Genomic DNA, 113,155 nt, shown 5'->3' on the forward strand with positions numbered 1-113,155 from the left:
GCGCGGGTCCAGCCGGCCACGGCGTCCGCGGTGGGCCGCTCCGCCCACAGGCCGAGCACCGACGCCTCGAAGGAGGCGTCCTTGCCGGCGCGGTAGACGCCCTCGCCGACCCGCTGGGCGGCGGCTTCCGCGGCTGCCTGGCGGGCCAGTTCCGGGTCTCCGCACTCCTGGGCCGCGGCCCGCAGCCAGGCGCCGCGCACCACCGAGTGCCCGGCGCCCGGCGCGGAGGCCGCGGCGGCGGCCTTGGCGGCGGCCGTGCGGTAGACCGAACCGGCTTCGCACACCAGGGACTCGGCCGCGGTGGAACCGCGCAGGTCGATCGCGCTCAGCAGCAGGCGCGCGTCGTCGTCGGGCTTGACCCCGTCGGTGGACGGGGCGGGCAGCGTACGGTCCACCTCGCCGGCGGCCGCAACGCCGACCGCCTTGCCGATCAGCCGCAGGTCGACGCGTTCCACCAGGGCGGCCGTGTCGTACGGCGCCTTGCGGCCGGCCGCCGCCGGCAGCCAGACCTCGCGGATCTGGCGTTCGAGGCCGGGGGCGAACCGCGCCAGGGAACCGGTGCCGTTCGCCAGCGCGACGGCGGCGGCGGAGGCGCCCAGGGCGCCTTCCGCGGCCTGTTCGGCGGGCCAGCCCGCCCGGGAGTGCGCGCCGGCCGCCAGTGCCCGTACCCCGGCGCAGCCCAGGCCGAGCGCGACGGAGGTGGCCTGCGGATCGCTGTGGGCGGCGCCGGGCAGTGCGACGCCGCCGTCCGGGCGGACCAGGCCGGCGCAGGTGGCGGGATCGAAGGCGGGCAGGGCCACCCCGAGCTGGTCCGCGGCGCCGCGCAGGGCGGCCTCGGAGGCGAGGCGGACCGGGTCGGCGCCGAGTGCGGTGAGCGCGCGGTGGGTCGCGGTGACGAGTTCGGCGGTGTGCGGGGGCACGGCGGCGGAGCCGCGCAGCATTCCGGCGCTCTGCAGCAGGGCGGCGGCGGCGTTGGGGTTCGCGGCGGCGTCACCTGCGGTCATGGCCGCCAGGGCCCCGCGGTTGGCCTCCCGGACGGGCGCGGGTACGGGCAGCCCGAGGCGGGTGAGCACGCGCAGGGCCACGGCGGTGCTTCCGGGGTCGGCCGCGGCGGTGCTCGGGCCGGTCCGGTAGCCGCCGCCGCCGCGCAGGGACTCCAGGGTGCGCGCGACGCGGTCGCGGTCGGCTTCGCCTCCCGCCGTGAGGCGGGCGTCCACGGCGAGTGCGACCTGGGCGACGGCGGGCAGCCCCGAGGAGGCCATCCGGCCCTCCTCGGCGGCCGCGGTCCACAGGGCGAGCCGGGACGCCTCGACGCGGACGTCCGGGGTCTTGGCCTGTTCGGCCAGGCGCAGCCGCCATGCCGTCTCGTACAGGGAGAACGGGGAGTTCGCCGCGGACTGGGCGCCGTCCACGAACCAGCCGCGCTCGCCGTCGCTCACCCAGGAGTCCAGGAGCAGGGCGTCGGTGTCGAGCGGGGGCACCGCGGCGGGCACGACGGAGGCGCCGGCTCCCTCCGCGCCCGCGGCGCCGCCGTGCTGCGGGGAGCAGGCGCTGACGGCGGCCACGGCGGCGAGGAGGACGGCGGCACAGCGCGCCCGCACCGCTCCCCGGGGGGAGCGGTGCGGGCGCCGGAGGGTGGCGGGCATCAGCTGTAGGACCTGTCCTGGCTCGTCACGGTGAAGAAGGACGAGCCGAACTGGAAGGTGCCGGTGACCGAGTGGCTGATCCGGAAGACGTTGGAGTAGTCGTCCTGGCTCGGCGGGTAGAAGGCGACCTGGTCGTAGGCGTGCTCGCTGTACCAGTTGTTCTGCACGCTGGTGGTCCAGCTGGCCTCGGCGAGGCTGCCGGTGCTCCTGACCGCCGCGCCCTGCGGTGCGCCGACCACCCAGAACGGGGCGCCCACCGAACCGATCCGCCAGCTGTCGGTGTGCTCGATGCTGTCCGCGTTGAACGGGCGGCCGCCGAGCCAGGCGACGTCGGAGGAGGTGCCGGTGAAGATGGCGTAGTACTCCATGAACGGCACCTTGACGAAGCTGGAGCCGGCGGCGGTGAGCTCGCCCTGGCCGGCGCCCGGGACGGTGATCCGCTCGGACTTCGAGGAAGTCAGCCACTGGTCGCGGACCGGGAAGCCGCTCTGGTCGCCGTGGCCGCCGCCGTCGTCCGCCTGGGCCTGGGCGGGGCCGGCCGGGGCGGGGGTCTTCGGTGCCTTGCGGGTCTCGGCACGGTGCTCGCGGACCTCCTTGACGAGGTCGCGCTTGTTGCGCACCGACGCGTCGGCGGTGAGTACCTTCGCGTGCGCGTCCTCCTTGACCACGACCGTGCCGGGGACCGGGGTTCCGGCCGCCTCGGTGCCGGTCGCGCCCTGCGCGATGCCGGTGGCGAGTCCGCCGAGCAGCAGCGCGAACGTCGCGGCGTACGCGGCGGTGCGCCTGCGCCCGCCGAGGGTGATCCCCATGGTGTGCGTCCCTTTCTGCATGGCAGTCGTGTCGGTTGTGGGAGCCGAGGTCACGGGTGCCGGCGTACGAAGATGTCGGGCTGGCCGTTGGTGTCACCGGCCGTCAGGTTGGTGGCGTACGAGGTGAACACCACGGTGGAGGCGTTGAAGTCGGCCTCGGGGAAGTAGCTGGCGGCGTCGGCCTGCTGGCCGGCACTGGCGACGCTCTCGCGGCGCAGTTCGCCGCTGGGCAGGGTGGCGACGAAGATGTCGCGGACGTTGTTGGTGTCGGCGCCGACCAGGTTGGGGCCGGAGGACGACATCGGGATGTGCAGTGCGTCGCCGGTGATGCTGGCCCAGAAGGTGCCGCCGGGCGCGGGGACGCCGTCGGCGCCCTTGTCGATCAGGCGCAGCTCACCCGTCTGCAGGTCCTGCAGGTAGGTGTGGTTCTGGCCGGTCGCCGGGCTCTCCGCGGTCAGGTTGGTGGCGTGCGAGTTGAGTACGACGTAGCGGTTGTCGTCGCTGATCGTGCCGCCGATGGTGATCTGGTCCGACTCGACGCCCGCGGGCGATACCGACAGCCGGGTGGTCTTGCCGGTGGCGAGCTCGTGCAGGAACTCGTCGACCTTGTGGTTGGTGTCGCCCGGCGAGATGTTCGACGCGTTGGAGAAGAAGGTGACGAACTTGCCGTCGGCGCTGATCTGGGTGCCGTCGGTGGCGGCGTCGCCGGGGGTTCCGTCGTCGGCCCTGCTGGTGCGCACGACCGTGCCGGTCGCCATGTCCCGGACCACGGTGTCCCACACGCTGGCGGGGGTGTCGCCGGGGATGAGGTTGTCGGCGGAGGTCGCGAAGGCGACGAGCCGTCCGTCGGCGGTGATCGTCGGGCGCATGCTGTCGCCGTTGCCCGGGGTGCCGTCGCCCGCCGCGGAGACCAGGACGGTGACGCCCGTGAACAGGTCGGTGCGGAAGATGTGGGACTTGCCGTTGGTGACGCCGGCGACCAGGTTGGTGGAGTCGGCGGTGTAGACGACGTAGCGGCCGTCCGAGCTGATGATCGGGTCGATGCCGGTGCAGCCGTTGGACTCCGCGCCGCCCAGACCCTGGTTCACGCGCGTCGTGACGCCGCGGTTCAGGTCGCGCAGGAAGATGTCGCTGCAGTCGTTGCGGTCTCCCCGGACCAGGTTGCTCGCGTGCGACGCGAAGACGACCAGGCGTCCGTTCCCGCTGATCGAGGCCCGCTCGCTGGGGCCGTTGGCCGGCTGCCCGCCGACTCCGACACTCACCAGGAGCGTCTCGTCGGTCGTGACGTGGCGGCCCGGGCGCCCGGCGGCGGGTGCGGGGGCGGCGGCCACCGCGACGAGCGCGAGCGCGGTGCCCAGCATCGCTCCGCACGCGGCCCGGACTCGGCCCGCTCGGTCCTTTCTCATGCATGCCTCCTCGTACACCGCTCGGCCAGGCGGCCGTTCGGTCGCGCAGAGACTCACACCGGGACCTCGGAAAAGGCTTAAGAAGGACTTGACGGCCGAGATCCGCCCTGGCCCTGTCCGGGCGATCCGCGCGGATCAGCCCGGCCCGGCGGCGGCCGCCGCGTCCCGGGACGTGACACAGCCACCCGGATCCGCGGGGGACGGACGACCCGGATGGCTGTGGATCTTTGGGGCGGCGGCGGCCACGGGCCGCGCCGTGACCGGCTACTTCAGGGCCGCGCCCACGCGGGTGGCGCAGCCCAGGCGCCGCCCGACCGCGGTCAGTACGGCCTGGAGGCGGCGCTCCAGGCGGGACTCGACGCCGATGCTGGCGACCTTCTGCCCGAGGCGGCCGGAGCCGGGCACCAGGTTGTGGACGCTGAGGACGACGCGGCTGCCCTCGCCGGCCGGCTCGACGGCGTACGTGCCTCCGTACCAGGTCTGCACGCGGACGACGCGGGCCTCGCGGTCGACGGTGACCTCCAGGTAGTCCTCGCCCGAGTCGCCGAACCTGCCGGTGAACTGCGCGGGTCCGCCTTCGAGCGTCAGGGCGCCGCTCTCCTGGGCGTGGTCGCCGGCGAGGACGAGGGCGTTGCCGTCCACTCCCGCATCACCTGTCCGGACGTCCAGCAGCAGTTGGGCGACCTGCTCGGCCGGCGCGTCCACGGTGCCCGTGACGATCCACTTGGCCTGCTCCGCCATCGACGTGTTCATGGCTTCCCCTCACCGTTAAACTATTCCTGCACGTGGGACTTCTCCATGACTGGGAAATCTCGATTCATCGAAATAAATGGTGCTCCCGGAGGTGCCCGATGTCAACTCGCCCAAGTTCCCCCAGGTCAGAGCTGATTGCGCAGATCGAGGACGGCGTCCGCGACAACGGCGGACGCGGTCAGCTGCTGCATCAGGCCATCGCTCAGCACTTCGGTCTCAACCCGACGGACATGAAGTGCGTCGATCTGGCCAGGAGCGAAACCCGGCTGACGGCGGGCCGGCTCGCCGAGATCACGGGGATGAGCACCTCGGCGACGACCGCGGTGCTCGACCGGATGGAACGGGCGGGATTCATCGAGCGGGTGCGCGACCCCGAGGACCGCCGCAGGGTGATCGTCGTGTCCACGGGTCGCCGCGAGCAGGAGGTCGCCGAGGCGTTCCTCCCGCTCAAGGACGCCATGCGCTCCCTGCTGGAGTCGTACGACGACGCGCAGCTGGAGCTGATCGGCGAGTTCACCTCGCGGGTGAACTCGCTGCTCAGGGAGGTGACGAGGGAGATCCCGGGCGGCCGGGGAGGTTCCCCGGCCGCACCCGGGTCCGCGGCGGCGGCCGCCACACCGGCCGCCGCACCGCCCGGCGCACCGCGAGCCGCCGTCACCAGGTGACGGGGAGCGAGGTGACGCCGCGGATCATGCCGCCGCCCCAGACGAGCTCCTCCTCGGGTACGGCGAGCCGCAGCTCCGGGAAGCGGCGCAGCAGCGCCCCGAAGGCCACCTGGAGCTCGACCCGGGCCAGGGGCGCGCCCAGGCAGCGGTGGATGCCGTGGCCGAAGGCGATGTGCCGGTTCTCCGGCCGGGTGAGGTCCAGCTCGTCCGCGCCGGGGAAGACGGCGGAGTCCCGGTTGGCGGAGGCCGTCGAGGGGATGACGGCCTCACCGGGCTTGACGACCACCGAGCCGATCTTGACCTCCTCGGTGGCGATCCGGATGGTGCCGCCGCTGACCGGCCCGGGGGTCCAGCGCAGCAGCTCCTCCACGGCGGCGAGCGGGAACCGCTCCGCCCCGCGCAGGGGGGCGAGCTGTTCGGGGTGGCGCAGCAGCGCGACCACCGAGTTCGCGAAGGAGTTGGCCACCGTGTGGTAGCCGGCGGTGATCAGGGTCGCCGCGACGGCGATCAGCTCGCCCTGGCTCAGCCGCTCCTGCGCCTGCGCCTCGATCAGGCCGCTCAGCAGATCGCCGCCGGGCTTGCGGCGCTTGTCCTCGACGAGTTCCGCGAGGTATTCGGCGAGCTGGGTCCGGGCGTCGGTGACGGCGCCGGCCGCGCTCGGAGCGAGGGTCAGAGCCGCGTCGGTCCAGTCGCGGAAGGCCTCCCGGTCGGCGTCGGGCACGCCCAGGAGGTCGCAGATGACCGTGATCGGCAGCGGCCGGGCGAGCATCGGTACGAGGTCGGCGGGCCGGCCGGACTCCTCGATGACGTCGAGGAGTTCCTCGGTGGTGCGGACGATGCCCTCGCGCATCCGCTCGGCCTGCCGGCCGGTGAACACCGAGGCGAGCAGCCGACGCAGCCGGGTGTGGTCGGGCGGGTCCATCGCCATGATGGAGTCCGGCTCGGGACTGGCCGGGCCGAGCCGCGGGGCCCCCGGACGGGTGGTGGCCGCGCGGCTGAGCCTGGCGTCGTTGAGGACCGCGCGCACGTCCTCGTACTGGGTGGCGAGCCAGGCCCAGTCCCCGGTCGGCAGGTCCACCCGGGCCACCGGGCAGGACTCGCGCAGCTCGCGGAACTCTGGCGGAGGGGTGAAGAGCTGACTGAGCTGGAACGGGAAGCGCAGCCCCCCGGTGTCGTCGGACACAGCCTTCCTCCCGGAAGAGATCGATGACGTGCGGCGCGCGTTCAGGAGGCCGGCGCGGTCAGTTCTCCACCGCCATCTGGCCCATCATCCCCATGTTCAGATGGCCCATCAGGTGGCAGTGGAACATGAACAGACCGGTGTAGTCGGTGAACTTGATCTTGAACTTGACCGTCTTGCCCGGCATGACCGTGACGGTGTCCTTCAGGCCGGCCTCGCCGGGCCCGGGCGCCGCGCCGTCGCGCTCCACGACCTGGAAGTGCTCCAGGTGCGTGTGCATGGAGTGCGGTATGCCGAAGCGGACGTCGGTGTTCTCGACGGTCCACAGCTCGGTGACGCCGACCTTGGGGCGCAGGTCCACCCGGTTGATGTCGAAGTGCAGGCCGTTGATCAGGTGGTGGCCGGTCGCGGGGTCGAAGTTCATGACGAACTTGCGCTCCACGGTGGGCGTGCCGATGTCCGGGACCGCGCGCAGGGTGTCGGGCACCCGGCTCGGGTCCGCCGCCCTGCGCACGACGTCGAAGCGCATGACCTCGGCGGGCTCGCCCGCGAAGCCGATCAGGTTGCGCAGGACGATCTTCGAGCCGACCGGGTAGCGCGAGAAGTCGATCACGATCTCCTGGCGCTCGGCCGGCCAGATCTCCAGCACGCGCGCGGACACCGGGGCGGGCAGCAGACCGCCGTCGGAGCCGATGTGCGTCATCTCGTCGCCCTCGCCGAGCTGGAGCAGGAACGCGCGCTCGTTGGAGGTGTTCGCCAGCCGGAAGCGGTACTTGCGCGCGGCGACCTCGAAGAACGGGCGCGGGGCGCCGTTCACCAGGATCGTCGGACGCTTCATGAAGCCTTCCGGGTCGTAGACCAGCGTGCCGTCCTCGGCGAACTGCGCGTCGCGCAGGTGCAGCGGCACGTCGTACTGGCCCTTGGGCAGCGGCAGCCGCTCCTCGAAGTCGTCCGTGAGGATGTACGAGGCGGCGAGGCCCCGGTAGATGTTCTCGGCGTGCGCCTCGTGGGAGTGGTCGTGCATCCACATCGTCGAGGCGCGCTGGGTGTTGGGGTAGTAGAAGACCCTGTTGCCGCCGGGCGACACCTGGTTGTTGGGGTGGCCGTCCGAGGACGCCGGGACGTGGCCGCCGTGCAGGTGCATGGAGAAGGGCACGTCGAGGGCGTTGACCTGTTCGATGACGACGGGCCGGCCGCGGGTGGCCCGGATGACCGGCATCAGCTCGCCGTTGAAGGTGCGCATCTTCGTCGTGGTTCCCGGTATGACGGTCTTCTCCACCTCCCGGGTCGTCAGCCGGTAGACGTCGTACCCGCCCCGCTCACCGCCGCGTCCCTGGGACCGGCCCGAGGGGCGCAGCACCTTCGGGATGCGCAGCGGTACGGCGAAGAGGCTCTCCGCGCCGGCCGGTGCCGTGGTGCCCGCGAGGGCGACCCCGGCGGGGGCGGCCGCCGCGATCAGACCGGTGGCTGCGCCCGCCTTGATCAGTTGTCTGCGCGTCAGCACGCTCTCTCCTCATCCCGTGTGTTCCTCAGCGCATTCAGGCCCAGTCGGCTCGTCGCGCACTTGAGCGCCGGTGGTGCGTACCGGCCATGCAGGGGAGGTGTTTCAGCCGCGATGGATCTTGTGGTGGGCCGCCTGGGCGCGCGGCCGGACCACCAGCAGATCGACGTTGACGTGGCTGGGGCGGGTCACCGCCCAGCCGACGGTGTCGGCGACGTCCTGCGCGGTCAGCGGCCGCGCGACCCCGTCGTACACGCCCGCGGCGCGCTCGGCGTCGCCGCGGAACCGGTTGAGGGCGAACTCCTCGGTGCGTACGAGGCCGGGGGCGACCTCGATGACCCGTACGGGGCTGCCGCACAGTTCCAGCCGCAGCGTGCCGGCCAGGGCGTGCGCGCCGTGCTTGGCGGCGACGTAGCCGCCGCCGCCCTCGTAGGGCAGGAGCCCGGCCGTGGAGGACAGGACGACCACGGTGCCGTCGCCGGAGGCGACGAGGGCGGGCAGCAGCGCCTGGGTGACCTGGAGGGCGCCGACGACGTTCACCGCGAACATCGCCGTCCAGTCGTCGGGGTCGGCCGCGGCGACCGTCTCCGTGCCGATCGCCCCGCCCGCGACGTTCACCAGGACGTCCACCCGGTCCAGGCCGTCGGCGAAGGCCCGGACGGCCCGGCGGTCGGTGACGTCCAGGGCGTGCGCCACGGCCTCGTGCCCCGCGTCCGCGAGCTCCGCGGCGAGCGTCTCGATCCGGTCCTTGCGGCGCGCGGCGAGCACCACCCGGTAGCCCTCGGCGGCGAGCCGGCGCGCGGTCGCGGCGCCGATCCCGCTGCTCGCACCGGTGACGACAGCGGTACGGGTGGACATGGAGCCTCCTGCGGGGCGTTGCGCCGGATCTCGTGACCCGCCGCATCGTGCCCAAAGCCGCTAGAGAACGCCTGCACCCGGTCTCGCGCGAAGGCCCCGTACGGCCCCGTGGCGGGGCCCGCTCTCGATGAGACCTGAAGTCGCTCTTGAGGCGCTCTGCGGAGCATGCCGCATCCCGGACATCGATCCGCACCCCCGGGTGCGAGCAGCGTGCCGGCCGGCAGCGGCCGGGACGGAGGAGGAACCGCAGATGCACGCGACCCCAAGCGCCGAGGACTCGCAGAGTCCCGGGCCCGGACTCGGACGACGCAGACTACTGATCGGCCTGGGGGCGGGGGCCACGACCCTGCTCGCGGCCGCCCCCGCCGTGGCGCACGGCGGGCCGGGCGACCGCCGCCGTGGCGACGCGGCCGTGATCGGCGCCGTCGCCGCCGCCGACGGGATCCGGCTGACCACCGACCAGGTGCCCGCGGGCCCGGTGACGCTCGTGGCGAGCACCACCGACGACAAGGTCCAGCGGCCGCTGGGCCTGGTCCGGCTGCGCGCCGGCGTCGCCCTGACCGCCTTCCTGACGCACTACCAGACGGCCGCCACCTCCAAGGACCCCGCGGAGCGGCACGCCGCGCTGGCGCTCATCGACTCCGAGGCCCACTACTTCGGCGGGCCCGCCGTCACCAAGGCCAGCGGGAAGATCGAGATCTCCTGGATCCTCACCCCCGGCACCTACCACCTGCTCGACTACACGCTGCTCGACCCGGCCCGCCCCGAGCTGGTGCGCAGCATCCGGGTCGGCGCGCCCGGCCCCGGCACCTCGGTGCCCCGCGGGGCCCCCGACCTCATCGCCGCGTACGACGAGGGCCCGCTGGGCCGCTACCTGATCGGCAACACCCTGGACGCCCGCGGGGAGTTCACCGTCGTGAACCAGACCTCGCAGCTCAACGAGGTGATGTTCCTGCGGGTGACCCCGGGAGCCGGCAGCTCCGAGGTCGCCGCCTGCATGGAGGCCCTGGCCCACGGCCAGCAGCCGCCCACGTACCCGTTCACCGGGGTGCCCTCGGGAATCACCCCCCTCTCCCCCGGCTCCACCGCGGTCCTCTCGCAGTCGCTCGAGCCCGGCCAGTACCTGGTCACCTCCTTCATCAGCAACCGCGAAACGCTGGTCAAGCGGGCCTTCGAAGGCATGTGGAAGCTCGTCACCCTGCGCTGACGCGTCGGTCGGCTGTCCGTCACCAGTCCACGAGAGAGAGATGAGCACAATATGAGGACGGTGGTCCCACGAGACGGACGGCGGCGCATCCTGCTGTCGACGGTCTCCTCGGATTCCCATACCTGGAATCTCGTCTTCCTGCAGCTTCTGCTCGAGGAAATGGGCAATGAGGTCGTCAATCTCGGACCGTGCGTCCCCGACCAGCTGCTGATCGACTCGGTCCGCAGGATCCGCCCCGACGCCCTGGTCATCAGCACCGTCAACGGCCACGGCCAGCTCGACGGCGCCCGCATGATCCGCAAACTCCGCGCGGACCCCGTCGCCGGGCAGACCCCGGCGATCATCGGCGGCAAGCTGGGGATCACCGGGGACACCGGCGACCGTCCCGCCCAGGAACTCGTCGAGGCCGGATTCGACGCGGTGTTCACCGACACCGCGGACCCCTCTCTGGTCAGCCGACTGCTCGCTTCGCTGCCCGGCGGGACCCCGGAGGCGGCCCTGTCCCTGCCGGCCGAGCGCAGCGCCGACGGCAGGTCCGAGCCGCATCCCGCGACCGAAGGAAGAGCGGTATGACGCAGACGCTTCCGCACGGCGGCAACCGCCCCGCGGACCTGGGCGAATTCGTCCGGCAGGCGGCGGCCGCCGGCCGGCTGGTGGTCCAGCCGAGGATGGGCATGGCGGACGCCGACACCATGGCGGCCGGCTTGCGGGCCGTGCGCTCGCTGCCCTTCCCCACGGTCGGGACGATCACACTCGACGCCTACACGCGCGTCGGCGAACACGACCACGCGCGGGCGGCGCTCGCCGCGGGCGAGGGGCTCAACGGCTTCCCCATCGTGGTCCACGGACCGCGGACCACCATCAGGGTGGCCGCCGAGGGCGCGGGCCGGCCGGTCCAGGTCCGGCACGGCTCGGCCACCCCCCGGGCGATCTTCAAGACGATGGTCGAGGCCGGGCTGTCCGCGAGCGAGGGCGGCCCGGTCTCGTACTGCCTGCCCTACGGACGGACCCCGCTCGCCACCTCGGTCGCCAACTGGCGTGAGGCCACAGCGGAGTTCGCCGAGCTCAGCCGCTCCCACGGCCTGCGCGCCCACCTGGAGACCTTCGGCGGCTGCCTGATGGGACAGCTGTGCCCGCCCTCGCTCCTCGTCGCGATGAGCCTGCTGGAAGCCCTCTTCTTCGCCCAGCAGGGGGTGTCGAGCGTCTCGCTGAGCTACGCCCAGCAGACCGACGTGCGCCAGGACGTCGAGGCGCTCACCGCGCTGCGCGTGCTGGCCGACGAGTGGCTGCCCGGGGGCGTCGACCGGCACATCGTCCTCTACACGTACATGGGCGTCTTCCCCGGCACCCAGCAGGGCGCCCAGCTGCTGATGGACCGCAGCGCCGAACTCGCCGTACGCGGCGGCGCCCAGCGGATGATCGTCAAGACACCGGTGGAGGCCGTCCGGCTGCCCACCGTCGAGGAGAACCTGGCCTCGCTGCGCTCCGCTTCGGCCCTCTCCTCCCGCGCCCGGACCGAGAGCCAGATCCCCTGGGGCCACGAGGTCGATCCGGGCGAGGTGCTGGCCGAGGCCCGCGCCATGATCGAGGCGACCCTCTCGCTGAACGACGACGTCGGCGAGGCGCTCGTACGGGCCTTCGCCGCCGGGATCCTCGACGTGCCGTTCTGCCTGCACGAGGACAATCAGGGCCTGACGCAGGCGGCCATCGACGGAGAGGGCCGCCTGTACTGGACCCGGGCCGGCCGGCTGCCGCTGCCCGGGCCCCGCCGCACGGCGCCGCGGGGCGCGGTCACCGCCGGCCGGCTCCTCCAGATGCTCCGCTACACCGCGGACCGCCACGACCTGCTGGGTCTGGACGCCGCCGCGGAGGCCGACTGGACCGACGCCCCGCTCGAACTGCCCGACGACCGGGACTCCGAGCCGTACCGCATCGCCGTCGTGGGGACGGGGCCGCGGGGGCTGTCCGTGCTGGAGCGGCTCGCCGCCCGGCTCGGGGAGCAGCCGCCGCGGCGCCCGGTCGAGGTCTACGCCGTGGACACCCATGAGGTGGGCACCGGGCGGATCTGGCGGACCGACCAGCCCGACTGGTCCCTGATGAACACGGTGTCCGGCGAGGTCACCATCTTCTCGGGCCGGCCCGACGAGGGCCCGCACCGGGCGGGCGCGGGACCCTCGCTGTACGAGTGGTGGCGCACCGTCGACCCGGAGGCGGCCGACGCGAACGTCTGCGCCACGCGCGCCGTCTACGGCCGCTACCTCTCCTTCGCCCTCGACCGCATCGAGGAGGGGCTCCCGGCGGGCGTCCTGCGGCTGCACCGCATGCCGGGGCAGTCCGTGGAGGCGCTGGAGAAGGAGCCCGACGGCGGTTACCTGCTGTCGCTGGGCGACGGCCGCCACCTGCGGGCCGACCGCGTGGTGCTGACGACCGGTCATCCGCTGCCCGCCCTGCGCTCCGACCAGCGGGAGCTGGCCGCCTTCGCCGAGAAGCGGCCGCACCTGCGGTACGTGCGCGGCGACTCCGCGATCGACATGCCGCTGGACGGCATCGAGCCGGGGGCGTCCGTGGGCATCCTCGGCCTCGGGCTGTCCTTCTACGACGTGGTGTCCGCGCTCACCACCGGCCGCGGCGGCCGGTTCGTCCCGGCCGGGGGCGAGGAGCTGCGCTACCTGCCCGGCGGCCGGGAGCCGCGGCTGATCGCGGGATCGCGCAGCGGTGTGCCGCTGCTGGCCCGCGGCCGCAACCAGAAGGGCCCGCAGCACAGCTACCGTCCGCGGCTGTTCACCCACGAGCGGATGCGCGCCCTGCGCGACCGCGGGCGCCTCGACTTCCGCCGCGACGTGCTGCCCTGGCTGCTGACCGAGGTGGGACTGGTCTACTACTCCACCTACCTCAAGAGCCTCTACGGCCCCGACATCGCCGAGAAGTTCGCGGGCGAGGTGCAGGACGTCGTCCAGCGCGACCCCGGCGACCCGGGAGCCGTACTGGCCCGGGTGGCCGCTCACCGGGGCATGGCGGACCTGCCCCCGGTGGACATCGAGCGCTGGGCGCGGCCGTTCCGCGACCGCCGTTTCACCGGAACCGACGCCTTCCAGCAGGAGCTGGCCGCGTTCTTGCGCAAGGACCTGGAGCTGGCGCGGGAGGGCAACTGCGACGGCCCGGTCAAGGCCTGCCTGGACGCCGTCCGCGACGTCCGCGGGGTGATCCGCACCGCCGTGGACTTCTCCGGGCTCACTCCCGACTCCCACAGCCGGGACTTCCTCCAGGAGTTCGTCCCGCTCGTCTCGCAGCTGACGACGGGTCCGCCGATGGTCCGGCTCCACCAGGTGCTCGCGCTGATGGAGTCGGGTGTGCTGCGGATCGCCGGACCGGGCGTACGGTTCGGGGCCGACCCGCTGGCCGGCTCCGGGGCCGGGCGGTTCTTCGTCGAGTCCCCGCAGGTCGCGGGCAGCCGCACCCTGCTGGACGCGGTGATCGACGCCCGGATACCCGAGCCCGATCTGCGCCGCCGGCCGGGCGGTCTGAGCTCCCGGCTCTACGAGTCCGGGCTGCTGAGCACCTACGTCAACAGGGACCACGACGGCAAGGAGTTCGCCACCGGCGGCGTACACGTCACCGGCTCCCCCTTCCACCCGGTGCGGGCCGACGGAAAGCCCGAGAAGGGCGTCTACGTGCTGGGCATCCCGGCCGAGTTCACGCGCTGGTTCACCCAGGTGGGCAGCGCGCGGCCCGGGGTGTGGGGCGAGTTCACGGCGGACGCCGACGCGATCGCCGAGGACGCGCTGGCCGGGGCCCGGCCGCCGGGCAGCGGGTACAGCGGCCTGGTGGTCGGCAAGCGCTGGCGGGGCATCCTCGCCGCCGAGGACGAGGGAGGCCTGCGGTGACCGCGCCGGCCCTCGCCCGGGCGGCGCACCGCGACCAGGACACCGCAGCCGTCGCCGACCCGTACTGGGCGGCGCGGCGCACCGAGGCCTCCGACGGCTTCCGGGCCGCCAGGGACCTGCTGCTGCGCCACCGCACCGACCTCGACACCGCGGCCGAGCTCTTCCGCTGGCCGCGCCCCACCCATTTCAACTGGGCGCTGGAGTGGTTCGACGTGGTCGCGGCGGGCAATCCGGCGCCCGCGCTGGAGCTGCTCGACTCCGGCGGCGGCGCCGAGAGCGTCTCGTACGAGGAGCTGTCCCGGCGCTCCGACGCGGTCGCGGTGTGGCTGAACGGGCTCGGGGTGCGCCGGGGCGAGCGCCTGATGGTGGTCCTCGGCACCCAGCGGGAGCTGTGGGAGGTGCTGCTCGCCGCGCTGAAGATCGGCGCGGTGCTGGTGCCGAGCCATCCCGGACTGACCGCCGCCGAGGCCGCCGACCGGGTCGGGCGGGGCCGCATCGACCACGTGGTGTGCCGGGCCTCCGCCGCGGGCGTCTTCGCCGGCGTGCCCGTGCCGGGGGTACGGATCTGTGTGTCCGGGACCCTCGCGGGGTGGACGGACTACCGCGCCTCGGACGGGGAGTCGGGCCGCTTCCTGCCCGAGGGGCCGACCCCGTCGGACGACGTGGCCTTCTGCTACTTCACCTCGGGGACGACCTCGGCGCCCAAGCTGGTGGCGCACACGCACCTCAGCTACCCGGCGGGGCACCTCTCCAGCCTGTACTGGAACGGGCTGCTGCCGGGCGACCGGCACATCAACGTCTCCTCGCCCGGCTGGGCCAAGCACTCCTGGAGCAGCTTCTTCGTTCCCTGGAACGCCGAGGCCACCATCGTGGCGCTGCCCGAGGGACTCCCGGATCCGGCCCTGCTCCCGGCGCTCCTGCGCGACCGGGCGGCGGACAGCTTCTGTGCGCCGCCGAGCCTGTGGCAGGCGCTGCGGCCGTACCTGGGCACGGCCGTGCCCCGGCTGCGCGAGGCCACGAGCGCGGGCGAGCCGCTGCCCGCCGGGCTCGCGGAGGAGATCCTCGCCGAATGGGGGGTCCCGGTGCGCGACGGCTACGGGCAGACGGAGACCACCGCCCTGATCGGCACCACGCCGGGCACCGCGCCCCGGGCCGGGCTGCTGGGCAGGCCGCTGCCCGGCTACCGGATCGTGCTGTGCGATCCGGACGGCGGGGAGCCGGCGGAGGCCGGCGAGATCTGCGTCGAGCTCGACGGCGAGCGGCCCGTCGGGGTGATGGCCGGCTACCTGGAGGATCCGGAGCGCACCGAACGCGTCCTCGGGCGGGGCCGGTACGCGACCGGCGATCTCGGGGAGCGCACGCCGGACGGGTGGATCCGGGTGCTGGGGCGGCGCGACGACGTGTTCAAGTCGTACGGCCACCGGGTCTCCCCGTACGAGGCGGAGGCGGCGCTCGGCAGCCATCCGGCGGTCGCCGAGGTGGCCGTGGTGCCGGTGGCCCATCCCGAGGGCGGCCTGGTCCCGCTGGCCGTGGTGGTCCCCGCCCCCGGGCACGAGCCGGACGGGGCACTGGCCGCGGAGATCCTGGCGCACGCGGCCCTGGCCCTGTCCTCGGTGGCGCGGCCGGAGCGGCTGCGGTTCGCCGGGAGCCTGCCGCGTACGACCTCGTCCAAGATCCGCCGCCGGGCGGTACGGGAGCTGTTCGCCGCGCCCGGGGACGCCTCGGCCGCCGGGACCGCCGAAGCCGCCGAAGCCGCCGAAGCCGCCGAAGCCGGCAACAACACCACCGGTACCGCCGATGCGGGCCGCATCCGTGACGACACGAGGAACTGACGCCATGACGGTGACGCAGAACGACCCGGCCTCGGCCGCTCCGCTGCTGATCGAGGGCCTGGACCGGCCCGGCGAGTTGGAGCGGAAGCTGAAGTTCACGCCGACGACCGCCGACGGCAGGGTCGGTGTGGAGGTGTTCCCGCTCTACACGACCGCGCAGACCGGGCCGGGCGGCTCCGCCGCCTCCCTGGTCCGCTACCACCCCGGTGCCAGCGCGGCCCCGCACCGGCACACCAGTTACGAGATCATCATGGTGCTGGAGGGGGAGCTGATCACCGAGGACGGCCGCCACCCGGCACATTCGATGCTCGTCATGCCGCCGGGCAGCGTGCACGCGCCGCGCACCGAGCAGGGCGCGCTCATGCTGGTCGTGTGGGAGGCGCCCGTGGAGCCGGCGGAACCCGTCAGCTGACGCCGCCTGACGCGAAGGCCGCCCGGGGAGGTCCTCGGGCGGCCTTCGCTCGTACGCGGGGTCGGTCGTCAGTCCTCGGACGTGATGCCGTACACGGCGTAGTGCCGTCCGCGGGAGCGGTCCTGGTAGGGCCGCAGCACGGAGGGGTTGTCCTTGTGGTCGGGCCCGAACTGCCAGGTGCGGTAGTGCTCGAGGGTCTCCCACTCGCTGTGCAGCAGGTACTCCCCGGGCCGGTCGACGTCCCGCAGCAGCTCGCTGCGGATCAGGCCCTCGATCCGGGTGCCCGCGCCCTCGCCGCGCACCCAGCTGATCTCGCGGTACGTCTTCTCCAGCAGGTGCGCCTCGCCCTCGGGCGCGCGGAGGTAGATGACCACGCGAATGCGTTCGCCGCTCATGTCCACTCTCCTCCTACGCGTAGTACTCGGGGGCGACGCGCAGCGACTCCCACTGCTTGGCGTCGTGGCCGTGCACGATCAGGGCGTTCTCCTCGCGGGCGATCGCGACGAGCTTGCGCGTGCTCTCCCGGACCGACTTCTCGTCCTGGTCGAACGGGAAGACCGGCCGGTTGTCGGGGTCCATGGCGATGGCCATGGGGATCGCGTCGACGGCCAGCAGCACCGGGCCCGTCTCGGGCAGGCGCACGAGCACCGACTGGTGGCCGGGGACGTGGCCGCCGGATTCCAGCAGCTCGATGCCGGGCAGGAGCTCGGTGTCGCCCTCGACGGTCCGGTAGTTCAGGCCCGGGAGGTCCCACAGGCCGCTGGAGGCCGTGAGGCGGGGGTCGGTTCCGGACCGGGCCAGCTCGTAGTGCTCGCGCTGGATGACGAACTCGGCGCCGGGGAAGGACGCGTGGAAGCCCGCGTGGTCGGGGTCCAGGTGCGAGCAGACCACGTACGAGATGTCGTCGGAGCCCAGCCCGAGGGCCGCGAGCGTGGTCACCACGTCCTGGCCGGCGGCCACCTTGATGCGGGCGTCGGGCGACGGGTCGACGGGGGCGCCCGTGTCGACCAGGACGTTCACACCGTCGTCGGTACGGATCAGGTAGCCGGGCACCGGCGCCTCCAGTCCGGCGATGACGCCCAGCCTCAGCAGGTACAGCCTCATGTCCGCGCAACCCCTTCCGGAGCGGCCCGCGCCGCTGCCCCGGGCATGGTCCGCAGAGCTCCTCGACTCCCGATGGAGCCGGACGCCGCGGGGTGCGCGAGTACGGCTGGAACAGGGCGGTTCCCGCTCTCTAGCGGGCCTCGAGCAGACCTCGCCACAATGCTCGCGGCCACCCGTCTATCAAGGAGAGCCACCGTGACCGACGCGGACAACAAGCCGTACCCAGAAGGGGTGAAGGAGCCCGATCCGCAACGGTGGCGTGCTGCCACCGTGATTCTCGTGGCCATCGCCCTCGACCTGATCGACACGACGATCGTCAATGTGGCACTCCCCGTGCTCCAGACGGACCTGGGAGCGGGCAAGGCGGCGCTGCAGTGGGTGGCCGCCGCCTACACCCTCACCTTCGCCCTCAGCCTGATCACCGTCGGCCGCATCGGCGACATGCTCGGGCGCAAACGGCTGCTCACCGCGGGCATCATCTCGTTCGTGCTGGCCTCACTGCTGTGCGGCATCGCGCAGAGCACCGAGATGCTGATCGCGGCCCGTGTGCTCCAGGGCTTCGGCGGCGCCATGGTGATGACGCAGGGCCTGTCCATCTTCCAGGTGGCGTTCCCGCCGAAGGAGCGGGCTGCCGTCTTCGGCCTGTTCGGCGCGCTGTCCGGCATCGCCGCGATGATCGGCCCGCTGCTCGGTGGCGTACTGGTCAACGCGGACCTGTTCGGCTGGACCTGGCGCCCGATCTTCCTGGTCAACGTGCCGATCGGCATCGCCGCTCTGATCGGTGTCGCGATGTACGTGCGCGAGTCCCGCTCCGAGCACATCAAGCGGCTCGACCTGGTCGGCGTCGCGCTGATCACGACCGCCCTGCTGGCGCTGCTGTTCCCGCTGATCCAGGGCGCCGAATCCGGCTGGCCCGCCTGGACCTTCATCGCGATGGCCTGCTCCGTCCCGCTCTTCGTCGTCTTCGGCGTGTACGAGGTCCGCAAGTCGGCCCGGGACGGCTCGGCGCTCGTGGAGCCCAGCCTCTTCAAGGAGCGGTCCTTCGTGGCCGGCCTCGTGGTGATGCTGAGCTTCTTCGCGATCATCGCCGGTCTGTTCTTCCCCTTCACCCTGTACCTCCAGGTCGGCCTCGGCTTCTCGCCGCTGGCCTCCGGTCTGGCCACCATCCCGTTCTCCTTCGGCGCGATGATCACCGCTTCCTTCTCCGCGGTGCTCGCGCTCAAGATGGGCCGGAAGGTGCTCAGCATCGGCATGGTGATCATGGGTGTCGGCATGGTCGCCCTGATCTGGACCATCAACCACTACGGCGCCGACGTGGGCGGCTGGGACCTGGCCCCCTCGCTCGCGGTGCTCGGCCTCGGCCTCGGCTTCGTCATCTCCCCGGTCGTGGACATCGTCCTCGGCGGGGTGCCGGTGGAGCACGCGGGCTCCGGCTCGGGCGTCCTCAGCACCGCCGACCAGCTGGGCGCGGCGGCCGGTGTCGCCGTGATCGGCGTGCTCTTCTTCAACCTGCTCACCTCGCAGGCGGTGCCGGGCGCGGACGCCGCGCTGCCACAGCTGCGCAAGGAGCTCGCCGCCGTCGGGGTGGCGGCACCCGCGCAGGAACAGATCGCGGTCAACTTCCGTGCCTGTGCGAAGGCGAGCGCCGAGGAGGGCGATACGGGCAACGTGCCCGAGGCCTGCAAGCAGATCGTCCCCGAGAGCGCTGTACCCGCCGGCGCGGCGGAGCAGGTCGGCAAGGTGCTGGCCCAGGCGTCCGAGAAGGCGCGCGAGGAGGGCTACGCCAAGGCCACCGGCAAGGTGCTCTGGTACGAAGTGGGCATCATCGTCCTGGGCTTCCTGCTGACGTTCCTGCTGCCGCAGCGGCCCCGGGAGCCCGAGTGGGCCGACGACGAGGACGCCGGCCTGCCCGCCCAGGCCGACGGAGCCGTGGACGGGGCGCCGCAGGCGGTCCGTACCGCCGAGAGCTGACCCACCGGGCGCTGCCCTTCGGCCGCGGACCCCGGATCCGAGCGCACCGCGCTCGGATCCGGGGTCTCGTGCGTGGTGCGGGCTTCAGCAGCCTTCGAGTCACTTTGAAGAGCGGGCCTCCACCCTGGCCCGACCGACAAAGCCCGTTGGCTTCCCTTTTGGAGGGTCCGTGTCCCTGCGCCTGTTCACCTCGGAGTCCGTGACCGAAGGCCACCCCGACAAGATCGCCGACAGGATCAGCGACACCATCCTCGACGCGATCCTGCGGGACGACGCCACGGCCCGTGTCGCCGTGGAAACCCTGATCACCACCGGCCAGGTGCACGTGGCCGGCGAGGTCACCACCAGCGCCTACGCCGATATCCCCGCCCTCGTCCGCGAGGCGATCCTGGACATCGGCTACGACTCCTCCGCCAAGGGCTTCGACGGCGCCTCCTGCGGCGTGTCGGTGTCCATCGGCGCGCAGTCCCCGGACATCGCGCAGGGCGTCGACACCGCTTACGAGCAGCGCGTCGAGGGCGATGAGGACGAGCTCGACAAGCAGGGCGCCGGCGACCAGGGCCTCATGTTCGGCTACGCCACCGACGAGACCCCCGAGCTGATGCCGCTGCCCATCCACATCGCGCACCGGCTCTCGCGCCGGCTGGCCGAGGTCCGCAAGGACGGGACCGTCCCCTACCTGCGTCCCGACGGCAAGACCCAGGTCACCATCGAGTACGACGGCGACAAGGCCGTCCGCCTCGACACCGTCGTCATCTCCTCGCAGCACTCGTCCGACATCGACCTCGAGGCCCTCCTCATCCCGGACATCCGCGAGTTCGTCGTCGAGCACGTCCTCGCCCAGCTGGCGAAGGACGGCATCAAGCTGGAGACCGAGGGCTACCGGCTGCTGGTCAACCCGACCGGGCGTTTCGAGATCGGCGGCCCGATGGGCGACGCCGGTCTGACCGGCCGCAAGATCATCATCGACACCTACGGCGGCATGGCCCGCCACGGCGGCGGCGCCTTCTCCGGCAAGGACCCGTCCAAGGTCGACCGTTCCGCCGCCTACGCCATGCGCTGGGTCGCCAAGAACGTCGTCGCCGCGGGCCTGGCCTCGCGCTGCGAGGTCCAGGTCGCCTACGCCATCGGCAAGGCCGAGCCCGTCGGCCTCTTCGTCGAGACCTTCGGCACCCACAAGGTGGACGTGCAGAAGATCGAGGACGCCATCGGCCAGGTCTTCGACCTGCGTCCCGCCGCGATCATCCGCGACCTCGACCTGCTCCGCCCGATCTACGCCCAAACCGCCGCCTACGGCCACTTCGGCCGCGAACTGCCGGACTTCACCTGGGAACGCACCGACCGCGCGGAGCAGCTGCGCAAGGTCGCCGGACTCTGAAGCCGCCCCGACGAGCGACACGCGGCCGCCACCCCGTGCCGGCAGAGGAGAGCAGAGATGCGTATCGCAGTGACAGGTTCGATCGCCACAGATCATCTGATGGCCTTTCCCCGGAAATTCTCCGATCAGCTCATCCCTGAGCAGCTGGACAAGATCTCGCTCTCGCTGCTGACGGACGAACTCGAGATCCGCCACGGCGGCGTCGCCGCCAACATCGCCTTCGGGCTCGGCTCGCTCGGCCTGTCGCCGCTGCTGGCCGGTGCCGCCGGGGTGGACTTCTCCGACCACCAGCTCTGGCTCAAGGCGCACGGTGTCGACACCGACGGCGTGCGCATCAGCGAGACCCTGCACACCGCCCGCTTCGTGTGCGCCTCCGACACCGAGCAGAACCAGATCGGCTTCTTCTACGCCGGTGCGATGGCCGAGGCGCACGAGATCGACCTGGGCGAACTCGTCCGGCGCACCGGTGCCGTCGACCTCGTCGTCGTCTCCCCCAACGACCCGGCGGCCATGCTGCGCCACACCAGGGACTGCGTCGAACTGGGCATCCCGTTCGTCGCCGACCCCTCGCAGCAGCTGGCCCGGCTGGAGCGGGACGAGGTCCGGGCGCTGCTCGACGGCCCGCTCTACCTGTTCACCAACGCGTACGAGTCCGTGCTCATCCAGGAGCGCTCCGGCTGGACCGAGCGGCAGATCCTGGACCGCGTCGGAACCTGGGTCACCACGCACGGCTCCAAGGGCGCGCTCGTCACGGGCGCCGACGCGGCGCCGCTGAGCATTCCCCCGCTGCCCTCCGTGGAGACGGTGGACCCGACCGGTGCGGGCGACGCCTTCCGTTCGGGATTCCTGGCCGCGCTGGCCTGGGGTCTCGGCCACGAGGACGCGGCCCGGCTGGGCAGCGGGGTGGCGGCGCTGGCCCTGGAGTCCCGCGGCACCCAGGAGTACGAGCTCGATGCCGGGGCGCTCCTGGACCGGCTCTCCGCCGGCTACGGCGCCGACGCGGTCGAGCGCCTCGTCCCCCACCTGCGGGCGCTGTGATGGCGCGGGACCAGCAGTCCCGGGTCGCGGCCCTGCGCGAGGCGCTCGCCTCGCGTGTGGTGGTGGCCGACGGGGCGATGGGGACGATGCTGCAGGCGCAGGACCCGAGCATGGAGGACTTCGAGCAGCTGGAGGGCTGTAACGAGGTCTTGAACGTGACGCGTCCGGACATCGTGGCGAACGTGCACCGGGAGTACTTCGCGGCGGGCGTGGACTGTGTGGAGACCAACACGTTCGGCACGAACTACGCGGCGCTGGCCGAGTACGACATCGCGGAGCGCAACCACGAGCTGTCGGTGGCGGGTGCCCGGATCGCCCGCGAGGTCGCGGACGAGTTCACCGTCTCGACGGGGCAGCAGCGGTGGGTCCTGGGGTCCATGGGCCCCGGCACCAAGCTCCCCACCCTCGGCCACATCGATTACGCGACGATCCGCGACGCGTACCAGACCAGCGCCGAAGGCCTGATCGCCGGCGGCGCGGACGCGCTGCTGGTGGAGACGACCCAGGACCTGCTGCAGACGAAGTCCTCCATCGTGGGTGCCCGCCGCGCCATGGAGGCGCTGGGTGTCTCCGTTCCGCTGATCTGCTCCGTGACGGTCGAGACGACCGGCACGATGCTCCTCGGCTCGGAGATCGGCGCCGCGCTGACGGCGCTGGAGCCGCTGGGCATCGACATGATCGGCCTGAACTGCGCGACCGGCCCCGCGGAGATGAGCGAGCACCTGCGCTACCTCGCACGGAACTCCCGCATCCCGATCTCCTGCATGCCCAACGCCGGCCTGCCGGTCCTGGGCAAGAACGGCGCGCACTACCCGCTCTCCGCGAGCGAGCTCGCGGACGCGCAGGACGGCTTCGTACGGGACTACGGGCTCTCCCTGGTCGGCGGCTGCTGCGGCACCACTCCCGAGCACATGAAGGCCGTGGTGGAACGGGTACGGGGCCTCGCCCCCGGGGCCCGCGATCCGCGGCCGGAACCGGGCGCGTCCTCGCTCTACTCCACGGTCCCGTTCCGGCAGGACGCCTCGTACCTGGCGATCGGTGAGCGGACGAACGCCAACGGGTCGAAGAAGTTCCGCGACGCCATGCTGGAGGCCCGCTGGGACGACTGCGTGGAGATGGCCCGCGACCAGATCCGCGAGGGCGCGCACCTGCTGGACCTGTGCGTGGACTACGTGGGCCGCAACGGCGTCGCCGACATGGAAGAACTGGCCGGCCGCTTCGCCACCGCCTCCACCCTGCCGATCGTTCTGGACTCCACGGAGGTTCCGGTCCTGCGGGCCGGTCTGGAGAAGCTGGGCGGCCGCGCCGTCATCAACTCCGTCAACTTCGAGGACGGCGACGGCCCGGAGTCCCGGTTCGCCCAGGTCGCGAAGCTGGCCGTCGAGCACGGCGCCGCGCTCATCGCGCTGACCATCGACGAGGAGGGTCAGGCTCGCACGGTCGAGGCCAAGGTCGCCATCGCCGAGCGGCTCATCGACAACCTGACGGCGAACTGGGGGGTGCACGAGTCGGACATCCTCATCGACACCCTCACCTTCACGATCTGCACGGGTCAGGAGGAGTCCCGCAAGGACGGCATCGCGACGATCGAGTCGATCCGCGAGCTCAAGCGCCGCCACCCGGACGTCCAGACGACCCTGGGCCTGTCGAACATCTCCTTCGGCCTCAACCCTGCCGCCCGCATCGTCTTGAACTCGGTCTTCCTCGACGAATGCGTCAAGGCCGGCCTCGACTCGGCGATCGTCCACGCGAGCAAGATCCTGCCGATCGCCCGCCTGGAGGAGGAGCAGGTCAAGGTCGCCCTCGACCTGGTCTACGACCGGCGCGCCGAGGGTTACGACCCGCTGCAGAAGCTCATGGAGCTGTTCGACGGCGTCAACACGAAGTCGATGAAGGACGGCCGTGCCGAGGAGCTCCTCGCGTTGCCGTTGGACGAGCGTTTGCAGCGTCGGATCATCGACGGTGAGAAGAACGGTCTGGAGGCCGACCTCGACGAGGCCCTGCAGACCCGGCCCGCGCTGGAGATCGTCAACGACACCCTGCTTGAGGGTATGAAGGTCGTCGGTGAGCTGTTCGGGTCCGGGCAGATGCAGTTGCCGTTCGTGCTGCAGTCCGCCGAGGTGATGAAGACGGCGGTCGCCCATCTGGAACCGCACATGGAGAAGACCGACGACGACGGCAAGGGCACCATCGTCCTGGCGACCGTCCGCGGTGATGTCCACGACATCGGCAAGAACCTCGTCGACATCATCTTGACCAACAACGGCTACAACGTGGTCAACATCGGCATCAAGCAGCCGGTCTCCGCGATCCTCGAAGCCGCGCAGGAGCACAAGGCCGACGTCATCGGCATGTCGGGCCTCCTCGTGAAATCGACGGTGATCATGAAGGAGAACCTGGAGGAGCTCAACCAGCGCAAGCTGGCGGCCGACTACCCGGTCATCCTCGGCGGCGCCGCCCTGACCCGCGCCTACGTCGAACAGGACCTCCACGAGATCTACGAGGGCGAGGTCCGCTACGCCCGCGACGCCTTCGAAGGCCTGCGCCTCATGGACGCCCTCATGGGAGTCAAACGCGGAGTCCCCGGAGTGAGCCTGCCCCCGCTCAAGCAGCGCCGGGTGAAGTCCGCGGCCACCACCGCGGTCCTGGCGCCCGAGCCCGAGGCCCCCTCCCGCTCCGACGTGGCCACCGACAACGCCGTCCCCGCTCCCCCGTTCTGGGGCAGCCGGGTGGTCAAGGGCATCGCGCTCAAGGAGTACGCGTCCTGGCTGGACGAGGACGCCCTGTTCAAGGGCCAGTGGGGGCTGAAGCAGGCCCGCGGCGGACCCTCGTACGAGGAGCTGGTGGAGAGCGAGGGCCGCCCGCGCCTGCGCGGGCTGCTCGACCGCCTCCAGACGGAGAACCTGCTGGAAGCCGCCGTGGTCCACGGCTACTACCCGTGCGTCTCCAAAGGCGACGACCTGATCATCCTCGACGACGTGGGCGCGGAACTGACCCGCTTCTCCTTTCCCCGGCAGCCGCGCGGAAGGTTCCTGTGCCTCTCGGACTTCTTCAAGCCCGAGGAGTCCGGCGAGGCCGACGTGATCGGCCTCCAGATCGTCACCGTCGGATCGAGGATCGGCGAGGCCACGGCCAAGCTGTTCGAGTCCGACTCCTACCGCGACTACCTCGAACTGCACGGCCTGTCCGTGCAGCTGGCGGAGGCCCTCGCCGAGTACTGGCACGCGCGGGTACGCGCCGAGCTGGGCATCTCGGGACAGGACCCGCGCTCGCTCGACGGGATGCTGCGCACCGAGTACCAGGGCTGCCGCTACTCCTTCGGCTATCCGGCCTGTCCCGATCTGGAGGACCGCGCGAAGATCGCCGAGCTCCTGAAGCCCGAGCGGATCGGGGTCCACCTCTCCGAGGAGTTCCAGCTCCACCCGGAGCAGTCCACCGACGCCATCGTCGTCCACCACCCAGAAGCCAGCTACTTCAATGCCGGAGGCCGACGATGAGCGTGCTGCGCGACACCCTCCTGCGGGGCGACCGGTCGTTCTCCTTCGAGTTCTTCCCGCCCAAGACGGCCGCGGGGGAACGCACCCTGTGGAACGCCCTGCGCCGGGTGGAGTCCCTCAACCCGACCTTCGTCTCCGTCACGTACGGCGCCGGCGGGTCCTCGCGCGACCGTACGGTCGAGATCACCAAGCGGATCGCCGCCGAGACCACGCTGCGCCCGGTCGCCCACCTGACCGCCGTCGGCCACTCCGTCGGCGAACTGCGCCGGATCATCGGCCAGTACGCCGACGCGGGAGTCCGCGACGTCCTCGCCCTGCGCGGGGACCCGCCGGGCGATCCGCGGGGTCCGTGGGAGCCGCACCCGCAGGGGCTGCGGTACGCCCACGAGCTGGTCTCCCTCATCCGGGAGCTGGGTGACTTCAGCGTGGGCGTGGCGGCCTTCCCCGAACTCCACCCCCGGTCCTCGGGCTGGGACGAGGAGGTCCGCCACTTCGTCGAGAAGTGCCGGGCGGGCGCCGACTACGCGGTCACCCAGATGTTCTTCGACGTCGAGGACTACCTGAGGTTCCGGGACCGGGTCGCGGCCGCCGGCTGCGACACCCCGATCATCCCGGAGATCATGCCCGCCACCGACGTCCGCCAGATCCGCCGCTTCGCGGAGCTGAGCAACGCGGCCTTCCCGGAGGAGCTCGCGCACCGGCTGGAGGCCGCCCGCGAGGACCCGGCCGAAGCACACCGCGTCGGGGTCGAGTACGCCACGGCCATGGCCGACCGGCTGCTCGCCGAAGGCGCTCCGGGCCTGCACTACATCACGCTCAACCGCTCCACGGCGAGCCTTGACATCCACCGTCAGACACAGAGCAACAGGGGTTTGCATGTCCGCTGAGCCGTTCTCCGACTTCAAGGTCGCCGACCTTTCCCTCGCCGCCTTCGGGCGCAAGGAGATCACCCTCGCCGAGCACGAGATGCCCGGCCTGATGTCCATCCGCCGCGAGTACGCGGCCGCGCAGCCGCTGGCCGGGGCCCGGATCACCGGCTCCCTGCACATGACCGTGCAGACGGCCGTCCTGATCGAGACGCTCGTCGCCCTGGGCGCGGACGTGCGCTGGGTCTCGTGCAACATCTTCTCCACCCAGGACCACGCGGCGGCCGCCGTCGCCGCCGCCGGCATCCCGGTCTTCGCCTGGAAGGGCGAGACGCTGGAGGAGTACTGGTGGTGCACCGAGCAGGCGCTGACCTGGCCGGACGCCACCGGTCCCAACATGATCCTGGACGACGGCGGCGACGCCACCCTCCTGGTCCACAAGGGCGTCGAGTACGAGAAGGCCGGAAGCATCCCCGACCCCTCGACCGCCGAGAACGACGAGATGCGCGTGGTCCTGGAACTGCTGCACGGCACGTCCCTGAAGTGGACCGAGCTGGCGTCCGAGATCCGCGGCGTCACCGAGGAGACCACGACGGGCGTCCACCGCCTGTACGAGATGCAGCAGGCCGGCGCGCTGCTGTTCCCGGCGATCAACGTGAACGACGCCGTGACGAAGTCGAAGTTCGACAACAAGTACGGCTGCCGCCACTCCCTGATCGACGGCATCAACCGCGCCACCGACGTCCTGATCGGCGGCAAGGTCGCCGTCGTCTGCGGCTACGGCGACGTCGGCAAGGGCTCCGCGGAGTCCCTGCGCGGCCAGGGCGCCCGCGTCATCGTCACCGAGATCGACCCGATCTGCGCCCTGCAGGCCGCGATGGACGGCTACCAGGTCGCCACCCTCGACGACGTCGTCGAGACGGCCGACATCTTCATCACCACGACCGGCAACAAGGACATCATCATGGCCTCGGACATGGCCAAGATGAAGCACCAGGCCATCGTCGGCAACATCGGCCACTTCGACAACGAGATCGACATGGCCGGCCTCGCGGCCGTCGAGGGCATCGTCAAGGACGAGGTCAAGCCCCAGGTCCACACCTGGAAGTTCCCCGACGGCAAGGTCCTCATCGTCCTCTCCGAGGGCCGCCTGCTGAACCTCGGCAACGCCACCGGTCACCCGTCCTTCGTCATGTCGAACTCCTTCGCGGACCAGACCCTGGCCCAGATCGAGCTCTTCACCAAGCCGGCCGAGTACCCCACCGACGTCTACGTGCTCCCCAAGCACCTCGACGAGAAGGTCGCCCGCCTGCACCTCGACGCCCTCGGGGTGAAGCTGACGACCCTGCGCCCCGAGCAGGCCGCGTACATCGGCGTGGACCCGGCGGGCCCGTACAAGCCGGACCACTACCGCTACTGACGCACCCTTCGACGCACCTTCCAGCCTCCCTCGATCGGGCTTCGACCTGCCGCCCGCACCCTGACCGCATGGTCCGAATCGTCCGCGAGTCCGTGCAGAGGGAGGTTTGGTGTGTCCGGTAAGCAACAGCACACGCCCGTACTGGTGGTAGGTGCCGGACTGGCCGGACTGTCCACCGCCCTGTTCCTGGCCTGGCACGAGGTGCCCTGCCTCGTGGTGGAACGCCACCGGGGCATGTCCCCGCACCCGCGCGCCCGGGGGATCAACCCCCGGGCCATGGAGCTGATGCGGTCGGTCGGCATCGAGGACCGGGTCCGCGCCACCGAGTCGGCGCGCGCCCTGGCCGGCAACAGCGGGGTGTACGCCGCGCAGTCGCTCGCCGGACACCAGCTCGGCGCGCTCCACGAGCAGTACTTCATGGACGTCAGGACCGACCTGAGCCGGCTGACGCCGACCGGCTGGTGCCTGTGCCACCAGGACGAGTTCGAGCCGGTGATCCGCGAGCGCGCCGAGGAGCTCGGCTCGCGCTTCCGCTACGGCACCGAGCTGGTCTCCTTCCGCCACGAGGACGGCGAGCACGGCATCACCGCCGAGCTGCGCGACCGGGATACCGGCGAGACCAGCATCGTCACCGCCGACTACCTGGTCGCGGCCGACGGTCCGGCCAGTCCGGTCCGCGCGCAGCTGGGCATCGGCGTGGAGGGGCCCGGCACGACCGGGCACTTCCTCAACATCCACTTCGAGGCCGACCTCGCCGAACAGCTCGGCGAGCGCCGGTTCATCATGTGCTACACCTTCAACGACGCCGTCCGGGGTGCGCTGATGCCCCTGGACAACGCCCGGCGCTGGCTGCTCCACGTGACCTTCGACCCGGCGGCCGAGGCCCCGGAGACCTTCACCGAGGAGCGCTGCCGGGAACTGGTGCGGGCCGCCGCCGGTGTGCCCGACCTGGACGTCAAGGTGGTCGGTGCCATGCCGTGGGAGGCCGCGGGCCGCTGGGCCGAATCGTTCGGCTCCGGCCGGGTGTTCGTCGTCGGCGACGCGGCCCACGTCATGCCGCCCAGCGGGGCCTTCGGCTCCAACACGGGTGTGCAGGACGCGCACAACCTGGCGTGGAAGCTGGCCGCGGTCCTCTCCGGCCAGGCCGGACCGGGCCTGCTGGACAGCTACGACGCCGAGCGCCGCCCGGTCGGCGCGGCCACCGTGGAACAGGCCGTGCTGCGCTCCCAGGACCGGCCGAGGCTCGCCGACAAGGAGCCCGCGCCGAGCAACCCGGCGATCCACGCCGACACCGAGATCTGGTTCGGCGGCCGGTACCGTTCCGCCGCCGTGGTCGCGTCGGACGGGGACGGCGGCCCGGAGGGGGTGTGGAACCCCCACCCGGACGGGCGGCCCGGCACGCGCGCCCCGCACGTCGTCCTGGAGCAGGGCGGACGTCCCGTCTCGGCCATCGACCTGTTCACCAAGGACCTCGTGCTGGTCGCGGGCACCGGTGCTCAGGCGTGGGCGGAGGCCGGCCGGGAGGCGGCCCGTCAGCTGGGCGTCACCCTCGACGTGCGCAGGTTCGGCGAGGACGGCCTGGCCGACCCGGGCGAGTCCTGGAACACCGCCTACGGGGTCGGCCGGGAGGGCGCCGTCCTGGTGCGCCCCGACGGAGTGGTGGCCTGGCGCTCGCCGGGTCCGCACGCCGGAGCGGCCGCGGTGCTGGCCGGCGTACTGGCCCGGGTGCTCGCCCGCTAGGCGCCCGCCGGGCCCTGTCGGACTCAACAGCCTGACCGAAGCGATGGAGTGATCATGTCTGGAATTACCGGCTGGGTGGACTTCGCCCGGGATCTCACCCGGGAGCGCAGCACCATCCTGGCCATGACCTCGACGATGGCTCTGCGCGGGCCGGACGGCGAGGGCGTCTGGGTGGGGCCGCGGGCCGCCCTCGGGCACCGCCGCCTCGCGGTCTTCGACCTCGACGGCGGGCGGCAGCCGGTCGCCCTGGAGCACGACGGCAGGACGATCGCGGTGGCCGCCCACAGCGGCTCGATCCTCAACCACGAGGAGCTGCGCGCGGAACTCTCCTCGCGCGGGCACCGCTTCCGTGCGGGCGGCGACACCGAGACCCTGCTGCACGCCTTCCTGGAGTGGGGTCCGGCGGCCGCGGAGCACTTGGAGGGCACTTTCGCGGGCGTGGTGTGGGACGCCAGGTCCGAGCAACTCTTCCTGGTCCGCGACCGTCTGGGGGTCGAGCCGCTCTTCTACTACCCGACCCCCACGGGCATCGTGTTCGGCTCCGAGGCGAAGGCGATCCTCGCCCACCCGCTGGTGCAGCCGGAGGTCGACGCGGAGGGCCTGCGGGAGATCTTCACGTACTCGGGCACCCCGCACGTCGCCCCGTTCCGCGGCATGCACCGGCTGCGGGCCGGCCACCACCTGGTGGTCCGGGCCGGGGGCATCACGAAGACCCAGTGGTGGGAGATCGAGGCGGCGGAGCACACCGACAACCTCGACACCACGGTCGACACCATCCGCGGGCTCCTCGAGGAGAGCATCACCCGCAACCTGCGCACCGAGGCACCGGTCGGCTCCCTGCTCTCGGGCGGCCTGGACTCCAGCGGGGTCGTCGGGCTCGCCGACGCCGAGCTGCGCAAGTCCGGCAAGCGCATCCGTACCTTCACCGTGGACTTCGCGCAGCACGCGCAGAACTTCCAGGCGACCGACACCCGCCAGTCGCCCGACGCCCCGTACGCGGCGGACGTGGTGCGCCACCTCGGCACGGACCACACCGACGTGGTGCTGGACCCCGCGGAGCTGAGCGACGCGGTGGCGCGCTGGTCGGTGCTGCGGGCCAAGGACTACCCGACCCCGCTCGGCGACATGAACACCTCGCTGTACCTGCTGGCTCAGGCGGTGGCGCAGCGCGAGACGAAGGTGGTCCTGACGGGCGAGGCCGCCGACTCCCTCTTCCACGGGGTCGCCTGGAACCGCGATCCGGTCGAGAGCACGATGGACACCTTCCCCTGGGTCGCCCGCGGAGTCGTCCGCGACGACGCCGCCGGCCTGGGCTGCGGACTCTTCGGGGACTCGCTGCTCAAGGAGCTGGCGCCGCTGGAGTACGCGGCACAGCGCTACCGGGAGTCCGTCTCCGAGGCCCCGCACCTGCCGGGGATGTCGGACCACGAGAAGCACATGCGCGAGCTGTGCTGGGTGCACCTGACCAACTTCATGGAGAACCAGAACGGCCACACCGAGCGGCTGTTCAAGGCCGTGGGCCTCGAGGTGCGGATGCCGTACTGCGACCACCGGCTGGTGCAGTACGCGTACAACCTGCCCTGGGAGATGCAGAACTTCGACGGCCGCGAGAAGAGCCTGCTGCGGGCCGCCGTGCGGCACGTCCTGCCGCAGAGCGTCATCGACCGGCGCAAGACGCCGTACCCGGTGACCCTGGATCCGGGCTACGAGAAGGCGCTGCGCACGGAGATGCGCGAGCTGCTCGCCGACACCGACGCCCCGGTGCAGCCGCTGCTCGACCGGGCCGCGGTACAGGCCACCCTGGACGACCCGGACGGGCTGAGCCGCTGGGCCAAGCGCGCCAACGTCGAGCTGCCCATCCAGCTGAACACCTGGCTGCGCCGGTACGGCATCCGGCTGGTGCTCTGACCCGGGGAACGCGGGAAGGGCCGGACCCGCCGGGTCCGGCCCTTCCGTTTCGCGCGAACCGTCAGCCGAGGCGGCCGACGTGGATCACCACGATGGTGACGGTGGTTTCGGTGATCTCGTACATGACGCGGTAGCGCCCGACGTACATCCGGCGCAGGTCGGCAGAGCGGTACTCGGCGCTACCTTCGGGCCGGGGCTGTTCAGCGAGCAGGTCGACGGCGTCCATCAGCTGCCGCAACCCGTCCGGGTCGTCCTTGAGGAACCGTGAGGCCGCGTCGATCGCGACCTCGTCCCAAACGATCGCGTAGGTCAACCGCGCTCCAGCCCGAGCCGGGCACGTACCTCGTCATGCGGGACGGGCGCCGTGGCGGTTCCGGATCTCTGGCGCTCGCGGTAAAGCGCCAGGGCCAGGGCGTCCTCCAGGTCGGCGAGCTCCTGCGGGTTGATGAGCACGGCCGCCGGCTGCCCGTGGTCGGTGATGGTGATGCGTTCGCGGGCATGGGACGCCCGGCGCACCAGCGACCCGAACCGGGCGCGGGCTTCAGTGATCGGCAGAGTGTCACTCATGTACAGAACTGTACACTTAATCGGAGATGGAGCAACCTCAGGAGTGCCCGTGCGGCGACCAACGACGATGGCGGCCGTTCCCGGGAGGGGGCGGCCGCCATCGGTGTGACGGTGGGGGCGGAGCCGTCAGTGGTTGGCGTGGTCCACGGGGACCGTGCGGGGCGCGCTGTTCTCCGTGCCGGGCTCCACGACGGTGAACTGGCCCATCATTCCCTGGTCCTCGTGGAACAGCACGTGGCAGTGGTACATGTACGGCTTCTTCGGATCGGTGAGGGTGTCGAAGCGGACGGCGAGGCGGATCTTGCCGAACTCCGGCAGGTAGACGGTGTCCTTGGGGCCCTGGACGTAGGCGGGGGGCTCGTGGCCGTTCACGTCGATGACGTTGAAGGTCGCGCCGTGCAGGTGGAAGGCGTGGATCCAGGTGTCGCCGCGGTCGATCTCCCAGATCTCGGTGGCGCCCGCCGGCACGACCTCGTCCACGCGGCTCATGTCCATGGTCTTGCCGTTGATCTGGAAGCCGACGAAATCGAACTTCCTGACCTTCGCGCCGTCGGGCACCGCGATGGGCTCCGGGGCGCCGTCCACACGGGTGGGCAGCTCCGGGGAGCCGGCGAGCGTCGGCGCGGCCCGCAGTTCGAGGAGGTCGAAGGTGTCGTCGCTGCCCATGAAGCGGTCGGTGGGGAAGCCGAAGTCCAGCTCGGGCGGGAAGCTGCGCAGCACCGCCTTCTCGCCGGGCTTGAAGGCCACGACGATCTCGGCCCGCTCACCGGGGCCCAGGCGCAGCCGGGTCATGGCCTGGGGTCGCTTGAGCAGCCCGTTGTCGACGGCGACCAGGTGGAAGCTGCGGTCGTCGGGGAAGCCGATCCGGTAGACGCGGGCGTTGGAGCCGTTGAGCAGCCTGAAGCGCACCCGGCCGGTGGTGACGGCGAAGTGCGGGTTGTAGGTGCCGTTGACGAGGATGGTGTCGCCGAGCACGCCGATGTTGTCGACGCCGGCGATCGTGGACTGCAGGTGGGTCTCGGTGAAGTCGAGGGATCCGTCGTCGTGGAAGTTCTTGTCCTGGATCACCACGGGTATGTCGTCGACGCCGTACGTGGAGGGCAGTCCCGCCCGGTCCGACGCGTCGTCGTCGAGGATCATCATCCCGGCCACGCCCCGGTACACGTGGCTGCCCGTGGAGCCGTGCGGGTGCGGGTGGTACCAGAGGGTCGATGCGGGCTGGTGCACGGTCCACTCGGGGCGCCAGGTCCCGCCGGCGGGGATCATCTGGTGCGGCCCGCCGTCCATCGAGGCGGGCAGGTGCATGCCGTGCCAGTGCAGGGTGGTCGCCTCGGGCAGCCCGTTGCGCACGTCCATCGCCATGAGGTCGCCGCGGCGGGCCCGCAGGGTGGGGGCGAGGTAGGTGCCGTTCGCGCCCCACGTGGCGGTCTTCTTGCCGGGGAGCAGCTCGGTGCTGCCGGGGGCGAGGTCGAGCCGGTAGGTGCGGCGGCCGCCGACGGGCTCGGGGTGGAGCAGCTCGGGGATCCGCAGCGGGTTCGCGAAGTCGAGGTCTCCGACGTTGCTGCGCCGGTGGTCCTGGTAGACCCACAGGAAGTTGCCGCCGTAGCCGGCCCCCGCGACCAGGGCCGCGCCTCCCAGGGTGAGGAAGAGCCGGCGGCGGACGGGTCGATGGGAAGGCTTCATGGTGCATCCTCGCAAGTTGCCACTCGGTCTTCCCATGGTTCCGCCCCGCCCCTCGGGTGCGGCTCGCGAGCCACTGGAGCGGGGCGGACACCCCTGTACGGGACCGGGCCGGCGGGCCTGGCGGGCCGCCGACGGCGGGTCACCGGCCGTCGGATCACCGGCCGTCGGATCACCGGTCGGCGGGCTCCAGCCGGAACACCACCTCGGTCACGTCCATAGCGCCGGTGCGCCGGTAGGGCTTGAGCTTCTGGCGGTGCAGGGTGTGGCGCGCGCTGACCTCGAAGTCGCGGAACTCCTTCTCGGTCCTCCAGTCGGTGAAGACGAAGTAGAGGCCGATGGCCTCGTTCGACTTCACCAGCGTCTGGCCGACGTTGGCGGGCTCGGCGGCGATGGCCTCGCCGATGGTCAGCCAGACCTTCTCGAAGTCGGCCGCCATCTCCGGGAAGATCTCCATGCGGAGGATCACCCGGATCGGGGCCGCCTCCCGCCCCGGGTCCACGGGGGTGTTGCTGACGGCGGCGGTCGCGGCGGCGGCGGCGGTGGCGGTGGTCATGAGCTCCCCTTGTCCGCGGGCGGCTGGTCCAGCCGGAGAACCCGCTTGATCATGCTGCGCAGCACGTTCCGGGTGAAGATCGGCGCTTCGGCGCAGCGCCAGGCGACGACCCCGTCGGGGCGCACCAGGACGGCGCCCTGGGCGGTGACCCCGTACAGCTCGGGCCAGCGGTCGTCGAGGTCGTCCAGGTCGACGCCCATGCCGTACAGCGCGAGCGGTGTTCCCAGTTCCGCCGCCACCGAGCGGCCGGCCTCCCGCCAGGGGCGGTTGTCCGGCCCGGTGAGCAGCACCATCGACCGTCCGAAGAGGTCCAGGACGGAGATCTCCGAGCCGCCGTAGCGCAGCCGCAGGTGGGGGGCGCGGCAGCCGGGACGGCCGTCGTTCTCCGCGGCCCACACCCCGAACCCCGGCAGGGTGCCCTCGTCCCAGGGCATCACGGCGGCGGAGCGGTAGCGGGCCGCGCGCCAGACCAGCGGGTCCTCCGCCAGCTCGGGCGAGACCGGCTCGGGGGACTGCTTGATGAGGCGGGCCCGGTCGCGGGAGCGCAGGACGGCCTGTTCGACCGTGGCGGCACAGACCGGGCGGCGCTCCTCGTCGTACGTCTCCAGCAGGTCGGGATCGGCCCAGCCGTTGAGGACGGCCGCGATCTTCCAGGCCAGGTTGTGCCCGTCCAGTACGCCGGTGCCGGAGTCGAAGCCGCCGCTGGGCGGCATGACGTGGGCGGAGTCGCCCACGAGGAAGACCCGGCCGTCGGAGAACCGGCCCGCGGTCCTGGCCTCCCCCGGCCAGGGGCTGACCTGGAGGATGTCCGGGTCGAGGTGGCGCACTCCCGTCGCGGCGCGGATCAGCTCCGTGCAGCGCTCGGGGGTGAAGGACTCCAGCAGTTCCTTCTCCGGGTCGTACTTGACGTGCAGCAGCCAGTCCTCGGCGTTGTCGAGCGGCATGAGGGAGCCGTGCAGGACCGGGTTGACGGTGTAGCACATGATGAACTTGCGGCCGCGGGTCTCGTTTCGGAGGTCGGCGCCGAAGCGGATCGTGACGAAGTGGCCCATCGTGTGGCCCTCGAAGGGGATGCCGAGTCGGCTGCGCACCTGGCCGCCGGTGCCGCCCGCGTCGACCAGGTAGCAGGCCTTGACCTGCCGCTGCTCGCCGGTCTCCAGGTCCCGTACGAGTGCGGTGACCTCGTCGACGCCGGGGCCGCCCTGGTCGAAGGAGACGAGCTCGCTGCGCATGCCCACGAGGAGGCCGAGGCGCTCCGCGCGGTCGCGCAGGACGGACTCCAGCTCCCGCTCGTCGGCCAGGCACCAGCTGGTCGGCGACAGGCTGCCCGGCTCGGCGTGCACGTCCAGGAGGTACTTCTCGTCGATCGTGGTGAGGTCCCACCCGGTGAGGGTGTCCGAAAGGGCGATCCCGTTGTTCTCCTCGAGCGCCTTCGCGGACGGCAGCTGCCGGATCCCCTGTTCCAGGCCCAGGGAGCGCAGCAGCTCCATGGCCCGCGGGTGGACGCCGAGGATGCGCGGCGGCCGAAGGCGCTCCCGCAGCCCTTCCAGCAGTAGGCAGTCCACCCCCTGCTCGGCGAGGAACAGGGCCGTCGCCAACCCTGCCAGCCCTCCGCCGGCCACCAGCACATCCGTGTTGCGGAGCGCACTCAGGCCAGTACTGCGCACTGCCCTCACATCCCTTCCTTCGATTGCTAAGACTGGTGCTCCACCAGCACGGCGGCGTCCTTGTCCCCGTCGCCCGCCGCAACGATCGAGGCGAACTGCTCGCGTACGAGGTCCAGTACGGGCATCCGGGTGCCGTATTCGGCGGCCGCCTCCAGGGCGATGCGGATGTCCTTCTCCATCAGCTCCGACCGGAAGAAGGCCGGCTCGTAACTGCGCTTGAGCATCAGGTCGGCGCGGAAGCGCATGACCATGGAGCTGAATCCGCTCTGCGACACGACGCCGATGAGCTGGTCGCGGTCGAGTCCCGCCGAGGTGCCGTAGGCGACGGCTTCGGCGAGGGAGGCGACCTGGGCGCCGAGCAGCAGGTTGAGGATCAGCTTCATGGCGGCCGCGTTGCCGGGGGCGCCGACGTGGGTGACCTCGCTGCCGATCGCCTCCAGGACCGGGCGGGCGTCGTAGAGGTCCGCCGGGTCGCCGGAGACGTACACGCGCAGCTGGCCCTTGCGGGCCTGGAGCGGGTTGCCGACGACGCATGCCTCGACGCGGCGCAGGCCCTTGGCCGCCAGGCGGAGGGCGGCCTCGCGGGCGTAGGCCGGCGAGACGGTCGAGGTGTCGACGATGACGGTGCCGGGGGCCAGTACGGGCACCACCCGGCCGAACAGGATCTCCTCGACCGCCTTCTCGTCGCTGAGGCTCAGCATGACGATGTCGTGGCCGGCGGCGGCGCGCTCGGGGGCGTCGGCGAGCTTGGCCCCCGCCTCGACGAGTCCGGCCGCCTTGGCGGCGGTCCGGTTGTAGACGGTCAGGGCGTACCCGGACTCCACCAGGCGCCCGGCCATGCCGCCGCCCATGTTGCCCAGGCCGATGAAAGCCAACTGTCGGTTGGTCATGGGAAGTTCTCTTTCGTTTCCGGGCCGGCTGCCGGTTCGGGAGTCCGGGGGGAGCGGCGTCGAGGGGTGGACCTGGGGGCCGTCAGTACGCCGCGTCGACCTCGTAGAGGGCGAAGGGCGCGCTCGTACGGGTGTCGCGGAACGGTCGCAGCGGGGCGGTGTCCTCGCGGTGGTCCGCCCCCTCCTCCCAGACCTGGAAGGCCGCCATGGACTCCCAGCGGCTGACCACGACGAGCGCGGTCGGGTCGCCGGGGGACCTCAGCAGCTCGTTGCCGAGCATGCCGGGGACCTCCGAGAGCCGCTTGCTGACCAGGTGGTAGGCGTCCCGAACGGCGGCCAGCTGCTCCTCGTCGTAGGCCGCCTGGTAGACCAGGACCCGCACCTCACCGGGCATCGGCCGCCGCCTTGCCCTCGATGGTGGTGAGCACCTCCATGACGTGGAAGGAGCCGCCCTTGCGGAAGGGGTGCAGCGTCGCGCGGTGTTCGAGGTGCGCGGGGCTCTCCTCGAACTCGCGGAAGCGCGGCTCGTCCGTCCAGTCGCTGATGATCACGAAGATCGTCTTGTCGCCGGCCGTACGGGCGTCCTCGCGGGCGAGGGACTGGCCGAGGTTCGCCGGGTGCCCGGTGACCGCCTCGGTGCCCTCGTGCCAGGCCTTCTCGAAGTCGGCTTCCTTGCCCTGCTCGATCTCCATGCGGAGCATCACGCGGAAGGCCATCAGGAGATACCTCCGTCGACACCGATCGTGTTGCCGGTGACGTAGCGGGACAGGTCGCTGGCGAGCCACAGGATGGCGCCGGCCACCTCGTCGGGGGTGCCGAGCCGGCCCAGCGCGGTCTTCGCGCCGTACCGCTGCGACATCAGCTTCTGCTGGTCCTCGGGCATGGCGAAGAAGTTCTCGGTCTCGATGACGCCGAGCGCGACCACGTTGAAGCGGATGCCCTGCGGCCCGAACTCCTTGGCCAGCGAGCGGTTCAGGCCCACGAGCGCGGCCTTCGTGGTGGTGTAGTGCGCGCGCAGCGGGATGCCGGCGTCGACGGCGCGGGAGCCGATCGAAACGACCGAGGAGCCCTCGCCGAGCAGCGGCAGCGCGTGCTGGATGACCAGGTGGGCGCCGGTGATGTTGGTGGCGAGGATCCGGTTCCACTCGTCGAGCGGGAGGTCCTTGTACGGGATGTGGCTGATCGCGCCGGCGTTGTTGACCAGGAGGTCGAGGCGGCCGCCGGTCAGCTCGCCGACCTGCTGGAGCAGGCCCGCGATCTCCTCGGGTACGGAGAGGTCGGCGCGCAGCACGTGGTGGCTGCCACCTATCTCTTTCAGCTCGCTCTCCAGGGAGGTGACGAAGTCGCTTTCGCGCTGGTAGCAGGTGATGACATCGACACCGGCGTGGGCGAGCGCCAGTACGACGCCGCGACCGACACCGCGGGTGCCGCCGGTGACCAGGGCCTTTTTGCCCCGGAGTTCGAGGTCCATGGGTGTTCCTCCGTGAAGTTGCGTATCGAGGGAAAGCGGTGGCGGCCGGGCGGCCGCTCAGAGCAGGAAGCCGAGCGCCGTGCAGTTGACGACGAGCGCAGCGATGGTCAGCCAGCTGCGCCGGCGGTTCCACGCACCCCAGACCTTGCGGGGATCGCGTTCGGCGAAGTCGCTCGGCAGGTTGTCCGGGTCGAGGGTGCGCATCCACCGGTTGACCGGGACGTTCTTGATGACGGAGATGGCGGCCGTGACCAGGGCGAGCACCGCGGCCACGGCGAACAGGGTCCGGGCCCCGGCCACCGGCGCGCCGATCGCCAGCACCACGTCACAGGCGATCGTGCCCAGCAGGCAGATGGGCATCGCCGGGTCGTAGCGCGTCCCGAAGAACGCGTGCGCGTTGACGTAGCGGTCGGCGGGCAGCGAGGCCAGGTACGGGAAGCCGCCGAGCTGCGTGCCGAAGAGGACCCCGGCGGCGAGCCCGTTGACCAGCAGGACCAGCGGAGCGATGAAGGTCAGCACCGCCGGCTCCTCAGCGGACGAGGGCGCGGGCCTGTGCCTCGACCCGTTCCTTGATGAGTTCCATCTGGATCTTGGTGTTGCGGTTCAGGTGCTCCGTCATGGCGGCGTCCGTGGCCGGGGCCTCGGGCTTCATGTGGAAGTCCTGGATCCAGCGCATCCGCACGCCGCCCGCGGGCTCCTGCGTGTACTCCCACTTGATGTGCATGTAGTCGAACGGGCCGGTCTCCACGCGCTGGGCCGACACCGTGCGGGCGGCCGCGTCGCCGGTGCGGCGCGAGACCCAGCTCCAGACGTTGCCGTCCTCGTCCGGGTGCATGGTGAGCCGGAAGACGACGGTGTCGCCCTCCCGCTCGATCACCTCGGCGCTGGCGTACTCGCTGAACAGGTTCGGCCAGTTCGGGACGTCGTTGGTGATGTCCCAGACGACGTCCATGGGGGCGTCGATGACGATGAAGTTGTCGGTGTGTCCAGCCACGGTTCCGTGCTCCTCTACGGTGTCGGCTCGGTTCGTCTCTTCAGCTGTATCGGCCTGTGGGGGGAGGTGCGGCGGGGTCAGCGACCGAGGACGAGAGCGGAGGTGAAACCTCCGTGACCGCGGGCCAGGACCAGTGCGTGGCGCAGGGCCTGCTCCCGGGGAGCTCCGGTGACGAGGTCGATGTCGAAGCCGGGTGCGAGCGCGCGGACGTGGGGGGTGTGGGGGATCACGCCCTCGCGCAGCGACAGCAGGGCGGTGGCGACGTCGAGCGGCGCGCCTCCGCCGTACAGCCGGCCGGTGAGCGTCTTCGGCGCGGTGACCGGGACGCCCCGGGGGCCGAAGATCTCGGTGATGGTCCGGGCCTCGTCGCGGTCGTCCGCCGGGACGCCCGCGGCATCGGCGAAGACGACGTCGATGTCGGCCGGGGTGAGGCCGGCGTCGGCGATGGCGGCCTCGGCCGTACGGCGCAGCGCGCGCGGCCGTTCGGACTCGGGCGCCGGGTCGAAGCCCGAGGCGTAGCCGAGGACCCGTCCGTAGTTGCTCGCGCCGCGCTCGTCGGCGGCCTCGGCGCTCTCCAGTACGAGGATCGCGCCGCCTTCTCCGGGCAGGTAGCCGCTGGCGTCGGCGTCGAACGGCACGTAGGCGCGCTCCGGGTCGGCGACCGTGGAGAGCTTGCCGTTGGTCAGCTGCGCGGTCAGGGCGTACGGGCACAGCGAGGCGTCCGTACCGCCGGTGACGACGAGCCGGGAGCCCTTGCGGGTGAGGCGCCGGGCCTGGCCGATGGCGTCGAGTCCGCCGGCCTGCTCGCCCGCGAGCACTCCGCACGGTCCGCGCATCTTGTGCTTGATGGACACCTGGCCGGTGGTCGCCGCGTAGAACCAGGCGATCGACTGGTAGGCGCCGACCCAGCTCGGGTCGTTCTGGTAGAGCGCGGTCATCTCCTTCTGGCCGAACTCCGTGCCGCCGGAGGACGAGGAGGTGACGACGGCCATCTCGTACTCGGGGATGGCGCTCAGGTCGGCGCCCGAGTCCTCGAGCGCCGCCTCGCTGGCGGCCAGTGCGATATGGGTCCAGTGGTCGGTCTGCGAGATGAGCCGGTTCGGCTTGACGGACTCCTGGGCGCTGAAGCCCGGTACCTGTCCGGCGTGCTGGACCGGGTAGCTCGACGGGTCGAACCGGCCGATGCGCCCGATCCCCGATTTGCCGGCGAGTACCGAGGTCCAGTGGGCCTCGACGCCGACGCCGGTGGGAGCGAAGATCCCGAGTCCGGTGATCACCGGGGGGCGGTGGTCGGAGGAGGGGGCCATCATCAGCTCCTTCCGGCCGCGGCCGCGGCGGAACCGGGGCGCGCGAGCAGCATGGCCGTCTGGAAGCCGCCGAAGCCGCTGCCGACGCTGAGGACGACGTCCATGGAGTGGTCGCGGGCCGTGATCGGGACGTAGTCCAGATCGCAGAGCGGGTCCTTGGTCGTCAGGTTGGCGGTCGGCGGGACGACCTGCCGGTCGAGCGCCAGGGCGCTGGCCGCCACCTCGATGGAGCCGATGGCGCCCAGCGAGTGCCCGACCATCGACTTGATGGAGCTGACCGGGATGTCGTAGGCGTGGTTGCCCAGGCTCCGCTTGAACGCGGCCGTCTCGTGCCGGTCGTTCTGCAGGGTGCCGGAGCCGTGGGCGTTGATGTAGCCCACGGCGGTCGGGTCGATCCTGGCCTGGTCGAGGGCGACGCCGATGGCCTCGGCCATCTCGCGCCCGTCGGGCTTGAGACCGGTCATGTGGTACGCGTTGCTGCGCCCGGCGAAGCCGACGATCTCGGCGTAGATGCGGGCGCCGCGGGCGATGGCCGCCTCGCGTTCCTCGATGACCATGACCGCGGAGCCCTCGGCGAGGACGAAGCCGTCGCGCGTCCCGTCGAAGGGGCGCGAGGCGTGCGCCGGGTCGTCGTTGTTCGCCGTGGTCGCCTTGATCGCGTCGAAACAGGCCGAGGTGATCGGCGAGATCGGTGCGTCGGTGGCGCCGGCGATGGCGACGTCCGCCGAGCCCTCCTCGATGAGCTGGACGGCGTGCCCGATGGAGTCCAGGCCCGAGGTGCAGCCGGTGGAGACCAGCGCGACCGGGCCCTCGGCCCCGACCTCCCAGGCGACCTCGGCCGCCAGGGTGGAGGGGATCATGTAGCCGTACAGGTGCGGGACGCCGTACTCGTGGTCGACGAGCCACTTGCGGCCGCTGTCGGAGAGGGTGACGTACTCCTCCTCCAGGCCCATCGTGCAGCCGACCGCCGAGCCGATGGAGACGGTGAGCCGCTCGGGGGCGAGCGCGGAGAGCTCGATCCCGCTGTCCGCCACCGCCTCCCGGGCGGAGACGACGGCGAACTGCGCGGCGCGGTCCATCCGGCGGATCTGGCGCGGGGTCAGCCCCGAGGCGGCCGGGTCGAAGTCGACCTCGGCCGCGACCTGCGAGCGGAACGCGCCCGCGTCGAACAGGGAGATCCGCCGCGTCGCGGTACGCCCCTCGGACAGCGTCCCCCAGAACGCCTCACGGCCCACCCCGCCCGGCACGACCGTGCCGATGCCGGTGATGACGGCCCGTCGGGTCACTTGGCACCGCCGACATCGGGGTTGGCCTGCTCGGGACGCTGGGCGACCTCGGTGTCGACGTGGCCGTACTCGGGGCTCGGCGCGAGCGGCGAGAGGTGGAAGGCGCAGCGGGCGGTGGCATCGCCCACGTTGACCAGGCGGTGGCGCACGCCGATGGGGACCAGCAGCGAGTCGCCGGCGCCGAGGGTGACCTTCTGGCCGTCCAGCGTCATCTCGAGGGTGCCGTCGATGACGTGCAGGAACTCCTCGGAGTACGGGTGGTAGTGCTCGGTGATCCAGTCGGCCGGGTCGAGGGTCATGACCCCGCCGAATCCGGAGGTGCAGCCGACGGTCTTGGGGCTGAGGGTGACACGGATGTCACCGCCGCGCTTGGTGTTGGCCTCGACCTCGTCCGAGGTCACCTTCACAGTGCGAGAAATGGCGGTGGTCACTTGATCCGCCCTCCGTCCTTGGTCCAGATGTAGAAGGGCTCGGCCATCGCGTCCTTGGGCTCTTTCCAGTCCGGGTCGTAGGGTTCTACGCACTGGGCGAGCTTGGTGTTGATGTCGTCGTAGAGCGGGTGGCTCCGAGCGCGGTAGAGGTTTGCGTTGATGTCCTCGTCGGCCTCCACCAAGTGGAAGTACAGGCCGTGGAACTTGAAGAGCGTGCGGCGGCTGACGCCGATCAGGTGCGGCAGGTCGGACTCGTCCGACTCGCCGAAGATCTTCGCGATGTCATCGGTCTTGTCCGGCCGCAGCTTGGCGACGATCAGAGTGCGATGCACGGTGGTCCCTCCCGAGAAGTCGGTGCCTGCGGGACGGAAGGTCTCACCGCGATCTGGAGGAAGGCTTGATACCGCCTCCAGAACGGCTGCAGCGCCCCGCGGCGAGCACGGCGCGAGCGGGCCGCGAGCGCCGGCGGTTCCCCTGCATGCGGACCGACCACCACAGCGGAGGACTTCGCATGCCGTTCGCAGCGATCACGTACGACGTCAAGCCGGGCTTCGAGGCGGAGCTCACCGAGATCTTCGGCAGCTTCAAGCGGGTCAAGGGCAACCGGGTCACGGACGCGTCGGGGGCGGAGGCCGGCACGCTGCTCGCCACCGCCGTCTTCCTGCGCGACGACACCCTGGTGCGGGTCATCGAGTACACGGGCGACCTGGACGCCGTCGCGCGCCACATGGCCGTGCAGCCGGGCGTGCGCGACTTCGAGGAATCGATCAAGCCCTACCTCAGCAAGCCGCGCGAGACCGACACCCCCGAGGGCTTCGTGGCGACCTTCAAGCGCAGCCTGCTGACGACGGTCGTGCAGTTCTCCAGCCGGGACCTGCCGGCCGGCGTCTGAGCCCTCCCCGACCTCCCCGTGCGCATGCCGACGGCGCGACGGCCCTACTGGAATCCAGTACGGGGCCGCCGCGCCGTTGTCGTTCTCAGATCGCCGCGACTCCCACCGCGGTGAACACCAGCGCCACCAGCGACAGGGCGGTGCGCAGGTGGTGGTACTTGCGCCAGAGCGGGCGGGGATCCTCCCAGTCGGCGGGGATGACCGCGGGATCGGTGATGGACTTCACCCGGCGGTTGATCGGCACGTTGCACAGGTGGGACACCCCGGAGACGCCCAGCAGCAGCACCGCCGAGGCCGCGAAGAGCGGCCGCCCGGTACCGCTGACGGTCACCGCCAGCACCGCGTTGACCAGCGTGCTGCTCAGTACGATGACGGGCATCGTGGGGTCCCAGTTCCGGCCGAGCAGCTTGTGCGCGTACACGTAGGTGCCCGTCTCCATCGCGAAGAGCGCCGGAAGGACGCTCAGCGCGACGGCGAACAGGACTCCTGCGGTGACGCCGCTGCCGAGCAGGGCCACGACACCCAGGATCTCGTTCATGACGACGGGGCCCCCACCGGGTGGGTGTCCACGCTCAGCTGCTGGACGCTGCGCATGATGGCGTTCTTGAAGTACTCCGCGAACCCCTCGGGCGTGGTGGTGTCGCGCTGCACCGCGAGGTACGGGGCCAGCTTGTCCTCAAGGATGTGGACGCCCTTCTGGGCGGCCATGTGCTTGCCGACGGCGGCGAAGTCCCCTTCGTAGTGGATGACGCGCACGATGGCGTCGTCCTTGACGAAGACGCCGGTGCCGAGGAGCCGGCCCGCCGCGTCCCCGTTCTCCCGTGCGAACTCGGGGGTGTCGACCCGCTCGAAGGCAGCGAAGATCTCGGCGATCTCGTCCTCGAAGCCGGGCTTCACCTTGTACGTGATGGCTGCGTAGGGCATCAGATTCCTCCGTCGACTTCGATCGTGGTGCCGGTGACGTACGCGGCGGTGTCACCGGCGAGGTAGAGCACCGCCCCTGCGACGTCCTCGGGTGTGCCGAGCCGCCCCAGGGCGGTCAGCGCGGTCAGCTTGGCGGCCAGCTGGGGCGGCAGGCCGGCGCCCGGTTCGGTCTCGGTGACCCCGGGCGCGACCAGGTTGACCCTGATCCCCCGCGGGCCGAGCTCCTTGGCGAGTGCGCGGGTGAAACCGACCAGCGCCGCCTTGGAGGTGCTGTAGTGCACTCCCAGCGGGCGGCCCCGCAGGGCCACCGAGGCTCCGATGTTCACCACCGAGGCGCCGGGGGCCAGGGAGTCGAGGACCGACTGGGTGACCAGGTAGGCGGAGGTGGCGTTGTGGTCCAGGACCCGGTGCCACTCCTCCTCGGAGAGCTTGCCGAAGGGCACGTGCCCGTCGACTCCGAGGTTGTTGACCAGGACGTCGACGCCGCCGAGCCGTTCGAGCGCCGCCCCGGCCAGCAGCCGCGCGCCCTCGCGGGTGGTCAGGTCGGCCTGGACGAGCTCGAACTCGGCGCCCGCGGCTTCCAGTTCCGCGCCCAGGGCCTTGGCCTGCTCGCCGTCGCTGCGGTAGCTGGCGACGATCCGGGCACCGGCCCGGGCGAAGGCGAGAGCCGTCGCCCGGCCGATGCCGCGGGTGGCGCCGGTGATGACGACCCGGCGGCCGGCGAATGCCTCCGTCACCGGACGGCCCCGGCGCGGGGAGCGGTGGCGATCAGCGCGAGCAGCAGGCGGGGGGTCTCCGCCTCCGCCACCGCGTCGTCGTTGAGCACGATCCCGTACGTACGGTTGATCACGCTGGTGACCTGGAGCAGGGCCAGGGAGTCGTAGCCGAAATCGAGGAACGGCGTGTCCAGGGCTTGGTCGCCCTCGAAGGCCATGCCCTCCTCCGGCGCTCCGACGCATTCGAGCAGCAGCTCACCGAGCTCGGAAAGGGTTATGTCGCTCACGATGCTTCCTCTCAGGAGAATCAGTTGGCCCTTGCCAGCAGCGGGATTCCCGAGACGCCGGACAGCGCCGGGGTTCCCTCCAGGTCGAGCTGTGGCGAGGAGTCGAGAACCGCGCGGTGCAGGAACTCGATGCTGGGTGAGGGGTCGAGCCCCAGAGTCTGGTTGAGAGAGGCGCGCAGTTGCCGGTAGACCATCAGGGCGTCGCTGCGCCGCCCGGCCCGGTAGAGCGCGAGCATCAGCTGCTCGTGCAGGGCCTCGTGCATGGGGTGCCGGGCCACGAGCCCGGACAGTTCGCCGATGAGCTCATGGTGGCGGCCGAGCCTCAGGTCTGCCTCGATTCGCCGGTGAAGCACGCTCATGCGCGACTCGTCGAGCCGGGTGGCCTCGACCTCGAGCAGCACACCGCACTGGACGTCGGCCAGAGCGCGGCCGTGCCACAGGGACAGGGCCTGGCCGAAGTACGCGGAGGACCCGACCCAGTCGCCCTGGTCCAGGGCGCGGTGGCCGGCCGAGGACAGGGCGTCGAACTCCTGGGCGTCGATGAGTCCGCCCTGGGTGTCCAGCCGGTACCCGCCCGGTTCGGTGACCAGGACGCTCTTGGCGCCGCGGGGCAGTCCCGCGCCGACCGGCTCGTCGGCCAGTGCCGCCCCTATGAGGTGGCGGATCTGGAGGATGTACGTCTGCAGGGTGGTCTGCACGCTGCGCGGGGGGCTTTCGCCCCAGACCTCCTCCACGAGCGAGGCGACCGAGACGACCTGGTCGGCCTGGAGGGCGAGCAGCGCGAACACCTTGCGCGGCTTGACGGCCGTCAGGTGAAGGGGAACACCGGACTGGGTGGCTCGAAAGGGCCCGAGCACGCTGATGTCCATGCCTAGAACAACTCCTTGTGGTTGGGGTGTCCGCCTCGCCGCCGCAGCGGCTCAGCTCGCCACCGGCGGAAGCGGCGAAACTGGGCCGGACACCGATGCGGCGTTCAGCGTTTCCCCGACGAGCCGGGGCAGTTCGGCTCCGCGTACGAAGAAGTGGGCCCCGGGCAGGGTCCACAGCCGGAACCCCGCCGTCGTGCAGTGCCGCCAGGCGGCGACCTCGGCCTCGGCGACCATCCGGTCGTCGGCTCCGGCGAAGGCCGTCAGGGGGCAGGGCAGCGGGAGGACCGGTGCGGAGCGCAGGCTGCGGGCGAGGCGCAGGTCGGACCGCAGGGTGTCCAAGGTCATGGCGAGCCAGCCGGGCCGCGCGAGCAGTTCCCGCGGCAGGCTGTCCTCGTCCCCGAGCGCCTTGACGAGTTCCTCGTCGGGGGCGTCCGGGAGCAGGGCCCGGGCACCGTCGAGCACGGCGGACGGCAGCTGGGGTGCGGGGCTGGCACCGGCCATCACCATCAGGGGCGGCCGGCGCCCGGTGCGCACCAGGTGCTCCGCGAAGCGGTAGGCGACCATCGCGCCGAGGCTGTGGCCGTAGAAGGCGTACGGCTCGGGGCCGTCGAGGAGGTCCCCGAGGTCTTCGGTCAGTTCCCGGATCAGCTGGTCCCCGTCGGTGATCCGCGGTTCCCGCAGCCGGGATTCACGGCCGGGCAGCCGTACGGGCAGGACGCTCACGCCCGGTCCGACGGAGCGCCGCCATCCGGCGAAGGTCATGGCTCCCGCACCCGCGTGGTGGAAGCAGAACAGTCGGATACCGGCCGGACCGGCCGGCGGACGTACCGCGAGATATCGATGCACCCGTGACTCCCCTTCCCCTCGATGACCGCTTGGTCGGCTGCGGGATCAGAGGGTCACCGCCCCACCTCGCCCGTGGCTCAATTCCAGCTGGAGCGGGGGTCGTCGAGCACCGGCAGCAGGGGTAGCACGCCGCTGGATCCGTCCCTGGCGTCGAAGCCCGGGTCGTAGAGCGCGGCACTGACCGTGTAGGACTCCACGGTCTGCCAGCTGTGGAAGGTCCACTCCCATCCGGTGCCCGGCGTGCCGTCGGGCCGGAGCATCTGCACGCGCTGGTCCCGCGGTCCGAATCCGAACTCGGTGAAGCGGAAGCGCAGTCCCTGGCCGATGGCCTTGCTGTACGCCTCCTTGAGCGTCCACAGCCGCACCAGCTCGCGGTTGCGCTGGTCTTCCGGGACCTGCTCCAGCGCTTCGAGCTCGTACGGGGTGCACACCTGGCGTTCCGTGCCGAGTCCAAGCATCCGGCGGTCCTCGGACTCGGTGTCCACGCCGATGCGGCCGTACCGGCTCAGGCCCACCACCAGCAGCCCCTCGGTGTGGCTCAGGCTGATGTCCAGCTGGTCGATGCCGCGCAGGTGCGGGCGTCCGCCGATCTTGTAGGCCAGTTCGAGTTCGCTGGGCCGCGCGCCGAGCACCGCGCCGGCGGCGGACTTCAGCAGCAGCCGCGACGCGACGAACCGGGAGCGGTTCTGCGCGTGGGTCATCTGCTGCATCCGCCGGTGGTCGGGTCCGAGGTCGGCGGCGAGGTCCGGCGAGCCGAGGTCCGCCGGCAGCCAGTCGTCGACGGCCGCGTACACCACGCAGGTGCCGCGCCGGGCCATCTCCCGGCGTACGGGATCCCAGGAGTGCGCCGGCCCGCGGTGGCGCATCGGGCTCATGACCGAGTTCCCCTGGCCGCTCATCACGACACCGGGAGCCCGGCGAGGCGCTCCACGCGGTCGGCGAGCTGTCCGAAGGTCGCGGCGCCGGACAGTACGTCGGACAGGGGCAGCTCCCGCAGGGCGGGGTAGCGCAGTTCCAGTCGGCACTTGAGCTCGATCACCATCACCGAGTCCAGGCCCAGGTCGTCCTGGAGGTGGAGGTCGAGGGCGGCCGGCCGCGCGGACGGCGGCCGGCCCAGCACCCGTTCGATCTCGTCCCACACCGCTGTGACCACTGCGGGATTGCTCATGTCGTCTCTCCGGAAGGTTGGGAGCGGGGCTGCTCAGCCGATGGCGGTCGAGTAGAGGTCGTAGCTGCGGGCGTCGTCGAAGCGGTGCAGCAGCTCGGCGAGCAGGTGTTCCTCGCCGAGCGGAAGGATCTTGGCCGCGGTCTTGTCCAGCCGGCCCGCGATCCGGGTCAGTGCCATCGCGGCCCAGGCGGGGTCGGCGAGGAAACCGGAGCCGTCCTGGTGGCGCCACACCCCCAGGCAGGCGGCGCCCGCGACGATCAGCGCGTACCGGTCGGCCATGGCGTACGCCCGCGGGCTCACGGGGTGGCCCCTGGGCTGTCCGGCCAGCTCCGCGCAGGAGGCCAGGAGCACGCGCAGCTGCTCGGTGAGCACGGCGGTCGACTCCGCGAGGGCCGCCCCGAGCTCGCCGCCCGCCGCGGCCGCGTGCCGTGCGGAGCGCAGGAGCGAGGCGAGCAGGGAGTCGCCGCGGGCGGGGGGCAGGGGACCCTCGTGCCGGTAGTCGGGCAGGTCCGCGTCGAACGGCCTGAAGAGCGGGGCGGGCGCCTCGTCGTCCGCGGACACCGCCACCTCTCCGAGCCGCAGCAGGTGGGCGACGATGACCGCCCGGCTGGAGGCGGTGCCCGCGCTGCCGAGGCCGATCATCGGCAGGTCGCGGGCCGTCTTCTGGAAGGTTCCGTAACTGCCGCTCCTGGCGTAGGACTCGGCGCCGAGCACGATGGAGAGGTCGTACACGGCCTCGTTGAGCACGGTCGGCAGCTGGTACTTGGCGACCGCGCCCAGCAGCCGGCTCTCGGCGGGCAGCAGGTGCACCGACCGGGTGGTGACGAGCGAGACGCAGTCGCTGATGAGCAGGTCCGTGAAGGCGTCGACCAGGGCGGTCCGCGTCCGCGCGGTGTGCAGCGAGGCGCGGCTGCGGGAGCGGTGCGAGCGCGCGAAGGCCGTCGTCGTGCGCAGCGCGGTGTCCGCGCATCCCAGGGCCATGGACAGGCCGGTGCTGCGGGTCAGGGGGAAGGCGCGCTCGGCGAGCTGCGCACCCGCGCCCGGGGCGCCGATCAGGAGCTCGCGGTCCAGGTGATGCCCGTCGAATTCGAGCCCCTGGACCACGCAGCCCCGGATGCCGACGGTCCTGCGGCGGGGCAGCAGGCCCAGGTTCGCGCCGCCGGGGCTGTCGGGGCCCGGCATGAGGAAGGCGCTGAGTTCTCCTCGCGCGGCGCCCGGGGTGTGGGCGAAGAGTACGAGCGACTGCGCCGACGCCGCGCTGTTGAGGGCCTCCTTGCGACCGGACAGCAGGAACCCCCCGCCGTCCGGCCGCGCGGTGAGCCGGTTGGCCAGGAAGTCGTTGCCCTGCGGCGGCTCGGGGTAGGCGCAGGCCATCCGGCCGCCGCCCAGCAGCAGTTCGGCCGTGTCGCGGCGCTGGTCCTGCGTACCGTCGGCCCATACGACCACGGAGGCCATGTACGACGTCAGCCCGTAGCCCAGGCCCAGGGCCGCGTCGCGGCGGAACACCGCGCGCAGCACCCGGGACAGCGCGTCCAGCCGGTCGAGCCGGCCCCCGAGCTCCCGAGGTACGAACTCCGCGTTGAGTCCGAACCGGTCGAGCAGCCGTTCCGCGGCCGGCAGCAGCCGGCCGCGGTCGTCGGCGGCGAGGAACTGCTCGGCGCCCAGGGGGTTGCCCGGGTCTTCGAGATCCCCGAATTCGTGCTCGAGCCGCGCGATGCGTTCCTGGACGGCGGCCTCCGAGGAGTCCGCCCTGTTCGTCACCGTCGTCATGGCTCTCTCCGTCCTCAACATGCGGCCCACAGGACTCTGCTTAACCGGCCCGGCTCAAGAGGCCCTCAAGGTCTCCAGGTCAGGGTGGATCCCGTCGCCCCCACCGACCGGGACCGGCTCCTGCCACGGGGGTGGGGGAAGCGCCCCGCCCCGGATGTACTGGAGGCGGTACTGATCGGCCGGGAGCCAGAGGGATCCGTAGGCCACCAGGGCGTTCCACACCGGCAGCAGGAGCCGCCGGACCACGATGTGGACGAAGGGGGGAGCGGGCGCTCTCGAAGCGGACATCGTCGCGTCCTTCCTCTTTTTTGAAGGGAAGGACCACGGTCGTCCGCTTGCCTCGGCGGGGCCTCAAACAATCCTCGTGCGCACCCGCGCTCGAGTGGAACTCGAGCGGCCCGTGCTGACATGCACAGAGGTTCCGCACGTAGGGAACAGGAGGGGGTCCGGCCGATGTCCCAGGCAGAGCGCGGCCGACAGGTGACGCTCGTCGAGCGGCTGACCACGACTGGGGATCCCTCCTCGTTCGAACGCGCGCTCGTCGCCTACGCGCGCCACCGGGAGTCCGCCAAGGGCTTCGAGGAGCTCGTGACGGCCGCCTGCGCCGACCGCCCCGGCAGCTACCTCCACCTGGACCGGTGGAGCTCGCTGGACCGGCTGCTGCAGGTCGGGCACGAGGCCGGCGAATCGCTGGCGCGGCTGCGCGGCCTCGGTTCGGGAACGGACACCTCCTCCGAACTGATGGTCACCGTCGGTCGGATGACCGTCCGGAGCAAGATCTCCGACGCCTCCCACATCGTGCTGGTCCACGCCCTCCTCGACGGCGACCCGAAGCGGTTCGAGCTCGACTTCGGCTCCGTGGTCGGGCAGTGCGTACCGGACAGCGGTTTCGGCGGGAGCGATCTGCTGCGCTCGGCCACCGATCCCCGCACCTACACGGGTCTGCTGTGGTGGCTGGATCCCGAGGCCTGCGCGCGCGTGCGCCGCGGCGTCGGCTATCCGGACCGGCTGGCGAAGCTGGGGGCCTCGGCGCAGATCCGGGAAGAGACGGCCCGGCTCCTGCCGATGGTGTGAGAGCGGGCTCGACGGCCGCGGCCGGCCGCGTCGCGCACCCCGGCTCGAGCGGAAGTCACCCGGGACTCACCCCGGACTCCCCCGGCGCTCCTGCGGGACTCCTGCCGCGCTCTCCCGGCGCTCTTGCGGCCCTCCCCCGGGACGAGCGCCGCCGTGCGAGCCCCGTGCGAGCGGGTCGGAGCAGCATCGGAACATGGATGAGCCGACCGATGCGCAGCCTCGTTTCACCGTCCTTCGCGGGCAGCCGGACGCCGAGGAACTCGCGGCCCTGACGGCCGTACTGTGCGCCTGCCTGCGGGCACCGGCGCAGGACGGGGACGGGGACGGGGCACAGGAGGCCGCGGCGGAAGCCGCGCCCTGGGGCGGCCGGCGCCGCCACCGCCCCCGGGTCGGCTGGACGAGCCACACCTGACCTCGGACCCATCGGGCTACCGGAGACACGGCCAGCGGGTCCCAGTGACGGTCGAGCGTCCTCAGCGAGGGTCGAGTGACCTTCGAGAGGGCGCACCTACGTTCCTGCTCCGGGCGGGAGCGCGGCACCGACGGCAAGAGTGTGCCCGCTGTGCCCACAAGACATTGCCAGGGGGACCCGGAATGACCGACGACTACCGCAGTTTCACCGAACTGATGCTCGAAAGAGCCCGGCAGGCACCCGAGCGCGAGGCACTCGTCCTGCCGCCGGACAGCGACGAGACCGGACGTCCCGTATCGGTGTCCTACCGCTCGCTCGACGCCTCCGCGCGCGGGCTCGCCGGCTGGCTCCAGGAGCGCGGTGCCGCCGGGGAGCGGGTGATGCTGCTGCACGCCTCCCGCCACCAGTTCGCCGTGTCCTTCCTGGCCTGCCTGTACGCGGGCGCGATCGCCGTGCCGGTCCCGCCGACCGGCGGCCGCAGCCACCACGAGGAGCGGGTCGCCGGCATCCTGAAGGAGGCGGCTCCCTGCGCCGTCCTGACCGATGCCGCGCTCGCCCCCGGGATCTCCCGGATGCTGGCCGACCGGGGGCAGGGCCAGATCCCCTGCCTGGCCGCCGACGCCGTACCGCGGCACGCCGAGTGGCAGCTTCCCGAGCTGGGGCGCGACAGCATCGCCTACCTCCAGTACACCTCGGGGTCCACCGGCAACCCGCGCGGCGTCGTCGTCACGCACGGCAATCTGCTCGCCAACCAGGAGGCGCTCGGGCGGATGCTCGGCACCGGGCCGGGCTCCCGGGTCGGCGGCTGGCTGCCGCTGCACCACGACATGGGCCTCGTAGGCCAGTTGCTGCACCCGCTGTGGCTGGGCGGCACCTCGGTGATGATCACGCCCGAGGCCTTCGTCAAACGCCCCGTGCGCTGGCTGGAGGCCATCAGCCGGTACGGGATCGAAGTCAGCGGCGCACCGGACTTCGCGTACGGCCTGTGCGTGCGGCGGGTCACCGACGAGCAGCTCGAGGGCATCGACCTGTCCAACTGGCGGATCGCCGTCTCGGGCGGGGAGCCGGTGTACGCCGAGACCCGCCGGGCCTTCCTCGACCGGTTCGCCTCCGCGGGGATGCGGCCCGAGGCGATGCGGGCCGCGTACGGCCTGGCCGAGGCGACCTTGCTGGTGGCGGGCGGACCCGCCGACGGCGAGCCCATGACCGTGGACGCCGACGCGCTGGAACAGCGCCGGATACGCGCTCCGCGCCCCGGCAAGCCCGTGCGCACCCTGGCCTCCAGCGGTACGCCCGACAGCGCGACCGAGGTCCTGATCGTGGACCCGGACACGCTGGAGGTGCTCCCGGAGGGCCGAGTAGGTGAGATATGGGTGTCGGGGCCGGGTGTCGCGCAGGGCTACTGGCGCGACCGCGCGGCCACCGCCGAACGCTTCGACGTCTGCGCCGACGGCCTGCCCGGCCGGCTGCGGACAGGGGACTTCGGGGTTCTGCACGACGGGAACCTGCACGTCACCGGCCGGCTGCGGGACATGATCGTGGTCGCCGGCCGCAATCTGTACCCCCAGGACCTCGAGCACACCGTGCAGCGGATCAGTGCCCTGTTCGGCACGGGAACGGCGTTCGCCGTGCCCGGGGAGCGCGAACGGATCGTGCTGGTACAGGAGTTGCGTACGAACAAGCGCTACGCGCTCGACCTGGAAGCGATCGCCAAGGGCGTCCAGAACTGCCTCGCCGAGGAGTTCGACGTCTCGGTGAGCGGGGTCCTGCTGGTACGGCCCGGCACGGTGCGGCGCACCACCAGCGGAAAGGTGGAGCGGACGGCGATGCGCCAGCTGTTCCTCAGCGGCCGGATCCGGCCGCTGTACCAGCACCTCGACAACGAACTGAAGGTACCGGCCGAGCCGTCGCGCTAAAGGCGGACAGTGCGGCCATCGAGTTGGAAGGGAGCTGGACGTGAACGCGGATGCAGCGGGCGATCCCGACGAGCGGGTCTTCGCAGCTTGGCTTGCGGAGACGATCGGCGGATACGTGGGGCGGGAGGTGCCCGAGGACGAACCGATGTCCGAGTGGGGCCTCGACTCGATCGGCCTCCTCGGCCTGTACGGCGACATCGAGGCGCGGTTCGGCCCGCTGCTGGACCCCGCCGACATCTGGGCGTACCCGACGATCCGAGATCTGGCGCGCTTCCTGGCCATGCAGGAGGGAATGAGCCGGCGCTCCGGGGAGGTGCGCGCCGCGTTCGTCTTCACCGGGCAGGGCTCGCAGCATCCGCGGATGACCGCCAAGCTGTACGAGCACCTCTCGGGATACCGCCACCACCTCGCGGCCGCCGATGCCGCGATCGCCCCGTACCTCGGCATGTCCGTGACCGAGCTGATCCTCTCCGGGGATCCGCGGGTGCACCAGACCGCGCTGACCCAGCCGGCGCTGTTCGCCATCGAGTACGCGCTGGCGATGACCCTCCTGGAGGAACTGGAGGTGCGTCCGGTCGCCGTCCTCGGGCACGGCATCGGGGAGGTCGCGGCCGCCGTGGTCGCCGGGGCGCTGACCCTGGAGGACGCCTCGCGGCTGATCTGCTTCCGGGGCATGTACATGCAGTACCTGCCCACGGGCGGCGGGATGATGGCGACCTGCGCGGACCTGTTCGAGGCGGCGGAGGCGACGGCCGACGAGCCGGGCGTGACGATCGGGGCGTTCAACGCGGCCCGCGCCACCGTGCTCTCGGGCGAGATCGAGGGGCTGGAGCGGGTCCGGGAGCGCCTGGCGTCGATCGGCATCTCCAGCGCCTTCCTTCAGGTGACGCACGCCTTCCACTCCCCGCTGATGGAGCCGGTCACCCCGCGCTTCGAGGAGGCGGCCCGCCATCTGGCCGGTGCGAAGCCCAAGGTGCCGTTCTACTCGACGGTGTACGGGCGGCGGATCGAGGAGCCGCTGGACGCCGCGTACTGGACGGCGCAGATCACCTCACCGGTGCGCTTCGCCGACGCCGCACGGCAGCTGCTCGCGCAGCAGGCCCCGAGCCATGTGGTGGAGATCGGCCCGAAGGCGGTGCTGATGCCCTTCGTCCGGCGGATGGCCGGCTCGCGGGGACCCGTCTGCCTGGCGGTGTGTCGCGGTCCCGAGACCAATGCGGTGGACCTGGCCGGGGTGCTCTCCGCGCTCAACGCGGGACCGCTGGCGCTGGGGTGAGCGCCCCAGGCACGCTACGGGATCCAGCCGGCCTCCTCGGCGATCCGGATGGCATCGATGCGGTTGCGGGCGTTGAGCTTGTCCACGATGGCCGTCAGGTAGTTGCGTACCGTGCCCTCGGTCAGGAACAGCTGCTCGGCGATCTCGCCGGCGTCGGCGCCGCGAGCCGCCAGCCGGAGCACCTGCGTCTCGCGGGGCGAGATCGGATTGTCCAGGGCCTCCCAGGCGCTCAAGGCGAGATCGGGGTCGATGACCCGCTGTCCGTTGGCCACGGCCCGCACGGCCTGGGCGAGCCGGGCCGGCGGGGAGTCCTTGAGCAGGAATCCCGAGACGCGGGCGGCCATCGCGCGGCGCAGGGTGCCGGGCCTGCCGAGGCTTGTGAGGATCAGCGTGCGGCAGGCCGGGAGGCGTTCGCGCAGTTCCGCGGCGGCGGTCAGCCCGTCCGTCCCCGGCAGGTCTATGTCGATGATCGCCACGTCGGGGTTGGTCTCGAGCGCCGAGGGCACGATGAGGTCGCCCCGGTCGACGGAGGCGACCACCTGGAAATCGGGCTCCAGCTCGAGCAGGGCGATGAGTGCGCCGCGGACCATGTGCACGTCCTCGGCGAGAAGCAGCGACAGCATTGGTTGTTCCTCCTTTCCCCACTTGCCGGTTCAGACGGCTCGTCTTCCCAGTACCCGGATGGCCGCGGCGCTCCCGCCCCCGCCGTTCGGGCACTCCTGCGACTCGGCGGCGTCCGCGGGATCGGGCGCGACCGGTCTGAGCGGCGCCCGCGCCGTCAGGCGGAACCGCCCCTGCGACTCGACGCCGGCGGTCAGCGATCCGCCGATCGCCATGAGCCGGGTGTCGAGGTTACCCAGGCCGCTGCCGCGGTCGCCGGAGTCCGAGTGGCCGATGGCGTCCACGCCGTCGTTCTCCATCACCAGCTCCACCGTCTCCCCCTCGACCGTCGCCTTGATGGTGCAGGACTGCACCTTGCTGTGCCTGAGGATGTTGGTGACGCCCTCGCGCAGAGCGGTCGCCAGCACGGTGTCCACCAGCGGGTGCAGCCGCCCGCAGTCGATGTCGACGTCCGCCCGGACGTCGGCCGCGGCCATGACGTTGACCACCGACACCGCCTCGGCCGCCAGCGACATGTCGCGGTATCCGCTGGCCACCAGCCGTACGTCGGCGAGGGCTTGGCGCGATACCCCGAGAACGGAGGCTATTTCGTCGCGTGCCCGTTCGGGGTTGCTGACGATGATCCGCTGTATCAGCTCGCACTTCAGGGAAATGGCCGAAAGGCTGTAGCCGAGAAGGTCGTGGAGGTCCCGGGCGAATCTCAGCCGTTCCTGGGTGACGGCCATTCTGGCCATCTCGGCGCGGGCCTCGTGGACTTCGTGGACCAGATCGGTCAGCCGGGTGAGGCCGTAGACCACCAGTCCGGTCAGACCGGTGGAAATGGCCAGGTAGGCGAGGTCCAGCACGGTTCCGCCGCCGTGGTGTACCCCCCACCCCAGCACCAGGGCCGAGATCAGCGCGAAGCTGGGCCAGGCGATGCGGGGCGGCGCGAGCAGCAGGACCGAAGCGCTCAGCGGTCCCGCCACGCTGCCCCAGGCCGTGTCCAGCCAAACCAGCGGGAAGAAGGTGAGGACGAACTGCACGGCCAGGGCGGCGCATTTGCGGCCGGTCGACCAGCGGCGGGCCCGGGCCGAGGTGAGGACGAGCTGCACCGCGTACAGGACCAGGACGGCCCCTCCGCAAACGAGGAGATCACGTGTCCGGCCGCGCAGCGCGTATTCGACATTGAGCAGGGTGACGATTCCGTACCCGGACAGGACGGTGACCACGATGCCCTGTGCGAGACGTGGTGCCAGGACGTCGGAAAGCCGCCCGCGCTTGTCCGGACTTAAACTTTCCACTTGTTCCGACCGCTGAGCTAGGTCGTTGTCCGCAGTCCGGAAACGGCCCGTCATATGCTCACTCCTCAGTACGGAAATCGGGAGGGTCTGAGATCGCACTATATGCCGAGCGCGCCAGGCAGAGGGCGGGTAACGGACAGTCCTGATCTACAACGGCAGCGGAACCGAGTTGAGTTCGCGAAATGCGAGAGCGACATCCCGCTGACCGAGACTCGGCGGTACGTCGAAGAGGCGCCCCGGGGCGAACCTGGCGTAAAAGGGACGTAGTCCGGGTACCAGCGTCTTGACCACCGGGATCCCCACGTCCGGGCGCGTCTGGTCGAGGACCAGAAGCTCCATGCCGTGCGACTCCAACAGCGTTCGCAGGTAGTGGACGTCGTCGAGGAGGTCCGCGCGGCGCCCGGCGTACGGCCAGGATCCGGGCGTCCGCGGGGACTGCGCCGGATCGGGCAGCAGCTGCGGCTGACCGGGCAGGGCCGACCCGGACCCTCCGCGTCCCGGCAGCATCTGCACCATCTCGGTGAGGGCCCTGCGCAGGGCCAGGCGCGGGTCGAAGTGCGCTCCGAATCCGTAGACGAACTCCTCGGCCGACCCCTCGCGGTGCCGGGAGACGACCGCCACGACCGGGATGCCGAGGTCGGAGGTGAGGTCCAGGGCCCAGACGCTGTGGCCGGCCCGCTCCAGCGCGGATCTCGTGGACGCCAGCCAGGGCTCGTCGAAGGAGTCGAGGTCCAGGCCTGGCAGGCGCAGCCGGTTGTACCACCACAGCGCCACGGCGTCCCGCTCCACGAGTTCGAGGACGCCCTGGACCACGGCGTCCTCCAGGCTGCCGCCCGCGGCGTTGCCGTTGGAGTCGGACCACAGGCCGTCCCGGGTGCCGCCGCCCGCGCCGGTGTCGAAGTACAGGGTGGAGGTGGGCAGCAGCCTGTGGACTCCCGCGGTGAGCGACCACACCGGCGTCCAGTCGGTCTGGGCCGCGGGGTCGAAGGGCGCGCTGACCCGGTGGAAGGGCGACTGCCGGGCGTTCCAGCGCTCCCGGTCGGCGTACTGCCGCTCGTCGAACAGCTGGTAGGCGTTGGGGTGGAGGGCCTCGGCGCCCAGCCCCGTCAGCGAATCGCGGATGACCAGCTCGTCGCCCTGGCGGGCGGCGCTGTAACGTTCCGCCGCCTCGCACAGCGCGCTCGCCCGCGCCTCGGTGGCGGTCGCCCCCTTGCCTCCGCTGCGGGAGCGCAGGACCTGGTGGACGCCGGCCAGCGAGTGCCCGCGCAGCGCGAGGTTGTGGCCGGAGTCGTAGGCGTGCAGTCCCTCGGGCAGCCCCGGCACCTGGCGGACGTTCGTCACGATGCCGGTGACCGGGCTGATCAGTTGGCGGTTCTCGATGAGGATCCCCTCGGCTGAGATCGCCCGGTCGTTGCTGCCGGAGCCCTCCGCCTTCGGTCTGGACACCAGGGCGATCGGCTGCCGCGTCCGCTCGGCGACCAGCGAGGGGTCCCCGCAGTCGGGGCACTGGGGACGGCGCAGCACGGTGTGGTGGGTGGTGCTCAGGTTGAGGCTGTCCAGGACGCAGACCGCCCGCTGCTCCGGGTAGCGCAGTCCCGCGAGCCACTTCGACATTTCCAGCACGGCGCTGTGGAGCCCCAGGGACCGTACGGCAGAGAGGCTCGGAGCGGGCCGCGGAGCGGGTCCGTCCAGGCCCAGGGCACGCTGTACGGGCAGTTCGCTGAAGCGGTGCTCGGAGAGCCGGTGGGCCAGGCAGGACCAGCAGGGCCCGTCGGTGCCCGGGGCGAAGAACGGCCCGGTCCAGGGATCCGCGCCGAAGGGTCTGGCCAGCAGCCAGGACCTGCCCTGGCCGCGCAGTCGCGCGGCCACGGACCGCAGCCCGGGGTCCAGGTAGTCCGAGCAGACCACCAGGGCCAGCGGGACGTCGGAGTTCTCGTCCACCGCGTTGAGCCCGGAGGAGTTGCAGGCCGCGCGGGCCGCGGCGGCGTCCACCCCGCCGACCGCGATGACCGCGACCGGCGCCCTGCGGACCTCGGCGGTCGCCTCGTACCCGTCGAGGCCGGCCCGGTCCCAGTAGGCCTGGGCCAGGGCGGTGTCCTCGCCCGTCAGGTCGGCGGAGTGGCGGTATCCCACCAGATTGGCCTGCGCGAGGCTCCTCAGCGCCCGCCCCACCTCGGCGACCGGCATGGTCCGCGAGGCGTCCCGCAGTAACTCGGCCAGGGTGCGGCTGCCGTCGAGCAGAGGGACGAGGCTCTCTATCCCGCCGCCGCGCAGGACGGTCACACCCTGGTCGGACAGGACGAACGCGGCCTCGCCCGGGACCGCCTCGGCTCTGACGTGGCGCTTGAAGGCGACGAAGGGCTCCGCCGGGGGCTGCTGTATCGAGTTCACGCTGCCACCTGCGCGTCGACCAGGGCGCCGATGGTGCACGTGTCGCAGCGCGTGCAGAGGCTCATCGCGCCGTCGACGGCGGCGCTCAGGTCATCGATGGAGACGGTCGCGCCGGCCGCCCAGTCCACTGCGTGGGCTTCGAGTCCGAATTCCAGCAGGACCCCGGACGGGTCCCTGTCGAAACGCTGTCCGAGCTTGGGCTCGAGTCCGGTCCTGGCGGCGAGTTCCGCGAAACGGAAAAGGTCCTGGGCCACGTTCATGACTTCCCCCTGTGACGAACGAGATGCGCTGGCGTCTGTCTGGGTCGAGAGTCTGGGGCGGGACCTCATGGAACCGGCAGTGCACGGGTCACCGGCCACCTATGACATTTTCATGATTCGCCTCATGCGTGCCTCACTGGGCCGGAGCGGTCCCCGGCTGCGAGTCTGCTGTACCTGACTCCAAAGGGTCGTCGCAGGGTTTGGCCGGCGGCCGTGGCCCGACAAGGGGGAGCACGCACATGGAGATCAAAGTACTCGGGTCGCTCGCCGTTCACGAGCGCGGCGTCTCGGTGGTTCCGAGCGCCGCGAAGCCCAGGCAGCTGCTCGCGCTGCTCGCCCTCCACGCCGAGCGGGTCGTCACCGTACCCACGCTGATGGAGGAGATCTGGGGCGAGGACATCCCCCGCAGCGCGGCCACCACACTGCAGACGTACATCCTCCAGCTGCGCCGGAAGATCAGCGCCGCACTGGACGGGGATCCGCTGCTCGACGCCAAGGACGTCCTCGTCACGCAGTTCGGCGGCTACCTGCTCCAGGTGGCGCCGGGCCAGGTGGACGCCCACGAGTTCGAGAGGATCGCCGGCCACGGCCGGGCCGCCTACGACGTCGGCGACTACCGTGCCGCGTCCGATCTGCTCGGCCGCTCGCTCGCGCTGTGGCAGGGCCCCGCGCTGGTCGACGTACGGGCGGGGTCCGTGCTCGAACTCGAGGTGCTGCGGCTGAACGAGGAGCGCACCGCCGCCCTCGAGCGGCGCATCGAGGCCGACATCCGGCTCGGCCGCCATGCCGAGGTGATCCCGGAACTTCGGGTGCTGGCGGCCCGCCATCCGCTCCACGAGGGCTTCTGCGGACAGCTGATGCGCGCCCTGCACCGGGCGGGCGGGGGCTGGCGCGCTCTCGAGGCATACCAGAGGCTGCGGGGGTCTTTGGTGCGCGAACTGGGGCTCGAGCCGTCCGCGCCGCTCCAGCAGCTGCACCAGGCCGTGCTCTCGGGCGACCTGGACCGGCTCGACCCGGTCGTCGCCGCCATACCCCGGATGCTCCAGCCGGCCGCGGCCATCGACTAGCGGGGGGCCGGTCGGCCTGCGCGGGCCGCTCGACCGGCGGTGGCCGGTCGAGCGAGGCTCCAGGGGGCGTGGCCACGGCTTTTGAGGGGTCGTTCCTAGCTTGGGCCGATGACGACCTTCGACGAACTGCTGACCACGCTCGCTCCCTCGCCGAGCCTGCACCGGTCCACCGCGGAACTCAACCGGCTGAAGGACGAGGTAAGCCGCGGTCCGGATCCCGAGGCGACGAAGCGGCAGCACGCCAAGGGCAAACTGACCCCCTACGAACGGCTCGAACTCCTCTTCGACGAGGGCACCTTCACGGAGCTCGAGCCGCTCCGCCGGCACCGGGCGACCGGATTCGGCCTCGAGCACCGCAGGCCGCACGGCGACGGCGTCGTCATCGGCTGGGGCCTGGTGCACGGCAGCACGGTCTTCGCGTACGCCCATGACTTCCGGGTCTTCGGCGGCGCACTCGGTGAGGCTCACGCCGCCAAGATCCACAAGGTGATGGACCTCGCCGAGAAGGCCGGCGCCCCGCTGGTCTCCCTGAACGACGGTGCGGGCGCCCGTATCCAGGAGGGCGTCTCGGCCCTGGCCGGATACGGCGGCATCTTCCGCCGCAACACCCGTGCCTCGGGGGTGATCCCGCAGATCAGCGTCATGCTCGGCCCGTGCGCGGGCGGCGCGGCGTACTCCCCGGCGCTCACGGACTTCGTGTTCATGGTCCGAGAGACCTCGCAGATGTTCATCACCGGGCCGGACGTGGTCCGCGCGGTGACCGGCGAGCAGATCACCCAGAACGGCCTCGGCGGCGCCGACGTGCACGCCTCCGTCTCCGGCGTCGCCGGATTCGCGTACGACACCGAGGAGGAGTGCCTGGAGGACGTCCGCTACCTGCTCTCGCTGCTCCCGCAGAACAACCGCGAACTGCCCCCGGTGGTCCGCGGCGACGACCCCGCCGACCGCCGTACCGACGCCCTCGCCGGGATCGTCCCGGCCGACCCGGGGCAGGCGTACGACATGCGCAAGGTGATCGAGGAGATCGTCGACGACGGCGAGTTCTTCGAGGTCCAGGAGGCCTGGGCGCAGAACGTCGTGTGCGCCTTCGCCCGGCTCGACGGACACGTGGTGGGCATCGTCGCCAACCAGCCGGCCGCGCTGGCCGGCGTCCTGGACATCCACAGCTCCGAGAAGGCCGCGCGGTTCGTCCAGACCTGCGACGCCTTCAACGTCCCGCTGCTCACGCTCGTGGACGTGCCCGGCTTCCTGCCGGGCGTCGACCAGGAGCACAACGGCATCATCCGGCACGGCGCCAAGCTGCTGTACGCGTACTGCAACGCGACCGTCCCCCGGATCTCCCTGGTCGTCCGCAAGGCCTACGGCGGTGCGTACATCGTCATGGACTCGCGGTCCATCGGCGCCGACCTGGCCTTCGCCTGGCCCATCAACGAGATCGCCGTGATGGGCGCGGAGGGCGCGGCGAACGTGGTCTTCCGCAAGGAGATCGCCTCCTCCGACGATCCCGAGGCGACACGGGAACGTCTCGTCAAGCAGTACAAGGCCGAGCTCATGCATCCGTACTACGCCGCCGAGCGCGGGCTCGTGGACGATGTCATCGATCCGGGCGAGACCCGGCAGGTCCTGATCCGCTCCCTGGCGATGCTGCGGGCCAAGCACGCCTCGCTGCCGGAGCGCAAGCACGGCAACCAGCCGGTGTGAGCGCGCGGTACACGGGGTCGCGGTTCCGTCCGGGGGGACCGCGGCCCCATGCTCCTTCAATGCACGGCGCGTTCGGGGCGTTTGGGGTGTTCGGGGTATTCGGCACGTTGGACCGTGTTCACCGACCGAAACGCGAGGGGCGCCGGACTTCGTCTCCCGAATGACTTCCGGAAGCCCGGGAAAAGAAATTCCGCCGGCACACCGGTGTGCCGGATCAGGAAAACCCATAAACCAGATCGTGGCTTTCTCCCCGCGCGGCACGGCAATTGCGGCGGGCACATGCGGCTCTCCGCATCGCGTGGGCGCGGGTACGTTCACCACAATGCCGGAGGATACGGACGGGGTGGCGCAAGCGGGCGGCGGCGCACAGGCGATCGGGCTGGAGCTGATCGGCAGCGCGGATCCGGGTCAAGCGCGAGTCGGCCTGCAAGAGGCGGCCGCCGCGCTGGTCTCGGCCGACCTGCCGGAGGCGGGGGCCGGTGCGGGACGGTCCGAGGGGACGTGCGTCACTGACGGGTGTGCAGGCCCGTGAGGACCATGTGGATCAGGAGGGCGTAACTCTCGTCCAGGGCCTCGGGGAGGGCGAAACCGCCCCCGGTCTCCAGGGAGACGAAGCCGTGGGCCGTGGCGCGCACGCACCGGGCCGCGTGGATGGCCGCCGAGTCCTCCATCCCGTACGCGCGCAGGGCGGCGAGCAGGATGGCGATCAGGCGCCGGCCGGCTTCGGCCGTGCGGGGTTCGGGGGATTGCAGCATGGCGGCGTAGCGGTGCGGGTGACGCAGCGCGTAGGTGCGCCAGGCCGTCATGAAGGCGCGGATCGCGTCGTCGGCGGAGCGGCCGAGGACGGCCTCGCCGAGCTCGTCCGTCATCTCGTTCATGATCCGCGCCGACAGGAGGTCGCGGAGCTCGGCGAGGTTGCGCACGTGCTTGTAGAGGGAGGGCGTGGCCACGCCCGCCCGGCCGGCGACCGCCGAGAGGGTCAGGGCCGCGGGGCCCTCTTCGTCGACGATGCGCAGGGCCACGTCGACCACCGCGTCGGCGGAGAGCGAGGCCCTAGGCACGGGAGGCCGCCTTCAGGAAGGACACGATGGCCGCGGCGGTCTCGGCGGGGAACTGCGCGTGGGCGTAGTGTCCCGCGCCCTCGATCATCTCGAGGCGGCCGAGTCCCGCGGGCAGTTCGGCGACGATGGCCGCGCCCTCGGCGCGGGGGTCGGCCCAGTCGGGGTCGAGGGTGCCCTCGATGATCAGCGCCGGGCACTGGACGTCGCCGAGGCGGGCGCCCGCGTCGGTGGGGGCGGACATGCCCATCTTGGCGACGACGGCGATCCGGCCGGGCCGCCGCAGGTCGGTTTCGACGGCGGCGACGTGGGCGGCGAAGCCGGCGGGGCGGGCGCCCGGGTAGGCGTGGTCGAGGTAGCGCTTCCAGAGGCCGACGCTGCGCACCATGCCGGTGCCCATCAGCAGGAGCATGCCCTTGCGGTAGCGGGCGTTGGATCCGACGGCGCCGAAGTCGAGCTTCTGGGCGCGGGTGAACGAGCCGATCTCGACGATGGCGCTGACCAGTTCGGGCTCCTGGGCCGCGGCGATGGTGGCGGCGCCGCCGGCGAAGGAGTGGCCGACGATGACGGCGGGGCCGCCCAGGTGCCGGATCAGGGCGAGCAGGTCGCCCGCCACGTCGGTACGGGTGTACGAGGCCCAGCCGGTGCTCGACTCCCCGTGTCCGCGCAGGTCGGTGGTGGCGACGCGGTATCCGGCGGCGACGAGGAGGGCGGCGCTCTCGCGGTAGGCCGCCCGGTTGTCGCCCATGCCGTGCGCCAGCACGAGCAGCGGGCCTTCACCGGTGACCTCGTAGGCGAGCCGTCCGTCTTCGATGCCCAGAAACTCCGTCATGACCCGTCCCCTGGAAGCAGTGGCTAATCCCTGTTGCCTAAAAGCTAAGGGCATTAGCTTCTGGGGGCAACCCCTCCTGGACCGGCCGCGCCTCAAGGGACGCGCGCGGTCCGGCGTGCGTAGTGGCGGGCCGCCTTCGCGCGGTTCCCGCAGCCCGTGCTCGAACACCAGCGGCGGGTGCCGTTGCGGCTGGCGTCGTGGAAGCGCAGGCCGCAGGTGGGGTTGGCGCAGCTCTTGAGGCGGTCGGGGGCGGTCGTGAGCAGGCGGAGGTAGTCGGCGGCCGCGAGGTAGCCGAGCAGGCGGGCCGGATCGACGGCCTCCAGGCGCTCGACGGGGCCGGCCGGGGTGAGCAGGCGCCGGATCCGGCCCCCGTCGAGGAGCCGGTTGAAGGCGTCGAAGGCGACCGCCTCGGGTCCACGCCCGGCCGCGGCGACGCTTCCGGCTCCGCCGGCGCCTCGGGCCGTACGGCCCCCGCCGACCACGCCCGCCAGGGCCGCGCGGGCCTCCCGGGCCGCCGCGAGGGTGGCCGGGTCGGCCCGCAGTTCGCCCCTGCCGTAGAGCGCGGCGGCCCGGGAGCCGCTCAGCCAGAGCTCGAGACCGGCCAGGGAGTCCAGCAGGTCGTAGCGCCCGTGGCGGTCGTGCCAGAGGGTGTTGAGCAGGTCCAGGCTGAGCGGCTCGCCGGTCAGCGGGCGGGGATCGCTCATGCTCACCTCCGGCGTCCGGGTATCACGGCTTCGGGTACGGAGCCGAACGCGCAGGACGGGGACGAGCCCTCGGCCCGGTACAGCTCCGCGATGTGCGGTCCGGCGACGATTCCCGGCAGGATCAGCCGCCACAGCCGGGTCACGTGCCGGCGCAGCGGGCCGCAGGAGCGGCTCGGCCGCGGCTCCTCCGCGCGCAGCGCCACGTCCATCCCGATCAGGGAGAACACGACCTGGGCGGCGATCTCCCGGGGGTCGGCCGCGCCGTGCAGGGCGGCGGCAAGCTCGGCGCGGACGGGCTCGGTCCAGGAGCCGCCGGCGTCGGGGTAGTGCGGGAACTCCCGGGTCAGCCGGGCTCCCGCGCGCGCCACGGGGTCGTGGCCGAGCCGACCGGCGACAACGTGCGTCATGTCGACGGCGGCCTGCAGCGGCCGGACCCCGGCGCGCGGTACGGAGTCCAGTGCCGCGGCGGTCGTCTGCCGGGCCTCGCTCCGCACGGCCCGGACCAGGTCGTCCTTGGCCGGGAAGTGGTACATCAAGGCGCCTTTGGTCACTCCTGCCGCGGTGCAGATGACGGCAAGGGAGGCCCCTTCGTAGCCGTACAGGTCGATGGCTTTGGCGGCGCCGTTGATCAGAGCCCGGCGCGTCCGCTCGGCTCTCTCCTGCTGCGCCATGGGCGCTCCTCGTGCGTAGGGGGTGGAGACACTGGCCGTCTCTTCGGGACCGGGCCGGCCCGCGGCACCGGACGCCGTGCACCTCCCGGTGGAACGTGGGGGGAGAGGTGCGGCGTTCAGGGGGGACCCTCCCGGCGGAAGCCGGGAGGAACCGCGGGCCGGCCCGGCCCGAAAGAGACGGCCTGGGTCCTGTCGTCGAAGTGGCGCCGGCCAGGCACCACTTCGACGACAGGACCTGCGAGTGGTGTTGCCGGCGACGGGCCCGCCGCCGGCCGCACCACCCGTACGGTCAGGCCGCGCTGCCGGCGGGGACGGCGGCCAGGCTGTCCTCGAAGCTCTTGCGGAGCTGGGCCCGGCGGAGCTTGCCGATGCCGGTCTTGGGGATCTCGGAGCGGTCGACGGGCAGCAGGTGGCGGACGTCGACGCCGAGGCGCTCGCTGACGCGGCCGCGGATCTGCTCGCCCTGGTCCGCGGTGATGGTGCCGGTGCGCGGGCTGAAGAAGACCGCGAGCTCCTCGGCGCCGCCGGGCTCGGAGGTGACGAGGGAGGCGACGGTGTACGAGGGCTCGATGAAGTCGAGTTCCTCGACGGCGGCCTCGATCTCGTGGCCGTGGTAGGCGATGTCGCCGAGCTGGATGACGTCGTCGGTGCGGCCGGTGACGGTCAGGATGCCGTTCTCGACGTACGCCAGGTCGCCGGTCTTGAACCAGCCGTCCTCGGTGAAGGACTGCCGGTTCTGCACGGGGTTGTCGTAGTACCCGGAGGTGATCGTCGAACCGGTGACCTGGAGGCGGCCGGTGATGCCCCACGGCACGAGGTCGCCGTGCTCGTCGACGACGCGGATGCGGGTGCCGGGCTGGGGGCGGCCGACGGGCACGTAGCGGTCGTCGCCGGCGGCGGCCTCGGTGAACTGGCAGTCGGCCACGCCGGCGGTGGTCTCGGACATGCCCCAGCCGGGGAACATGGCGGTGGCGGGCAGCCCGTAGGGGGCCAGCAGGTCCAGGAAGCGGCGTACGACGCCGGAGCGGACGGCCTCGCCGCCGTTCATGATGTAGCGCAGCGGGCTGAGGTCCCAGCCGCGGCCCTCGAAGCGGTCGGCCTGGTCGTTGACGAGCACGAAGGCGAAGTTGGGCGCCCAGGTGGTGTCGGCCCGGTGGGTGGAGACGGTGTCGAGCCAGCGCAGCGGGTCTTCGAGCACCCACTGGATCTTGGCATGGACCTGGGCACAGCCGAGGAAGACGTCGCGGGCGTGGAACATGATCAGCCCGCCGATGTGGTCCAGCGGCATCCAGTTGAAGGTGCGGGTGTCCGCGTCGAGCTTGTTGACGCGGGCGGTGGCCGCGCTGCGCGTCAGGACGTTGCGGTGGGTGAGGGTGACGGCCTTGGGCACGCCGGTGCTGCCGGAGGTGAGCAGCAGGACGACCGGGTCGACGGCGGCCGGCTCGTGCCAGTCGAGGTCCGGCTCGTGCGCGGTGCGCAGGGTCGCCACGTCGCCCAGGTGCGCGGCGGACCAGCCGGCGTCGGCGGCGACGGCGGGCGTGATCTCCTGGCCGGTGCCGGTCAGGACGCGCGGGCGGCCGTAGCCGCTCCATACGCGCTCCAGCAGGCCGGGGCCGTTGACGGCGTCGGCGCTGACGGGCAGCGGCAGGTAGCCGCCGAGGACGCAGGCCCAGAAGGCGCCGAGGAGGTCGGTGTCGTCGGCCGACTGGAGGATGATCTTCTCGCCGACGACGGCGCCGGATGCGCGCAGGCCGGCCAGGATCCGCGAGGCGTCGGCGAGCAGCTCGGCGTAGCTCTGGTGGACCTCGGTGCCGTCCGGGCGGATGTAGGTCACGCCGCGGCCGTCTGGCGCGCCCGCGGCGCGGACGAGGGCGTCGCCGAGGTGCGCGACGCCGGTTTCGGGGGCGGGCCCGCCGTCGAGCAGCGATATGCCGGTGCCGGTCATGCCTGGTTCTCCTCTTGCTGAGCGGTGTCGGTGACGGTGGCGCTCGCGGTCACTGTGTCGGTCGCGGTGGCCACGATGACGAGCGGGCCCCGGCCGTGGAAGGGCGCGGGCTCCTTGCGGAAACCGCCGTACTCGGCGGTGACGGTCAGTCCCGCCGCGGCCAGCAGCTCGCGCACCTCGGGCCCGGTCAGGACGGCCTGGTCGAAGAAGTTGTCGTACATGGCGACCGTGCCGTCCGCGGTGCGGACCAGCAGGGTCTCCTCGTTGCGCCAGTTCGCCGCGTGCGCGTTGATGGCCTGGCGGGCGAGGCGGGTGATGAGGACTCCGTCGGGGCCGCGGTGGTGGGCGACGGTGTGGGGCTGGAAGGAGTCGACGAAGTTCAGCATGTGGCCGAACTCCAGGACGACCTGGCCGCCGGGGTTGAGCAGTCCGCGGATGGAGCGCAGGACGGACGGGAGCTCGGCGCGCTCCAGGTAGTTGAGCGTCATGAAGAGGCTGTAGACGAGGTCGTAGCGCTCTTCGGTGCGGTACGTCTCGGCGCGGGCCTCCACGTAGGAGATGTTTTCGTCTCCGGCCGCGCGGGCGTACTGGAGGAACGCGGCGCTCTGGTCCACGCCGGTGCCGCGGTGGCCGCGCTCGCGCAGGGCGCGCAGGTTGGAGCCCGTGCCGCAGCCCAGGTCGAGTACGGTGCCCGCCTCGGGGAGCAGGGACGCGAGGAACTCCGTCTCGGCGGCGAGGTTACGGAAGTCCTTCCGCATGATCTCGTAGTACTCACCGGGGAATTCGAAGCTCGTGCCGGTCAAATCCGTCATCCTCCTCGGATGTCAGTGCTCGTCGGTCGTCGGTCGTCGGGGGCCGTCGGTGCTCGTCAGGTGGCGACGGGCTCGCGCATGGTGCGGTAACCGCGCGGCGTGAGGCCGTAGCGGTCGCGGAAGAGCCGGCTGAAGTGGGAGGCCTGGTAGAGGCCGGACCGTTCACCGATCACGCCGACGGGCAGGTGGTCGAGCCGTGGGTCGCGCAGCTCGTACCGGCAGCGGGCGAGGCGCTCGTCGCGGATCCAGCGGGCGGGACTTGTCCCGTGGTCCTGGAAGATCCGCTGGAGGTAGCGCAGCGAGATGTTGTGGTGCTCGGCGACCGCCTGCGGGGTGAGGCCGGGGTCGGAGAGCCGTTCGCGGATGTACGACTGGATGCCCAGCATGAGGTCGTGGCGGGCGACCTCGTCCTCGGCGGCGACGTGGCGCAGCCGGTCCGCGAGGACGGCGGCGGTCAGGCCGGCCACGGTGGCGCCGACCCGGTCGACGGCGGAGTGGATCTCGGTTCCGTGGTCGTGGAGTCCGGCCAGGAGCTGGGAGAGGAGGGCGCCGGCGCCCATGCGCCCGCACCAGCCGGTGGCGGTGAGCTTCGCCGTGTCGTCGGCCGACATCCCGAGGTGGCGGTGCGGCAGCAGGACCTCCACCAGGTGGAAGGGCCGGGGCAGCACCAGGCGGTAGGGGCGGCTGCTGTCGCAGCAGATGATCTGCGGGCCGCTCGCCTGGCCCCGGCGGCCGTCCTGGTGGACGTGGATCTCGCCCGCCAGCGCCCTGAACACCCGCAGGTTCTCGGAGGAGCCGGGCCGGATGTGGCGGCCGGGGCGCAAGACCTCGTGGGGCTCTCCCGTGACGAGGGTGATGGTGACGTCGCCGAAGTCGCGGCGTACGACGGTGCCGTGGACCGACTCGTCGGGTCCGCGGACGACCCGCGCCGCGCCGGGGGTGGACACGGCAACCGGTGGACTGCGGTCCGGCACGAATGCGCTCGGCCCGCGGAGGGGCAGCATGTCCATCGTTCTCCTCGCTCCGGGAAGCGTCATGCCATCGTGACAGGCAGGCCCATAAAAACATACCGGCATGCAGGTACTCGTACGCCATCAGATGTTCCGATGCGCACGGCCTCACCTCGGCTTTCGTGCGCAAACAGGCGATCTACAGGCGCATTTAGGCAACCACGCCCCCAGGTCACGCAGTACAGTCGTTGATTAGGACTGGCCGGACAACGCGGCTCTACGTGCGGTCATGGATGTAGTTTCCGAAGAGGGGTATCACGTGACGATCAAGGTCGGCATCAACGGATTCGGCCGTATCGGCCGGAGCTTCTTCCGCGCCGCCCTTCAGCGGGGCACCGGCCTGGAGGTGGTCGCCGTCAACGACCTCACCGACGCCGCGACGCTGGCCCATCTGCTCAAGTACGACAGCACCCTCGGGCGTCTCGGCCACGACGTCCGCGCCGTGGAGGGCAACCTGGTCATCGACGGCCGCACCATACGCGTGACCGCCGAGCGCGACCCGGCCAAGCTGCCGTGGGGCGAGCTGGAGGTGGACGTCGTCATCGAGTCCACCGGCGTCTTCACCGACGCGCACAAGGCCCGCGCCCACTTGGAGGCCGGCGCCCGCAAGGTCATCATCAGCGCGCCCTCGAAGAACGAGGACCTGACGATCGCCTTCGGCATCAACGACAACCTCTACGACCCGGCCGTGCACGACATCGTCTCCAACGCCTCGTGCACGACCAACTGCCTGGCTCCGCTGGCCAAGGTCCTCGACGACGCGCTCGGCATCGAGCACGGCCTGATGACCACGGTCCACGCCTACACCGCGGACCAGAACCTCCAGGACGGCCCGCACAGCGACCTCCGCCGCGCCCGCTCGGCGGCGACGAACACCGTGCCGACCACCACCGGCGCCGCCAAGGCGATCGGCCTGGTCCTGCCGCAGCTCAAGGGCAAGCTCGACGGGTACGCCCTGCGCGTGCCGATCCCGACGGGCTCCGCCACCGACCTCACCGTCCGCGTCGCGCGCGAGACGACCGTCGAGGAGGTCAACGAGATCTTCGCGAAGGCCGCCGAAGGCGCTCTCGCGGGCATCCTCACCTACACCGACGAGCCGATCGTCTCCAGCGACATCGTCACCGACCCCGCGTCCTGCATCTTCGACTCGGGCCTGACCAAGGTCATCGGCGACGGCCGCCAGGTCAAGATCGTCGGCTGGTACGACAACGAGTGGGGCTTCTCCAACCGCGTCGTGGACACCGCCCTGCTGATCGGCGCCCGTGCCTGAACGGGTACCCGTTCCTGAGTCGGCACCCGTCCTGACCGGAGGTTTCCGTGGTGATCAAGACCCCCTATCACGAGGGTGAGCAGGCCGTTCAGAAACAGGCCGGCGAAGGCGGTCCCGGCTGGGGCTCGCCCATGTTCGACGACGTGATCCAGCCCGGGTTCGACCAGTACCTGATGCGCCAGCGGATGCTCTTCCTGGGCGGCGCCGACGCGACCGGGGCCATGTGGTCCTCGCTGGTCACGGGCGAAGCCGGATTCGCCCTGCCCACGGGCCGGCACACGATCACGCTGTCGTCCCTGCCCGTGCCCGGCGATCCCCTCGCCGGGGCCTTCGACGAGACGGCCGACATCGGCCTGCTCGCCCTCGAACCGCACACGACGAGCCGGATCAGGATCAACGGCGTGGCGCGGCGCGAAGGGGAGCAACTGCGCATCCGCACCGAACAGGTGCTGGGCAACTGCCCCAAGTACCTGCAGGTGCGGGTGCCGGTCGCGGACGGGCCCGCCGGGGCGCCCAAGGAGATCCGCAGCGGCGAGGCACTCACGGCGGAGCAGGAGGAGTGGATCCGCGGCGCGGACACCTTCTTCATCGCCAGCCAGGCGGACGGTTACGGCGCGGACTCCTCGCACCGGGGCGGCGACGCCGGTTTCGTCTCGGTGGCGGGACCGCGCAAGCTCGTCTGGCCGGACTACTTCGGCAACTCCTTCTACATGACCCTGGGGAACCTGCAGCTCAACGAGAACTGCGGGCTGCTCTTCCTCGACTGGGAGTCCGGCAACACCCTCCAGCTGACGGGGAAGGCCCGGATCAACTGGGCCGAGGGGGACCGGGCCGCCGTGCCCGGAGCCCTGCGGATGTGCGAGTTCGACATCGAGCGTGTGGTGCAGATCGACGGGGCGACCCGGCTGCGCTGGGCGTTCGGCGGCCCCTCGCCCTACAACCCGCCGGCGGCGGCGCGGGGCTGACCCCCCAGCACTCCGCGCCCGCCCCCGCCCCGTCCCCCTTTCCACCCCTCCCCCCGGGCACCGTCCGGTCGTGCCGCCACCCCCGTCGGCACGGCCGGACGGTGTTTTACGCCGCCCAGGCCGTCTCCCTCGCCAAAGGAATCCCCGCGATGTCCGATCCGACATTCCCGCGCCTGCGCGCCGACGTCTCCACACTCCCCCGCTACGTGCCGGGCCGGGCCGCGGCCGACGAGTTCGTCGACAAGCTCTCCTCCAACGAGAACCCGTACCCGCCGCTGCCCTCGGTCATCGGCGCGGTCGAGACCTGGCTCGGCCGGCTCAACCGCTACCCCGACCCCTCCTCGGCCGAGCTGACCGCCGAGCTGTCGGCCCGTCTGGGCGTGCCCGCCGAGCACCTGGTGCTGGGCACCGGATCCGTGGGCATCACCCAGCACCTGGTCGCCGCCGCCGCGGGCCCGGGCGACGAGGTCGTCTTCGCCTGGCGCTCCTTCGAGGCGTACCCGCTGCTGGTCTGGGCCGCCGGGGCGACCTCCGTACAGGTGCCCCTGCGCGACGAGACGCACGACCTGGACGCGCTCGCGGACGCCGTCAACGACCGCACCCGCCTCGTCTTCGTCTGCAACCCGAACAACCCGACCGGCACCGCCGTGCGCCGCGCCGAGCTGGAGCGGTTCCTTGACCGGGTGCCGCCCGAGGTGCTGGTCGTCATCGACGAGGCGTACCGGGAGTTCGTCGAGGAGGAGGAGATCCCCGACGGCATCGAGCTCTACCGGGACCGGCCCAACGTGGCGGTGCTGCGCACCTTCTCCAAGGCCTACGGCCTGGCCGCGCTCCGCGTCGGCTACGCGGTGGCCCACCCCCGGGTGACGGCCGCGCTGCGCGCCTGCTCCGTACCGCTCGGCGTGAGCGGCCCCGCCCAGGCGGCCGCGCTGGCCTCGCTGCGCGCCACGGAAGAGCTGCGCGAGCGCGTCGCCGACCTGGTGGCGGAGCGCGAGCGGGTCAGCGCCGGCCTGCGCGCCGAGGGCTACGAGGTCCCCGAGAGCCACGCCAACTTCGTCTGGCTGCGCCTGGGTTCCCGTACGTCCTACTTCGCGGACGCCTGCGAGGCGGCCGGCCTGATGGTCCGCCCCTTCTGCGACGAGGGCGTCCGCATCACGATCGGCTCCCCGGACGCGAACGACCGCCTCCTCAAAACGGCGGCCCACTGGGACCAGTGAGCCGGCGCGGTCCCGGGGTCCTCAGCTGTTGACGACCCTCAGACGCGCGGCCGGCTGGTCCCGCTCCGCGTCCACCGTCGGCGTCAGCCGGAATACCTTCACAGGGCCGACGCTGTCCACCTCTTCGAGCCACCCGAGAGCCTCGAGCTCCTTGCGTGTCCGGGAGAAGACCGGGGCGCTCATACCTGCGGTCTCGGCGAGTTCGGTGGCTTTGATCCAGACCGACCCGTCCGGTCGCTGATCGGCGGCCGCGTACAGCATGACGACGATCCGCTGGTTCGGGTTCAGGACGCGTCCCGTGCGCTTGAGGACGTACAGCACGTCCTCGCTGCCGTGGACCTTCATGTCGCGTCTCCCTTGATCTTCTTGCGTCTGCGGTCGCTCGGCTTCGGGATGCGCATCTCCGGGGGATCCCAGTCGGAAACCGCCTCACGGTGACGGCATGGGGTGGTACCCCCCGGAACTCCAGATGTACGCAATCTCGTGGCTGCTGTTGCAGTTTGGACAGGTCCAGGGCATTGCGACAGCATTTCTGACGAGGAACCGCCGGGGTGTTTCACGGGCTGGGGTTCACCCTCGCGTGTAAGTGGTGCCGAGGATGATGACGGCGAGGGCGCCGAGCAGGATCACGACGTAGAGGACCTGCCGGGCGTACTCGGTCATCCACAGGTCCGACGGGGCGCTGTGCCCCGAGCCGGCGTGCACGGGCCGGTGGGGCCGATCGGGTGGGCATACAGGACGGGGCGGCCACCGGAGGCCGACTCGAAGGTGATCCGCTCGGCCGCCCCACGGATGAGCTGGTCGCAGAAGACGCAGAACCGTCCGCCCTCGTACCTCATCCGGTCGTCTCATCGCCTCGTACCGGCTCCCGGTCTTGGTTGGCTTCCGCGAGGTTCCGCAGGATGCGGGCCAAGCCCCTCGCGTGGTTCCAGTTCGCGTGGTCGCCGTGGCTCGACGGGCCTACGTCGATGAAGTACGACCACTCGTTCAGCGCGGCTCCCGCACGTTCGGTCCGCTGGGCCGCCGGAACCTGAGACACCTCGGTGTGAAGTTCGCACCCTGCGGTGATCAGGTCATCGACCAGGCGGGCCACGCTTTCGGCGTCGGGGCGCTCCGAATAGGGAGCCAGAGCGCGCGCCGTGAGCTCCTCGGTTGTCTGCGTCTCGCTGGGGTTCATCCTGGTGCTCCCTACCGTCGTCAGCGGGTGGTAGAACCAGGGTGACGGCGGGGCAAACGAAGAAGGGGCCCGGTTTGGGCCCCTCTCCCTACGCGGCCAGCATGCCGATATCGACAGCCAGTCGGCTTGCCCGTTGTCGGCGCTCCGGCATCCGGGACGCGGTCTCCTCCAGCACGATCGAGCGGGCGTACCCGTTGTAGCGGATCGTCTCCGGAGCGGCCGCGTGCGCCTGCTCCAACGTGGCCAGCGCGGTCTCCCGCTGCCCATCCAGGTAGTAGGCGCGGGCCTGCTCGATGCGGTGCCGGGCCCGGCGCGGCCGGGACGGGATCGCGTCGGTCTCAGCCCGGTTGGCCTGCCGTACGGACTCGCCGCCGGCTCGGAGCTCAACCGCGACGGTGACGCCGTGCGCCCCCATCACAGCTCGGCCGAAGGACGTCACCCGATGGAAGTAGTTGGCGGGCAGCTGGCGGGAGACACCGCCTGCCCGGTCCCACCATCCCCATGCGGTGCCGGTGTCACGGCGTTTCGCAGCAGTGAGTCCGGCCTCGACGCGGAGAGCTCCCGTGATCGCCTGCACGTCGAGCGGAGCGTCGGGTAGCCCGGGCTCCAGCAGTTGCAGTGCTTGCATGACGACGTCGTCGGCCTCGTCGTAGTGGCCCGGGCCGGAGTCCCGGTGAGCCTGCGCAGACAGCCATGCTGCTACACCGATCGCATGCAGGTCTTCGGATTCCTGCGCGGCGGCCATGCCACGCTCGGCCACCCGCCACAACAGGGAGGGGTCCGGCTGGTAGGCGACGAAGAACTGGGCGAGGAAGAACGTCTCGGCCTGGAAGGCGAGGGCCGCACGCCGGTCGCTCGCGGTATCGGCCTGGCGGACGCTGAGCTGCGCGTCACGGATCAGCCCGGGCAGTAGCCGGCCGAGGATCTCGCGGTGGTTGGGGGCTTCATGGCGGGCGGCCCACGCGGCATCCAGCGCGGCCCGCAGGTACGCCTTCGTGGGTGCCTCCCGGGCGCCGGGCGCCAGGTATGCGGAGAGCGCCGCGCGGACTGCGGGGAGGCGATCGTGACCGGGCCCGAGGAACAGGTCGGTGTGCGGTTCGGCGCCGACATCGCCCACGAGGTCGTTCAGGCGGCGGACGCGGAGCACTTCGGCGATGCGGAGGATCTCCGGCAGGCGCGGCATTCCTATGGTGCCGGTCTCGACTTTCTTGACCCACGAGGCGTGGTGGCCGAGGAGGCCGGCCAGTTGCTCACGGGTCATGCCTCGGCGGTTGCGGTAGATCTGGACACGTTGCCCGAACGCGACGGGGTTGTCGTACGGGTCGGGGGTAGCATCGGATGACACGGCCTTGCCCCTTCGTTGTGCAGCTCGACACTGACCAGCGTAGGGGGCAGGGCCTTTCTCGTGCGCCCCTGGACGCACGAAAAGCGCCCCTCCCGGCCCGTAGGGCCGTGTAGTTCAGGAGCCGACCGCGCCCAGGTTCTCCAGCAACATCCGCCAGAGCAGGCCTTCCTCTGGAGCAGTTCTCCGTACGGGAGTCCGGCAACGCGCTCATCCGGTACGCCTGCCAGCTTGGAAGCCGAGACCGTGGGCGGCTCAGCCACCGAAGGTGTGCCCAGTGCAGCCCGCACCCTGCAACCGGCGTACGAACGCTACTCCGCACCACAGACGGCATCAGCCACTGTGCTGCTTGCCTCCGGGGAGACCCCACTCGGCCTGCCATCGGATAGCCGACCCGTACCAACGAAGCGAGCACCGGAGCGCAGCGGAGGGCGCAGCCGACCCGTGGAGTCCGCAGACGCCCACCGGCATCAGTTGCTCTTATGGAAAAGAGCGCGGTTCCGAAATACCTACTCTGACCTGCGAGTTCACGAAAGCCGATGTGTTGGCGCTGACACATCGGCGGGTGAAAAGGTGTCAGCGGACACCACCAACGACACTATTTTCTCCCTCTGAACTGGGAGAAAAACGCGAATGCCCTGGTCAGTCAAGGGCAAGCCTTTGGCTCGCGCGAGGACCGTGTCGGCACCGACACCAAAAAGTCACGCCGACAGGGAGAAAATGTCCCAGTGCACTGGGACAACCCGCTAGGGTGCGGGATGACTTCCCATGATCGAGGACGGGACCCACGCACATGGCGCGCCGCCAGCCCATTCGCCGAGCGTCCGGCTCGCAGCCTCCGGTTGTGCCTGTCTCCGACACCGGCGCGGAGTTCAAGGAGACGCTGACCGACAAGTTCGCAGACCTCATCGCGAAGACCCCGATGCGGGGCCGGCCGGTCCAGCAGATGGATTTCAGTGTCCGGGTCACCCAGCGGGCCCCGCACGAGATGTACGGGACGGCCGGCTTCAGCGCTGTCAGCAACGAGTTCCTCAGCGAGGTCCTGGCCGTCCTCATCGCCCAACACGGCATGTCCCCCATCCAGTCCGCCGTCCTGGTCTGGTGCATCGGCAAGCAGAAGGAAGGCTGGGTCAAGGCGACGCACAAGCTGATCGCCCAACGACTCGGTGTCGAGCGGGCCAACGTCACCCGGGCGGTCAACCGCCTGGAGGAGTGGCACATGATCCAGAAGGTCCGCTCCGGCGTCCTCTTCGTGAACCCCTTGATCGGCTTCATGGGCAACGGTGACCGTCAGCAGGAGATCCTGGCTAAGCTTCGACAAGAGACCCCGCAGGATGCGTTTCCCAAGCTCAACGCCCCGCCCGCCCCACGAAGTGGGCAGATGAAACGGGGCCAGGACCAGGAGGAGGAGGCATGCTGATCCAGGCGACCTTCGGACACGGAATGCTTCACAAGTTGGGGCTCTCCCGCGGCGCCCAAGACCTCCTGAGCGTGCTGATCGAGCTCCAGGAGCCGGGCGGCGAGGTACGGATGTCCCAGCAGGAGCTCGCCGCTCGTGTCGGCCTCGGCAAGAACGCAGCCTCGACCGCCATGGCCTCACTGGTCGACCGGCACCTCGTTCTGCGACCGGAGAACAGCTACCGCACCTACATCCTGCATCCCTACATCGCGGGCTACGAGTCCATCGAAGCCCTCGCGGCCGCAGTGCGGGAAGCAGCCCGCCGCATCCAGAACGGCACGCTCGGCGAACCGTCGGCCCCCCGCTACGAAACCGCGCCCCCCAAGAGGCAGCACCGGGAACTCCGCGCCGTCAGCGGCGCGTAGCCGCCGGATCGTACGCGGACATCACCGCAGAGAAGTGCGGGGACCCGGGCGCCTAGAACCGCGGGTGACGTTCCGTACGACCGCAGACCGGCGCGAGGCGCGGGAAGGCGGAGCCGGCCGGATTCGAACCGGTGTCCTCGCGATTTTGGAGACCGCGCGCGTCGACCTCTGCGCTACGGCTCCGCCCCGTCCGCCATCCTAGGCACTCGCGCCTAGATGACCGGCGGGCGGCCCAGCCGGGCCATGCGCGCCGCGGTGCGCCACCGCATCGGACTCCGCGGGCCGCCGCTGGTGCGCACGCCCTCGGCGAAGCCGGCGAACCAGGCCCGCAGCCCCGTCGCCGAGCGGGTGCGCGCGAGCGTCAACAGCGTCCAGACGCCGAGGTAGACGGGAACGAGGGGCGCGGGCAGATGGCGTTTGGCGAGCCAGACCCGGTTGCGGGCGGTCATCCGGAAGTAGACCGCGTGGCGGGCCGGGGACGTCTTGGGGTGCTGGAGCAGGAGCGCCGGTTCGTAGAGGATGTCCCAGCCCGCGTCCAGGGCCCGCCACGCCAAGTCGGTCTCCTCATGGGTGAAGAAGAACGCGTCCGGCCAGGTCCCGGTCTGCTCCAGCATCGGCATGGACAGGGCATGGCCGCCGCCGAGGAAGCTCGTCACCAGACCCCGCTTCATCGGGTCCTTGGCCCCCAGCCGGGGAACGTGGCGGCGCTGGGTCTGCCCGTTCTCGTCGGCGATCCGGAAGCTGACGATGCCGAGCCGGTCGGCTGCCGCGTACAGGTCGGCGATCCGGCGGATCACGTCGGCGTCGACCAGGAGGCCGTCGTCGTCCAGGTCCAGGAGGATGTCGACGTCCCCGGACTCCCGCAGCTCGCGCCAGGCGACGTTGCGGCCCCCGGACACACCGAGGTTCTCCTCCAGCTCGATGACGGTCACGCCGTCCGGCAGACCCGGAAGCGCGCAGCCGTTGCCGACCACCACGACGCGCGCCGCGGGCTCGTCCTGCTCGGCCACCGAAGCCAGCAGGGCCCGCAGCTCGGGCATCCGGTCGCCCATGGTCAGCACTGCCACGCCCACTCGCGCTCGCCCCACTGCCCCCACCACTTCCTTCCGGCACCCCGGTGAACGGCGAGCGTACCGCCGCCCACCGGGGTGCCGGTGGTGCCGGTCAGCCGAACAGGCGGCCCAGTTCCCCGTGGAAGCCCGGGAAGGTCTTCGCCACGCATGCCGGGTCGTCGAGGGTGATGCCGGCCGCGCGCAGGCCGAGTACCGAGAAGGACATCGCGATGCGGTGGTCGCGGTGGCAGTCGACCGTTGCCGGGGTGGGGGTGCCCGGGTGGACGGTGATGCGGTCCGGGCCCTCCTCCACGCGGATGCCGAGCGCGCGCAGGTTGCCCGCGACGGCGGCGATGCGGTCGGACTCCTTCAGGCGGGCGTGCGCGATACCGGTGATCGTGACGGGGGCGTCGGCGAGCGGGGCGATCGCGGCCATCGTCATGAAGGTGTCGGAGATGTCGCCCATGTCGACGGTGAATCCGCCGCGCAGCACTCCGGTGCCCGTGACCTCGGTCCACTCCGCGGTACGCGTCACCTGCGCCCCGGCGAGCCGCAACACGTCCACGAAGGCCGTATCGCCCTGCAGGCTGCCGGTGCCGAGGCCTTGGACCCGTACGGTGCGGCCGGTGACGGCCGCCGCCGCGAAGAAGTACGAGGCGGTCGAGGCGTCCGGTTCGATCTCGAGGTCGGCGGGCGCGTATCCGCCGGGGTGGACGGTGATCGCGCCGTCCTCCTCCTCCACGCGCGCCCCGAACTTCCGCATCAGGGCCAGGGTCATGTCCACGTACGGGCGGCTGACCAGGCGCGGTACGTCCACCGTGAGCGGCCCGCCCATCAGCGGGGCGGCCATCAGCAGACCGGAGAGGTACTGGCTGCTGAGCCCGGAGTCCAGCTCGACGCGGCCGCCGGCGAGCCCGTTCGAGGTGAGGGTGAAGGGCAGGCCCGTACCGCTCGCCTTCGCCCCGAGGCGGGTGAGCGCCTCCAGCAGCGGCCCCAGCGGGCGGGCCCGCAACTGCTCGGAGCCGTCGAAGGCGATGTCGCCGAATCCGGTGGCCGCGAAGGGCGGCAGGAAGCGCGCGGCGGTGCCGGCGTCCGCGCACCACACCCGGCCGGGGCCGGCCGGGCCGATTCCGCGCCCGGTCACCTGCCAGACCTCGCCGGAGCCGTCGCCGTAGCCGGAGCCGTCGCCGTATCCGTAACCGGCGTCCCCGACATCGCGCACGCCGGTGCCCAGGTCCGTCAGCGCGGCCCGGAAGGCGAGGGTGTCGTCGCTGACCAGCGGCGCGCTCAGGCGGCTGCGGCCGGGTGCGGCGGCCGCGAGCAGCAGCGCCCGGTTGGTGATGCTCTTGGAGCCCGGGATGCGGGCGTCGAGCACGGTGGTGGTCATCGGGCCGTGGACTTGCGGCGGGCGGCGCGCTCGAAGCTCGCGCGGGCGGCGGCGGCGACCTTGGGCGCGGTCAGGCCGTGCAGTTCGTACAGGGACTGGTACGGGGCCGAGGCGCCGAAGGAGTCGATGCCCAGCGAGGTGCCGGCCGCGCCGACCAGGGCGTACCAGCCGAGGCTGGAGCCGGCCTCGACGGAGACCCGGGCGTCGACCTCGCTGGGCAGCACCTCCTCGCGGTACGCCTCCTCCTGCGCCTGGAACCATTCCAGGCAGGGCATGGAGACCACGCGGGTGGCGAGGCCCTCGGCCTGCAGGATGCGGCGGGCGTCGAGTGCGATGGGCACCTCGCTGCCGGTGGCGATGAGGATGGCCTCGGGGCGGCCGCCGTCGGCCTCGGCCAGGACGTAGCCGCCGCGCGCGGCGCCCTCGGCGGGGGACAGCCCGCTCTCCGCGGTGCGCTCCAGGACGGGCAGGTTCTGCCGGGACAGGCACAGGCCCGCCGGGCGGTCGTCGTTCTCCAGGATGGTGCGCCAGGCGATGACGGTCTCGTTCGCGTCGGCGGGCCGGACCACGTCCAGGCCCGGGATGGCGCGCAGCGACCAGAGGTGCTCGATGGGCTGGTGGGTGGGGCCGTCCTCGCCGAGCCCGATGGAGTCGTGGGTCCAGACGTAGGTGACGGGCAGCTTCATCATGGCCGCGAGGCGGACGGCGGGGCGCATGTAGTCGGAGAAGACGAGGAAGGTGCCGCCGTAGGGGCGGGTCCCGCCGTGCAGGGCGATGCCGTTGAGGATGGCGCCCATGGCGTGCTCGCGGATGCCGAAGTGCAGGGTCCGGCCGTACTGGTGGCCGGAGTAGGCCTCGGTCGCCAGCTCCTCGGGGATGAAGGACGGTTCGCCCTTCATGGTGGTGAGGTTGGACTCGGCGAGGTCGGCGGAGCCGCCCCACAGTTCGGGCAGTACGGCGGCCAGCGCGTTCAGCACCTCGCCGGACGCCTTGCGGGTGGCCATCTGGCCGTTGGCGGGGAAGACCGGCAGGCTCTCCTGCCAGCCCTCGGGCAGCCGGCGCTCGCTGAGGCGGTCGAAGAGTTCCGCGCGCTCGGGGTTGAGGGCGCGCCAGTCGGCGAGGGTCTTGTCCCACTGGCGGTGCGCCTCGGCGCCTCGGTCTGCGACCCGGCGGGCGTGGCCCAGGACTTCGGCGGGGACCTGGAAGGAGAGGGAGGGGTCGAGGCCCATCGCGGCCTTGGCGCCGGCGGCCTCCTCGGCGCCGAGGGCGGATCCGTGGATGCCTCCGGTGTTGCGCTTGCGGGGCGCGGGCCAGCCGATGATCGTGCGCAGCGATACGAGGGAGGGCCGGTCGGTGGTGTCGCGGGCGGTGGTGAGCGCCCGGTGCAGGGCCTCGATGTCCTCGTAGTACCCGTGGTCCCCGCCGTTCGCGGTCCAGTCGACCTCCTGGACGTGCCAGCCGTACGCCCGGTAGCGGGCGAGGGTGTCCTCGGAGTGGGCGATCTGCCGGTCGTCCTCGATGGAGATGCGGTTCTCGTCGTAGAGGACGACGAGGTTGCCCAGGCGCTGGTGGCCGGCGAGCGAGCTGGCCTCGTGCGCGACGCCCTCCTCCAGGTCGCCTTCGGAGGCGATGGCCCAGACGGTGTGGTCGAAGGGGGAGGTGCCGGGGGCGGCCTCCGGGTCGAACAGGCCGCGCTCGCGGCGGGCGGCCATCGCCATGCCCACGGCGTTGGCGAGGCCCTGGCCGAGGGGGCCCGTGGTGGTCTCCACGCCGGGGGTGTGCCCGTACTCGGGGTGGGCGGGGGTCAGACTGCCCTCGGTGCGCAGGCCCTTGAGGTCGTCGAGGGTGAGCCCGTAGCCCGACAGGTAGAGCTGCGTGTACAGGGTCAGGCTGGCGTGGCCGCAGGAGAGCACGAAGCGGTCGCGGCCGGCCCAGCGCGGGTCCTGGGGGTCGTGGCGCAGCAGCTGCTGGAAGAGCAGGTAGGCGGCCGGCGCGAGGCTCATGGCGGTGCCGGGGTGGCCGTGGCCGGCCGCCTCCACGGCGTCCACGGTCAGCGCGCGGGCGACCTCGACGGCCCGGCGGTCGGCGTCCTCCCAGAGCAGGGCGGGCGCCTGCGGGGCGGTGGCGACGGTCATGAGGGGCCTTCCTGTTCGGCGGATTCGGCGGGTACGAGTGCTCTGGCGGGTACGGGGACTGCGGCGCGCGCGGAGGCTCCGGCGGCTACGGGGACTCCGGCGCGCGCCGCAACCACGGGTACTGCGGGCTGTGCCGCCGCTCCGGCAGGTACGGCGGGTACGGGGACTGCGGCCCGTACCTGTGCTCCGACGGGTACAGGGGCGCCGCCCGCGCGAGCGGCAGCTGCCGGCGCTGCGGCGTGGGCCCGTGCTCCGGCCGAGCCGGTGTGGGCGTAGCGGTGGCCGACCGCCCGGGCGCGCCGCAGCGCGCGGGCGCGGGCGTACCGGACGGGGGCCCGCCTCACCGGGCGAGCCGCTCGTAGGCGGCCCGCAGGAGGGCCTCGTCCGGTGCGGTGAGCAGGGCGGGGCGGCCGATGGCGTCGAGGACGACCAGGCGCAGCCGGTTGCCGCGGGTCTTCTTGTCGATGCTCATCGCGTCGCGCAGCGGTGCCCAGTCCCCGGTGTGGGCGGTGGGCAGACCGGCGGCGGCGAGGAGGGTGCGGTGGCGCTGCACGTCGGCGGCGGACAGCCGGCCGTCGAGGCGGGCGAGTTCGGCGGCGAAGACCATGCCCGCGGCCACCGCGTGGCCGTGGCGGACGCGGTAGCCGGCGACGCGCTCGATGGCGTGGCCGAGGGTGTGGCCGTAGTTGAGGTGTTCGCGGCGGCCGTCCTCCCTGAAGTCCTCGGTGACGACCTCCGCCTTGACGCGGATGGCGCGTTCCACGAGCTCGCGGGTGTGGAAGGTGCCGGCCGGGTCCTCCTCGACGAGGCGCAGGATCTCCGGGTCGGCGATGAAGCCGGCCTTGACGACCTCGGCGAGGCCGCTGACGTAGTCGGCGCGCGGCAGGGTGTCCAGCAGGTCCAGGTCGCACAGGACCCCGGCGGGCGGGTGGAAGGCGCCGACGAGGTTCTTGCCCTGGGGCAGGTTGACGGCGGTCTTCCCGCCGATGGCCGCGTCGACCATGCCGAGCAGGGTGGTCGGCACGAGGACGAGCCGTACGCCGCGCAGCCAGCCGGCGGCGGCGAATCCGGCGAGGTCGGTGGTGGCGCCGCCGCCGACGGCCACGACGGCGTCGGAGCGGGTGAACCCGGCGTCGGCCAGCGCCCGCCACAGGTTGACCACGACGGTGACGTCCTTGGCGGCCTCGCCCTCGGGCACTTCGAGGGAGACCACGATGCGTCCCTCGTCGGTGAGTTCGCGCGCGATCTTGCGGGCCGTCGGCAGCAGGGTGCGCGAGTGGACGACGGCCACTCGCAGCGGTTCGGCGCCCAGCACGCGGCCGGTCTCGCCGGTCAGGCCGCGGCCGACGACGGCCTCGTACGGCCGCTCGCCGCCGACCGGGATGCGGGTGCTGCCCGTCAGGGTCGGCGTATTCAGGGTCGGGGTACTCACCGGACGGCCAGGTTCTCGAGGTAGCCCCGGTGGTTGCGGGAGGTCTCGGCGACGGAGTCGCCGCCGAACTTCTCCAGCGCGGCGTGGGCGAGGACCAGCGCGGTCATGGCCTCGGCGACGACGGCCGCGGCGGGCACCGCGCAGACGTCGGAGCGCTGGTGGTGGGCGGCGGCCGGCTCGCCGGTGGCGACGTCGATGGTGGCCAGGGCGCGCGGCACGGTGGCGATGGGCTTCATGGCGGCGCGCACGCGCAGCGGCTCGCCGGTGGTCATGCCGCCCTCGACGCCGCCGGAGCGGGCGGTGCGGCGGCGGATGCCCTCCTCGCCGCGCTCGATCTCGTCGTGGGCGAGGGAGCCGGGGACACGGGCGAGGCCGAAGCCGTCGCCGAACTCGACGCCCTTGATGGCCTGGATGCCCATGAGGGCGGCGGCCAGGCGGGAGTCGATGCGCCGGTCGCCGTGGACGTAGCTGCCCAGGCCCGGCGGCAGCCCGTAGGCGAGGACCTCGACGACCCCGCCGAGGGTGTCCCCGTCCTGGTGGGCCCGGTCGACCTCGGCGACCATCGCGAGGGAGGCCTCGGGGTCGAGGCAGCGCACCGGGTCGGCGTCGACGCGTTCGGTGTCGCCGGGACCGGGCACCACGCCCTCGGGGGCGGCGGCGGCTCCCAGGGAGACGACGTGGCTGACGATGGTGATCCCGTACGCCTGCTGCAGGAAGGCGCGGGCGACCTCGCCGAGGGCGACGCGGGCGGCGGTCTCGCGGGCGCTGGCCCGCTCCAGTACGGGCCGGGCGTCGTCGAATCCGTACTTCTGCATGCCGGCGAGGTCGGCGTGGCCGGGCCGGGGGCGCGAGAGGGGGGCGTTGCGCGCCTGGCCGGCCAGGACCTCCGCGTCGACGCCGTCGGCGGCCATCACCGTCTGCCACTTGGGCCATTCGGTGTTGCCGATCTGGAGGGAGACCGGCCCGCCCTGGGTGAGGCCGTGGCGGACGCCGCCGAGGAAGGTCACATCGTCCCGCTCGAAGGCCATCCGGGCGCCACGGCCGTGGCCGAGGCGGCGGCGGGCCAGGGAGTCGGCGACCGCCTTGGTGGAGACTTCCACTCCGGCGGGCAGGCCTTCGAGGACGGCGGTGAGTGCGGGGCCGTGCGATTCGCCCGCGGTGAGCCATCGCAAAGTACTCAAGGGTGATCCTCTGTCGTGCGGCGCGGAACGCCGGCGTGGTGTGCGGTGGGGTGGACGGCACCCGGCGCGGCCGGGCGTACGGGGCTGCGGGCGTCCGGCCTTGGCGGCCGTCGAGCGCTCAGACCCCGACGGCGACCGGAGGGGCCTCGATCGGACCCATGCGCTGGACCCGCCAGCCGGCGCTCATCAGGAGCTGGGCCATGTTCATGGCGGTGCCGCGGGAGACCATCAGCTCGACCAGGCCGCTCTCGCCGCCGGGCGAGTGGTCGATGGTCATGTCCTCGATGTTGACGCCGAGTTCGGCGGCGCTCGCGAGGAGCCGGGCCAGTTCGCCGGGCTGGTCCCCGATCAGTACCCGGACCGGGGCGCAGGCGGGCACCGGGTGCCCGTGCTTTCCGGGGATGCGGTCGCGGCCGCTGATGCCGCGGCCGAGCAGGTCGGCCAGGAGCGTGGTGCCCTGGGCGCGTTCGTCGGCGTCGTCGGTGGCGAGGCCCCGCAGGGCGCCCACGGTGACCTGGAGGTCTTCGGCGAGTTCGGTCAGCACGTCGGCGACCGCGGTGGCGTTGGACTCCAGGATGTCGCTCCACAGCCGGGGGTCTCCCCCGGCGATCCGGGTCACGTCGCGCAGCCCCTGGCCGGCGAGGCGGCAGGCGTCCTCCTGGACGTGCTGCAGGCGGGCGGCCATCAGCGAGGCGACGACGTGCGGGGTGTGCGAGACGCGGGCCACGGCCCGGTCGTGCGCGTCGCTGTCCATCACGACGGGCACGGCTCCGCAGAGGGAGACCATCATCAGTGCCATGTTGAGCGCTTCGCGGCCGGTATCGGCCGTGGGGGTCAGGACCCAGGAGCGGCCCTCGAAGAGGGTGGCGCAGGCGGCGAGCGGGCCGGAGCGCTCCCGGCCGGCCATGGGGTGTCCGCCGATGAAGGTGGCGGGGTCGGCGCCGGCGGCGATGACGCCGATCTCCGGTTCGGTCTTGACGCTGGCGACGTCGGTGTACGAGCGGGCGAGGCCCAGCTTCTGCTGGGCGGCGAGCACCGCTCCGACGTGGGCCGGCGGGACGGCCAGGATGGCCAGGTCGACGGTGTTCTTCGGGGGGCCGACGGTGCCGGCGCCGAGCGAGGCGGCGGTGCGGGCGGCCGAATCGTTCTCGTCGATGAGGTGGACGGCGACCCCGCGCCCGGACAGGGCGAGCGCGATGGAGGTTCCGATGAGTCCCGTTCCCACCACCGCGGCGGAGCGGATCATCTCGGCTCCCCGGCCACGGCGAGGTCTCTGCGCAGGGCTGCCGCGCCGCCCAGGTAGATGTGCTTGATCTCGGGCTTGGACAGGTCCGTCTCGGCGTACGCGAGGATCCGGACGACGCGGGGCAGGGACCCGGCGATGTCCAGTTCCTGCGCACACATCAGCGGCACGTCGGTGACGCCCAGTTCGCGGGCGGCCACCGCCGGGAACTCGCTGACCAGGTCCGGGGTCGCCGTGAAGAGCACGCTGACCAGGTCGTCCTGGTCGAGTCCGTTGGCCGCGAGCATCTCCTGGAACAGCGTCCGGACCCCGTCCAGCAGGTGGACCCGCTCGTCGACTTCCAGCTGGATGGCACCGCGCAGGGCACGCACGGACATGGTCTTCTCCCTTTGCTGAGGACGGTACGTCGATCGGTCGCGCGGGATCAGGCGGCGGCGGGTACGGCTTCGCGGCGTGCCGCGCCCGTGGCCTCGCGGTCCCGGTACAGCTCGGCGACCTGGAAGGCCAGGTCGAGCGACTGCTTGCGGTTCAGGCGCGGGTCGCACGAGGACTCGTAGCGCTGCCCGAGGTCGGTGAGGCGGACCTCGGCGCCGCCGCCGACGCACTCGGTGACGTCGTCGCCGGTCAGCTCGATGTGGATGCCGCCGGGGTGGGTGCCGAGTGCGCGGTGGACCTCGAAGAAGCCGGTGACCTCGTCGAGCACGTCGTCGAAGTGGCGGGTCTTGTGGCCGCTGGGCGCCTCGAAGGTGTTGCCGTGCATCGGGTCGCAGATCCACGCGGGGCGCGCGCCCTCGGCGGTGACCTTGGCGACGAGCTCGGGCAGGATCTCGCGGATGTTGCGGGCGCCCATGCGCGTGATGAAGGTGAGGCGGCCGGGCTCGCGGTGGGGGTCGAGCTTGTCGATGAGGGCGAGCGCCTCGTCGGCGGAAGTGGTGGGGCCGAGCTTGACGCCGATGGGGTTCTGCACCTTGGAGGCGAACTCGACGTGGGCGCCGTCCAGTTGACGGGTGCGCTCGCCGATCCAGATCATGTGGCCGGAGACGTCGTACAGCTCGCCGGTGCGGGCGTCGGTGCGGGTGAGCGCGGCCTCGTAGTCCAGGAGCAGCGCCTCGTGGCTGGCGAAGATCTCGGAGGAGTGGACCGCGGCCGGGTCGGCGCCGCAGGCGGCGAGGAAGGTGAGTGCGTCGTCGATGTCGCCGGCGAGGCGCTCGTAGCGCTCTCCGACCGGGGAGGCGGCGACGAAGTCGCGGTTCCACTCGTGGACCTGGCGCAGGTCGGCGTAACCGCCGGTGGTGAAGGCCCGGACGAGGTTCAAGGTGGCGGCGGAGGAGTGGTACATCCGCTTGAGCCGCTCGGGGTCGGGGGTGCGGGACTCGGCGGTGAAGGCGAGGCCGTTGACCGAGTCGCCCCGGTAGACGGGCAGTTCGACACCGTCGCGGATCTCGGTGGGCTTGGAGCGGGGCTTGGAGTACTGCCCGGCGATCCGGCCGATCTTCACCACGGGCACGGAGCTCGCGTAGGTGAGGACGGCGGCCATCTGGAGCAGGGTGCGGACCTTGTCGCGGACCTGGTCGGAGCTGACGGCGTCGAAGGTCTCGGCGCAGTCGCCGCCCTGGAGGACGAAGGCCTCGCCCCGGGCGACGTCCGCGAGCCGGTCGCGCAGCCGGTCGCACTCCCCGGCGAAGACCAGGGGCGGGTAGGAGGCGAGGTCGTCGAGGGCGGAGCGCAGGGCGACCGGGTCGGGGTAGGCCGGCTGCTGGGCGGCGGGCAGCAGCCGCCAGGAGTCGACGGCAGGAGCGTGCGTGGCGAGGGTCATGGTGGCTGTGCCTCGATCGGTTTCGGTGGAAAGGGAAGAGGGTGGGCCTGTCGCCGCCCGGGTGGTGGCCCGGGGTGCCGGGGGACCGCACGGCGTTTGGGCCGTACGGTCCCCCGGCAGGCAATCCGTTTGCTCGAGCCTGTCTCGCCGGAGGCTTAGACCGGCTCGCGCACCTCGGCGGCCACGGGCGCCTGGACCTCGGTCTCCTGGCCGGCGGCCTGGTGACCCTTGGTGAGGCTGAAGAAGATGAGCCCGCCGACGCCGAGTACGGCGATGACGATGCCCATCGGGACGGCGCTGTCCTCGCCGGCGAGGCCGACGAGCGGGACGACGGCCGCGCCGATCAGGTGCTGGGACAGGCCCAGCAGGGCGGCGGCCGAGCCGGCCACGTCACCGTGGTCCTGCAGGGCCAGCGCGAAGGAGTTCGGCAGGACGAGCCCGACGCTGGAGACGACCAGGAAGAGCGCGACGAGCATCGGGGCCAGACCGGCGTCGGTGATGACGACGGCGAGCAGCGCGAGGCCGCCGACCGCGGAGACGGTCAGACCGGTCGCGAGCAGGGCGCGCGGGCCGGTCTTGTGCACGATGCGGCCGCTGACCTGCGCGGCGATGACCAGGCCGAGGGCGTTGACCGCGAAGACGGCGCTGAAGCCCTGCGGGGACATCCCGTGGATGGACTGGAGCACGAAGGTCGAGCCGGAGATGTAGGCGAACATCGCGGCGAAGGCGAAGCCGCAGGCCAGGTTGTAGCCGACGAACACCCGGTCGGTGAGCAGCCGGCGGAAGATCGGGCCGGTGGCCTTGAGGCCGCCGCGCACGCGCCGTTCGGCGGGGTGCGTCTCCGGCAGGGCTCCCGCGACGCCGAAGAGCATCACGGCGCCGACGATGGCGAGGGCGATGAAGATGCCCTTCCACGAGGTGAGCAGCATCAGCTGGCCGCCGAGGACGGGGGCCAGGATCGGCGCGATGCCGGTGATGAGCATCAGCATGGCGAAGAACCGGGCCGCGGCGGGCCCGGTGTGCCGGTCGCGCACGACGGCGGAGGCGATGACGATGCCGGTGGCACCGCCGAGGCCCTGGAGCGCGCGCAGCCCGATGAGGGTCCAGATGTTCGGGGCGAAGGCGCAGAGCAGCGCGGTGACCGCGAACAGCGCGAGACCGGCGATGAGCGGGCGGCGTCGGCCGAGCGCGTCACTGACCGGGCCGGCGATGAGCTGGCCGATGCCGAGACCCAGCAGGCAGGCCGTGAGGCTGAGCTGGGCCGCGGAGGCGCTGGTCGACAGGTCTTCGGCGATCTGCGGAAGACCCGGCAGGTAGGCGTCGTTGGACAGCGGTCCGAGAGCGGTGAGCGCACCGAGGATGATGGCGAAGCGGGCGAGCCCGGCGCCCTTCGGTGTGGCGGGTGAAGTCATGGTCGGATCCCCTCCGGGGAACGCGGATCAGTAGGCGACGGTGATGCGGGACTGGATCGCGTCGCCGCGCTCCAGTACGTCCGCGAAGGCGACCGCGTAGTCCGCGATGCTGATGCGGCTCTGGCCTTCGGCGTCCACCACGAGCTGGTCACCGCCGACCCGGTAGGTGCCGGTGCGCTCGCCGGGCTCGATCTGGGCGGCCGGGGAGATGAACGTCCAGTCCAGGGCGGCGTCGGCCTTGCGGTACAGACCCAGGGCCTCGCTTTGGGCGAGCGCGTTCTGCTTCCAGACGGCCGGGAAGTTCGGGTTGTCGATGACCTTGACGCCCGGGGACACCTCGAGGCTGCCGGCGCCGCCGAGGACCACGACGCGGCGTACGCCGCTGCGGGTCAGGCCCTCGATGAGCGCGTTGGCCGCACCGACGATGATCTTGTGGTCGTCGTCGACGCCGAGCTTGGGACCGACGGCCGAGGCCACCGCGTCGTAGCCCCGCGCGGACAGTTCGGCCACGGTGTCGGCGCTGGTGGCGTCGCCGGCGACGACGTTCAGGCCCTCGTGGCTGTTGCCCGCGATCTCGCCGGTGCGGGTGACGCCGGTGACCGAGTGCCCACGGGAGAGCAGCTCACCGGCGATGGCGCTGCCGATGTGTCCGCTCGCTCCGAAAAGCAGGATGTTCATGGTGTGCCTCTTCTTCTTGGGTGTATCTCGCGGGGTGTTGTCGGGCTGGGGACGTCCGCGGGCTAGTCCTCTTCCAGGAAGTCGGGCTGCTCGCGGATGATCTCGTCCCAGAGCAGCTGGAAGCTGAACCAGCCCAGCTGCTCGTTGCCGAAGCCGTCCCCCGCGGCCACGGCCTGCTCATGGGTGAAGCTCTTGGGCGTGCCCGCCGCCCGGGCGAGCAGCTGCACCTGGGCGCAGCTGTCGTAGGTGAAGAACCAGTGCACGGCCTCGTCGAGCGATCCGCCGACGGTTATGAGGCCGTGGTGGCGCAGCAGGATCGCGCGGTTGTCGCCGAGCTTCTCCGCGATGTCGCGGCCGAGTTCGGCGGAGACCGAGGGGCCCTCGTACTCTTCGTAGAGGACCTGGCGGTTGTAGAAGGCGGCGGACTCCTGGTCGATGGGGTCGAGCAGGCGGCCCAGGGCGCCCAGCGCGCGGGAGTGCGCGGTGTGGCCGTGGGCGGCCGCCGTGGCACCCGGCTGCATCTCGTGGATCGCCGAGTGGATGACGAAGGCGCTCGGGTTGACCCGGTGCTTGCCCTCCACGACGTTGCCGGCGGAGTCGACGCAGATCAGGTCGGCGACGCGGACCAGGTTGAAGGAGACGCCGAAGGGGTTCACCCAGAACCGGTCCTCGTGCTCCGGGTCGCGGACCGAGATGTGGCCCGAGATGCCTTCACCGAAGCCGTACTTTCCGAACAGCCGCAGCGCGGCGGCGAGCCGCTGCTTGCGGTGGCGCCGGGTCTCCTCGTGGGTGGCGAAGACCGGCTCGCTGGGAATGGGCAGGCCGGTGTGGGTGTCTGCCAGGTAGGCGGGCCGGTCGGTCTCGGTGACGCTCATGCTCGGGGGTCCTCATCTCCGGATCGTTTTCCGGTAGCGGTACGGGTACGGGTGCGGGCGGTGGCCAGACCGTGAGCCGGGTCAGACCGTGAGCAGGACTTCCTCGGTCTCCTGGCTCGCGGCGGTGACCGTCTCGGCGTGCTGCAGGATCGCGCCGACGATGTCCTGGCTGCGGTCGACCAGCGAGGGGATGCCGAAGGTGAAGAAGAGCGAGCCGGCGGCGATGTTGCCGAGCCCGTAGAGGCGCGGGTCGGGTCTGCCGTTGGTCGTCAGCTGGCTGGTCGGCCGGGCTATGTGCAGGCCGCCGTGGGGGTGCCGGCTGGCGACCCGGCTGCGCATGAGCGAGGTGACCAGGGGCGCGGCGCTGGTGGGGATGCGCCCCTCGGAGGCGTTCACGGCGCTGACGACGCGATCGGCCGTGAAGTTGTGGCCCTCGGCGGTGACGACGTCGAAGCCCGCCTCGGGGTTCGGGGTGATGTTCTGCAGACCCGCGACGATGTCCAGCTTGCCCGCCTCGACGAGTTCGAGGAGGACCCCGGCGCTGCCCGGCGGCATGGGGCAGCACAGGCTCATGATCGTGCGGTAGTGGGCGCGCAGCAGCTGGACCTTGTCCTGCTCGCGCAGCATCGGCCAGACGTCGGGTCCGGTCTCGGGGACGGCGCGCTGCAGGATCCGCAGGCCCATGTGCGGGGAGTCGACCTCTTCGATCTGCCGGCGCAGCCGGTCGACCGGGTCCTCCAGGTCGACCCGGATGATCTCCGAGACCACCGCGTCGAGGTCGGCGCCGACATCGCGGAACTCGGCCCGCATGATGGTGGCGATGTCCTCGAGGGTGATCTCGGGGTGGGTCGTGGCCAGTGCTTCCATCCGGTGCGGGGTGAAGTGCCGCAGCTCGAAGGGGACCGCCTTCTGCCGGACGCCGGGCAGGACGCCCCGGCGCGACATCAGGCTGATGCGGCCCTGGTGGCCCTGGGCGGCGAGGGACAGGATGATGTCGATGGCGGTCAGGCCACTGCCGATGACGGCGACGTGGTCGTTCTCGCCGACGTCCGCCAGCTTGTTGACGATCGGGTACGGGTCGCCGACGAAGCCCTCGGTGCCGGCCAGTCCGTAGACGTCCTTGGGGCTGTCGCCGCCGACGCACAGGATGGCGTAGTCGAAGGCGCGGGCGCGGCCGTTGCCGGTGCGCAGCAGCACCCGGTTGGCGGCGCGGCTGGCGGAGGTGACGCCCTCGCCGACGAGGTCGACCCGCCAGCCCTGGCGGCGCAGTTCGCCGAGCGCGGCGTAGGCCGTCTGCTCCAGGTACTCGCCGTAGACGGTGCGGGGCGCGAAGCGGCTTCCGGACCACCGGTCGACTCCGGTGCGGACCCCTATGACCTTGTCCCGCGTCTCCAGCCAGTTCTCGAAGTGCTGGAGGTCGCCGGCGCGCACGGACATGTCGTCGGGTGTCGCATTGACCTTGAGGGTCTCGGTGTCCACCTGGTAGGCGCGGCCGCGCCACAAGTGCGGTGACGGTTCGAAGACCGTGAGGCTGCCTGGTTCGCTCTGTGTTCGGGACAACGCGTCGATCAAGCAGACTGCAGCCGCGCCTCCTCCGACGATGCCGATCGAGAATCCACGGGACATGTGTCAGTCACCTATCAATTCGTGGAAGGCGCGGGGTCGTCGTGCGTCGGCCTTGCTGTCCGCGATCACGGGGCCCTTCCTCGCCTACTCCGGGGATTCAGTGGAGGCCGCCGGCCACCCCCGGTGCGGCGGGGGTGAAGCCGGTCAGCCGATGGGATTCGCGCGCCCGACTCAGGCGGCGGAGTTCTTGAAGTTCTTCATCGAGACGGTGTAGTCACCGCGGTTGGCGCGGTAGTCGATGCAGTACTCCTGCGGGTACCAGCCACCGATCTGCCACTGCTGCGGCTGCTTGATCGGCCAGCAGCGGCTCGGGTTGACCCCGGCCTCGATGCCCTCGAACCAGGCCTTCGTGATCATCGGCTCGAGGAAGCTGATCTTGGCGTCGTAGGCGCCGTAGATGAAGGTCTGGGTGAAGGCGGTGGAGCCCCACTCGGGCGAGAACGGGTCGATCAGGTGGTTGCCCATGGCCGCCTCGGCCACGCCGTTGTCCTTGTAGTCCTGCGGCATGAACTGCGGGGCGAGCGGCTTGGTGGCCGTCGCGTAGTCGTCGCAGTCGATGGCCAGACCGCACGGACCGCTGCGGATGGCGTCGCGCTCCGCCTTCGACTGCGTGTAGAAGTGGAAGTCGAAGTGCGGGTGGTCGTAGATGTGCTCGGGGCCGTGACCCATCGGGTTGAAGTTCACCAGGGCCCACTTGAGCGGCATGCCGGGCAGCGACGTCAGCTGCGAGGGCAGGTCCAGCGGACGCTCGTGGCCGCCGACGCACTCGGTGTGCTCGTTGACCGTGCCGTCACCGTTCATGTCGTAGCAGTGGTGGCCGTCCGTCATGGTGGTCGGCAGGCCGGTCAGCATGGACTTGGGGAAGACGATGCCGACGGTCTGCGGCTTGTTGCCCGCGACCTGCGCGTAGGTGCGCACCGTGCCGTTGCCGAGCGCGCTCGGGGTGCCGTACGAGGCGCACGGGCCACGGTAGGAGGGCGTCTCTTGGAGCAGGACCTCGGCCGCCCACTGCGCGACCTTGACGTTGCGCTCGCGGGTCGGGGCGTCCGCGGTCACCAGACAGATGCTCACGGAGCCCGTCGTGGCGGCGGCCGCCTCCGGGCCCGACCCCGAGGCCTGGGCCGGGATGGTCGGCCAGATCAGCAGGGTCAGACCGGATATCGCCAGCGCCGCTCCGAGGAGCGCCCGCCAGCTCAGGAACTTCTTCGCTCGCACGTCACACCTGTTCCAGTTCGAATCTGTGGAATCCGCCCTGAAGGAAGATCAGGGGGGTCTGGGTCTCACGGGCACCCATGGCGAGGACCTCGCCGATGACCATCACGTGGTCACCCGCCACGACGTGGTCGCGCAGGGTGCACTCCATCCAGGCGGCCGCCTCGAACAGGAGCGTCCCGGTGGCCTCGCCCGGGGCGCCGGGCACCTCGGTCAGCGCCTGGTCGCGCTCGGGCCGCCGGCGCGCGAACGCGCGGGCGGTGGACTCGCCCTCGGCTCCGAGGATCGAGATCCCGACGACGCCGGTGCGCATCAGCTCCGCGAAGAACTCCGAGTCGTGACGGAAGCTCAGGGATACCAGCGGCGGTTCCAGTGAGACGGAGGTGAGCGAGTTGACGGTGATCGCGTTGTGGGTGCGCACGCCGTCCTTGTCGGTGTACGTACTGACGACGCAGACCCCCGTGGCGAAGGAACGCATCACATCGCGCAGGTCGTGGTTCATGGCCGGGCCTCTCTGCTGGGCGCGGACGGGTGCGCGCGGCGCTTTCGCCGCGGGCACCCGTCCGTACGCGCTCTGACGGGTCAGTTCTCCTGGGCCCAGCGGCCGCGGGTCCAGCCGTCGAGGTCGTAGTCGTCCATGGCCTTCTGGACGAGGTCGCCGTAGTTGTCGAGCAGACCGGCGCCGCGGGACCAGTTCAGGGTGTCGAGACGCACCTGGTCGGGGCCGCCGGCGTAGTTGAGCTCGTACAGCTCGTGACGGGCGCCGAACTCGGTACCGATCGCGTCCCAGGCCAGCTTGAAGAGCTTGGTGCGCTCCTCGGCCGTGGCGCCGGTGCCGCGGTAGTAGCGGTCGAGCAGCGGACGCAGCTCCGGGTTCTGCAGGTCCTTGCCGCTGGACGGCGTCATCAGCAGCGCGCCCGCGAGGTGCTCCTCGAAGAAGCGGTGCGTGCGCTCCCAGCTGAGCGGGGCGAGCGCCCGGTAGCCGGCCGAGTAGTCCATGCGCGGCAGTACGGTGCCGGCCGGGCCGGACTCCGGGTCCAGGGCCATGGCGCTGGTGACGGCCCAGGTCTGGTGGCGCCAGGCCAGCAGCTCGCCGAGGCCGGCCTGGACGCCGCGGAAGCCGTCCGTGCCGTTGATGCGCGTGCCCTTGTCGAGGATGCCCGCCATGAACTCGAGCTTGACCGACATGCGGATCGCGCCCTGGAAGAAGCCGCGGGAGAGCAGGCCGGAGCGCGGGAAGTACTGGTGGATCTTCTCGGTGTCCCGGTAGATCAGGACGTTCTCCCACGGGATGAACGCCTTGTCGAAGACCAGCACCGCGTCGTTCTCGTCGAACCGGCTGGAGAGCGGGTTGTCGAACGGGCTGGTGGCCTTGCCCTCGTACGAGGTGCGGCAGACGACCTTCATGCCCGGGGTGTTCAGCGGGGCCATGAAGGCGAGCGCCATGTCGTCGGCCTTGCCTGCTTCCAGGTTGGCCAGGTGGATCTGGCCGACGAAGGCGACGTTGGTCAGCGCCGAGGCGGTGGCCATGAGCTTGGCGCCCTCGACGACGATGCCGTCCTCGCGCTCCTCGACGACCTTCAGGTACACGTCGCGGATCTCGTGCGCGGACTTGTTGCGGTCGACCGGCGGGTTGACGATCGCGTGGCTGATCGAGAGGCCCTGGCGGGCGTACTTCTCGTACCAGGCGCGGGCGTTGTCGCCGAAGGGCTCGTAGAAGTCGTGGGTGACGGCCAGGCCGGCCATGAACGACGCCTTGTAGTCGGGCGTGCGGTTCATGAAGCCGTAGCTCAGGCGGGCCCAGTGCTCGATGGCGTCACGGGCCTTGAGGAGTTCCTCGGGCGAGTGCGCCGGGGTGAAGAAGCGGTGGACGCGGTAACCCGTGTACCGGTCGACCGTCGTCATCAGGTCCTTGGTGTCCGGGTGGTGGAGCGCGTCGTAGAGGTGCGCGGTCGACCTCGCGGCGTTGGCGAAGGCCGGGTGCGTCGTCACGTCCTTGACGAGCTCGCCGTCCACGAAGACCTGGCGACCGTCGCGCAGGCTCTCCAGGTAGGAGTCGCCCGTCATGAGGTCGTTCGGAGCCTCGTCGGCCGACTGATCCACTATCGGGACCTGACCCATTTTGGTGTCCTCTCCAGGGGTAATACACGCGACCGCTGCCGGACGCACAGTTCGATTGGTCCGAGCGTAGGCTCGGCTTCCCATCAGCTCTTGCGGGGCCGCGCACGAACAATTGCCCATCTACGCCAACTCTGGCGACTCCAGGTGCTTGACTGCCCGTCAACGGGTAGGCACAGGGCGCGTGTTGTCATTTGCAAGAAGGCTTTGACAACTGTCGGGATATTGCGGAACGGTGAATTCCGAATACCCCGAAAAAACTCTGGCCCGGCGTGGATCCAGGAAATTCGGATACACAGCCGGGCCATACGAAAAGAATTTGCGAAAACGCGTCCGTCGGCCGGTCAGGCGGCTGGACGGGTGCGGCCGGCCGAGGCGGCGTCTATACAGGCCGCTTCGGCGATCAGGATGATCTTCTCGGCGTGCGGCAGCAGCCGGATGCCCGCCTCGGTGAGCTGGACACGGCCGCCGGCGCGATGGAACAGCGGCGCCCCGATGTAGTCCTCGAGGTTCTTGATGTGGGCGGTGACGCTGGGCTGCGAGTAGTGGAGGTTCCTAGCGGCGCGAGTGAAGCTCATCTCGGCGGCCACTTCGCGGAACGAGCGTAGCTGCTGGAACTGCACGGCAGAGGCTCCCTTCTGCGAGGCTCAAGCCCCGGAGCAAGAAACATACCACGGTGCAGGTATAACTGCAGCCTGAGGGAGCCGCCCTTCCATCCCTTGGACACTGCGGACATACCTGTGGCCATGCCCTCAGGGAGGGCATGGCCACAGGTCAGCCGCCGCTTAGTGGTTGACAGCGGGTCTTGCGGAGTGGACTAGTCGGACATCTCCATCGGGGAGAGGAGGTCCCTGGCGATCTGCGGGAGCAGACGGTCGATCAGGACGCCCGTGCGCGCGGATCCGTCGGCCGCGCGCGGGATCACGTCCACGGCCACCGCGTGCGAGAGCACCCAGGGCATGCGCCGCTCGCAGGCGGCCAGCGCGGCCTGCCGGCCGCCGGCCTCCTGGTCCTCTTCGAGGAGCGGCACGAAGGCCACGACCAGCGTCTCGCCCACCTCGGGCAGCTGGGTGCGCATCACGGCGATGTCCTGGACGCAGGGCAGGTCGAGGAGTTCGAGTTCGAGTGCGAAGAAGGCCGTCTCGAAGTCCTCCACCAGCACCTCGTCGTACGGCTGGTCGTCGAAGGAGGGCAGGTTCACGCGGACATCTCCTGTTGCATCGACTGCTCAAGCTGCAGGTTCAAGGTGATGATGGGCAGCACCGCGTCGAGCAGGTCCCCGGTGCGGATGCGGCCCGTCGGGCTGTAGGGGATGGTGTCGACGGCGATGACGTGCGCGGGCAGCGACGGGACCCGGCGGGCGCAGGCCGCGCTGAGCGCCTCGTAGCCGGTCGCCTCGCGGCCGACCGCCACCGCGATGAACGGCACCACGATCGCGTCCCCCAGCACCGCGTCGCTGACCCGCATGACGGCGGTGTCGCGCAGGCAGGGCAGGTTGAGCAGGTCCGACTCCAGCCGGAACAGCTCGGTGTCGACCGCCGAGTCGCGGACCACCACGGGCACTTCGGTGACGCGCCCGGTGACCAGCAGCCGGCCGGTCTCGTCGACGTACCCGGCCTCGTCGGTGACGAGGAAGCGCTCCTTGCCCCAGCCGAGGTCCAGGCTCGCCGTTTGGGTATCGCCGTCCAGGTAGCCGTCCATCACCTGGTGGCCGGCGAAGGCGAGGCGCCCGGTCTCGCCCTGCTCCACCGGCTGCCCGTCCTCTCCGAGGACGGCGACGGTGGTGCCGAGCGTGGCGTGGCCCGACCGCGGCGGCGAGACCAGCAGCTCCTCGGGGCCCATGACGGCGGTCAGTCCGGTCTCCGGGCTGCCGAGCGCGGTGTGCAGCACCGGGCCGAGCCGCTCCCAGGCCGTGTTGACGGTCCATCGGCCCAGGTGGGCGCCCGGGGTGAGCAGGAAGCGCAGGTGGCGGGTGCGCGGCGAGGGCTCGGCGTCCTCCGGCAGCCCGAGCACGCCGTGCAGGCTGGACGGGGTGATCACGCCGGTGCTGACGCGCTCCGCGACGAGCAGGGTGCTCAGCGTCTCGGGACCGGCGCCGTCCGCGAGGACGACGGTGGCCCCGATGCCGAGCATCGTGCGGGTCAGCGCGAGGGCCGTGGACTCGGTCGGCGGGGCGGAGGCCAGGTGGACGTCGTCCCGGTTGAGGCCGAACTCGTCGACGAGGTCGACGAGGTGGCGGCCCTCGGAGGGGGTGCGGCGTACGGCGACCCTGGACGGGCCGTCGCTGCGCGCACTGACCGCGAAGGACTCGTACGGCCGGGGCGCGGGCAGGGTGCGCAGGGCTTCGGCCGAGGTCAGGAGGTCGAAGTTGAGTGCCTGGTGCCGGCCTGGGGTGGCCGGCGCGCCGGGGGCGGAGACTCCGTCCAGCAGGACGTGCACGGCCTGCGGGCCGCTCGGCCAGACCAGCTGGTCGAGGGTGGCGCGGTGCTCCGAGGTCACGAAGACGACGGCGGGCTCCAGCCAGGTGAGCACCTGGCCCAGGTCCTCGGCGCCGCTCTGCGGGTCGAGTCCGGTGCAGGAGACTCCGAGCGTCGCGCAGGCACTCATCGCGACCGTGAGCTGCCAGCTGTTGCCGGCGAGGAAGACCGCGCGGACCGGGCCCTCGGCGGGCAGGTGCTCGGTGAGTCCGGCCGCCGTCCGTTCCACGGTCTCCGCGAACTGGCCCCAGGTCAGCCGCACCTGGCCGTCGACCAAGGCATCCCGCGTCACGCCGCCCGCCGCGTGCCGGCGGATGTCATCGAGCTTGATCATGTGGGTCTCCGTGGTCGGTCAAGAGCCTCGTGTGTGGCTCGGGGCCGCGCCCATGGAAACAAACCTGCATGAAGGTACGCAACCCTCATCGGAAGTTCTGATGCGGATTGCCCTGAACGCCGCATCGAGTGCGAAAACACCTCCGCCGGGCGTCGAAGACGACGCCCGGCGGAGGGGAAGGTGCGTGCCCGGAGGAGGTACTAGGCCTGAACCACGGCCGGCTCCGCGAGCTCGGCCTCGGCCCGCTCCCGCAGGCACTTCTCCAGGTCGGCGACGACCCGGTCGGCCCGGCCGGGGGCCATGTCCAGCTCGGCCAGCACGGTCGGCAGCGCGATGATCGGCATGATGTGCTTGAGCAGGACGGACACCCGTACTTCCAGGTCCTCCCAGTCGGACATCACTTCCGAGAGCACCTGGCATCCGGTGAAGGCGCCGACGAAGAGGTTGGCGACCGCGTCCACGTCCACGTGCGCGTGGAGTTCACCGCACTCCCGGGCCCGGCCCAGCGCGAAACGGTTGTGCTCGATCCAGTCCTGGTAGGGCCGAAGGCGATCCGCGTGGTGGCTGCCGCGCTCCAGGGAGAGCCTCAGGCTGCCCTGCACGATCGGATCACTGCGGATCTGGACCGCGAAGAGCATGCCCTTGTCGATCAGCTCCTGGAGCCGGGTGCTCCGCGGCACGAGCGGGAAGCCGAGCGTGTCGATCTGGCTGGCCAGTACGGCTTGGGCGAGTTCTTCCTTGCCCTTGAAGTAGTAGTAGAAGGCGCCCTTGGTGAGCCCGAGCCGCTGGTAGACGTCCGCGATCGTGGCCCCGTTGAAGCCCTTCTCGGCAAACACGGCGCCGGCGGCCTCGACGATCGATTGCCGGGTTCGCCGGGAATGCTCCTTCTGGGACACCTTCGCTCCTTCCATGTTCCTGGCGGCCAAGTTTCCACCTCCTCGGAGGTACCGAGCATGTCACCGAAAACAGCCGTTGCAAATTATACCAGGCAGCACGTATCTTGCGGCGACCGGGACATACCATCGCTGGCTCGAATCTGCCTTGAGCCCGGAGGGGGAGTTCATGTTAATCACGTCATATCTGGACACAGACACCCAAAGACAGCCAGCCAGGGTCGCAGAAACAAGGCCTTCAGGGGTGCCCAACTGGCTTGTGCACCGTCCCGCAACCTCAGAAGTGTTCCTGTCGAGCTGGGAACGCACCGGAACCGACCGTTTCACCGTCACGCTGCGCTGGCCTGAAAACCACCCGTTCCATACCGCGCTGCACGGTTTCCGCTCTCCCACCCTGATCGCGGAGGCCATCCGCCAGGCGGGCATCCTGATATCCCACGCCGAATTCGGCGTCCCGCTCGGCCATCACTTCCTGATGTCCGACCTGAACTACACGATCGAACCCGGGCTCCTGGACGCGGACGACGACTCCCCGGTGCACATCGACGTCACCTGCTCGGCCATCCGACGCCGCGGGACCCGGTTCTCCGGAATGACCTGCCACATGGCCCTGATCCGGGACGGCCAGGTCGTCGCGACCGGCGACGGCAGTCTGACGTGCACTTCTCCCGCAGCCTACCGCCGGATGCGGGGCGCTTTCGCGGACGCCCGGCCGCTCCTGCCCGTGCCCGAACCGGTGCGCCCCGCCCTCGTACGGCGGACCAAGCCGAGCGACGTCCTGCTGGCTCCCACCAGGGATCCCCGGTGCTGGACCCTGCGGGCGCACACCACCAACACGACGCTGTTCGCGCGCCCCAACGACCACATACCGGGGATGGTCCTCATGGAGGCCACCCACCAGGCAGCCTTCGCCGTCGCCGGCAGCACCCGGCTGTACCCCACCTCGCTCCGCCTGGCCTTCGACCGCTACGCGGAGTTCAACTCGCCCTGTCTGATCCAGGCGCAGCCGGTGACCCGGGCGAGGGACAACACCCTCTCCTTGAGTGTCACGGGCCACCAGAGCGGCCGGCGGGTCTTCCTCGCCCTGCTCGAAGGAATCCCCGTTTCCGCCTGATCTCCGCCCCTTTCCAGCAAAACAGGAAGAGGTGTCCGACGATCCAAACGGCGAGACGTCCGAGAGCTAAGTGGCGAGAAAGCCGTCGCCATGCCAGCCTGTGACGTCGCTCGATTCCACACCAGAAGAAGCTGTAGGGGGGATACTCCTGTGAGCAGGCAGTGCCCGTTCGTCATCGATCCGCTCGGCCAGGACATTCACGGAGAAATCAAGGAAATACGCTCCCGTGGCCGCGCCGTGAGGATCGTGCTCCCCGGTGGAGTGGAGGCGTGGTCGGTCACGGACTACGCACTCGTGAAGCGTCTGCTCACCGATCCCCGGGTGTCGAAGGACGCCTACCGGCACTGGCCGGCGTGGATCGACGGAGAGGTCACCGAGGAGTGGCCGCTGGCCATTTGGGTCTCGGTGCAGAACATGGTCACCGCCTACGGCGAGGAGCACACCCGCCTGCGCAAGCCCGTCGCGGGGGAGTTCACCATGCGCCGCGTGGCGGCCCTGCGCCCGCGGGTCGAGGAGATAGCGGCCGGCCTGCTGGACCGCCTGGAACAGGCTCCGGCGGACCTTCCCGTGGACCTCCGCAAGGAATTCGCCCACGTACTGCCGCACGCCGTCGTCTGCGAGCTTTTCGGAATTCCGCATTCCGCCCGCGATCCGCTGCAGCGGATCATCGACGGCTTCTTCGCCACCTCGATCACCCCCGAGGACGCGATGGCGAACGGCATAGCCATGTACGAGACCATGAACGAGGTCGTGGCGCACAAGAGGGAGAACCCCGCAGACGACCTGACCTCGGCACTCGTCGCCGCCCGCGACTCGGGCTCGGCGGAAATGAGCGAGAAGGAACTGCTCGACAATCTCATCCTCCTCTTCACCGCCGGATACGAGACGACGGTGAACCTCATCGACAACGCGGTCGCCTCCCTCCTCACGCACCCCGACCAGCTCGCGCTCGTGCGCACCGGGAAGGCCTCGTGGGAGGACGTGATCGACGAGTCCCTGCGCGTGGACCCGCCCGGCGCGCACAGCATCCTGCGCTACGCCGTCGAGACGATCGAGATCGACGACGACGTGCGGATCCCGCAGGGCGACCCGATCGTCATCTGCTTCGCCGGCTCGGGCCGCGACCCCCTCCACCACGGAGCCGACGCGGACGTCTTCGACATCACCCGCGCGACCCGCGCCGATCACGTGTCGTTCGGGTACGGAGCCCACCACTGCCTCGGCGTGAACCTGGCCCGGATGGAGGTCTCCATCGCACTGTCGGCCCTCTTCGAGCGGTTCCCCGATCTCGCCCTGGCCGTGCCTGGCGAGGAGTTGCGGCCCAAGTTCTCGTTCGTCTCGAACGGCCACCGCACGCTTCCCGTGCTCCTGGGCCTGCCCAGGTCATCGGTTTCCGGCCAATAATGCCCGGGCGACCGCTTCGGGCAGACGACGCCGGACCGCACCACACGAAAGACTCCACCATGAAGGAACAGACCGGCCTCCTCGCAGGCAAGCGCGCTCTGATCACCGGCGCGAGCAGCGGCATCGGGGCGGCCGCCGCCCGGGTGTTCTGCGAGAACGGGGCGTCGGTGCTCATCACCGCCCGACGCGAGGAGGAACTGGCCGCGCTCACCCGCGAGTTGACGGACCAGGGCTTCACCGCGGCCTACGCCGTCGCCGACGTGTCCCGCGGCGAGGAGGTCGAGCGTGCGGTGGCCCGGGCTGTGGAGCTCTTCGGCGGTCTGGACGTCGCCTTCAACAACGCGGGGCTGGGGACGGTTCCGGAGCCGCTGCACCTCACACCGGACGCGGACTTCGAGGCCGTCATGGACACCAATGTCCGCGGCACCTGGAACTGCATGAAGCACGAGATCGCCGCGATGCTGCCGGACGGCGGGGCGATCGTGAACAACAGCAGCGTCGCGGGCCTGGTCGGCACCCCGGCGGGCGCCCCGTACATCGCGTCGAAGCACGCGATCATCGGTCTGACGAAGGCCGCCGCCGGGTACTCCGCCCAGGGCATCCGGGTCAACGCCATCGCCCCCGGCACCACGCGCAGCGAGATGATGGGCCAGTGGTTCGACCTGAACCCGGGCCTGGAGGAGCACTTGCACACCATGGCCCCGCTGCCGCGCACGGCGGACCCGCGCGAGATCGCGTACGCGGCCGCGTGGCTCCTCAGCGACCAGGCGTCCTTCGTCGTCGGCGCGACCGTCCCGGTGGACGGCGGCTGGACCGCCCGCTGACGTACTGCGCTCAGCGGGCCGAGCCGAACTCGACGCCGACCCTGCAGGGCACCAGCGCCGGCCGGTCGGGCCCGCCTGAGAGCAGCGCGCGGGCGTGTTCCGGATCGAGGGTGAACTCGATCCGGTCGCACTCGCGCGGGCGGTCGGGCGGGCCGACGACCAGGTGGAAGGCGACCGCCCCGGCGTCGTCGCGGGAGGTGGTCACCACCGCGTCGACGACACCGGAGATGTCGTGGGAGAGCAGGGCCTCGATCTGGCGTACGTGTGCGGTGGTCATGACGGTCATGGCGGGCATCCTCCTGGTGGGTCAGCCGAGTGACGGGGCCTCGTCGAGCAGCGGGCGGCCCCAGCGCCGTACGAAGGCCGCCTCGACGGCGGCGCCGACCCTGTAGAGCCGGTCGTCCTTCGTGGCCGGGGCGATGATCTGCAGTCCGACCGGGAGACCGTCCTCCGGAGCCAGGCCGCAGGGCAGCGACATGGCGGAGTTGCCGGCCAGGTTGGTCGGGATGGTGCACAGGTCCGCGAGGTACATGGCGAGGGGGTCGTCGACCCGCTCGCCGATCGGGAAGGCGGTGGTCGGCATCGTCGGGGAGACGATCACGTCCACCTCGGCGAACGCCCGGTCGAAGTCCCGCATGATGAGCGTGCGGACCTTCTGGGCGGAGCCGTAGTACGCGTCGTAGTAGCCGGAGCTGAGCGCGTAGGTACCGAGGATGATCCGGCGCTTGACCTCCGGGCCGAAACCGGCCTCGCGGGTCAGCGCGGTCACCTCCTGCGCGGACAGGGCGGTGTCGTCGCCGACACGAAGCCCGTAGCGCATGGCGTCGAAGCGGGCCAGGTTCGAGGAGGCCTCCGACGGTGCGATCAGGTAGTAGGCGGCCATCGCCAGGTCGAAGGACGGGCAGTCCAGCTCCACGATCTCGGCGCCGAGCTCCTTCAGCAGCTCCACCGACTCCTCGAACCTCAAGATCACGCCATCTTGGTAGCCCTCGCCGGCGAACTGCTTGACGATACCGACCCGCATGCCCTCGACCGATCCGGACCGGGCCGCCTCGACGACCGGCGGGACGGGGACGTCGATCGAGGTGGAATCGAGCGGGTCGTGCCCGGCGATCACCTCGTGCAGGAGCGCCGTGTCCAGGACCGTACGGGCGCACGGACCGCCCTGGTCGAGGGAGGAGGAGTACGCGATCAGCCCGTAGCGGGAGACTCCTCCGTACGTCGGCTTCACCCCGACGGTGCCGGTGAGCGCGGCGGGCTGCCGGATCGAGCCGCCGGTGTCCGTGCCGACGGCGAGCGGCGCCTGGAACGCGGCGAGCGCGGCCGCGGAGCCGCCGCCGGAGCCGCCGGGGACCCGGTTCAGGTCCCAGGGGTTGCCGGTCGGCCCGTAGGCGCTGTTCTCCGTGGAGGACCCCATGGCGAACTCGTCCATGTTGGTCTTGCCGAGGATGACGACACCGGCCTCCTTGAGCTTGCGCGTCAAGGTGGCGTCGTAGGGCGGGATCCACCCCTCGAGGACCTTCGAGCCGCAGGTCGTGGGGATGCCGACAGTCGTGAAGGCGTCCTTGAGGGCGAGCGGTACGCCGGCCAGCGGGCCGAGCTTCTCACCGCGCCCGCGCTGGGCGTCGACGGCGCGCGCCTGGGCAAGCGCACCCTCGCGGTCGACGTGCAGGAAGGCGTGGACCTTCTCGTCGGTCGCCTCGATGCGGGCCAGATGGGCCTCGGTGACCTCGACGGCCGTGAGTTCCCCGGCGGCGATCTTCTCGGCGATCCGTGCGGCCGTGAGCCTGATGATGTCCCACATGTGCGTCTTCCTTGCTGCTGCGTGCCGTAGGAGGCGGGGCGGGCCGGGTGGGCGGGCGCCACTGTAGGGCGCCCGCGCTCCGTCCTTCAGCCGACTTCCGTGCTCACGAGGCCTCCGCCGCCTCCGCGCAGGCCAGTTCGTCGGCCAGCAGCCGCCACAGACCCGCGTAGCCCTGGACGAGCTGGGCCATCGGTTCCTTGCAGTGCCTCGGCAGGCTCGCCGCGATCTTCTCCCGGTCCTGGGCGACCAGCGCGCAGGCGCCGAGCATCCGCAGCACGTCGCGCCCGGACTCGCTCAGCCGCAGGGACGGGTCCCGGCGCAGCGATTCGAAGATGCGCAGCAGCCGGTCGGGGGCGGGTTGCGGATCGGCGACCGGCCTGCGCGGGGCGGAGCCGCGCCGGGCGGCGAGCGAGATCGGGTCGGCGGCCGGTGAGGAAGCCGATGGAGAAGAGGAAGAAGGGGACGCGGAAGAAGGGGACGCGGAAGAAGGGGACGCGGCGCGACGGCGGTCGGCGGGCGCGGTGTCGCCGCGCCGGGCCGGTACGGGGTCCTCCCCGCGCCGGATCCGGTCGCGTACGTCGGCCACGGTCGCCGGGGACAGCCCGGCCTCGGCGGCGATCCGGCGCAGCGAGGCGCCGGGGTTGCTGCGCAGGAGTTCGCCGGCCAGTTCGCGGGCGCGGGAGGGGTCGACGGGGCGGGCCCGTCCGTCGCGGCCGACGCGGTGGCCGGTCTCGGCCGCGGCAGTGCCCTTGCGCAGTTGGGAGATCTTCCGGGCGGAGAGTCCGGTGACGGCCGCGACCGCGCGGTCCGACCAGCGGGGGTGGGAGGCGAAGACGCGTCCCGCGGCGGCGGTCCGGTCGGCGGCGGTCAGGGGCCGCCCGTGGGTGACGTTGGCCGCGACCGCCAGGAGCTCCGCCTCGCTCCGCTCGCCGTCGAAGTACCGTACGCGGATGTGGGTTTCGCCGCGGAGCGCGGCGGCGCGGAGCCGGTGGGCGCCGTCGATCACGCGCATGGTCGGCCGGTGGACCAGGATGGGCGGCAATTCGCCTTCGGCTTCCGCGAGGGTCTTCGCGTACTCCCCGTCCTCGCCGCCAGTGCGGGGCGAGAATCCCGCCGTGATCCGGTCCGTTGCCACGCTTTCCACGGGCTGGTCGAGATATCCCCGGTCGCGGAATCTGATCAGGTGGTCGGCGCTTTCTGCGTCCATCGTCTTCCCCTCGGTGAGCGGGTGCGGATGAGGGGGCGTGGTCACTGCCAGCCGAGGTCGTCCAGCCCGGTCTGACCGGGCGTGTTCTGGACGGTGGCGGCGGGCGGGCTGGTCACGGGGGTGGTGTCGGCGTGTGCGGCGGCCGCTCCGAAGGCGGTGCAGGCGGCGAGAATTCCGGCGAGGACCGTGCCCCGGACGGTTCTGCGGGAGTTTTCGAAAGACATATGGTTTCCGCCTTTTCAGCCGGCCTTGTGTTTCGCTGACAGGCAGGAGTCTGCTGCCGGCGCGGTCGGCGGGGAAAGGGGCGCCGGGACGGGCAATCCGGCCTTGGCATACACAGTCCAGCTTCACCCAAGGAAGCGTCAGCTCCCGGCAAACAGCTCGCCATTCGCCTGCGGGCGGCGTCGGATCGTGCTCGGCATCAACCCGTGCTCGGCGTCAGATCGTGCTCCACGGGTCGCTTCCCGGCAGCAGCGGTACCTCGGCCCGCTCCAGCTGCCACTCCCCCAGCACGGCGTGCGCCGAGGCGGCGTGCAGCCACAGCCGCCGGGCGGCCGCTTCCGCCGCGGCCAGCGACGGAGCCCGTACGTACAGCCCGACCACGGGGGCCGCTTCGGGGTCCGGGTGGACGCTGACATGGACCAGCCCGTCGCGCCCCGCCGCGCAGCGGGAGATGGCCGCCGCCGTCGGCGCGGGCAGCCGGACGCCGGAGCGCGGGGGCCGCAGGTGGACGTGAACGAGATACATGGGAGGGAGTCCGGCTCCGTAGTGGAAGAGTCTTTCCGAAATCGAGAGTCAGGAAAATGCCGTAGGAAAGGCGGTCCGAGAGATTGCGGATGGTGTCTTGCCGAGGGTGCGTCCGACCCGTACCGTCAGGGCAATTACGCAGCCCAGTGCCCCCACCAGCGCCTGGAACCCCCATGGGATCCGGGCTCTGAACCGGAGTTGCCATCGATGCTTGATCTCCTCGGCCTCGACGCAGTCGCCGAATCCGTCTACCGGGGAATTCTCGCCAAACCCCGGGACATCGCGGATCTGAGTCGTCAGCTCGACCTGACGCCGGAAGCGGTCCGCTCCGCTCTGGACCGGCTCAGCGAGATGGCGCTCGTGCGCGCCTCCACCGAGGTCGGCGCCCCGCTGCACGCGGTCAGCCCGCACGTCGGCATGGAGATCCTGCTCGCCCGCCAGCAGGCGGACCTCGCCAGCCGCCAGCAGCGGCTGGAGGCGAGCCGGGCGGCGGCCGCGCAGCTCATCCTGGAGTACGACGGCCGGGGCGCCGGCAGCGCCGTCGACCCGGGGGTGCGCTACCTCGACGGGCTCGACTCCATCCGCGACCACCTCGCCAACCTGCGCGGCCAGGTCACCCAGGAGCTCCTGGCCTTCGCGCCCGGCGGCCCCCAGACCGCGGAGAACATGAACGCCTCCAGACCGCTCAACCAGCAGCTGCTCATGCGCGGCGTGCAGATGCGCACGGTCTACCTCGACTCCATCCGCGGCTGTCCGCACACCATGGAGTACGCGCGCTGGCTCGTCGCGCAGGGCTCGCAGGTCCGTACCGTCCCCTCGCTCCCCAACCGGATGATCATCTACGACCGCACGTCGGCGATCATCGCGGCGGACACCGGCAACACGGCGGCCGGCGCGGTCGAGGTCACCTCCCAGGGGATGGTGGCCACCTTGTACACGCTCTTCGAGAGCGTCTGGCAGTCCGGGGAATGCCTCGACACCCAGGCCAGACCGGACCCCGGCGAGCTCACCCGCCAGCAGGCCGAGGCGCTGAAGCTGCTCGCGCAGGGCTGCACGGACGAGACCATCGCCCACCGCCTGGGGGTGTCGCCGCGTACCGCCCGGCGCATCGCCGCCGGGCTGATGGCCTACCTCGGCGCCCAGAGCCGCTTCCAGGCCGGGGTCCACGCGGTGCAGCGCGGTTACCTGCCGACCGGCCCCGAATAGCCCGGGGGCGCCGCGGCCGGCCCGGCGCCTCATGCCGCGGCCAGCACCCAGGGTGCGCCCAGCAGGTCCAGCGCCTCTTCGGCGCTGTCGGCGCACCGGATCATCCGGCGCTCCGCCGCGGTCAGGAACCCCTCGGACACGAGGTGGTCGAGCATCGCGAGCATCGGGTCGTAGAAGCCGGCGTGGTTGACCACCACGATCGGCTTCTCCATCAGGGAGAGCTGGTTCCACGTGGCCACCTCCATCAGCTCGTCCAGCGTCCCGATCCCGCCGGGCAGTACGGCGAAGCCGTTGGACAGCCGGTACATGAGCGCCTTGCGCTCGTGCATGGACCGCACGACGAAGATGGCGCCGCGCGCCCGGTCGGCCCGCTCCCGCTCGTGCAGCGCGCGCGGCACCACTCCGGTCACCGCCCCTCCCCCGCTCAGCACCCCGTCCGCGACGGCGCCCATGACCCCGACCCCGCCAGCGCCGTAGACCAGGTCCAGGCCGCGCCCGGCGAGCGCCCGGCCGAAGCCGTGCGCGAAGTCCACGTGGTCCTGACGGACCCCGGGCCTGGCACCGCAGAACACCGCGATGCGTTCGCTCTTCCTGACCAGCGTCTCCATGACTCCTCAACTCCCGGTGGTATTGAGCTCGTTGGAAGGCCGCGACTGCGGCCGGGACTGCGCCCGATCCTGCGGGCCGATCCCGATGGTGCGCAGCGCCGTACGGAAGAGCACGCGGGCCCCGGCGACGAGGTCCTCGGGGGCCGTGTCCTCCTCGGGCACGTGGCTGATGCCGCCCAGGCTCGGCACGAAGATCATGCCGATGGGCGCGATGTCCGCGACCATCTGCGCGTCGTGTCCGGCGCCGCTGGGCAGCACCTCGTGCGCCAGGCCCAGTTCGTCCGCGCTCCGCTCGATCGCGGCGCGCAGCACCTCGCTCGTGGAGACCGGGTCGGAGCGGGTCTCGGCGACCACCTCGATCTCGGTGCCGGTGCTCTCCGCGATCGCGTCGAGCATCCGCCGCAGGGTCTCCTCGGCGGCCGCGGCCTTCCACACGTCCGTGTCCCGCAGGTCCACGGTCATCCGTACCGATCCGGCGATCGTGTTGGGGGTGTTCGGGTGGGGGTCGATCCGGCCCACCGTCGCCACCCGGCACAGCCCGCGCTCGCCGGCGATGTGCTCGGCCGCCAGCACCACCCGGGCCGCCGCGGCCATCGCGTCGCGCCTGCCCTTCATCGGGCTGGTCCCGGAGTGCCCGGCGGCGCCGCGCACCTCCAGGGTCAGCACCGTGCGGCCGGTGATCGCGTCGACGACGCCGATCCGGCGGCCGCTGCGTTCCAGCACCGGCCCCTGCTCCACGTGCAGTTCGAGGTAGGCGGCGACCGATCCGTGCGGCCAGCAGGCGCTGCCCAGCGCGTCGAGGTCGCCACCGGCCAGCCGCAGCTCCTCGCGCAGCCGGCGCCCCTGGTGGTCGCGGGGCTCGCGCGGCAGCCCGGCGAGGCGTCCGGCGATCGCCATCGAGCCCCAGAAGGGCTGCGGGAAGAGCGCGCCCTCCTCGTTGGCGAAGGCCACGGCGACGGGCTCGTAGGGGGATTCGATCCCGCACTCCTCGAAGGTCTGCAGGACCTCCAGCGCGGCGAGGACCCCGTACGCGCCGTCGAGGCGGCCCGCGTTGACGACGGTGTCGAGGTGCGAGCCCATCATCAGGGCCTGGCGCCCCTCGCCGTACGAGGTGTGGCGCGGCCGGATGACGATGTTGCCCGCCGCGTCCACGGACGGTACGAGGCCCGCGTCGCGCGCCTCGTCCATCAGGTAGGCGCGGGCCTCGCGGTCGGCCGCGCCGAAGCCCTCGCGGGTGATCCCGCCCGTCTCGGGGTCGAGGCCGATCCGGCCGAGGCGGGCGATGCGCCGCAGCAGCCGGTCCCCGTCGATGTCCGCGCGCAGGCCGCCGGCCCGCTGGGCGAGCGTGCTGGTCATGACAGTGTCCTTCCGGTCCGTTCGGAGGTCTTCGAGTACGGCCAGGTCGACGACGCCGCTCACAAGTGCCGCCCCCACCACTCCAGTACCGCCGCGAAGCGGGCGAGGCGGTGGCTGGGGAGCCCGGAGCGGGACATGTCGTGCCCCTCGCCGGGGAAGAGGAGCATCTCGGCGGGGACCCCGCGCATGCGCAGCTCGGTGAACAGGCGCTGCGCCTGCTCCGGCGGACAGTGCCGGTCCTCCTCGGACTGGATGATCAGCATCGGTGTGGTCATCCGGTCCGCGTACGTCAGCGGGGACTGGCGCGCCCAGCCGTCGCGGTCCGCCCCGTACAGCGCGACTGCGAGGTCGACGCCGTCGTCGCTGGTGGCCGCGTAGCTGTCGATCGCGTACAGCCCGCGCTCGCCGATCATCGCCTTGAAGCGGTCTCCGTGGTGGGCGTTGAACCACGCCGCCATGTAGCCGCCGAAGGAGCCGCCCATCACCCCGACGCGCTTCGCGTCCAGTTCGGGCAGGTCCAGCGCGGCGTCCAGCAGGGCGAGGAGGTCGACGGCCGACCGGCCCGGCAGGTCGCCCTGGACGTGGGACCCGTGCTCGGCGCCGTATCCGGAGGTGCCGCGCGGGTTGCCGAGGACCACCGCGTAGCCGGCCCTCGCGTACACCTGCGCCTCGTCGAAGGCGGCCGGCCCGTTGAGGGTGTAGCCCCATTGGGTGAAGGGGCCGCCCTTGACCTGGAAGATCACCGGGTGCGGTCCGGGGCCCTCGGGGCGCACCACCCAGCCCTGCAGCTCGTAGCCGTCGGGCGCCGTCGCGGTGAACTCGCGCATCGGCAGCAGCTCGGCGCGCTCGGTCAGTTCGCGTCCGTAGGAGGTCAGCGTCCGCTCGGTGCCGCCGCTGAGCACCACCAGGTCGCCGGCGCTCGCGGCGCTGGTCACCACGGCCGCGATGACGGGGCCCGCCGGGGTCTCGGCGACCGCGTAGCCGTTGACCTGGCGCGGGCCGGTGATGACCGGCGCGGGCTCGGAGCCGTCGTAGGGGACGAGGACCAGGTTGACCTCGCCGCGCCGGTCGCCCGCGAAGTACACGCCGTCGGCGGCCGGGCGGATCATCTGGCTGGCGAAGCTGAGGTGGTGGGAGCCGCCCGTCAGGCGGCGCGGGGCGCAGGAGCCGTCGGCGGCGGGCAGCAGGACGCCGGGGGCGCTGACCGGAACCGTCCACAGGCCGTAGGTGGAGGTCGCGCAGGAGTGGTTGAACTTGTCGAGCTCGGAGCCGACGAAGACCACGGACGCGCCGTCGGCGGCGAAGCGCGGGGTGAACAGGTACATCCCGCCGTGCGTCAGGGGCCGCAGGCCGCTGCCGTCGGGGGCCGCCGCCCAGATGTCGTTGCGGGAGTCGTCGCCCGCCTCCTCGTGCCGGGCGCAGACGAAGACCAGCTGGTCGCCCGCCGGGTTCCACGCCAGGTCCATGTGGTCGTACGGGCCCTCCGTGACCTGGACGGCGGGCGCCGCCGGGTCGAACGGGTCCGTGACGAAGACCTGGCGGGGCCGGTCGGCGGTGTAGCCGAAACCGTCCATCTGGTAGAGCAGCGTGGTGATCCGGCGCGGCGCCTCCGCCTCGGCCGGGCCCTGGTAGCGGCCCGCTTCGGGGATCCGGCTGGTGTAGGCGATCCGCGTGGAGTCGGGGCTCCACACGGGCTGGCCCGCGCCCATCGGGTGGTCGGTGACCGGGAAGGCCTCGCCGCCGCCGTCCATCGGGAGGAGGTGGATCTGCGCCCGGCCGTGCGCGCCCGGGCGCTGGAAGGCGAGGAAGCGGCCGTCGGGCGAGAAGGCCGGGCAGCCGTCGTAGGCGCCCTGGGTCAGGCGGCGCGGCGCGCTCGCCCCGCTGGTGTCCGCGATCAGCAGCTCGGTGGTGTAGTCGTCCGCCTCCAGAACGGGGCGGGTGACCTCGAAGACGACGTGGCGGCCGTCGGGCGAGAGGGCGGGCGGCCCGAGCACGGGCAGCAGCTCGATGTCAGCAGGAAGCATGGCAGGGCCTCACAGAAGGGAGAAGCGGGAAGCGGGGTCGAGGAACAGCGCGTCGCCGGGGCTCACGCCGAACGCCTCGTAGAAGGCCTCGACATTGGCGAGCACTCCGTTGCACCGCAACTCGGCGGGCGGGTGCGGGTGGCGGGTCGACGCGAGCCGCTCGGCGAGCCGGGCGGGCGTGGTCCGGGCCCGCCACATCGTGGCCCAGTGCAGGAAGAACGACCTGGTCCGGGCCGGGTCGAGCGGGCCTGCGTGCGCACGGCCGCCGTACACGGCGCCCTCGTGTGCCCGGGTCTCCCGCGCGGCCGGCGCATGCGCGGCGAACGCGTCGAGCGCGACGGTGACCCCGGCGATGTCGGCCATGTTCTCGCCGACCGTGCGCGCGCCGCTGACCCGCCGGCCGGGCAGGGCGGCCGGCTCGTAGCCGTCGTACTGCGCGACCAGCAGCGCGGTCCGCCGGGTGAATTCGGCCCGGTCCGCCGGCGCCCACCAGTCGCGCAGCCGACCCTGCCCGTCGTAGCGCGAGCCCCGGCTGTCGAAGGCGTGCGACATCTCGTGGCCGATGATCGCGCCGAGCACCGCGAAGTTGCGCGCCGGATCGCCCGCCGGGTCGAAGACCGGCGGCTGGAGCAGCCCGGCGGGGACGACGACCTGGTTGAGCCCGTGCCGGTAGTACGCGGTCACCTGGTGCGGGTGGATCTTCCACTCGGAGCGGTCGACGGGGCCGCCGAGACGGGCCAGTTCCCCGGCGATGTGCCGGGCCCGCCCGCGCTTGACGTTGCCGACCAGGTCGGCCGGGTCGAAGGACTCCCGGTCCGGACCGGCGCCGCTCGCGCCCCCGCGCGGGGAGCCGATCTCGAACACCATCGCGTCGAGCTTGGCCAGGGCCGCCGCCCGGGTCGGCTCCGACATCCAGTCGGCCCGCCCCAGGCGCCGCCGGTAGGCGGCCGTCAGCTCCGCGGCCAGCTCGCGCACGGCCGCCGCGGTGCCCGGGGCCAGGTGTTCGGCGACGTACCGCTCGCCCACCGCCTCGCCGGCGAAGGTCTCGACGAAGGAGACGGCCCGGATGCGGCGCGGCCTCGGCTCGGTGAACCCGTTGAGCAGCTGCCCGTAGAAGGCGAAGTTGTCGGCGAAGACCTGGCGCGGCCCGAAGGGCACCATCTCGTGCACGTACCGCCAGCACACCCACCGCTTGAGCTCGTCCAGCGTGTGCCCGGTCCACCACGCGTCCAGCGCGTCGGGGAGACCGGGCTGGCGCAGCCGTACGGTCGCCTCCCGCGGTACGTCGCCCAGCGCGGCCAGCCACGCCCCCCAGGGGAACCCGCCCGGCCGGCCGGCCAGTTCGGCGGCGGTCAGCGACAGCGGCCGCGCCGGCGCGCCCGGCCGGGCCGGGGTGTGCCGGGCGGCGAGCCCGGTCTCCATGGCCAGGACCGAGGCGGCCGAGCGGGCGGGCTCGGGGAGTCCCGCGTGCGCCCACATCACCGCGAGGTGGCCGAGGTAGCGCCCGCGCAGCTCGCCGCCGTCCTGGCCGTCCCCGTAGGCCGCGGCGGGCAGGCCGAGCCCGGCCTGCGAGAGGACCAGGACGTACCCGTCGGCGTCGGCGGTGTCCACGGCGACCGTGAAGTCCACCGCACCGCCGATGCCCTGGGCCTGCAACCGGCCCAGTACGGCGGCGAGTTCGGCCGGGGTGGCAGCCGCACGGACCGTGTCGAGGTCGGCGGCGAAGGCCCCGGCGGCGCCGAGCTCCTCGATGCGGTCCTCGTCCATGAAGCTCGCGTACAGGTCGGCGATGCGTCGGCCGGCCACGTCGGCGCCGGTCCCGGCACGGGCGGCCGCGCGCAGGATCACCGCCTCCGCGTCGGCCTCCGCCCGGTCGGACAGGAGGGTCAGGGTGGTGGCCTCGGCCCGGTGGGCGGGCAGGACGTGGTGGTCCGTCCAGTGCCCGTTCACGAACCGGTAGAAGTCGTCCTGGGGCCTTGCGGAGAGGTCGAGTTCCACGTCGTCCGGGAGGGCGGGGGCGCCCGCGGCCGGTTCCGAGACCACCGTCATCAGACGGCCTCCGCCTTGAGGTCCGCCTCGGTGCGGTCGGCGTCGGCACGGGTCGCCTCTGCGCGGTCGGCGTCGGCCGACTTCAGGACCCGGCCGCTGAAGAGGCCCAGCGCGATCAGGCAGAACACCCCGGCGGCGAGGAACCCGTAGCGCGGGGCCATCAGGCTCACCGCCGCGCCGCCGACCACGTAGCCGATGGCGGGCCCGGTGTTGGAGACGGCGCCCAGCGCGGCGAAGGCGCGGCCGCGGTGGGTGTCGGGGACCCGGACGTTGAGCAGGATGTGCGTCACCGTGGCCTGGGCGCCGTTGCCGATGCCGCCGAGGACGTAGAAGGGGACGATCCACCAGACGCCCGGGGCGAGGCCGGTGCCGAGGATGGCCACGGCGATGCACAGGAACGTGCCGATCAGGACGGTCTCGTGGCGCAGGTTCTTCGCGCGGCGCACGAGCATCCCGCCGGGGATCAGGCCGAGCATCCAGGCCGACATGATCAGGCCGAAGGTCTCCTCGGAGGCGCCGAAGTCCTCGCGGACGTAGAAGACGATGAGGACGTTGATGATGCTCGCGGCCGCCATCACGGCGCCGCTGAGGATGAGCACGGCGGTCAGGAAGCGGTCGGACGTCACCTTGTACGGGGCCTTCGCGGGCTCGTCACCGTCCCCGGCGGCGGCCTTCGCGGCGCCTCGGTCCTTGTGCAGCCGCGTCTTGATCAGCAGCCCG

The 113,155-nt window shown here is 71.7% G+C and carries 107 protein-coding genes and 1 tRNA gene (2 of these 108 only partly in view); 30 read left to right on the top strand and 78 right to left on the bottom strand.

The genetic code is table 11. The annotated features are described in order from the left end of the window. From J7F03_RS12405 to J7F03_RS12420, 4 genes are all read right to left on the bottom strand, one after another. Positions 1-1,646, bottom strand: the 5' portion of a protein-coding gene (locus tag J7F03_RS12405; RefSeq protein WP_214948838.1) for a hypothetical protein. The gene continues 139 nt to the left of window position 1, outside the view; the window shows 1,646 of its 1,785 coding nt (coding positions 1-1,646); its start codon is at positions 1,644-1,646; its stop codon lies off the left edge, out of view. After that, on the bottom strand, positions 1,646-2,455 hold the full coding sequence (locus tag J7F03_RS12410; RefSeq protein ID WP_214948840.1) for a hypothetical protein: 810 nt from the start codon (positions 2,453-2,455) through the stop codon (positions 1,646-1,648). Before J7F03_RS12410 ends, J7F03_RS12405 begins: the two co-directional genes overlap by 1 nt. Before the next feature lie 50 nt (positions 2,456-2,505). Beyond that, on the bottom strand, positions 2,506-3,861 hold the full coding sequence (locus tag J7F03_RS12415; RefSeq protein ID WP_214948841.1) for a PD40 domain-containing protein: 1,356 nt from the start codon (positions 3,859-3,861) through the stop codon (positions 2,506-2,508). A 264-nt stretch (positions 3,862-4,125) separates the two neighbouring features. After that, positions 4,126-4,614 (bottom strand): SRPBCC family protein, encoded by a 489-nt coding sequence (locus tag J7F03_RS12420; RefSeq protein ID WP_214948842.1) that lies wholly within the window; start codon positions 4,612-4,614, stop codon positions 4,126-4,128. A gap of 98 nt (positions 4,615-4,712) precedes the next feature. Here J7F03_RS12420 and J7F03_RS12425 point away from each other — a divergent pair, with 98 nt between their 5' ends. Further along, on the top strand, positions 4,713-5,279 hold the full coding sequence (locus tag J7F03_RS12425) for a MarR family winged helix-turn-helix transcriptional regulator (RefSeq protein WP_214948843.1): 567 nt from the start codon (positions 4,713-4,715) through the stop codon (positions 5,277-5,279). On the opposite strand, the gene J7F03_RS12430 is transcribed toward J7F03_RS12425, so the two are convergent. The 3 genes from J7F03_RS12430 to J7F03_RS12440 all read right to left on the bottom strand — a co-directional run bounded on the left by J7F03_RS12430 (position 5,269) and on the right by J7F03_RS12440 (position 8,818). Beyond that, positions 5,269-6,462: a cytochrome P450 gene (locus tag J7F03_RS12430; protein ID WP_214948844.1), complete on the bottom strand. Its 1,194-nt coding sequence runs from the start codon at positions 6,460-6,462 to the stop codon at positions 5,269-5,271. The two genes, J7F03_RS12425 and J7F03_RS12430, sit on opposite strands and share 11 nt — an antisense overlap. 58 nt (positions 6,463-6,520) lie before the next feature. Next, entirely contained in the window at positions 6,521-7,963 is a 1,443-nt protein-coding gene (locus tag J7F03_RS12435) for a multicopper oxidase family protein (protein ID WP_214948845.1), read from the bottom strand. Positions 7,964-8,065: 102 nt separating this feature from the next. After that, positions 8,066-8,818 (bottom strand): SDR family NAD(P)-dependent oxidoreductase, encoded by a 753-nt coding sequence (locus J7F03_RS12440; protein WP_214948846.1) that lies wholly within the window; start codon positions 8,816-8,818, stop codon positions 8,066-8,068. 250 nt (positions 8,819-9,068) lie between these two features. On the opposite strand from J7F03_RS12440, the gene J7F03_RS12445 reads away from it, so the two are divergent. Genes J7F03_RS12445 through J7F03_RS12465 form a run of 5 tightly spaced genes read left to right on the top strand, consistent with a single transcriptional unit; the run spans position 9,069 to position 16,153 of the window. Beyond that, the gene (locus J7F03_RS12445; RefSeq protein WP_214948848.1) at positions 9,069-10,025 is read left to right on the top strand and encodes a hypothetical protein; all 957 of its coding nucleotides are present in this window, start codon (positions 9,069-9,071) and stop codon (positions 10,023-10,025) included. A gap of 51 nt (positions 10,026-10,076) precedes the next feature. Continuing rightward, positions 10,077-10,598, top strand: coding sequence for a cobalamin B12-binding domain-containing protein (locus J7F03_RS12450; RefSeq protein ID WP_214948850.1), 522 nt, complete (start codon positions 10,077-10,079; stop codon positions 10,596-10,598). Next, complete coding sequence (locus tag J7F03_RS12455) at positions 10,595-13,909, top strand: FAD/NAD(P)-binding protein (RefSeq protein WP_214948852.1); 3,315 nt, start codon at positions 10,595-10,597, stop codon at positions 13,907-13,909. Before J7F03_RS12450 ends, J7F03_RS12455 begins: the two co-directional genes overlap by 4 nt. Beyond that, positions 13,906-15,741: an AMP-binding protein gene (locus tag J7F03_RS12460; protein ID WP_214948855.1), complete on the top strand. Its 1,836-nt coding sequence runs from the start codon at positions 13,906-13,908 to the stop codon at positions 15,739-15,741. Before J7F03_RS12455 ends, J7F03_RS12460 begins: the two co-directional genes overlap by 4 nt. Positions 15,742-15,745: 4 nt before the next feature. Further along, positions 15,746-16,153 carry a cupin domain-containing protein gene (locus J7F03_RS12465; RefSeq protein ID WP_214948857.1) on the top strand — a complete coding sequence of 136 codons (408 nt, stop codon included), beginning with the start codon at positions 15,746-15,748 and terminating at the stop codon, positions 16,151-16,153. 68 nt (positions 16,154-16,221) lie between these two features. Here J7F03_RS12465 and J7F03_RS12470 read toward each other — a convergent pair whose 3' ends face one another. Both J7F03_RS12470 and J7F03_RS12475 read right to left on the bottom strand, forming a co-directional pair. Further along, positions 16,222-16,548: an antibiotic biosynthesis monooxygenase gene (locus J7F03_RS12470; RefSeq protein ID WP_214948859.1), complete on the bottom strand. Its 327-nt coding sequence runs from the start codon at positions 16,546-16,548 to the stop codon at positions 16,222-16,224. A 13-nt stretch (positions 16,549-16,561) separates the two neighbouring features. Next, positions 16,562-17,257 (bottom strand): N-acyl homoserine lactonase family protein, encoded by a 696-nt coding sequence (locus J7F03_RS12475; RefSeq protein ID WP_214948861.1) that lies wholly within the window; start codon positions 17,255-17,257, stop codon positions 16,562-16,564. Between the two features lie 195 nt (positions 17,258-17,452). Between J7F03_RS12475 and J7F03_RS12480 the strand changes: the two genes are divergently transcribed. From J7F03_RS12480 to asnB, 8 genes are all read left to right on the top strand, one after another. Continuing rightward, the gene (locus J7F03_RS12480) at positions 17,453-19,228 is read left to right on the top strand and encodes an MFS transporter (protein ID WP_214948862.1); all 1,776 of its coding nucleotides are present in this window, start codon (positions 17,453-17,455) and stop codon (positions 19,226-19,228) included. A 169-nt stretch (positions 19,229-19,397) separates the two neighbouring features. Next, positions 19,398-20,606 (top strand): methionine adenosyltransferase, encoded by a 1,209-nt coding sequence (gene metK / locus J7F03_RS12485; RefSeq protein WP_214948864.1) that lies wholly within the window; start codon positions 19,398-19,400, stop codon positions 20,604-20,606. Between the two features lie 57 nt (positions 20,607-20,663). Next, positions 20,664-21,644, top strand: a complete 981-nt coding sequence (locus tag J7F03_RS12490; protein ID WP_214948867.1) for a carbohydrate kinase family protein — start codon at positions 20,664-20,666, stop codon at positions 21,642-21,644. Continuing rightward, positions 21,644-25,141 carry a methionine synthase gene (metH, locus tag J7F03_RS12495; RefSeq protein WP_214948868.1) on the top strand — a complete coding sequence of 1,166 codons (3,498 nt, stop codon included), beginning with the start codon at positions 21,644-21,646 and terminating at the stop codon, positions 25,139-25,141. Before J7F03_RS12490 ends, metH begins: the two co-directional genes overlap by 1 nt. Further along, positions 25,138-26,028 carry a methylenetetrahydrofolate reductase [NAD(P)H] gene (gene metF / locus J7F03_RS12500; RefSeq protein ID WP_214948869.1) on the top strand — a complete coding sequence of 297 codons (891 nt, stop codon included), beginning with the start codon at positions 25,138-25,140 and terminating at the stop codon, positions 26,026-26,028. The genes metH and metF overlap by 4 nt, the downstream gene beginning before the upstream one ends. Further along, positions 26,018-27,427: an adenosylhomocysteinase gene (gene ahcY, locus J7F03_RS12505; RefSeq protein ID WP_214948870.1), complete on the top strand. Its 1,410-nt coding sequence runs from the start codon at positions 26,018-26,020 to the stop codon at positions 27,425-27,427. Before metF ends, ahcY begins: the two co-directional genes overlap by 11 nt. A gap of 111 nt (positions 27,428-27,538) precedes the next feature. Then, positions 27,539-29,167 (top strand): FAD-dependent monooxygenase, encoded by a 1,629-nt coding sequence (locus tag J7F03_RS12510; RefSeq protein ID WP_214948871.1) that lies wholly within the window; start codon positions 27,539-27,541, stop codon positions 29,165-29,167. A gap of 54 nt (positions 29,168-29,221) precedes the next feature. After that, on the top strand, positions 29,222-31,075 hold the full coding sequence (asnB, locus tag J7F03_RS12515; RefSeq protein WP_214948872.1) for an asparagine synthase (glutamine-hydrolyzing): 1,854 nt from the start codon (positions 29,222-29,224) through the stop codon (positions 31,073-31,075). 61 nt (positions 31,076-31,136) lie between these two features. On the opposite strand, the gene J7F03_RS12520 is transcribed toward asnB, so the two are convergent. The 15 genes from J7F03_RS12520 to J7F03_RS12590 all read right to left on the bottom strand — a co-directional run bounded on the left by J7F03_RS12520 (position 31,137) and on the right by J7F03_RS12590 (position 42,256). After that, positions 31,137-31,388 (bottom strand): type II toxin-antitoxin system RelE/ParE family toxin, encoded by a 252-nt coding sequence (locus J7F03_RS12520; RefSeq protein ID WP_214948873.1) that lies wholly within the window; start codon positions 31,386-31,388, stop codon positions 31,137-31,139. Next, positions 31,385-31,642 (bottom strand): type II toxin-antitoxin system Phd/YefM family antitoxin, encoded by a 258-nt coding sequence (locus J7F03_RS12525; RefSeq protein WP_214948874.1) that lies wholly within the window; start codon positions 31,640-31,642, stop codon positions 31,385-31,387. The genes J7F03_RS12520 and J7F03_RS12525 overlap by 4 nt, the downstream gene beginning before the upstream one ends. A gap of 126 nt (positions 31,643-31,768) precedes the next feature. Continuing rightward, positions 31,769-33,325: a multicopper oxidase family protein gene (locus J7F03_RS12530; protein WP_214948876.1), complete on the bottom strand. Its 1,557-nt coding sequence runs from the start codon at positions 33,323-33,325 to the stop codon at positions 31,769-31,771. 169 nt (positions 33,326-33,494) lie between these two features. After that, positions 33,495-33,878, bottom strand: a complete 384-nt coding sequence (locus J7F03_RS12535) for an antibiotic biosynthesis monooxygenase (RefSeq protein ID WP_214948878.1) — start codon at positions 33,876-33,878, stop codon at positions 33,495-33,497. Continuing rightward, entirely contained in the window at positions 33,875-35,545 is a 1,671-nt protein-coding gene (locus tag J7F03_RS12540; RefSeq protein WP_214948879.1) for an FAD-dependent monooxygenase, read from the bottom strand. Before J7F03_RS12540 ends, J7F03_RS12535 begins: the two co-directional genes overlap by 4 nt. A gap of 26 nt (positions 35,546-35,571) precedes the next feature. After that, a complete protein-coding gene (locus J7F03_RS12545) occupies positions 35,572-36,435 on the bottom strand; it encodes an NAD(P)-dependent oxidoreductase (protein WP_214948881.1) in 864 nt (287 codons plus the stop codon). Positions 36,436-36,517: 82 nt separating this feature from the next. Beyond that, positions 36,518-36,829 (bottom strand): antibiotic biosynthesis monooxygenase, encoded by a 312-nt coding sequence (locus J7F03_RS12550; protein ID WP_214948882.1) that lies wholly within the window; start codon positions 36,827-36,829, stop codon positions 36,518-36,520. Further along, on the bottom strand, positions 36,819-37,151 hold the full coding sequence (locus tag J7F03_RS12555; RefSeq protein ID WP_214948883.1) for an antibiotic biosynthesis monooxygenase: 333 nt from the start codon (positions 37,149-37,151) through the stop codon (positions 36,819-36,821). Before J7F03_RS12555 ends, J7F03_RS12550 begins: the two co-directional genes overlap by 11 nt. Continuing rightward, positions 37,151-37,906 (bottom strand): SDR family NAD(P)-dependent oxidoreductase, encoded by a 756-nt coding sequence (locus J7F03_RS12560; RefSeq protein ID WP_214948884.1) that lies wholly within the window; start codon positions 37,904-37,906, stop codon positions 37,151-37,153. Before J7F03_RS12560 ends, J7F03_RS12555 begins: the two co-directional genes overlap by 1 nt. A gap of 57 nt (positions 37,907-37,963) precedes the next feature. Further along, complete coding sequence (locus tag J7F03_RS12565; RefSeq protein WP_214948885.1) at positions 37,964-38,425, bottom strand: anthrone oxygenase family protein; 462 nt, start codon at positions 38,423-38,425, stop codon at positions 37,964-37,966. A gap of 10 nt (positions 38,426-38,435) precedes the next feature. After that, a complete protein-coding gene (locus J7F03_RS12570; RefSeq protein ID WP_214948886.1) occupies positions 38,436-38,900 on the bottom strand; it encodes an SRPBCC family protein in 465 nt (154 codons plus the stop codon). A 77-nt stretch (positions 38,901-38,977) separates the two neighbouring features. Then, positions 38,978-40,207, bottom strand: a complete 1,230-nt coding sequence (locus J7F03_RS12575; protein ID WP_285440437.1) for a ketosynthase chain-length factor — start codon at positions 40,205-40,207, stop codon at positions 38,978-38,980. Positions 40,208-40,209: 2 nt separating this feature from the next. Beyond that, positions 40,210-41,493 (bottom strand): beta-ketoacyl synthase, encoded by a 1,284-nt coding sequence (locus J7F03_RS12580; protein WP_214948889.1) that lies wholly within the window; start codon positions 41,491-41,493, stop codon positions 40,210-40,212. Continuing rightward, the gene (locus J7F03_RS12585; RefSeq protein ID WP_214948890.1) at positions 41,490-41,924 is read right to left on the bottom strand and encodes a cupin domain-containing protein; all 435 of its coding nucleotides are present in this window, start codon (positions 41,922-41,924) and stop codon (positions 41,490-41,492) included. Before J7F03_RS12585 ends, J7F03_RS12580 begins: the two co-directional genes overlap by 4 nt. Beyond that, on the bottom strand, positions 41,921-42,256 hold the full coding sequence (locus J7F03_RS12590; RefSeq protein WP_214948891.1) for a TcmI family type II polyketide cyclase: 336 nt from the start codon (positions 42,254-42,256) through the stop codon (positions 41,921-41,923). The genes J7F03_RS12585 and J7F03_RS12590 overlap by 4 nt, the downstream gene beginning before the upstream one ends. A 179-nt stretch (positions 42,257-42,435) precedes the next feature. Here J7F03_RS12590 and J7F03_RS12595 point away from each other — a divergent pair, with 179 nt between their 5' ends. After that, positions 42,436-42,816 carry a SchA/CurD-like domain-containing protein gene (locus J7F03_RS12595; RefSeq protein WP_214948892.1) on the top strand — a complete coding sequence of 127 codons (381 nt, stop codon included), beginning with the start codon at positions 42,436-42,438 and terminating at the stop codon, positions 42,814-42,816. Positions 42,817-42,901: 85 nt separating this feature from the next. On the opposite strand, the gene J7F03_RS12600 is transcribed toward J7F03_RS12595, so the two are convergent. The 10 genes from J7F03_RS12600 to J7F03_RS12645 all read right to left on the bottom strand — a co-directional run bounded on the left by J7F03_RS12600 (position 42,902) and on the right by J7F03_RS12645 (position 49,684). Continuing rightward, a complete protein-coding gene (locus tag J7F03_RS12600; protein WP_214948893.1) occupies positions 42,902-43,354 on the bottom strand; it encodes a DUF1772 domain-containing protein in 453 nt (150 codons plus the stop codon). Further along, positions 43,351-43,740, bottom strand: a complete 390-nt coding sequence (locus J7F03_RS12605; protein WP_214948894.1) for a SchA/CurD-like domain-containing protein — start codon at positions 43,738-43,740, stop codon at positions 43,351-43,353. The genes J7F03_RS12600 and J7F03_RS12605 overlap by 4 nt, the downstream gene beginning before the upstream one ends. Then, positions 43,740-44,477, bottom strand: coding sequence for an SDR family NAD(P)-dependent oxidoreductase (locus J7F03_RS12610; RefSeq protein ID WP_214948895.1), 738 nt, complete (start codon positions 44,475-44,477; stop codon positions 43,740-43,742). The genes J7F03_RS12605 and J7F03_RS12610 overlap by 1 nt, the downstream gene beginning before the upstream one ends. Beyond that, on the bottom strand, positions 44,474-44,743 hold the full coding sequence (locus J7F03_RS12615; RefSeq protein WP_214948897.1) for an acyl carrier protein: 270 nt from the start codon (positions 44,741-44,743) through the stop codon (positions 44,474-44,476). Before J7F03_RS12615 ends, J7F03_RS12610 begins: the two co-directional genes overlap by 4 nt. A gap of 20 nt (positions 44,744-44,763) precedes the next feature. Continuing rightward, the gene (locus J7F03_RS12620; protein ID WP_214948899.1) at positions 44,764-45,612 is read right to left on the bottom strand and encodes an AfsR/SARP family transcriptional regulator; all 849 of its coding nucleotides are present in this window, start codon (positions 45,610-45,612) and stop codon (positions 44,764-44,766) included. A 51-nt stretch (positions 45,613-45,663) separates the two neighbouring features. After that, positions 45,664-46,458, bottom strand: a complete 795-nt coding sequence (locus tag J7F03_RS12625) for a thioesterase II family protein (protein ID WP_214948900.1) — start codon at positions 46,456-46,458, stop codon at positions 45,664-45,666. A 77-nt stretch (positions 46,459-46,535) separates the two neighbouring features. Next, positions 46,536-47,333, bottom strand: a complete 798-nt coding sequence (locus tag J7F03_RS12630; protein ID WP_214948901.1) for a 4'-phosphopantetheinyl transferase superfamily protein — start codon at positions 47,331-47,333, stop codon at positions 46,536-46,538. A 23-nt stretch (positions 47,334-47,356) separates the two neighbouring features. Next, on the bottom strand, positions 47,357-47,626 hold the full coding sequence (locus tag J7F03_RS12635; RefSeq protein ID WP_214948902.1) for an acyl carrier protein: 270 nt from the start codon (positions 47,624-47,626) through the stop codon (positions 47,357-47,359). A 33-nt stretch (positions 47,627-47,659) separates the two neighbouring features. Beyond that, a complete protein-coding gene (locus J7F03_RS12640) occupies positions 47,660-49,396 on the bottom strand; it encodes an acyl-CoA dehydrogenase (protein WP_251071815.1) in 1,737 nt (578 codons plus the stop codon). 54 nt (positions 49,397-49,450) lie between these two features. Further along, positions 49,451-49,684, bottom strand: a complete 234-nt coding sequence (locus J7F03_RS12645; protein WP_214948904.1) for a hypothetical protein — start codon at positions 49,682-49,684, stop codon at positions 49,451-49,453. Positions 49,685-49,849: 165 nt separating this feature from the next. Between J7F03_RS12645 and J7F03_RS12650 the strand changes: the two genes are divergently transcribed. The 4 genes from J7F03_RS12650 (at position 49,850) to J7F03_RS12665 (ending at position 54,074) form a co-directional block, all read left to right on the top strand. Further along, a complete protein-coding gene (locus J7F03_RS12650; protein WP_214948905.1) occupies positions 49,850-50,470 on the top strand; it encodes a hypothetical protein in 621 nt (206 codons plus the stop codon). 193 nt (positions 50,471-50,663) lie between these two features. Then, entirely contained in the window at positions 50,664-50,882 is a 219-nt protein-coding gene (locus J7F03_RS12655) for an acyl-CoA carboxylase subunit epsilon (RefSeq protein WP_214948908.1), read from the top strand. Positions 50,883-51,064: 182 nt separating this feature from the next. After that, positions 51,065-52,798, top strand: coding sequence for a fatty acyl-AMP ligase (locus J7F03_RS12660; protein WP_214948909.1), 1,734 nt, complete (start codon positions 51,065-51,067; stop codon positions 52,796-52,798). Between the two features lie 40 nt (positions 52,799-52,838). Further along, positions 52,839-54,074 carry an acyltransferase domain-containing protein gene (locus J7F03_RS12665; RefSeq protein ID WP_214948911.1) on the top strand — a complete coding sequence of 412 codons (1,236 nt, stop codon included), beginning with the start codon at positions 52,839-52,841 and terminating at the stop codon, positions 54,072-54,074. A 14-nt stretch (positions 54,075-54,088) separates the two neighbouring features. Here the strand turns inward: J7F03_RS12665 and J7F03_RS12670 are convergent, their stop codons facing one another. The 4 genes from J7F03_RS12670 to J7F03_RS12685 form a co-directional block, all read right to left on the bottom strand. Further along, positions 54,089-54,697, bottom strand: a complete 609-nt coding sequence (locus J7F03_RS12670; RefSeq protein ID WP_214948913.1) for a DNA-binding response regulator — start codon at positions 54,695-54,697, stop codon at positions 54,089-54,091. 30 nt (positions 54,698-54,727) lie between these two features. Then, complete coding sequence (locus J7F03_RS12675; RefSeq protein WP_308379419.1) at positions 54,728-55,975, bottom strand: histidine kinase; 1,248 nt, start codon at positions 55,973-55,975, stop codon at positions 54,728-54,730. A 147-nt stretch (positions 55,976-56,122) separates the two neighbouring features. After that, a complete protein-coding gene (locus J7F03_RS12680) occupies positions 56,123-58,366 on the bottom strand; it encodes a TOMM precursor leader peptide-binding protein (RefSeq protein WP_214948917.1) in 2,244 nt (747 codons plus the stop codon). Further along, positions 58,363-58,626: a hypothetical protein gene (locus J7F03_RS12685; RefSeq protein WP_214948919.1), complete on the bottom strand. Its 264-nt coding sequence runs from the start codon at positions 58,624-58,626 to the stop codon at positions 58,363-58,365. The genes J7F03_RS12680 and J7F03_RS12685 overlap by 4 nt, the downstream gene beginning before the upstream one ends. Before the next feature lie 239 nt (positions 58,627-58,865). Between J7F03_RS12685 and J7F03_RS12690 the strand changes: the two genes are divergently transcribed. After that, positions 58,866-59,693, top strand: a complete 828-nt coding sequence (locus tag J7F03_RS12690; RefSeq protein ID WP_214948920.1) for an AfsR/SARP family transcriptional regulator — start codon at positions 58,866-58,868, stop codon at positions 59,691-59,693. 108 nt (positions 59,694-59,801) lie between these two features. Further along, on the top strand, positions 59,802-61,394 hold the full coding sequence (locus J7F03_RS12695; RefSeq protein ID WP_214948922.1) for an acyl-CoA carboxylase subunit beta: 1,593 nt from the start codon (positions 59,802-59,804) through the stop codon (positions 61,392-61,394). 506 nt (positions 61,395-61,900) lie between these two features. Here J7F03_RS12695 and J7F03_RS12700 read toward each other — a convergent pair. The 7 genes from J7F03_RS12700 to J7F03_RS12730 all read right to left on the bottom strand — a co-directional run bounded on the left by J7F03_RS12700 (position 61,901) and on the right by J7F03_RS12730 (position 68,426). Then, entirely contained in the window at positions 61,901-62,455 is a 555-nt protein-coding gene (locus J7F03_RS12700; protein ID WP_214948924.1) for a TetR/AcrR family transcriptional regulator, read from the bottom strand. Continuing rightward, complete coding sequence (locus J7F03_RS12705) at positions 62,448-63,284, bottom strand: alpha/beta fold hydrolase (RefSeq protein WP_214948926.1); 837 nt, start codon at positions 63,282-63,284, stop codon at positions 62,448-62,450. Before J7F03_RS12705 ends, J7F03_RS12700 begins: the two co-directional genes overlap by 8 nt. Positions 63,285-63,376: 92 nt before the next feature. Further along, the gene (locus J7F03_RS12710) at positions 63,377-63,988 is read right to left on the bottom strand and encodes a CGNR zinc finger domain-containing protein (protein WP_214948928.1); all 612 of its coding nucleotides are present in this window, start codon (positions 63,986-63,988) and stop codon (positions 63,377-63,379) included. 2 nt (positions 63,989-63,990) lie between these two features. Further along, positions 63,991-64,659 (bottom strand): TetR/AcrR family transcriptional regulator, encoded by a 669-nt coding sequence (locus J7F03_RS12715; protein ID WP_214948929.1) that lies wholly within the window; start codon positions 64,657-64,659, stop codon positions 63,991-63,993. A gap of 289 nt (positions 64,660-64,948) precedes the next feature. Next, positions 64,949-66,604: an AMP-binding protein gene (locus J7F03_RS12720; protein WP_214948930.1), complete on the bottom strand. Its 1,656-nt coding sequence runs from the start codon at positions 66,602-66,604 to the stop codon at positions 64,949-64,951. Next, positions 66,601-67,416, bottom strand: coding sequence for a bifunctional 2-polyprenyl-6-hydroxyphenol methylase/3-demethylubiquinol 3-O-methyltransferase UbiG (locus J7F03_RS12725; RefSeq protein ID WP_214948931.1), 816 nt, complete (start codon positions 67,414-67,416; stop codon positions 66,601-66,603). The genes J7F03_RS12720 and J7F03_RS12725 overlap by 4 nt, the downstream gene beginning before the upstream one ends. Before the next feature lie 56 nt (positions 67,417-67,472). Beyond that, complete coding sequence (locus J7F03_RS12730) at positions 67,473-68,426, bottom strand: helix-turn-helix domain-containing protein (protein WP_214948932.1); 954 nt, start codon at positions 68,424-68,426, stop codon at positions 67,473-67,475. 259 nt (positions 68,427-68,685) lie between these two features. Here J7F03_RS12730 and gap point away from each other — a divergent pair, with 259 nt between their 5' ends. The 3 genes from gap to hisC all read left to right on the top strand — a co-directional run bounded on the left by gap (position 68,686) and on the right by hisC (position 71,878). Next, positions 68,686-69,696, top strand: coding sequence for a type I glyceraldehyde-3-phosphate dehydrogenase (gene gap, locus J7F03_RS12735; protein ID WP_214948933.1), 1,011 nt, complete (start codon positions 68,686-68,688; stop codon positions 69,694-69,696). A gap of 47 nt (positions 69,697-69,743) precedes the next feature. Beyond that, the gene (locus tag J7F03_RS12740; protein WP_214948934.1) at positions 69,744-70,661 is read left to right on the top strand and encodes a pyridoxamine 5'-phosphate oxidase family protein; all 918 of its coding nucleotides are present in this window, start codon (positions 69,744-69,746) and stop codon (positions 70,659-70,661) included. A 149-nt stretch (positions 70,662-70,810) separates the two neighbouring features. Continuing rightward, the gene (gene hisC / locus J7F03_RS12745; protein WP_214948936.1) at positions 70,811-71,878 is read left to right on the top strand and encodes a histidinol-phosphate transaminase; all 1,068 of its coding nucleotides are present in this window, start codon (positions 70,811-70,813) and stop codon (positions 71,876-71,878) included. A gap of 21 nt (positions 71,879-71,899) precedes the next feature. On the opposite strand, the gene J7F03_RS12750 is transcribed toward hisC, so the two are convergent. From J7F03_RS12750 to J7F03_RS12760, 3 genes are all read right to left on the bottom strand, one after another. After that, entirely contained in the window at positions 71,900-72,223 is a 324-nt protein-coding gene (locus J7F03_RS12750; protein ID WP_214948938.1) for a helix-turn-helix domain-containing protein, read from the bottom strand. A gap of 490 nt (positions 72,224-72,713) precedes the next feature. Beyond that, a complete protein-coding gene (locus tag J7F03_RS12755) occupies positions 72,714-73,055 on the bottom strand; it encodes a DUF6415 family natural product biosynthesis protein (RefSeq protein WP_214948940.1) in 342 nt (113 codons plus the stop codon). A gap of 88 nt (positions 73,056-73,143) precedes the next feature. Further along, positions 73,144-74,400 (bottom strand): helix-turn-helix domain-containing protein, encoded by a 1,257-nt coding sequence (locus tag J7F03_RS12760; protein WP_214948942.1) that lies wholly within the window; start codon positions 74,398-74,400, stop codon positions 73,144-73,146. Positions 74,401-75,241: 841 nt separating this feature from the next. Here J7F03_RS12760 and J7F03_RS42320 point away from each other — a divergent pair. Further along, entirely contained in the window at positions 75,242-75,817 is a 576-nt protein-coding gene (locus tag J7F03_RS42320; protein ID WP_214948944.1) for a helix-turn-helix domain-containing protein, read from the top strand. Next, positions 75,811-76,221 (top strand): hypothetical protein, encoded by a 411-nt coding sequence (locus tag J7F03_RS12770; protein ID WP_214948946.1) that lies wholly within the window; start codon positions 75,811-75,813, stop codon positions 76,219-76,221. Before J7F03_RS42320 ends, J7F03_RS12770 begins: the two co-directional genes overlap by 7 nt. A 108-nt stretch (positions 76,222-76,329) precedes the next feature. On the opposite strand, the gene J7F03_RS12775 is transcribed toward J7F03_RS12770, so the two are convergent. The 20 genes from J7F03_RS12775 to J7F03_RS12870 form a co-directional block, all read right to left on the bottom strand. Further along, positions 76,330-76,404: transfer RNA gene (locus J7F03_RS12775), tRNA-Trp, on the bottom strand. 29 nt (positions 76,405-76,433) lie between these two features. Continuing rightward, a complete protein-coding gene (locus tag J7F03_RS12780; protein ID WP_214949065.1) occupies positions 76,434-77,273 on the bottom strand; it encodes a glycosyltransferase family 2 protein in 840 nt (279 codons plus the stop codon). Positions 77,274-77,385: 112 nt separating this feature from the next. Beyond that, positions 77,386-78,660, bottom strand: a complete 1,275-nt coding sequence (gene aroA / locus J7F03_RS12785; protein ID WP_214948948.1) for a 3-phosphoshikimate 1-carboxyvinyltransferase — start codon at positions 78,658-78,660, stop codon at positions 77,386-77,388. Next, entirely contained in the window at positions 78,657-80,795 is a 2,139-nt protein-coding gene (tkt, locus tag J7F03_RS12790) for a transketolase (protein ID WP_214948950.1), read from the bottom strand. The genes aroA and tkt overlap by 4 nt, the downstream gene beginning before the upstream one ends. Before the next feature lie 340 nt (positions 80,796-81,135). Beyond that, positions 81,136-82,227 (bottom strand): 3-dehydroquinate synthase, encoded by a 1,092-nt coding sequence (aroB, locus tag J7F03_RS12795; RefSeq protein WP_308379424.1) that lies wholly within the window; start codon positions 82,225-82,227, stop codon positions 81,136-81,138. Beyond that, positions 82,224-83,408 (bottom strand): chorismate synthase, encoded by a 1,185-nt coding sequence (gene aroC / locus J7F03_RS12800; protein WP_214948952.1) that lies wholly within the window; start codon positions 83,406-83,408, stop codon positions 82,224-82,226. The genes aroB and aroC overlap by 4 nt, the downstream gene beginning before the upstream one ends. 118 nt (positions 83,409-83,526) lie before the next feature. Further along, positions 83,527-84,651 (bottom strand): prephenate dehydrogenase, encoded by a 1,125-nt coding sequence (locus tag J7F03_RS12805; RefSeq protein WP_214949068.1) that lies wholly within the window; start codon positions 84,649-84,651, stop codon positions 83,527-83,529. Beyond that, complete coding sequence (aroH, locus tag J7F03_RS12810; protein ID WP_214948954.1) at positions 84,651-85,028, bottom strand: chorismate mutase; 378 nt, start codon at positions 85,026-85,028, stop codon at positions 84,651-84,653. Before aroH ends, J7F03_RS12805 begins: the two co-directional genes overlap by 1 nt. A 47-nt stretch (positions 85,029-85,075) precedes the next feature. After that, positions 85,076-86,467, bottom strand: a complete 1,392-nt coding sequence (locus J7F03_RS12815; protein ID WP_214948956.1) for a class II 3-deoxy-7-phosphoheptulonate synthase — start codon at positions 86,465-86,467, stop codon at positions 85,076-85,078. A 155-nt stretch (positions 86,468-86,622) separates the two neighbouring features. Then, a complete protein-coding gene (locus tag J7F03_RS12820) occupies positions 86,623-87,879 on the bottom strand; it encodes a multidrug effflux MFS transporter (protein ID WP_214948958.1) in 1,257 nt (418 codons plus the stop codon). A 27-nt stretch (positions 87,880-87,906) separates the two neighbouring features. Beyond that, entirely contained in the window at positions 87,907-88,557 is a 651-nt protein-coding gene (locus J7F03_RS12825) for an NAD(P)-dependent oxidoreductase (RefSeq protein WP_214948960.1), read from the bottom strand. 62 nt (positions 88,558-88,619) lie between these two features. Next, entirely contained in the window at positions 88,620-89,432 is an 813-nt protein-coding gene (locus J7F03_RS12830) for a class II aldolase/adducin family protein (RefSeq protein WP_214948962.1), read from the bottom strand. Positions 89,433-89,513: 81 nt separating this feature from the next. Beyond that, the gene (locus tag J7F03_RS12835) at positions 89,514-91,058 is read right to left on the bottom strand and encodes an FAD/NAD(P)-binding protein (protein ID WP_214948964.1); all 1,545 of its coding nucleotides are present in this window, start codon (positions 91,056-91,058) and stop codon (positions 89,514-89,516) included. 171 nt (positions 91,059-91,229) lie between these two features. After that, positions 91,230-92,273 (bottom strand): hypothetical protein, encoded by a 1,044-nt coding sequence (locus J7F03_RS12840; RefSeq protein WP_214948966.1) that lies wholly within the window; start codon positions 92,271-92,273, stop codon positions 91,230-91,232. A 1-nt stretch (position 92,274) separates the two neighbouring features. Continuing rightward, positions 92,275-92,772, bottom strand: coding sequence for a flavin reductase family protein (locus J7F03_RS12845; protein ID WP_214948968.1), 498 nt, complete (start codon positions 92,770-92,772; stop codon positions 92,275-92,277). Between the two features lie 80 nt (positions 92,773-92,852). Continuing rightward, positions 92,853-94,373, bottom strand: coding sequence for a 4-hydroxyphenylacetate 3-hydroxylase family protein (locus tag J7F03_RS12850; protein ID WP_308379427.1), 1,521 nt, complete (start codon positions 94,371-94,373; stop codon positions 92,853-92,855). A gap of 359 nt (positions 94,374-94,732) precedes the next feature. Next, entirely contained in the window at positions 94,733-95,011 is a 279-nt protein-coding gene (locus tag J7F03_RS12855; RefSeq protein ID WP_214948974.1) for a LysR family transcriptional regulator, read from the bottom strand. 194 nt (positions 95,012-95,205) lie between these two features. After that, positions 95,206-95,589 carry a hypothetical protein gene (locus J7F03_RS12860; protein ID WP_214948975.1) on the bottom strand — a complete coding sequence of 128 codons (384 nt, stop codon included), beginning with the start codon at positions 95,587-95,589 and terminating at the stop codon, positions 95,206-95,208. Beyond that, positions 95,586-97,199: a class I adenylate-forming enzyme family protein gene (locus J7F03_RS12865; protein ID WP_214948976.1), complete on the bottom strand. Its 1,614-nt coding sequence runs from the start codon at positions 97,197-97,199 to the stop codon at positions 95,586-95,588. Before J7F03_RS12865 ends, J7F03_RS12860 begins: the two co-directional genes overlap by 4 nt. 200 nt (positions 97,200-97,399) lie before the next feature. Next, on the bottom strand, positions 97,400-98,095 hold the full coding sequence (locus tag J7F03_RS12870; protein ID WP_214948978.1) for a ScbR family autoregulator-binding transcription factor: 696 nt from the start codon (positions 98,093-98,095) through the stop codon (positions 97,400-97,402). Positions 98,096-98,261: 166 nt separating this feature from the next. On the opposite strand from J7F03_RS12870, the gene J7F03_RS12875 reads away from it, so the two are divergent. The 3 genes from J7F03_RS12875 (at position 98,262) to J7F03_RS12885 (ending at position 101,434) form a co-directional block, all read left to right on the top strand. Continuing rightward, positions 98,262-99,206 (top strand): ScbA/BarX family gamma-butyrolactone biosynthesis protein, encoded by a 945-nt coding sequence (locus J7F03_RS12875; protein WP_285440438.1) that lies wholly within the window; start codon positions 98,262-98,264, stop codon positions 99,204-99,206. A gap of 237 nt (positions 99,207-99,443) precedes the next feature. Further along, complete coding sequence (locus tag J7F03_RS12880) at positions 99,444-100,610, top strand: cytochrome P450 (RefSeq protein WP_308379429.1); 1,167 nt, start codon at positions 99,444-99,446, stop codon at positions 100,608-100,610. A 59-nt stretch (positions 100,611-100,669) separates the two neighbouring features. Continuing rightward, entirely contained in the window at positions 100,670-101,434 is a 765-nt protein-coding gene (locus tag J7F03_RS12885; RefSeq protein ID WP_214948981.1) for an SDR family NAD(P)-dependent oxidoreductase, read from the top strand. Positions 101,435-101,444: 10 nt separating this feature from the next. Here the strand turns inward: J7F03_RS12885 and J7F03_RS12890 are convergent, their stop codons facing one another. The 5 genes from J7F03_RS12890 to J7F03_RS12910 form a co-directional block, all read right to left on the bottom strand. Next, complete coding sequence (locus J7F03_RS12890; protein ID WP_214948982.1) at positions 101,445-101,720, bottom strand: hypothetical protein; 276 nt, start codon at positions 101,718-101,720, stop codon at positions 101,445-101,447. A 21-nt stretch (positions 101,721-101,741) separates the two neighbouring features. After that, positions 101,742-103,238 carry an Asp-tRNA(Asn)/Glu-tRNA(Gln) amidotransferase subunit GatA gene (gene gatA / locus J7F03_RS12895; protein ID WP_214948987.1) on the bottom strand — a complete coding sequence of 499 codons (1,497 nt, stop codon included), beginning with the start codon at positions 103,236-103,238 and terminating at the stop codon, positions 101,742-101,744. A 103-nt stretch (positions 103,239-103,341) separates the two neighbouring features. Next, complete coding sequence (locus J7F03_RS12900; RefSeq protein ID WP_214948988.1) at positions 103,342-104,445, bottom strand: ParB N-terminal domain-containing protein; 1,104 nt, start codon at positions 104,443-104,445, stop codon at positions 103,342-103,344. A gap of 41 nt (positions 104,446-104,486) precedes the next feature. Continuing rightward, complete coding sequence (locus tag J7F03_RS12905) at positions 104,487-104,669, bottom strand: hypothetical protein (protein ID WP_214948989.1); 183 nt, start codon at positions 104,667-104,669, stop codon at positions 104,487-104,489. A 214-nt stretch (positions 104,670-104,883) separates the two neighbouring features. Then, on the bottom strand, positions 104,884-105,192 hold the full coding sequence (locus tag J7F03_RS12910) for a hypothetical protein (protein WP_214948990.1): 309 nt from the start codon (positions 105,190-105,192) through the stop codon (positions 104,884-104,886). A 207-nt stretch (positions 105,193-105,399) separates the two neighbouring features. On the opposite strand from J7F03_RS12910, the gene J7F03_RS12915 reads away from it, so the two are divergent. Then, positions 105,400-106,398, top strand: a complete 999-nt coding sequence (locus J7F03_RS12915; protein ID WP_214948992.1) for a helix-turn-helix transcriptional regulator — start codon at positions 105,400-105,402, stop codon at positions 106,396-106,398. A gap of 29 nt (positions 106,399-106,427) precedes the next feature. Here the strand turns inward: J7F03_RS12915 and J7F03_RS12920 are convergent, their stop codons facing one another. The 5 genes in view from J7F03_RS12920 to J7F03_RS12940 are tightly spaced (at most 59 nt apart) and all read right to left on the bottom strand, a layout consistent with a single transcriptional unit that may run on beyond the window. Beyond that, entirely contained in the window at positions 106,428-107,006 is a 579-nt protein-coding gene (locus J7F03_RS12920) for a TIGR00730 family Rossman fold protein (protein WP_214948993.1), read from the bottom strand. Between the two features lie 6 nt (positions 107,007-107,012). After that, positions 107,013-108,362 (bottom strand): Zn-dependent hydrolase, encoded by a 1,350-nt coding sequence (locus J7F03_RS12925; protein ID WP_214948994.1) that lies wholly within the window; start codon positions 108,360-108,362, stop codon positions 107,013-107,015. Positions 108,363-108,421: 59 nt separating this feature from the next. Continuing rightward, positions 108,422-110,386 (bottom strand): S9 family peptidase, encoded by a 1,965-nt coding sequence (locus J7F03_RS12930; protein ID WP_214948995.1) that lies wholly within the window; start codon positions 110,384-110,386, stop codon positions 108,422-108,424. A 9-nt stretch (positions 110,387-110,395) separates the two neighbouring features. Then, positions 110,396-112,435, bottom strand: coding sequence for a M13-type metalloendopeptidase (locus J7F03_RS12935; protein WP_214948996.1), 2,040 nt, complete (start codon positions 112,433-112,435; stop codon positions 110,396-110,398). After that, positions 112,435-113,155 carry the 3' portion of an MFS transporter gene (locus tag J7F03_RS12940; RefSeq protein ID WP_214948997.1) on the bottom strand. Its footprint extends 590 nt past the window's final position, so the window shows 721 of its 1,311 coding nt (coding positions 591-1,311); its start codon lies beyond the right edge, outside the window; the stop codon is at positions 112,435-112,437. Before J7F03_RS12940 ends, J7F03_RS12935 begins: the two co-directional genes overlap by 1 nt.

The sequence above is a fragment of the Streptomyces sp. ISL-43 genome, assembly GCF_018614195.1.
In the GTDB taxonomy this organism is placed as follows: Bacteria; Actinomycetota; Actinomycetes; order Streptomycetales; family Streptomycetaceae; genus Streptomyces.

Coding starts and splice junctions, on each gene's coding strand:
- J7F03_RS12445 (WP_214948848.1), top strand. CDS start 9,069: ATGCACGCGACCCCAAGCGCCGAGGACTCGCAGAGTCCCGGGCCCGGA.
- J7F03_RS12525 (WP_214948874.1), bottom strand. CDS start 31,642: ATGAGTGACACTCTGCCGATCACTGAAGCCCGCGCCCGGTTCGGGTCG.
- J7F03_RS12770 (WP_214948946.1), top strand. CDS start 75,811: ATGCTGATCCAGGCGACCTTCGGACACGGAATGCTTCACAAGTTGGGG.
- J7F03_RS12490 (WP_214948867.1), top strand. CDS start 20,664: ATGCGTATCGCAGTGACAGGTTCGATCGCCACAGATCATCTGATGGCC.
- J7F03_RS12655 (WP_214948908.1), top strand. CDS start 50,664: ATGGATGAGCCGACCGATGCGCAGCCTCGTTTCACCGTCCTTCGCGGG.
- J7F03_RS12410 (WP_214948840.1), bottom strand. CDS start 2,455: ATGGGGATCACCCTCGGCGGGCGCAGGCGCACCGCCGCGTACGCCGCG.
- J7F03_RS12930 (WP_214948995.1), bottom strand. CDS start 110,386: ATGCTTCCTGCTGACATCGAGCTGCTGCCCGTGCTCGGGCCGCCCGCC.
- ahcY (WP_214948870.1), top strand. CDS start 26,018: ATGTCCGCTGAGCCGTTCTCCGACTTCAAGGTCGCCGACCTTTCCCTC.
- J7F03_RS12885 (WP_214948981.1), top strand. CDS start 100,670: ATGAAGGAACAGACCGGCCTCCTCGCAGGCAAGCGCGCTCTGATCACC.
- J7F03_RS12910 (WP_214948990.1), bottom strand. CDS start 105,192: ATGTATCTCGTTCACGTCCACCTGCGGCCCCCGCGCTCCGGCGTCCGG.
- J7F03_RS12415 (WP_214948841.1), bottom strand. CDS start 3,861: ATGAGAAAGGACCGAGCGGGCCGAGTCCGGGCCGCGTGCGGAGCGATG.
- J7F03_RS12920 (WP_214948993.1), bottom strand. CDS start 107,006: ATGGAGACGCTGGTCAGGAAGAGCGAACGCATCGCGGTGTTCTGCGGT.
- metH (WP_214948868.1), top strand. CDS start 21,644: ATGGCGCGGGACCAGCAGTCCCGGGTCGCGGCCCTGCGCGAGGCGCTC.
- J7F03_RS12685 (WP_214948919.1), bottom strand. CDS start 58,626: ATGAACGTGGCCCAGGACCTTTTCCGTTTCGCGGAACTCGCCGCCAGG.
- J7F03_RS12825 (WP_214948960.1), bottom strand. CDS start 88,557: ATGAACATCCTGCTTTTCGGAGCGAGCGGACACATCGGCAGCGCCATC.
- aroH (WP_214948954.1), bottom strand. CDS start 85,028: ATGTCCGTGCGTGCCCTGCGCGGTGCCATCCAGCTGGAAGTCGACGAG.
- gatA (WP_214948987.1), bottom strand. CDS start 103,238: ATGTGGGACATCATCAGGCTCACGGCCGCACGGATCGCCGAGAAGATC.
- J7F03_RS12755 (WP_214948940.1), bottom strand. CDS start 73,055: ATGAACCCCAGCGAGACGCAGACAACCGAGGAGCTCACGGCGCGCGCT.
- J7F03_RS12705 (WP_214948926.1), bottom strand. CDS start 63,284: ATGACGGAGTTTCTGGGCATCGAAGACGGACGGCTCGCCTACGAGGTC.
- J7F03_RS12730 (WP_214948932.1), bottom strand. CDS start 68,426: ATGGACATGCTGCCCCTCCGCGGGCCGAGCGCATTCGTGCCGGACCGC.
- J7F03_RS12560 (WP_214948884.1), bottom strand. CDS start 37,906: ATGGACCTCGAACTCCGGGGCAAAAAGGCCCTGGTCACCGGCGGCACC.
- J7F03_RS12630 (WP_214948901.1), bottom strand. CDS start 47,333: ATGAGCCCGATGCGCCACCGCGGGCCGGCGCACTCCTGGGATCCCGTA.
- J7F03_RS12720 (WP_214948930.1), bottom strand. CDS start 66,604: ATGACCGGCACCGGCATATCGCTGCTCGACGGCGGGCCCGCCCCCGAA.
- J7F03_RS12750 (WP_214948938.1), bottom strand. CDS start 72,223: ATGAAGGTCCACGGCAGCGAGGACGTGCTGTACGTCCTCAAGCGCACG.
- J7F03_RS12695 (WP_214948922.1), top strand. CDS start 59,802: ATGACGACCTTCGACGAACTGCTGACCACGCTCGCTCCCTCGCCGAGC.
- J7F03_RS12670 (WP_214948913.1), bottom strand. CDS start 54,697: ATGCTGTCGCTGCTTCTCGCCGAGGACGTGCACATGGTCCGCGGCGCA.
- J7F03_RS12905 (WP_214948989.1), bottom strand. CDS start 104,669: ATGTCTTTCGAAAACTCCCGCAGAACCGTCCGGGGCACGGTCCTCGCC.
- J7F03_RS12550 (WP_214948882.1), bottom strand. CDS start 36,829: ATGCCCGGTGAGGTGCGGGTCCTGGTCTACCAGGCGGCCTACGACGAG.
- J7F03_RS12890 (WP_214948982.1), bottom strand. CDS start 101,720: ATGACCGTCATGACCACCGCACACGTACGCCAGATCGAGGCCCTGCTC.
- J7F03_RS12690 (WP_214948920.1), top strand. CDS start 58,866: ATGGAGATCAAAGTACTCGGGTCGCTCGCCGTTCACGAGCGCGGCGTC.
- J7F03_RS12845 (WP_214948968.1), bottom strand. CDS start 92,772: ATGAACCACGACCTGCGCGATGTGATGCGTTCCTTCGCCACGGGGGTC.
- J7F03_RS12725 (WP_214948931.1), bottom strand. CDS start 67,416: ATGACGGATTTGACCGGCACGAGCTTCGAATTCCCCGGTGAGTACTAC.
- J7F03_RS12715 (WP_214948929.1), bottom strand. CDS start 64,659: ATGGCGCAGCAGGAGAGAGCCGAGCGGACGCGCCGGGCTCTGATCAAC.
- J7F03_RS12530 (WP_214948876.1), bottom strand. CDS start 33,325: ATGAAGCCTTCCCATCGACCCGTCCGCCGCCGGCTCTTCCTCACCCTG.
- J7F03_RS12635 (WP_214948902.1), bottom strand. CDS start 47,626: ATGAGCAATCCCGCAGTGGTCACAGCGGTGTGGGACGAGATCGAACGG.
- J7F03_RS12935 (WP_214948996.1), bottom strand. CDS start 112,435: ATGACGGTGGTCTCGGAACCGGCCGCGGGCGCCCCCGCCCTCCCGGAC.
- aroA (WP_214948948.1), bottom strand. CDS start 78,660: ATGACCACCACCGTGCTCGACGCCCGCATCCCGGGCTCCAAGAGCATC.
- J7F03_RS12420 (WP_214948842.1), bottom strand. CDS start 4,614: ATGAACACGTCGATGGCGGAGCAGGCCAAGTGGATCGTCACGGGCACC.
- J7F03_RS12660 (WP_214948909.1), top strand. CDS start 51,065: ATGACCGACGACTACCGCAGTTTCACCGAACTGATGCTCGAAAGAGCC.
- J7F03_RS12915 (WP_214948992.1), top strand. CDS start 105,400: ATGCTTGATCTCCTCGGCCTCGACGCAGTCGCCGAATCCGTCTACCGG.
- J7F03_RS12900 (WP_214948988.1), bottom strand. CDS start 104,445: ATGGACGCAGAAAGCGCCGACCACCTGATCAGATTCCGCGACCGGGGA.
- J7F03_RS12425 (WP_214948843.1), top strand. CDS start 4,713: ATGTCAACTCGCCCAAGTTCCCCCAGGTCAGAGCTGATTGCGCAGATC.
- J7F03_RS12640 (WP_251071815.1), bottom strand. CDS start 49,396: ATGACGACGGTGACGAACAGGGCGGACTCCTCGGAGGCCGCCGTCCAG.
- metF (WP_214948869.1), top strand. CDS start 25,138: ATGAGCGTGCTGCGCGACACCCTCCTGCGGGGCGACCGGTCGTTCTCC.
- J7F03_RS12605 (WP_214948894.1), bottom strand. CDS start 43,740: ATGCCCTACGCAGCCATCACGTACAAGGTGAAGCCCGGCTTCGAGGAC.
- J7F03_RS12650 (WP_214948905.1), top strand. CDS start 49,850: ATGTCCCAGGCAGAGCGCGGCCGACAGGTGACGCTCGTCGAGCGGCTG.
- J7F03_RS12815 (WP_214948956.1), bottom strand. CDS start 86,467: ATGACCCTCGCCACGCACGCTCCTGCCGTCGACTCCTGGCGGCTGCTG.
- J7F03_RS12865 (WP_214948976.1), bottom strand. CDS start 97,199: ATGATCAAGCTCGATGACATCCGCCGGCACGCGGCGGGCGGCGTGACG.
- J7F03_RS12645 (WP_214948904.1), bottom strand. CDS start 49,684: ATGTCCGCTTCGAGAGCGCCCGCTCCCCCCTTCGTCCACATCGTGGTC.
- hisC (WP_214948936.1), top strand. CDS start 70,811: ATGTCCGATCCGACATTCCCGCGCCTGCGCGCCGACGTCTCCACACTC.
- J7F03_RS12835 (WP_214948964.1), bottom strand. CDS start 91,058: ATGTCCCGTGGATTCTCGATCGGCATCGTCGGAGGAGGCGCGGCTGCA.
- J7F03_RS12595 (WP_214948892.1), top strand. CDS start 42,436: ATGCCGTTCGCAGCGATCACGTACGACGTCAAGCCGGGCTTCGAGGCG.
- J7F03_RS12575 (WP_285440437.1), bottom strand. CDS start 40,207: ATGGCCCCCTCCTCCGACCACCGCCCCCCGGTGATCACCGGACTCGGG.
- J7F03_RS12925 (WP_214948994.1), bottom strand. CDS start 108,362: ATGACCAGCACGCTCGCCCAGCGGGCCGGCGGCCTGCGCGCGGACATC.
- tkt (WP_214948950.1), bottom strand. CDS start 80,795: ATGACCGTCGCCACCGCCCCGCAGGCGCCCGCCCTGCTCTGGGAGGAC.
- J7F03_RS12475 (WP_214948861.1), bottom strand. CDS start 17,257: ATGAGGCTGTACCTGCTGAGGCTGGGCGTCATCGCCGGACTGGAGGCG.
- J7F03_RS12555 (WP_214948883.1), bottom strand. CDS start 37,151: ATGGCCTTCCGCGTGATGCTCCGCATGGAGATCGAGCAGGGCAAGGAA.
- J7F03_RS12455 (WP_214948852.1), top strand. CDS start 10,595: ATGACGCAGACGCTTCCGCACGGCGGCAACCGCCCCGCGGACCTGGGC.
- J7F03_RS12820 (WP_214948958.1), bottom strand. CDS start 87,879: ATGACTTCACCCGCCACACCGAAGGGCGCCGGGCTCGCCCGCTTCGCC.
- J7F03_RS12535 (WP_214948878.1), bottom strand. CDS start 33,878: ATGACCACCGCCACCGCCGCCGCCGCCGCGACCGCCGCCGTCAGCAAC.
- J7F03_RS12710 (WP_214948928.1), bottom strand. CDS start 63,988: ATGAGCGATCCCCGCCCGCTGACCGGCGAGCCGCTCAGCCTGGACCTG.
- J7F03_RS12465 (WP_214948857.1), top strand. CDS start 15,746: ATGACGGTGACGCAGAACGACCCGGCCTCGGCCGCTCCGCTGCTGATC.
- J7F03_RS12600 (WP_214948893.1), bottom strand. CDS start 43,354: ATGAACGAGATCCTGGGTGTCGTGGCCCTGCTCGGCAGCGGCGTCACC.
- J7F03_RS12780 (WP_214949065.1), bottom strand. CDS start 77,273: ATGGGCGACCGGATGCCCGAGCTGCGGGCCCTGCTGGCTTCGGTGGCC.
- J7F03_RS12470 (WP_214948859.1), bottom strand. CDS start 16,548: ATGAGCGGCGAACGCATTCGCGTGGTCATCTACCTCCGCGCGCCCGAG.
- J7F03_RS12875 (WP_285440438.1), top strand. CDS start 98,262: ATGTTAATCACGTCATATCTGGACACAGACACCCAAAGACAGCCAGCC.
- asnB (WP_214948872.1), top strand. CDS start 29,222: ATGTCTGGAATTACCGGCTGGGTGGACTTCGCCCGGGATCTCACCCGG.
- J7F03_RS12545 (WP_214948881.1), bottom strand. CDS start 36,435: ATGACCAACCGACAGTTGGCTTTCATCGGCCTGGGCAACATGGGCGGC.
- J7F03_RS12440 (WP_214948846.1), bottom strand. CDS start 8,818: ATGTCCACCCGTACCGCTGTCGTCACCGGTGCGAGCAGCGGGATCGGC.
- J7F03_RS12830 (WP_214948962.1), bottom strand. CDS start 89,432: ATGAGCGTCACCGAGACCGACCGGCCCGCCTACCTGGCAGACACCCAC.
- J7F03_RS12620 (WP_214948899.1), bottom strand. CDS start 45,612: ATGGACATCAGCGTGCTCGGGCCCTTTCGAGCCACCCAGTCCGGTGTT.
- J7F03_RS12450 (WP_214948850.1), top strand. CDS start 10,077: ATGAGGACGGTGGTCCCACGAGACGGACGGCGGCGCATCCTGCTGTCG.